A 115,343-nucleotide genomic window follows, 5' to 3' on the forward strand; every position below is an offset into this window, starting at 1 on the left:
AGAAAGTGCCTATCTCCCCTATCCAAATTACCAAAAGGCGGACGGTGCACTGGGCGAGTATAATGGGAAATTCATGGTAAACCAAAAAGTGCTTCGTGGAGGTTCGGTCGCTACATCCAAAAAACATACGCGGCCTACGTATCGTAATTTTTTCCACCCCCAACTTCGATGGCAATTCACGGGTCTGCGATTGGCAAAATAATCTTTTAACCTCAATGTAGGGTATCCCCCATAATTTCGACTTAGGCTACATGCAAAATCAAACAAGTACTATTTTTGAAACACTATTCGAGGAGGAGGTCTATCAAGGCTTAACCGATTTTCCAAAGCATTTGTCCTCCAAATATTTTTATGACACCCAGGGAGACAAACTATTCCAGGACATCATGAACATGCCCGAATATTATTTGACGGACTCCGAATTTGAAATTCTTGACACCCACAAGGATAGAATTGCCCAATGGCTTTCTTCGAAAAAAGGTAGATTTAACCTCATAGAACTGGGTGCGGGCGATGGCAAAAAGACTAAAATCCTATTGAAGCATTTGGTCAAGAACAACGTTAGTTTCACTTACAAACCGATCGACATCAGTCAAAATGTTTTGAATCAGCTAGAAAAATCTTTACATGAGGAACTGCCCGGGCTTAACATAGAGCCCAGACAAGGTACCTATTTTGAAACTTTAGCGGACATCAATTCCGATAACGGAGCAAGAAAGGTCATTCTTTTTTTAGGTTCCAATATTGGCAATCTCCTACATCCGCAAGCCATTGATTTTTTAAAAAGTGTTCAGAATTTAATGAATGAGGATGATCTATTTTTTGTTGGTTTTGACCAAAAAAAGAACCCGCAAACCATCTTGGACGCCTATAATGACAAGGCAGGAATTACCGAAGCTTTTAACAAGAATATTTTATCCCGAATAAACCGGGAATTAAGGGCCGATTTCGATTTGGAGAAGTTTTTGCATTGGGAAGTGTACGACCCAGAGACGGGAACGGCCAAAAGTTATTTGGTTTCCAAGGAACAACAATCCGTATGTATTGATAAATTGAACTTAAAAATTGATTTTAAGCCTTGGGAGACCATCCATACGGAGATATCACAAAAATATGATGACGAGGTCGTTAATTGGCTGGCGGAAAAGGCCGAGCTACAAATTGTGGCGCAATTCAGCGACCAAGGCAATCTTTATAAAGACTACTTATTTAAAAAGGAATAATCGTGAAAGCTATTTGGAATGATACCGTAATTGCGGAAAGTGACGAAACAGTCGTAGTGGAGAATAATCATTATTTCCCCCCACAAAGCATAAAAAAAGAATTCTTTAAGGAAAGTGAAACCCACACTAATTGCCCTTGGAAAGGAGAAGCTTCGTATTATACCATAAATGTTGACGGCTCGGAAAACAAGGACGCGGCTTGGTACTACCCGGAAGTAAGCGAACTGGCGAAATCCATACAAGGCCATGTGGCCTTTTGGAAAGGTGTGGCCATTACAAAATAAAAAAGGCAGGGAAACATAACGTTTCCCTGCCCTTTAAAAATCAGTTTTTTACTAGACCTCCAAAACAGGATTCTCCGATCCAGCAAAATCGTTCCATTGGAAACGATCAGCCTCTGTTTCGTTTACGTAATTGCCATCTACCAAGTACTTAAATTCATAAGCATTTTCTTTTGGTAAATCAAAAGTACCTTTAAAGGTACCGTTTTTTAATTTTTTTAATGTACTCCCTTTAGGATTCCAGTTGTTGAAATCTCCAACAACGGCTACTTTTTTAGCATCTTCTGCCGGTACGGTAAAGGTCACTTTACAAATCGGCTTGGTCTTTAGGTATTGTTTTGCAATTGCCATGATATTCTGTTTTTAAATTTGGCGCAAAACTAATGCAATAAAATGCTCATTTACAATGATTAAAATCATTTTTATCATTTTCGTAATATTTTAATAACATTTAACCGAGTTCTATAAAAAAGAGCAGCGTATTTTTAAAAGAACCAATTCTATACCGTTGTTTTTAAGGCATTTATAAGTGCATCTATATCGTTTTCGTTGTTGTAGAAGTGAAAACTCAACCGTATTCCGTTCCCTCTTTGGGCGCAAATGATGTTGTTATTCGTTAAATGCTGAAAGCATTTTTCATCCCCCCGAATATTAAGGATATTTCCATGCTGTTTTCTTCGAAGTACAAATTCCTTTAGCAAGCCCAAATCATCGAGTTCCTGCATTGCCTTTTTTCGAAGTTGTCGATTCTGTTCTTCAATTTTTTTTATTCCAATGCTTGTCAAAGAATTCAAGGAAAATTTTAAACTTCCAAAGTTGAATGTATCCAAATGGCCTGGTTCCAGATGTTTTACAAATTCAATTTTTTCTTTTTTGGACATATCTCCATTCACGGAATTGAACCCCACGGATTTCACTGAAAATAGTTCCTTTGCTCTATCCTTGAATAGGAAAAAACCATTTCCATATCCAGATAACAACCATTTATATGTACTTGTACCTAAGACATCGATTGCCGATGCATCAAAATCAAAATCCTTTGTTCCCAAGAACTGTGTACCATCGGCAATTATATAGAGATTGGGGAATTCCCTTTTCAGGTCTTTCAAAAAATCCAAATCAATTTGAACCCCATTTAACCATTGTACTACACTAAAGGCCAGTATGGAAACCTTCCCGGACTTTACCTTTTTATAGATTTCCTCTTCCAAATGCTCATCTATCTTAACATAATCCACGGCAAATTCCCTTTGTTCAAAGGGCCAGTTTACCGATGGATAGTCATTTTCCAAAAGCAGTACTTTGTGTTTTTTGTTCAATCCATCCAATAGCAGGTTCATCCCCAATGAAAAGTTCGGTGTCAATGCTACATTGGTAATCCTACAATTAAGAAATTGTGCCACCGTATTGCGTGTTTCTGGAATAAGGTCCATTATAGCCTTCACCTTCATTCCACTTCCCTTCTCAAAAAAAGCTTGGTCATGTTTATATCTCCAATCCACCAGACTTTTGGACAATAGTCCAGAGGAAGCCGTATTTAAGTAAACGCAGGTATCCAATAGGGGAAATTCTCTCCGTATGTTCTCCATAACTCAAACTTCAGATACACTCCAATTACTGTATCTTTGCCATTAAAGATAGCTATTCGCATGTTTTCCAAGAATAAAAATGATACACATTTGGATCCGGAACAACACGAACTTTTGGAAACGGCACAGAACCGGATAAAACAAAAGAAACGCTTGTATGCCCATTTTGTGGTTTTTTTGATCGGGAGTGTTTTTTTGGTATTAATCAATAAAATCCTAAAATATTGGGAGGAATACGATTGGTTTCTATGGGCTATCACCTTTTGGGCATTTTTATTTGCCCTACATATTTTCAATGTCTTTGTGACCCAAAGATTTATGGGAAGGGATTGGGAGCGAAGACAACGAGAAAAATTGGTCGCCAAGCAAAAAGAACGGATTGCCGAATTACAAAAGGAAATCGAAACAGATTTTCCACTTTCCAAAATCAATAAAAAAAAAGAACCGTGAATACCATCGCAATGATAGCCGCTATGGGTGAGGACAGGTCTTTGGGGAAGGACAATGACCTATTATGGCATCTTCCGGATGACTTTAGACGTTTCAAAAATCTTACCTCAGGACATAAAATAATTATGGGACGAAAGACTTTTGAGAGTTTCCCCAAACCCTTGCCCAACCGATTTCATATTATTGTTACCAGGGATAAAGATTACAACACACTGCATAAAGATTGTACTATAGCGCATAGCATGGAAGAGGCCATAGATTTGGTAAAAGAAGATAAGCTTTCCTTTATTATTGGTGGAGGGGAAATATATAAGCAGGGGGAGGAGTTTGCCAACAAATTGGAACTGACCCTAATCTATGCCACATTTCCCGATGCGGACACCTTTTTTCCAAAAATCGATGAAAGTGCTTGGAAATTGACCGCCGAAGAATATCATCCCAAAGATGCCAAACATAAGTTTGATTTTACGTATTTGACTTATGTTAGGAATCAGTAGTTTATAGTTTTCCCAAATCGCAAAATGATCCCAGATTTATCAAGCATATTGCTTACAGTTCCGTAAAACAACTGTTTTTTTAATTCACTTGCAAAAAGAGCCCAAGTCATTCTAAAAATCCAAATAGGAAACCTCGATTTCAGCATCCGTATTATGGAGCAAATTCTTTAGGACAGTTTTGTCCGTATTACTGTAGAATTGATGTTTTACCTTGCCGTTATAAGAGTCCAGCAAATCGCGTTCCAATAAAATCGCTTTGGTTTGTCGGGCCACCGCCTCCCCGGAATCGATTATCCTAACCTGCTCGGGGAGCAATTCCCTTAATAGGGGAATCAGATAAGGGTAGTGGCTACAACCGAGCACCAAATAATCGATTCCCTTATCCAGCATGGGGTCAAGGTACTTCTTCAGCAAACTCCTTGTTTTTACCGTCCGAAGCTCTCCTTTTTCTATGAGTTCCACTAATCCCGTACCCTCTTGTTCCAATACCTGAATGCCATACGCATGGTTTTCCGAAGTACTGTGGAAAAGACTACTGGCCAATGTCCCCTTTGTAGCCAAAACACCCACTGTTCTGGATTTTGAATTCAAGGCCGCTGGTTTTATGGCAGGCTCAATACCTATAAATGGAACGTCATAATTATCCCTTAGATAAGTAATCGCATTAGTTGTAGCCGTGTTGCAGGCAACAACAATTAATTTACACCCTTTTTGCAACAAGAATTCCGTATTCTTTCGGCTCAATCGAACAATTTCTTCTTTGGACTTTTCACCGTAGGGTGCATTTTTGCTATCGGCAAGATATAATGTATTCTCTTTAGGGAGAAGTTTTTGAATTTCTTTCCAAATGGAAGTCCCCCCCACTCCGGAATCAAAAATACCTATTGGACTATCCTTCATTTTAAGACTGATTACTCCAAGACCTCTGCAATGGGTTTTCCCGTACTCCCATTGGGAAAGGCAATTCCAAGCATAACGGCCAAAGTGGGGGCTATATCAGGAATTTCGGTCCGTTTTACGGTGCTCCCATTTTTAATCCCTTTACCGTAGAACAACAATGGCACATGGGTATCATAAATCTGGGGAGAGCCATGCGTAGAGCCTTTTCTCGGAGAACCAATGTGCCCTGGTTTCAATACAATAAGGATATCTCCCGATCGCTTTTGATGGTACCCATTTTGCAAAATATAGGGAATCCCACGGGCATATTCGTTCTGCCACATTTGATAAGCTGTGTACACCCGGTCAATAGGTTCATATCCCAATAATTCCTGGGCAATGGCCTCTTGAACTTCTTTGAGATCCAAATCCAAGTTCGCAATAATCTTATGGTCTAAAAAAAACTGGTTGTTGGAAAAGCTTTTGACTATGTCACTTGTTCCGTAAGTAAACTCCAAAAATTGCTCAAAATCGGCTTTTAAATTGTCCCATCCCAAATAACCTGCCGGTATCTTTTGATCTATTAAATAAGAAGGCACATCTATGGCGCCATGATCAGCCGTTAAAAAAACAGTATATTCCCCTTTTCCGACATTCTCGTCCAAAGCCTTAAAGAGTCGGATTAAGTCCTGGTCCAATCTTAAATAGGTATCCTGCACTTCCTTTGAATTCACTCCATATTTATGTCCAACATAATCGGTACTGGAAAAACTGATTGCCAAAAAATCCGTGATGGTATCTCCCCCCAAATTTTCTTGTTCCAATGCCTCTATGGCAAAATCGGCCGTAATGCTATTCCCGTAAGGAGAGGATTTTATAATTTCAAAGTCTTTGTTCTTATCCAATAGGTTCGGTGTACTATGAGGAAAAATGGGAGCGGTTTCATCCTCAAATAAGCCTTCATGGCTCGTATTATCAAGACCACTTTCCATATACAGATTTATATCCTTTAGGGTAGTCCATGGCTTTTTATAGCCTTGAGCATTCCCAGATGCATTGAAATCATTTACCCATTTTGGAAGTTGTGTCATATAATAAGAGCTACTAATCCATTTGCCCTCATCGCCACCGTAAAACCAATACGCGGCATTTGCCGTATGGCCACCGGGGAGGACGGCTCCCCTATCCTTTAAGGCAATGGCAATGGTCTTTCCCCGCATTTGGGTATGTAACCGCAATTCATCCGTTATTGTACTAACATTCATTCGGTGAGGAGACATTTGTCCGGCATCTGACGTTGTACCAACGGAGGCATAATTAGCGTCACCGGCACAATACACATTTGTTCCGGATTCCTTATCGTACCATCCATTCCCAATGATACCATGTGTTGCAGGGGTAGTTCCCGTATAAACCGATGTGTGACCTGGCCCTGTACTGGTTGGTGCATAGTTAAAATGATGGTTCTTACAATTGAACCCTTCTTCTATCATCCGCTTAAAACCGCCTTCTTCAAAATGGTTCCAAAATCGGGTAAGGTAATCATAGCGCATCTGATCCACCACTATGCCCACAACAAGTCTTGGCGAAGTTCGCAACTCCACCTGTTGTTTTTGCTTAGGAGCCTCTTTGGATTTTCTTTGGCCTAGAGCGGTAGTGGATATAAAAATTACCAATAGAACATATAAAAAAGGAAGGTTTTTTTTCAGGAGCATACCTCGTATTTATTAAAAAACAAATGTATGTAAAATACCCCTTAAAACTTTAAATGCAGGTTAAATGAATTCCTTTATTGTTATTTTTACGGCAAGAAGTCTATTTTTAATCCATGAATTATATAGCATCGATCGGCAGTTATGCGATTATGGTAAAGGAGGTTTTTAAAAAACCGACAAAGTGGGGCATAATGAAGTCGTTGATCTTAAAGGAAATAGACGAACTTATCTATGGATCTCTCGGTATTCTAATTTTTATCTCGTTTTTTATTGGTGGGGTGGTGGCCATACAGACGGCCTTGAACATTACCAGTGAAATTATTCCCAAATACTTGGTGGGTTTTGCTACTCGGCAATCCATTATATTGGAATTTGCCCCCACTTTCTGTTCTATAATCATGGCTGGGAAAGTGGGCTCCTATATCACCTCAAGTATCGGCACTATGCGGGTAACGGAACAGATTGATGCGCTAGAGGTCATGGGTGTCAACGCACTGAACTATTTGGTATTCCCAAAGATTATTGCCATGTTGTTTTATCCCTTTATTATTGCCATAGCCATGTACGTCGGGATTTTAGGGGGTTGGGTAGCCGGAGTTTTCGGGGGTTTTAGTACCAGTGCCGATTTTGTAGAAGGCCTCCAGTTGGATTTCAACACCTTCCATGTTACCTACTCTTTTATCAAAACCTTGGTGTTTGCTTTTATATTGGCTACCATACCTTCCTTTCATGGATTTTATATGAAAGGTGGGGCTTTGGAAGTAGGTAAAGCGGCCACAACTTCCTTCGTTTGGACGAGTGTGGTAATCATCATCCTAAATTACATCCTAACTCAACTCCTACTGGGCTAATGATCGAAGTGGACAACATACACAAATCTTTTGGCGATGCCAATGTCCTGAAAGGCATAAGTACTTGTTTTGACAAGGGAAAGACCAACCTAATTATAGGCCAAAGTGGTTCCGGAAAGACTGTTTTCATAAAGTGTCTATTGGGTCTCTTTGCCCCGGAGAAAGGTACTATAAGTTATGATGGCAAGATATACTCCGAATTATCGGGCAGTGAACAGCGAAATCTTAGACAGGAAATGGGTATGGTATTCCAGGGAAGCGCCCTCTTTGATTCCATGACCGTGGAAGGTAATGTACGATTCCCTTTGGAAATGTTTACGAAACAGTCCGATTCCGAAATGCAAGATCGTGTGGATTTTGTGTTAAAGCGGGTAAACCTTATTGATGCCCACCATAAATATCCTTCCGAAATTTCCGGAGGAATGCAAAAAAGAGTGGCCATTGCCCGCGCTATTGTTATGAATCCCAAATACCTGTTCTGTGATGAGCCCAATTCAGGGCTCGATCCAAAAACGGCGATATTAATCGATAATCTTATCCAAGAAATTACCCAAGAATACAATATCACCACGGTAATAAACTCCCATGATATGAATTCCGTTATGGAGATTGGAGAGAAAATCATTTTCCTGAAAAACGGCATCAAGGAATGGGAAGGCACCAACAAGGAAATTTTTAAGACGGATAATGAAGCCGTCACCAATTTTGTGTACTCCTCAGAGCTTTTTAAAAAGGTACGGCAAATGTATCTTGAGGAACGAAACTAGCCTACGCTAGTCTTCGCAAAAAAGGAATTCAACTTCTTGAAAATCGTGAAATTCTTGATTTATCCTGATGACGGCATCCTGGTAGCACCGCTATCCTGTTGAAATTAATCTTGTGCCTCCTTCAAACGAATGTTTTTATTGTTCAAACGCAACTTCAACCAGTCCGTAAGTTTTTTGGTATCCTTTGTCTTTTGATTGGAAGAAATGCCTTGTTTCCATTTCACCTCAAAAACGGGGATGGTATCCGTTTTGTTGAAGTCCGTTGTTATCAAGTACGAAAAGCCCATAGCAGAAAGGTTTTCATAGTTGGTCTTTGCTTCCGTACTAATTTCGCGAAAGGGTATTTGCTGGGTTGCGGATTGTTTTAAACGATTTACTTCCGATTCCAATAATTGTATTTTCTCATCCTTGCCCAATAAAGCCTCTTTTTGGGATTCGTACAGTTCGTTTACATATTTTAACTGATCGAAGTCATCATTTTTGGAACCTTGAATAATTCGCAGTTCACAGTTTTGCAATTTTGAAAATTCGTCCTTTTGGGAATTCCAGGTAGCTATAATATTGTCCGGTACGGTCTCATTGCCCATAAATACCAACTCAATGGAAGGGTTTTCGCCATGGTTGAATTCTATATCGGAGAAATCCTCCAAAAAACGACCTTCTCCCGAAAATTGGTAAGGCGCTATTTTTTCACTGATAAATTGATTGGCTTGATTTCGAAATAGTGACTCTTGAAAGACATCGTAAAATGTGAATCCTGCTGGCACCATTACCAAAATGGCGATGATGGAGGCAACTCGGGAAACCAATCTACGCCTTTTGGAATTCACATACCGAACCATTGGAAAACGTAGTAGTTTCAATACTAGAAAAGTGGCCAATGCAATAAAAATCGTATTGATTATAAAAAGGTACATAGCACCCCAGGCGTATTGCCAGTTACCAATGGCCAAGCCAAAACCAACGGTACATAAAGGAGGCATTAGGGCGGTGGCTATGGCTACACCAAAAATTACCGATGCAATGGTTCCTTTCTTTGCACGTGCGATAACCAAGGCAAGACCGCCAAAAAAAGCGATCAATACGTCCCTAATATCGGGAGCGGTTCGAGCCAGAAGTTCCGATGATTCGTCTCGAAGTGGAAAAAATCTAAAAAATAAATAGGCCGTAAGTACACTTAGGACCACCATAACGGCAAAATTCTTGAGCGAACGCCTCAATGTATCTATATCATTAATGGCAACGGACATGCCGATCCCCAAAATAGGACCCATTAGAGGGGAAATTAACATGGCCCCGATGACCACAGCGGTAGAATTGGCATTAAGGCCTACCGAAGCAATAAAAATAGAACAGATCAAAATCCATGAAGTGTGTCCTTTAAAGGGAATGTCGGCAATAATAGCTTCCTTGGTAGCGCCTTGATCCGTATTGCTACGGATATCCAACAATTCAAAAAGGAATTTTTTGGTACTCCCCAATAGCCCTTGAAAATCCTTTCTTACATCTTCTCCACTGTCGTGTGGTTTTTCCGAAGGGGCAATATTGTCCTGGTTGAGATTATTGTTCATATTTATGCATATTTATCCCCGAAAGTATCCTTTACTTTAGATAACACTTTTTTGATATCCTGTTCTTTGGATTTGGGATAAATCAACAGCACTTCCTCTTTATCTACAACAATATAATCCTTTAAGCCGTCTACCACAACAATCTTTCCTTTTGGAGAGCGGATCATATTCCCCGAGGCATCTTCGCATACCACTTGGCAATTTACAAGCGCATTGTTATTGTCGTCCTTGTCCAGCTTATCGAACAGCGAACCCCAAGTACCCAAGTCGTTCCAATCAAAGGAGGCCGGTAGTACATAAATAGCTTTGGAACGCTCTAAAATAGCATAATCAATGGAGATATTTTCGGCTTTTATGTAATTATTGGCAATAAAACTCTTTTCATCAGCAGTATTATAACAATGCATCCCCTCAAAAAACAATTCATACTGCGAAGGTTGATGCTCCTGAAAAGCATTGATTATGGTATTCACACTCCACATAAAAATTCCCGCGTTCCACAGAAAATTCCCTTGGTCCAAAAATTCCTTGGCAGTTTCATAATCCGGTTTTTCACGGAATTGATGGACTTTTTTTAATTTACCTTCGGCCTCTTTTTCATACTCGATATAACCAAATCCCGTATTTGGAAAAGTAGGTATAATTCCCAATGTACAGAGTACATCTTCTTTTTCGCACTTATCAAAACATGCAATGACATCCTCGGCAAAGGCTTCCTCATCCTCTATCCAATGGTCACTGGGCGCTACTATCATAACAGCATTGGGATTCATCTTTTGGATCTTTAAGGCAGCATATAATATGCAAGGTGCCGTATTGCGCATGGCCGGTTCCAATACCACCTGTTCCTGTTTTACCATGGGCAATTGCTCCAACACCAGATTATTATACCGTTCATTGGTGAGAACAAGGATATTTTCCGTTGGCACAAATGTGTTGAGACGTTTAAAGGTCTTTTGGATAAGGGTATCCCCTGTACCCAACATATCATGGAATTGTTTGGGATAGGAAGATGTACTGATCGGCCAAAAACGGGACCCTACTCCTCCCGCCATCAAGACGGCATAATAGTTTGTATTCATAGTATCAATCTTTAATCAGTTCTACCTCGGCATTTGGTTGAAACAAATATACTTTGTCGGTATCTATTTCCACACATTCATAACGTTTTACACGTTTATTCCCTTTTTTAAACAATTTGCCGTTATAGATGCGAAAAATACTCCCTAAAGGTAATTGAAAAATGTAGGTTTTATCTGCATGTCCAATATCGAATTGTTTAAGTGCCAAAGATAAATGGGCGTCCGTATCGCTGCTTGCCTTGGGATTCTTAAAATGTTTGGCCAATATGGGTAATAACTTGGACGGGAAAATCTCGGGGCGAATAAAGGGCAACATCAAATATTGGAAAGTTCGCTTCCACTCCAGGCCATGAGGTTTTATTCGTCTCCCATATTTTTCAAAAGCTACCAAATGGGCAATCTCATGAATCAATGTAATCAAAAAGCGATAAGGGTTCAAGGTAGCATTTATGGTAATTTGGTGCAATCCATTGGGCAGTCTTCTATAATCGCCGTGGCGGGTAACCCTATGGTTTGTGATCTTAAGGTGAACCCCGGTTTTCTGGATAAGCTGCAGACAAGGGGTTACGGCCCGTTCCGGCAGATATTTTTTAAGGGTTCTATCCATTGATACAAAAATAGGAATTTAAAGAATTCTAAGATTCAAGGAAACTTGGAATTCCAATATGGAAAGCTTGCCTTTAAAGGCTTAATTTTATTGGTATAGCCCTAAAATTTAGGCAACAGCAACAAATGCAGGTTCATAAAAAGGTTAAGGTGTACTATTACTTACTTGTAATAGTTTTCCATTGTAGAGCCTATGCCCAGTCAAGCCAAATTCTTTAATATAGGTAGCCATTTCCCGAGCGGTAGTCAAAGCTTGATACCCTGGAAAAGCCTCTTCCAACATTTCCGTCTGTACGGCACCCAATGCCAAAACATTAAAGCAGGGGCCTGTTTCTTTATATTCCTCTGCCCAAAGTTCGGTCAAGGTAATCAACGCTCCTTTACTGGAACTATAGGCAGACAGTCCAGGAAATTTAACACTCCCCTGTACACCACCCATGGAACTGATGTTCACCACATGTCCATTTTTAGGCATCATGGGGAGAACGATTTTCACAATTTCCGCTACTCCAAGTACGTTCACCTTGTATACTTCCCTAAATTCCTGAGCCGTGGTCTCCAAAAATGGTTTGTTCAGTAGCATACCCGCATTGTTAACGAGAAGGTTAACGGTATCCCATTCTTTTAAAAAAATATTCAATTTTTGCAAGTCGCTCTCCTTGCAAAGGTCAAAAGGAAATGCAGAAATATTGGGATGAGAAAGATCAAGGATAGGCTTTGCATTTCGGGAAAGGGCCAAAACCTGATGCCCTTCATCTGCAAATAAAAGGGCCAGTTCAAAACCAATCCCCCGACTACAACCGGTAATGATAATATTTGCCATTAGTTGTATTTTACTTCCTTCCGAGGCGTATTGGCCACTCCTTCTACCACCGGTATAAACTGATTCACCAAATAGGCCATGTGTTCAAAATCCATAAGATCAGCCTCGTCCCCAACTTTATGATAGTGATCAAAATTGGTAAAATCAAAGGTACAAAAGGTATGTGCGGGCACATTGAATGCTTCAAAAAATGGGTAGTTGTCCGACCTTTGGAACAGATTGAACTTTTTGGCCGTAGGCAAAAACCCGACCAATTCCTGTTCAGCATAGGTATTGCATATTTGGCCAAGATTGGACTTTTCATACCCACTGGCATAGGTTAGATATTCCTTATCTACCAAGGGAACACCAACCATTTCATAATTGAGAACCAGATAAAGATCCAAGTTTTGTGCCTTCAACTTTTCGGCCAAATGTTTTGATCCCAAAAGTCCCTTTTCCTCGGCGCTGAACAGCACAAAGATAATACTGCGTTTATTGGTTTTGGCATTTCCGAAGTAACGGGCCAATTCTAAAACCGTAGTGGTCCCAGAAGCATTGTCATTCGCACCATTGGCTATTGAATCACCGCCCTCCGATTCAATTCTCCCTATGTGGTCATAATGCGCCCCTATAAGGATAAATTCATTTTTAAGCGCGGTATCGTTCCCTTCTACCCAGCCCACCATATTATATGAAGACTTACTGAAATTGGACAAAGTATCCCTATAGGAATCAAAATAGGGAGCGATTTTATTTTGAGTGAATATGCCATCGATAAATTGTGCCGCCTTCTCTATTCCCTCGCTTCCCGAATCCCGTCCTTCCAGTTCATCCGAGGCCAAAAAATTTAATATACCCTTTACCCGGGTATCGTCAGAAAATTGAATTTTTGAGGTGGATGATTTGGAATTTGTTCTTTTATGCGATTCCGTTACGGAAGTAGATTTGGTGTCCGCTGGTGGAACCGCTACACTTTCATTTGAAATTTCTGATGTTTTTGGAATACTGTCCGCGTCAATCTGTTTGAGTTTTGTAGCACCACAACCCATTAAAATTGACAAGACAAGTACTTGGAAGAAATATTTCATATCAGCTGATTTTGTTCCTAAAGATAAAAAAAGCACCCTCAAAAAACGGGTGCTTAAACTATTTTAAAATCTCTCTTTCAAAAAGAAGGCTTTCAAATTATGCCAACATCGTGACCGGATTCTCCAAATAGGAACGTAGGGTTAATAAATACTGTGCTCCCGTAGCGCCATCTACCGTTCTATGGTCACAGGCCAAAGTGACCTTCATCGTATTCCCTACCACTATTTCCCCATTCTTGACCACTGGTTTTTGAACTATTGCACCAACAGAAAGAATCGCCGAATTAGGCTGATTGATAATGGAGGTAAATTCCACAATTCCGAACATCCCTAAATTGGAAACCGTAAAAGTGCTTCCTTCCATTTCTGCCGGAGTCAATTTTTTGTTTCTGGCCCTACCTGCCAAATCCTTTACTGATGCCCCAATTTGAGTGAGGCTCATTTGATCGGTAAATTTAAGAACAGGTACAACCAAACCTTCATCTACCGCAACGGCTACACCAATGTGTACATGATGTTTGTAGATTGTGGTATCCCCTCCCCATGTTGTATTAACCTGTGGGTGCTTTTTCAGTGCCATGGCACAGGCCTTGACCACCATATCATTGAAAGAGACCTTGGTATCTGGCAAATCATTGATTTGTTTTCTTGAGGCTATCGCATTATCCATATCCACCTCAATAGTCAAATAGTAATGGGGCGCCGAAAATTTGGACTCACCTAAGCGCTTGGCAATAACCTTACGCATCTGGGAGTTTTTGACCTCTTCGCTACTTTCCTCCCCTACCGGAAGATTAATCGACATCACGGCCTGTTTAACCGGAACTTCTTCGGATGTACTTGTTGTTGGTTGGGCGGCAGGTTTTGGAGCTTCTGAAGGTTTGTAGTTTTCAATGTCCCGCTTAACTATTCGCCCATGATCGCCACTACCATTTACATCCTTTAGGTTTATTCCTTTTTCTTGAGCCATTTTTTTGGCCAAGGGCGATACGAAAATACGTTGACTATCACTGACGGTCTTTGTTTCTGTGGTGGTCTCTACCTTTGATTCCGAAACAGTTTCTTCTTTTTTGTCCGAATTTGATTCATCCCTTGCAACCGCAATGGAAGGCTTGGCATTTAAAACTGCATCTACATTAGTCCCTTCAGGGCCAATAACAGCCAATACCTCATCAACAGGGGCGGAACCTCCTTCCTCGATTCCAATATGCAAAAGCGTACCAGAGTAAAACGACTCAAACTCCATAGTGGCCTTGTCCGTTTCAATTTCCGCCAAAATATCGCCTTCTTCTACGGTGTCACCTACCTTTTTTAACCAAGTGGCCACAGTCCCCTCTTCCATGGTATCACTCAAACGGGGCATTTTAATAATCTCGACCCCTTCCAGTATTTCTCCGGAATCCCCTGCGCTTCCTTCTGAGACCTCATTGGTTGAGGATTCCTTATCTACAGAAGCTTCTGAAGAAGAAGAGTCTTCCTCTACCGAATTGGAAGAAGCGCCGTTCAAAAGTCCTGAAATGTCCTCACCATCATCACCTATAATGGCCAAAAGGGTATCCACAGGGGCTCCATCTCCTTCTTGGATACCTATATGCAATAATGTCCCTTCGTGAAACGATTCGAATTCCATAGTAGCCTTATCCGTCTCTATCTCGGCAAGTATGTCACCTTCCTCTACTTTGTCACCAACCTTTTTTAACCATTTGGCCACGGTACCTTCTTCCATGGTATCGCTCAAACGGGGCATATTTATTATTTCTGCCATTTAACTATAGTTTATGTTGTACAAATGGATAGTCTTCCTGTTCGTAGACCATATCATATAATTGATTTACAGGCGGGTATTCCGATTCCTCTGCAAATTTTTCACATTCCTTAACCTTGTCCTTTACCCGTTTATCAATCTCTTTAATCTGGTCTCCCGTAGCATAGTTCTTTTCCTTGATAACATCCAGAACTTGGGTAATGGGATCTATCTTCTTATATTCTTCCACCTCATCTTTGGTTCGATAGTGTTGTGCATCGGACATGGAATGTCCTCTATACCTGTAGGTCTTCATTTCCAAAAAGGTAGGCCCACCTCCACTTCTGGCCCTTTCAATGGCCTTGTTCATCTCCTTTGCCACAGTAACGGGATCCATTCCATCCACGGGGCCACAAGGCATCTCATAACCCAATCCAAGCTTCCATATTTCCGTACTATAGGATGTACGTGCCACCGAGGTACCCATGGCATATCCGTTGTTCTCGCAAACGAAGACCACTGGAAGTTGCCAGAGCATAGCCAAATTAAAACTTTCGTGCAAAGAGCCCTGTCTTACCGCACCATCGCCCATATAGCACAAGGTTACGGCATCTCGTTTAAAATACTTATCCGCAAAGGCCAACCCTGCTCCTAGAGGTATCTGTCCCCCTACAATTCCGTGGCCGCCATAAAACCGATGCTCTTTGGAGAAAATATGCATGGAACCCCCCATTCCTTTTGACGTACCGGTAACCTTACCATAGAGTTCAGCCATGACTTTTTTAGGGTCAACGCCCATTCCAATAGGCTGCACATGGTTCCGATAGGCCGTAATCATCTTATCCTTGGTAAGATCCATAGCATGTAAAGCTCCAGCCAATACCGCCTCTTGTCCATTGTACAAATGAAGAAACCCCCTGACCTTTTGTTGGATGTAAACAGCTGCAAGTTTATCCTCAAATTTCCTCCAAAAAAGCATGTCCTCATACCATTTCAGATAGGTTTCTTTAGTTATTTTTTCCATTAACCGATTTTTTTATTGAAACTCCAATCAATCAAATTCCAATTTTTTAGAAAATAATTGGAGTATTGAAAGAAAAACAAAAATACACATATAAATGAATGGATAAAAAAAATTGAAGCAAAAGGCAATTGCTATCGGATACATGGAAATTTCCATGACTCAGACTTCAATTTATCGGAAAAAATGAATTCTTATAAAAAGGAAGTATCGAAAGCCAGGGGAAGAATATCAGCAATGGAGGCGCACCTTATAATTTGTCCTACTTCGCCCATTAAAAAAAGTTCAATAGGGCTCTTCTGTCGCACTTCATATTCCGATATGGATTGTCTACAATTGCCACATGGAGCCACAGGTTTATCAACGGTGTGCCTTTTTGAGGCTGCCGATATGGCTATGGATCTGATAGTCTCCCCCGGGTATTTGGCCCCAGCTTGAAATACCGCAACCCGTTCTGCACACAGGCCGGAAGGAAAAGAGGCATTTTCTTGATTATTGCCAATCACCACTTTTCCATTGTTCAGGAGAACCGCTGCACCAACCTGAAAATTGGAATAAGGTGCGTAGGCATTTTTCCGAGCTTCTACCGCCTTTTTTATTAATTCTTTACTCTCTTGGGAAAGTTCATTAAGGGAGTTGAACACCTGCAATTCAAAACATACTTTTTGTCTTTTCATAGGTAAGGGTTGATATGGACTTCCAATAAAATTAACAAAACCTGCTCAAAGGCAGGTTTTGTTAGATTACTTATATGTAATGAAAACTAATTTTTAATCGTTAAGGTACTCCTCGCCTAAGTTGAAGGTAAGTGAAAACCGCAAGGTATTTTCCAATGGATTTCGTACTTGGGAAGTGGAGAATAGATAAGATAAATCTATCTGGGCAGCTTTAAACCGGAATCCCGCACCCAGGGTAAAGAACTTTCTAGAACCTTTTTCCTCACTTTCATTAAAGTATCCCGTACGCACCATAAATGCATTCTGATATACGTATTCGGCACCCAAGGCCCAGGTAAACTCCTTTAGCTCTTCGCTAAAACCATCCGGAGCATCGCCAAACGATTCAAAAACACCATTAAAAAACCCGATGTTCTGGTACTCATCATTATCCGCAGAATCCACATCGCCATCACCATCAAAATCCCGGGGTGTTGGTACCAAAAGTTTATTGAATTCAGAAGTTAGACCTATAACATTATCTTGATCAAGGATAAAATCAAATCCAAATCCAAATTTTAGGTTGGTAGGCAAAAAATTTTCCTGTCCACCCTCATCGTATTGTATCTTACCTCCTAAATTAGAAATATTGAAACCGGCTCTCCAACGTCCATCAAACTTATCATATGCAATTTCTCTTGATCGATAAAAACCTGCAATATCAACGGCAAATGAGCTAGCCGCTTGTGAGTCCACATCACCTTGTTGGGGCAATCTGAGATTGGAACGTATAAATCTACCTCCTACCGCCATGGAAAAAGTCGGGCTCAATTTTAGGGAATATGATCCATCCAAAGCCAGTTCATTGGGTTTGGCCAAAGTTCCAGGGTCATTGGCAAACTGCCTTAGTTCTATCTCCCCCAGAGTGAAATAACGCAAACTAAGGGCAAAGGCACTTTGGTCACTTATTTTGTTATAAAAACTAGCGTTCAAAAGGGATATATCGGTTATTATACTTTCCAAATAAGGAGTATAACTTAAACCAATACCCATTTTACGTTCTGCAAAGGCAAATTTTGCCGGGTTCCATTGCTGGGAAAAAGCGTCCGTAGAAGTGGCCACCCCAATATCCCCCATACCCGCGGACCTAGCATCTGCGGCAATGGTCAAAAAAGGAACCGCAGTGGTAATAACCCTTTGGTCTTGCTGGGCCCACGTTTTACAAACAATTGCAAACAATACTAGTAAGGCTAATTTTTTCATCTCTTAACAATCTGGATTTTATTAATAAATGTGCCCCGACCTAAAAAACTTTCACATCGTATTCACACTTAAACGGGGTTTTTAAGAATATCTTGTATGGAAAGGGAAGAATTTTAGGTTTGATTTATACTAACCCCTCAGTTTTCCTAAAGGGCATCAATGATTTCCATCAAACCTGTCAGAATATCCCGTATCGCGAAAAAGAATAACAAAGTCCATACTATAACAAACATTACTTCGTTATGGTTTTAGAAAATGCTTGCGGCTCATGGGTCACACTTTCGAAAATATTTTTTTAGTGATAAAATATTATGTGCAAAACCTCGTTTTATTAGCCAAAAAGCAACCATTTTAATAAATCAAAAGACCTGTTGATATTGCTTTACGGCGATTTAACAAATTGAACTCAAGTCCTAATTATGATGAAAAAACAGTTTTTAAAAATTGTACTTTCCTTTGCGGTAATCGCAGGAGGCTTTACAGCTACTAGTTGTAAAAAATCCTCGTCCTCCTCCAAAAATGTATCAAGAGCTACAGGCTGGAAGATAAACGCCAAGGAAGGCGGTTTCCAATACAATACGGATTTTAAGGAGCAAGAAACCGCTCCAGGTCTTGTTTTTGTTGAAGGAGGTACTTTTACCAAAGGAAAAGTTCAGGATGATGTAATGCATGATTGGAACAATACACCTACTTCCCAACATGTTCAATCCTTTTATATGGATGAGACCGAAGTGACCAATGTAATGTACTTGGAATATCTGGATTATTTAAAGAGTGTTTATCCTCCAGAGAATCCAAAATATTCCAATATTTATACCGGAGCACTTCCGGATACCTTGGTATGGAGAAATAGGTTGGGATTCAATGAGACGATGACGAACAACTATTTGCGACACCCTGCTTATGCGGAATATCCTGTTGTAGGTGTAAATTGGATACAGGCCACGCAATTTGCAGAGTGGCGAACAGACCGTGTGAATGAAATCATGTTGGAAAGGGAAGGCTATTTGGCAAAGGATGCAAAATATCAAGCTGTAACCGGCGAAGTGGAAGGTACTTTTAGTACCGAAGCCTATCTCAATAGGCCGGAATCCGTTTACAATGGACAAATTGATTCGTTGCAGGGCAACAAGAAAAAAGATAGTGTTGCCAACTACGCTAAAAGAAGTAGTGGTGTGATTATGCCCGAATATCGCTTGCCAACGGAAACAGAATGGGAATATGCCGCCCAAGCCAACCAAGGTTCCCGGGAATATAACAACTACCGAGGAAGAAAAAAGTATCCTTGGGAAGGTGACTATACCCGAAATGGACAACGTGTCGGCCGTGGTGATCAATTGGCAAATTTCAAACAAGGTAAGGGCGATTATGGTGGAATTGCTGGATGGTCCGATGACGGTGCCGACATTACTGCGGAAGTGAAGTCTTACAAACCTAATGACCTTGGCCTATATGATATGGCCGGTAATGTAGCCGAATGGGTATCCGATGTGTATAGACCTATTGTGGATGACGAAGTGAGCGACTTTAACTATTATAGGGGAAATATCTATATGAAAACAGCAATTGGCGAAGATGGAAAGGTAAACATATTAAGAGATTCCATTGTTTATGATACGTTACCTAACGGTAAAATCGTAGCTGTAAATCTTCCTGGAGAGATTGCCATGGTTCCGGTTGATGAAAAAGAAACGTATCTAAGAACCAATTTTTCGAAGAGTGATAACAGAGGGTACCGAGATGGTGACCCAGGTTCTTCTCGATTCTTTGATCGCTTTAGTGACGAAGAGCAGGAAGAAGACGGCAAAAAAATGTACAACTCTCCCAAACACAAAGTGGAAAGGGACTCGACAGGAAACCTTATCCGCCAGTATGATACATCCAATAACAGAACTACATTGATCAATGATGAGGTTCGTGTTTACAAAGGGGGTTCCTGGAGAGATCGGGCCTATTGGTTGGATCCAGCCCAGCGAAGGTATTTGCCACAATATATGGCCACGGATTATATCGGATTTAGATGTGCGATGTCCAGAGTCGGATCAAAGTCCAAAACAAAGAACAAGACCCCAAGAGGCAAAAAAGTGAAATAAAACAGCATAGAAGCATAAAATTCATAGGAAAGTCCCGGCAATTGTGCCGGGACTTTTTTTATCTTCGATTTATGCAAATAAAAGACCTACACCAACACTTTCTTGATTTTCCCAGCGTGTCAACGGATACGCGAAAAATAAATGACAATTGTATATTCTTCGCCTTAAAGGGAGATAATTTTAATGGCAATACATATGCGGAAGAGGCCCTTGAAAAAGGAGCTGCATTTGTTGTAGTCGATGAAAAGGAATACGCAGTATCCAATAGATATATTTTGGTAGATGACGTCTTGAAAACGTTGCAAGATCTGGCTAACTACCATCGAAACTACTGTTCGGCCAAGGTCATAGGTTTAACAGGGAGCAACGGCAAAACCACGACTAAAGAGTTGATACATGGTGTGCTTTCCAAAAAATATAGGACCATAGCTACGCAAGGCAACCTTAATAACCATATTGGAGTGCCATTGACTTTGCTTTCTATACAAGAGGACACCGAAATTGCCATTGTGGAGATGGGGGCCAACCATCAAAAAGAAATTGCTTTTTTGAGTGCGATAGCCCAACCGGATTTTGGGTATATCACGAATTTTGGAAAAGCACATCTGGAAGGCTTTGGTGGTGTAGAAGGTGTCATAAAAGGAAAAAGCGAATTATACGATTATTTACTTGCGAACCATAAATCGGTTTTCATAAATGCCGACGACCCTATTCAACTGGAAAAACTGGGAGGTTATATTCAAAAATATGGTTTTAGTACGCAAAATCAAGCATATTATAAAATTGAATCCCTAGGTGCCGATCCCTTTGTGCAATTGAAGGTGGAAGATATGGTAATTAATACCCAATTGATCGGGGTCTATAACTTTACCAATTGTGCCATTGCCATTTGTATGGGCAAATATTTTAATGTAGACCTCCCGTCCATAAAGAAGGCCATTGAAGCCTACACCCCAGAAAACAATCGCTCTCAGATTATAGAAAAACATGGATCGACCATCATTTTGGATGCCTATAATGCCAATCCCACTAGCATGCAAGCGGCCCTTGAAAGTTTTGAGGAGACGGGCAAGAACCCAAAAATTGTCCTTTTAGGGGACATGTTCGAATTGGGAGAAGCCGCCGGAGAGGAACATCAAAAAATTACGGATATAGTTTTGGAAATGGATTTGGAGGATGCCTATTTTATTGGGGAAAATTTTTATTCCACGCAAACCTCCTTTCAGAAATTCAATTCGGTCGATGAAATCGTGAGTTTTTTGAGAAGTAATCCGTTACCCAAAAATAGTACCCTTCTCATTAAAGGATCAAGAGGTATGGCATTAGAACGATTGTTGGATTTTATTTAAAAAAACTCGCAACTCTCCAAGTACGAAGAACTAACACTATGTGGGTCATATTGGATTCGAACCAATGACCTCTGCCCTGTCAAGGCAGCGCTCTAAACCAACTGAGCTAATGACCCATTTACCGACCGCTAAAGGTAAAACATATTTCGGATACGCAAAACTCAAAAAACAGTGCATCATCCGTGTAAATCTTAGTATAAATCACATTTCTATATATATAGTACAATATATGCTCAAAATGACAAAAGATATGATCAACTCATAGTAAATACGCAAGAATTCAATTAAAATAATGTATTTTTAGTGGTTGATATGAGAGGTGTTATGTTGATTTTTAGATTTCTCCCCCTGTGTTTTGTATTGATCCTAACGTCGTGTTCCGTTGATGTTCCAGAAGACGTGGAAGAAGCATACACCAAGCTTCCCGAAACTATTGATTTTAACTTTCATATTAGACCGATTTTATCCGATCGCTGTTACGCCTGCCATGGTCCGGATGAGGCTTCTAGAAAGGCCGATCTCAGGTTGGATTTGGAAGCAGAGGCGTTCCGTAAACTGAATAATGGAAACTATGCATTTGTTTCCGGAAAACCGGGGAAAAGCGAAAGTATTGAAAGGATATTGAGTAATGACCCAGAAATTACCATGCCGCCCCCAGAATCCCATCTATCCCTGTCAGCCACTGAAAAGGCAATGATTATCAAATGGATCGAACAAGGTGCGGAGTGGAAGCCTCACTGGGCATTCGCCAAACCCGAAAAGCCCAATTTACCAAATACCAATGGTGTTTCTTGGCCCGCCCATAATGCCATTGACACATTTGTGCAGCAAAAATTACAGCTAGAAGGTTTTGATCCATCCCCGGAAACCGAAAAGGAACGTTTGTTACGTAGGGTTACTATAGATCTAACTGGATTACCTCCTACAATTGAAGAAATCGATGCCTTCCTTAAAGATACTGATCCAAATGCCTATGAAAAAATAGTGGATCGATTGCTCGCCTCCGATGCCAATGCCGAACGTCTTGCCTTGGATTGGATGGATATTTCCCGTTATGCCGATTCCCATGGACTACATGCCGATGGTTGGCGGTTGATGTGGCCTTGGCGCGATTGGGTCATCAATGCCTTCAAGGAAAATATGCCCTATGACCAGTTTGTTACATGGCAATTGGCCGGTGACCTCTTCCCTAATGCAACCAGGGAACAAAAATTGGCAACCGCTTTTAACCGTAACCATCCGATGACTGCCGAAGGCGGGGCTATTGAAGAAGAGTTTCGTCTCAACTATGTCTGGGATCGCACAGAAACCGTAGGCACCGCACTCTTGGGGCTTACTGTGGCCTGTGCCCGGTGCCATGATCATAAATTCGACCCCATTTCCCAAAAGGATTATTTTCAAATGACCGCCTTTTTCAATAATGTAAAGGAATTGGGTATGACCGGTGATGATGGCAATTATGGACCCATGCTCTCCCTACCCGATACCGACACTGAGAAAAAGTTGGCTTCCCTTGAAAAATCAATACAGGAAAAAGAAGACCAGTTAAAATTCACCAAAAAGGAGTTGGAGGATTTGGATATCTACATGAAAAAACTACCCAAGGATTTCAAACAAAAAGGAATTCTCGGATATTTTCCCTTTGAAAAATTGACAAAGAACGGTGGAAGCAAAAAAGGATATATCGTTGATGGAAATCCTAATGTGACCACCCGAGAAGCACCCAAAATCACAAAAGGTAAAAAAGGAAAAGCGTTTGAATTTACCGGTGAATACGACGAGGTACATTTAAACAATATTCCTAATTTTGAGTGGACCGATGAATTCTCAGTGGGTCTTTGGCTCAACACCACCAAAAGGGAAACAGGGAAAACCCAGACCCTATTGGGCACTTCCGGTGAAAAGAACAGTTTTTGGCGCGGTTGGGATTTTTATTTGGATAGTCTTAATCACCTTAATGCCAGATTAATACATTCTCTCCCACACAACTATATGCATGTTAGGTCTAAAGATTCCATTTTAAAAAATGAATGGCGACATGTGGCTTTCACCTATGACGGTTCTGGCAAGGCAAAAGGATTGCAGTTGTTCATGGATGGAAAAAAGGTAGAGACTACGGTGCCCTATAATCGATTATATAAATCCATCAAAACTGTGCAATCCGCTACTCATGTTGTTTTCAATAAACCGGTACGGGTGGCCAAGAGCTATCGGTCTTTTACGGGGGAAAACGGAATCTTTAAAGGTAGATTGGATGATGTTTATGTATACTCCAGGCAACTCACTCCTCCAGAAATAGCCCAATTGGCCATGAAGGATGGCACCTCTGGAACACCGGATAAGGAATGGGCGGCTGCGTATTGGATCGATCAGACACCGCAAGTCGAGAAAATTGAAAAACAACTAAAAGCGCTTAGAGGGCAATGGCTTTCACATATGATACCCGTAATGGAGGTCATGGTAATGGAGGAAATGCCCGAAGAAAGGCCTGCTTTTGTGTATAATCGTGGCGATTACACACAACCTATTTATTCCGTGGAAGCTACTACTCCGGAAGTTTTGCCCGAATTTTCCAAGGATTATCCAAAAAATCGATTGGGATTGGCCCAATGGATTTTTTCTGAAGACAATCCGCTAACGGCCAGGGTGACGGTAAATCGATATTGGCAAGTGTTATTTGGGAAGGGACTGGTCAGTACTCCAGAGGATTTTGGGGTTCAGGGAGCCTTGCCCACCCATCCCCAATTATTGGATTGGCTAGCGACTACTTTCGTAGAAAGCAATTGGGATGTGAAGGCGTTACTCAAAACTATGGTCATGTCCCATACGTACAGACAATCCTCGGAGGTTTTACCTGAAATGCGGGAAAAAGACCCTAATAATATTTACCTGGCGCGAACAAATAGTTACCGACTACCCGCAGAAATGATCAGGGACAATGCTCTGGCCGCCAGTGGGCTTTTGGTTCAACAAGTGGGTGGCAAAAGTGTTAAGCCTTATCAACCAAAAGGTCTTTGGATCGAAAAGAACAGTTTTTCGCATATTTTATTGAACTACAAGGAGTCCGAAGGGGACAGTCTTTATCGTAGGGGCTTGTATACCTTTATTAGAAGGACTGCACCACATCCCGCAATGACCGCTTTTGATGCCCCGTCCAGGGAAGTCTGCACGGTAAAGCGTGAAAATACGAATACTCCCTTGCAAGCTTTGGTTTTGATGAACGATACACAATTTGTAGAAGCTTCAAAAGTATTGGCGGCGCGAATGCAAAAGGAAGGTGGGGTTTCCCTGGATGATCAAATTGCCTATGGATTTCGGTTGGCCGTGAGTCGCTCTCCCAAAAAGGAAGAGACATCAGTTTTAAGGGAACTATACGAAGCCCAGTCCAAAAAATACAAAGCCAATCCAAAAGAAGCCCTTAAGCTTTTATCCGTAGGAAGAAAAGAATTGGACGATTCATTAGATAAAAATAAGACAGCAGCTTTGACCATGGTAGCCAATACCATTCTTAATCATGACGAGGCCTATATGAAGCGATAAAATACCAATTTTAAATATTGATTTTAAGCTCGTGCTTTTTAGACTTGACACTTGAGTTTGAAACTTGAATTAAAAAAATTGTAAACCATGTGTACCCACAATCATAACAAAAACTATACGCGAAGAGATTTCTTGACCAAGACCACTTTGGGAATGGGGGCACTTTCCATGGCCTCCATGTTGGATCCCACAGGGATGTTTGCAAAAAACACCCCTTTGAAATCGTTATCCGGAAATGGTGGTGGCATTCTTGGCCAACCCCATTTTCCTCCCAAGGTGAAAAGGGTTATTTATCTTTTTCAGAGTGGTGCACCATCACAGTTGGACCTATTTGATTATAAGCCTTTGTTGAATAAAATGAATGGGCAGGATCTGCCCGAAAGTGTACAACAAGGACAACGACTTACCGGAATGTCTTCGGGCCAGGCCTCCTTGCCCATTGCAGGTACTATTTTTGATTTCAAACAACATGGGCAAAGTGGAGCATGGATGAGCAATTTAATGCCGCATACCTCAAAGGTGGTGGACGATCTCTGTTTTATCAAATCGATGTATACCGAAGCCATAAACCACGATCCGGCCATTACTTTCTTGCAAACGGGATCACAATTGCCTGGCAGGCCCTCCATCGGTTCTTGGGTAAGCTATGGCCTTGGATCGGACAACAAAAACCTCCCTGAATTTGTGGTGCTTGTTACCAAAGATAAATATGGGCAACCTTTATATTCCCGATTATGGGGAAATGGTTTTTTACCTTCCCAGCATCAAGGGGTTCAGTTTAGGGCTGGAAAGGATCCTGTACTTTATTTGACCAACCCTCCCGGTATTGATGGGAAAAGTAGACGTGAACAATTGGATCATCTCCAGAAACTGGAAAAAATAAACCATGAGGATGTCGGTGATCCGGAGATTCTAGCACGCATGGCACAATATGAAATGGCCTTCCGCATGCAGACATCCGTTCCGGAAATCATGGATACCAAGGACGAACCGGATTATATTTATGACATGTATGGCGAGGATAGCCGTAAACCCGGAACTTTCGCCGCCAATTGTATTTTAGCAAGGCGATTGGCCGAACGCGATGTAAAGTTTATCCAATTATATCACCAAGGATGGGATCAGCATGGTAATCTGCCTAGCGCTATTAAAGTACAGTGCAAAGATACCGATCAGGCTACCGCGGCCCTGATTACCGATTTAAAGCAACGTGGTATGTTGGAGGACACCTTGGTTATCTGGGGCGGAGAATTTGGCCGAACCAATTATTCCCAAGGGCAGTTGACGGCAACCAACTTTGGTCGGGACCATCATCCAAAATGCTTTACTATTTTTATGGCAGGTGCCGGAATAAAAAAAGGGATTACCTTAGGGGCAACAGATGATTTCGGTTACAATGTGGTACAACGACCGGTTCATATACATGACTTTCAGGCCACCTTAATGCATTTGTTAGGAGTAAACCATGAAAAACTGACCTTTAAGTTTCAGGGGAGGAGATACCGATTGACCGACGTCCATGGAGAGGTCGTCAATGAAATACTGGCATAAAGACAAGGATACTAAATAGAAGAAAATGAAAACAATCAATACCAAGCGAAGGGATTTTTTAAAAAAAACGGCGCTGGCCACTGGTGCCGGCTTAGTGGCCCCAAGTTTTACTTTTGGGATAACCCATTCAACCAAGAATTTAGGAGATACCGTAGGGCATGGAAATTTCAAATATCGTGTGGATAAGGAATGGGGTATTCAAGATCCTTCCAAAATACCGGTAAACGATTGCCATGAAATGGCCATGGACAGCAAGGGGCGAATTTTTATGACCACGACCGGCGCTAACAATAATAACATTTTAATCTATGATACTTCCGGAAAAGTGCTGGACTCCTGGGGAACGGACTTCCCAGGTGCCCACGGATTATCCATAGCCGGAGAAGGTAGTGATCAGTTCCTTCTCATTACCGATCCGGAAACCCATAGCGTTCATAAAACGGATTTAAAGGGTGAAATTCTCATGACCTTGAAACGGCCCAAAGAAGTTTCCGGTTATACCCAGGACGACCAATTTAAACCCACAGAAACTACTGTACTCCCAAATGGTGATTTTTATGTTGCCGACGGCTATGGTGAAAACTATATCATTCAATACAACGCCAATGGAGAATATATCAGGCATTTTGGTGGAAAGGGAGAAGGTGACTTAAAATTCAATTGTTGTCATGGTATTACCGTAGATTCCAGACAGCCCGATAAACCGACCCTATTGATTACTTCACGCGCTAGTCAGGAATTTAAACGATTTTCATTGGAAGGCCAACATTTGGAGACCATTCCATTACCGGGATGCTCCATTTGCCGACCGGTTATCCACGGTGAAAACATATATTTTGCGGTGATCGTGACAAAAACTTGGGATAGCTACGATGGTATGATTGCGGTATTGGACAAGGATAATAGAGTGGTATCATTTCCGGGAGGAAGCATACCCAAGTATAACAATGACTTACTAATGAAACCGGAATACGATAACCAGACCTTTAGAAACCCTCATGATGTTTTAGTGGACAATGATGGTAATCTATATGTGCCCCAATGGGCCTCGGGAAAGACCTATCCTATCAAACTACATCGTGTATAATAGTATATTGCCAACCATTAATTAATTCTTTATGATTGCATTGGAATTTTCTACTTTTTTAGGCCGTTTTCATCCCCTATTCGTGCATTTACCTATCGGTTTTTTGTTTTTGGCCATTTTATTGGAATGGTATGAAAAGTTCAAAAAAACAGAAAAACAAAGTCGCCTTGTGCCCATCGCATGGTTTTTAGGAGGAGTTAGTGCTGCAGGGGCCGCTTTAAGCGGATGGCTTCTTGCAGATACCGGTTTATATGAAGAAGATCAACTGTTTGCACACAGATGGTTAGGTATTGCTTTGGTCGTCATCTCTTTCGTTGGCTGGTGGATAAAAAGCAGGCCCGAAAAACATACCAAGTTAATACATAATGGTTTCAACATTTTGTTGCTGGCCCTACTTTTTGTAGAAGGCCATAAAGGTGGAAACCTCACGCATGGGGATGAATATTTGGTGGAATATGCTCCGGAATCCATACAAGGAATACTGGGTGTTTCCAAAGCAAAGGATTCCTTGCCAGAATTGGGAAATCCCGATTCTGTATTGGTATATAACGATTTGATAGCGCCTATTTTCGAATCAAAATGTGTGGCCTGTCATAGTGACGAGGTCCGTAGAGGTGGTCTTAACATGGCTTCTGCCGATTCATTGCAGGTTGGCGGCGACGATGGACCGGTAATCGCTCAGGGTAATCCAAGTGAAAGTGAGCTTTTCAGAAGAATTACCCTTCCTCAAAAGAGTATAAAATTTATGCCTCCTACCGATGATGTATTGACCTACGACGAGATAAAAACGGTGGAATGGTGGATTGAACAGGGAGCTTCTTTTGAAGCTCCGGTATCAGCCTTGGAGGTAGCCGAAAATATGAAACCGGTGTTGCTTCGGCGCTATGGTCTCAATACGGAACCTAGGCCTTGGTATGAAACTGTACAGCTTTCCCCTTTGGATAGTGCGCAAATATCGGCTCTTCGAGAAAGTGGGTTCACCGTAAAATCATTGGGAGCGGAAAACCCGCTATTGGATATCAAATTCTCCGGTACCGATTTGACCCAAGGGCAATTGGCAGAGCTTGAAAAAGTAAAGGATTATGTTACTTGGCTTTCCTTGGCACGAACCAACGTAAAAAATGAGTGGCTGTCCGTAGTATCCCAATTTCCAAACCTCACTCGACTCCAATTGGAAAAGACAACTATTTCTGATGAAGGTGTGGCACATCTCTCAGGTCTAAAACATTTGGAGGCCCTTAATCTCTATGGCACCAACGTGACCGATTCCTGTTTGGCCGACCTTCAAAAACTGGAAGGTCTCAAAAGGGTTTATTTGTGGGGAACCAAGGTCACTCAAGCCAATGCCAAATCTTTGCAAGAGGGCAAGGAGACCTTGGAGGTGATAATTGGCGAAAGCTAGATTTTTCCATTCATGGCAAAAAACAAAAAGGAAATACGATACCACTCACAATATCCTTCGATAGAGGATTTAAGGACCAAGGCAGAAAAAAGAATTCCACGCTTCGCTTTTGAGTATCTGGATGGTGGTTGCAATGAGGACATTAATCTCTATAAAAACACATCGGACATTCGGGATGTAGAGCTCCTTCCCTATTACCTCACTGCCCACACGGAATCCAACATGAAAACCGAGCTTTTTGGTCATATCTATGATGCCCCTTTTGGTGTAGCACCTGTTGGCCTGCAGGGCCTTATGTGGCCCAACTCCCCTGAAATATTGGCCAAGGCAGCCTTTGAGCACAATATACCTTTTATACTGAGTACCGTTAGCACCAGCAGCATAGAACGAATTTCAGAGCTCACTGAAGGCCGAGCATGGTTTCAATTATACCATCCTGCGGAAACCTCGGTTCGTGATGATATCTTAAAAAGAGCCGAAGCGGCCGGATGTCCCGTCTTGGTAATTTTATGCGATGTTCCCACTTTTGGCTTTCGTCCAAGGGATATACGGAATGGTCTGGCCATGCCTCCTAAAATGTCCGTCAATAATATTCTCCAAATATTGGGTAAGCCAAAATGGGCCTATAATACGTTACTTCACGGACAACCCAATTTTGAAACCTTGAGGCCCTATATGCCAAAAAACCTGAATTTAAAGCAATTAGGAAAATTTATGGACCAAACCTTTTCGGGAAGGTTGAATGAAGAGCGTATCAAACCTATCCGAGATATGTGGAAGGGTAAATTGGTACTGAAAGGTGTTGCCAATGAAGCTGATGCCGAAAAAGCGGTCGGACTGGGATTGGACGGAATTATTGTATCTAATCATGGTGGCAGACAATTGGATGCCGGAGAATCCACCATAAAACCGTTGACCCGAATTGCCAAAGATTATGGGAATAAAATAAAAGTTATGATGGACAGTGGCCTTCGCTCAGGTCCAGATATCGCACGTACCATGGCTAGTGGGGCCGAATTTACCTTTATGGGTCGTTCCTTTATGTACGGTGTCGCCGCCTTGGGCAAACAGGGAGGAGACCATACCATTTCACTTCTAAAAACTCAGTTACAACAAGTTATGGAACAAATTTGTTGTGAAGATGTAAAGGATTTTCCAAAGCACTTGATTTCGAAATCCTGACCTGTTCGTAGATACCATTCAGTAGATACGCAATTCATCAAGATTTTCCTTATATTTAGGTATATCGCTTTTATTTAAAATCAGTATATGTCCAAGTATAATGTTGCTGTTTTAGGTCCAATTCCAAGAGATCACATCACCACACATCGTGGAGAGGTTATTGAAAAATATGGTTGTGCTACCCATACGGCCATTGGCCTTGCCAAATTATTAGGTGATAGTGGCACTGTATTTCCCGTTTCGCATGTACGCAAAAAAGATGAAAAAGCGATAAAGGAAATATTAGCGGAATACCCAAACATCAATGCGGACCATATCACTTCCGATCAGGATCAAGGCGATGTCATAAGCCTAAAATTCGTAGATCAAAATAACCGCTTGGAAAGACAGACCGGGTTTATGAACCCGATAATTCCTGAAGACATTGAGCACCTTTTGCATTGTGATGTTTTTGTTTGTGTGCCCATTACCGATTATGAGATTCCTTTGGAAACTTTAAAATATATAAAAGAAAACAGCAAGGGCACCCTAATATTCGATGCCCATGGTCCTACCAATACGGTAACCATTACCGGCGACAGGTTGATCAAATTTTGGATAGATCGCGATCAGTGGCTACCCTACATCGATGTACTTAAAATGAATCTGGAAGAATCAAAATGTTGTTGGTTCGAAAAGGAATACGCACCGGAAAGCCTCGTCCACATTAATGACGAGAACACAGATCATCTTCCGACCTTTGCACAACATGCATTGAATCATGGCATAAAATCGTTGATAGTGACACTGGATTCCAAAGGTGGCGCCGTATTCTTTAAAGAGGATGGGGAAGTAAAACAAGAAATAGTTAAATCTATACGTGTAGAACATGTTGTGGATACCACCGGTTGTGGCGATTCCTTTGCCGGCGGGCTTGGGTTCGGTCTTCTGGAAAATCCTACGGATTATGCAAAAGCTACCAAATATGCCAATGCTTTGGGAGCACAACGTACCCAAGGAAGGGATTTCAGTGTCTTTAAGTCCAAAAAGGAAACTGACCAAATGATTCTGGATAACTACGGGAATATTTGATTGGTTTTCTTGGTAGTTTTTGATATTCATCCCGGATAATATAGTAGTCGCTTGTTAAAAGTTGACTTAACCTTCAACCTAGCCAAAAATTGTTCTAACAACAAGTAAAAAAAGTTGTAAGCGACCATTCCTTAATGTCCCGGTCTAAAATCCTGTAAAAAAGCAATCTTCCAAAAGAATATTTTCCAGAATTATCAATTAAGGTTTGGGTTCATTTGTTATTATGCAATAAACTGAATCAAATCTGGCAATATTCTACTTTTTTTTGTCAATAATCTACGTGTTAATTTTTTTATAAAAAAATGAATCCCTATATTCGGTAACGTTAACGTAAAATATGTGTACGTTAACGATTGTGCGAAAAATCATATAATCATAGCGTATTGACAATTGGCCGTTCCTATAAACTGGCTTAGAAAATCAGACACGTTTTAGTGCAACAAAATAACCCAACAACTATTACCATGGTATGCAGAAACAAAGGCCCTTAAAAATCCTTCCTCTTGAAACAACTTTCTTAACAGGAGAGTTCGATTTGAACAAATTCAAAAGAAAAAACTAAAATCTCTTCAACTAAAAAAAGAAACAACTAACAATAAATATGATATGAAAAAACTACTCTCAAAAAAACCTTTGCTCCGGGCAAGAAGTTTTTTGTCCTTATTCATATGTTGCCTTATAGGCACTTATTCAATGTTTGCCGATGAAAACTCTGGCAAAATGAGCAATTCGATTGAAGTTTTCCAATCCACCGTAACGGGTATTGTTTACGATGAAAATGGAAGCCCGTTACCTGGTGCAAGTGTTGTAATAAAGGGGACAACAACTGGTGTTGTAACCGGTTTTGATGGGGATTACTCCATTGATGCCGCTGCCGATGCCGTTTTGGTATTTGGCTATGTAGGTTATAGTTCCCAAGAAATAACGGTCAATGGAAGGTCTACCATAAACGTTAATATGGAAATCGACGCCTCTCAATTGGATGAAGTGGTCGTTGTTGGATATGGTACCCAAAAGAAAGGTGAAGTAACGGGTTCCATATCTACTATCGGGGCCGAATCCATTGAAAAAATTCAAACCGCCAGTAGTATTGATGCCATTAAAGGTCAGGTTGCTGGTGTTGATATTCAGGCCAATGGTGGACGACCAGGTGAAAATTCAACGGTACGTATACGTGGTCGCCGATCTATTTCGGCCTCCAATGACCCATTATATGTCATTGATGGCATTCCCCAAATAAGTGGTAATGCAGCGGTCGCCGACATCAATCCACAGGATATTGAAACCATGAACGTACTTAAGGATGCAGCGGCAACGGCTATTTATGGGTCCAGAGGTGCCAATGGTGTTATCCTTATTACCACTAAAAGAGGCCGTGTGGGCGATACCAAAGTAAGTTATAGCAGTCATTTTGGTATTACCTCCGCAACCCGTTTGGTCGATATGATGAATGGGGAAGAGTTTGCGGCCTTAAAACGGGAATCCAGAAGAATAGGCGCCACAGATGCGGACCGATGGAATGGCCCTCTCGCACCGGACGAGGATGTTTTTGACGACCCTATTGAACTGGAATCCTTGGCCTTGGGAAGATCCACGGACTATTTAGATTTGGTACTTGACAATGGGTGGCAAACCAACCATCAAGTTAGTGTTAGCGGCGGTTCCGAAAAGACGACATTCAATACGTCAGTTGGTTATTTTAATGAACAGGGTATCATTAGCAACATGGATTTTGAACGTTTTACAGGAAGGCTTAATCTTGACCATAGGATCAACGATATTTTCAAAGTGGGGATGTCGTTCACCGTTTCCCACTCCATCCAAAATTTTGGATCCAATGCCGTGATGGGGGAAGCCTTGGCCAATAACCCATTGGGTGTACCTTTTGATGAAAATGGAGACCCCATATTCTTGCCCACCAATGATGGTATCCGAACCAATCCATTAAGCGAGTTGGTGGATGGGGCTTTTGTCGATGAAAGAAAGGTAACCCGTATTTTTGCTCCGGTTTATTTGGATATCAACATTGCCAAAGGCCTAAAATGGACTACCAACTTCGGTCCTGATATTCGTTACAGAAGGAGAGGTGAATTTAGGGGCAGCTTCACAAATGATAATCGAGGCGCTCCAGCCGATGCAGAAGTAGAAAACCTTCAAAACTTTGGGTATACTTTGGAGAATATTCTGAACTTCAACAAAACATTCAATGAAAAGCATAATGTAGGGGTCACCCTGCTCCAAAGTATTCAGAGTTCAAGGCAAGAAACCTATAAAGGTGAAGTTTCTAACATACCCTATGAGGAGCAGTTGTTCTATAATATGTCTACGGCATCTGTAAGGGGCAATATCGACTCGGATTTGGAAGAATGGACTTTGGCCTCCTTTATGGGAAGGGTAAACTACGATTATAAAGGAAAATACCTTTTTCAAGCCTCACTTCGTGCGGACGGTTCTTCACGTTTGGCGGAAGGTAGAAAATGGAATTACTTTCCCGGTGTATCAGCCGGATGGCGAATTTCTCAAGAGGACTTTTTAATAAATAGCAATACGATTTCCGATTTGAAGTTAAGGGTCTCTTATGGAGAAGTAGGTAACACCTCGGTAAATCCATATCAGACACAAGGAACATTGGAAGCTACGGATTATGCCTATGGCGAATTACTAGCCTTAGGTTTTTCACTCAGCGATATCCCGAACAGTAATCTAGGTTGGGAAGTTTCGAAGACCATAAGTGCCGGTGTCGACTTCGGATTGTTGAACAATCGAATTACGGGTTCCTTGGATTATTACTCTACCAAGACAGAAGATCTTTTATTGGATAGAACCCTCCCCCCCTCCTCGGGATATTCCAGTGTATTCCAGAATATCGGCTCTACGGCGACAAAGGGATTTGAGTTCAGCGTTAACGGAGATGTCATCAGTAATCCCGGTGGTTTCAACTGGAATGTTGGTTTTAACATAGCTACTTATACAGAAGAGATTACCGACCTCCCCTTAAGGGATGAGAATGGTAATCCGCTCGATGATATCGGTAATAAGTGGTTCATTGGTCAGCCGGTAAATGTTTTCTTTGATTACGAAAAAATTGGAATTTATCAAGCTAATGAGGTTGACCTCGCAGCCAGTGCCGAAGGTAAAGTGCCCGGGGAAATTAAGCTAAGAGATCAAAATGGTGATGGTGTCATTACTGATGAGGATAGGATTATCCTAGGAACGGACATACCGGATTATTATGGAGGTATCACCAATACGTTTGAATATAAAGGGTTTGATCTTAGTTTCTTCTTTTATTTCCGTCAGGGTCAAATGATACGTTCCCGTTTTCATGATAGCAATAACGCCTTATTTGGGAGATATAATAACTTGGATGTTGACTTCTGGACCATAGATAACCCAACGAACGAGGCACCTCGGCCAAATGAAAATCAAGAAAGCCCCAAGAATGGTTCTACCTTGTCCTATTTTGATGGTAGTTATCTTAAACTCAGAAACTTGACACTGGGGTATAACTTCCCGAGTTCCTTGACCGAAAAGCTCAATATTTCTAACTTGAGGTTGTTCGTTGCTGGTCAAAATCTATGGTTTTTATCGGATTATGAAACTTTTGATCCTGAAGTATCTGAAGAAGACGACTTGCGACGAGATGAAGAAACCGGTGAAATCGAAGAGAGAGGTCTGGGTGTATCCAGTAGTACAGTACCTAGTAATAGAATGTGGTCTATAGGGCTAAATGTAACTTTTTGATAAAAAAATGGTATTGTTAAACAAGATAAATTTAAAATGATGAAAAGAAAAAAATATACATTCTTGCTTTTAGCGCTGCTGTTTGTAACGCAGTCTTGCGATGATTATTTGGAAGAAGAGCTCATATCGGATGTCTCTTCCGGAACCTATTATACCACTGAAGCTGGTTTGGAAGATGCCGTTGACGCTACCTATTCGTGGTTAAAGCGTTTTTACGGCCCGGAAATAGGCTTTACCATGACCACTTTTGGTACTGACATCTTTACCAACGGTTCAGACGGTGGCCACAAAAGGGTAAATTTCTATGATCAATCCTTCAATGCCACTGAAAGCTATGTGAACGATATGTGGCGTGACTGGTACCGAGGCATCAATCAAGCGAATGCCGTAATCGGGCGTTCCGTGGATGTGGAAATGGACGAAACCCAAAAAACCATTTGGGTGGCCGAAGCCAGATGGTTACGTGCCTTTTACTACTATGATGTGGTAAGAACCTATGGAGATGCACATCTTAGTTTGGATGAAACCATTGGCGTGGAAGTAGAGGCCAATAGAACTGCTGCTTCCGAGATTTATGCGCAGGCCATTATCCCAGATTTAGAATTTGCCATCGCCAATTTGCCGGATACGCAAGATGAATACGGTAGGGCCACGAAACCTGCAGCGGAATTTTTATTGGGCAAAGTATTGCTAAGACGTGCTCAGACATCATTTGCCGCCGGAGATGATGCAAGTAGGGCAGAAACATTGTTTAGCAATGTTATCAATAATTATGGTTTTGAACTACTGTCCGATTATGCCGATCTATGGGATATCAACAATCAGGAGAATTCGGAAATTGTCTGGAATTTGACCATTGCCAAATCATTGGTAGATGAAGGCATAGATGAAGAAGGTCACCGAGGGCACCTTTATTTTTTGATGGAATATGATGTGCGCAGGGGAATGACCAGGGATATAGCGAACGGCAGACCTTGGAAAAGGTTTAGGCCTACCCCATTTTTATTGGGACTTTGGGATCGTACTGTGGATGCAAGATATGATAAAGGTTTTAAGCACGTTTGGTTCGCCAACAGGGAAGTTTCCGATGAAAGGGGGAATCTAGCAATTGGTGACACAGCCCTATTTATTCCAGGTCCAGGCCGGGATATTGATTGGCCACAAGTCAGAAAGGATGCGGCACCTTATGTTGTATATACCGCCGATGACTATACGGAACGTATTTTTCCTTCGATGAACAAATGGATCGATCCAACACGCCCTGGTCGTCAACATGTACAGGGACAACGCGACGTTGTTCTTATGCGTTTGGCGGACGCCTATCTGTTACGTGCCGAAGCTAGGCTTCTTCAGAACAATACGGCCGGTGCAGCGGATGACATTAACGTTGTCCGAACAAGGGCAGCCGTACCGGGACAAGAAACCGCAATGCAGATTACTGCTGGGGATGTCAATATGGATTTCCTATTGGATGAGCGTGCTAGGGAACTTTTCGGCGAGCATGCCCGTTGGTGGGACCTGACACGTACCGGAAAATTGGTGGAACGTGTAAGGTTGCATAATATAGAAGGTGGCCCGAACATACAGGACTTCCATGTTTTAAGGCCGATAGGTCAAGATCAAATTGATAGAACCGTTGGTGGATATCCTCAGAATCCAGGTTATCCACAATAACAATCTTGTTTGGTTTAGTTTGAGTTAGTTTAGTTTACCCTCCTGTCTATCTATTGGACGGGAGGGTTTTTCATTGCCTTAACTACTAATCCAAGCATATCCGGAAGACCTTAAAGCGGTTTATGTTTGTTCTTAGAATACCACATTAGTCTATTTCTATAATTTGTGGTTGGCCAACAACTCTTTTGGACAATACATTAATTATCCAGTTGGGAAAAAGGCCTTCTTCAAATAAGGTTTGAAAGACATGTTTTAAAATAGGATTATTAAAATGGACATGTCCTATTGTTGATTCATCCAGAGAATCCAATTCAATCTTAATTCTACCAAGTTCCTTTTGATAAATTCCACTATGAATACCGTTATTAAGATAATCTTTACGGTGCTTACGGAAATATGCCACCGGAGTTCCGAAGCACTTGAACAATTCGGAGTTTTTATCCAACACTATTGAATTTTCTTGAGAAAGAAAAATTAATGACCAATAATATTGATTGCTCCAGGAATACCTTTTGTCACAATTTTCAATGAATCTGGTGCTAAAATCGTATTTGGAACGTAGTATCCAGCTCGGTGGGGTTTTAAAGGTTTTCAAGAGCTTCAAAATTGTTGAAACCGAACCTATATACCCACCGCTATTTAGAAATCTAAACTTTCCATGATGATTTATTTGATTGTATGCACTGGCAAATTCTTGTTCCGGCCAACAGTTGGCTTCTGCAGAAAATAAAAGACTATCCTTGTATTTCGACCATTTTTTTAAAGAGGATTCCGGTGTATTGAGCAGAAACGTATCATAGGCGTCCGTAAATAAAATGATTTCGTCCTCTTTTAGGGTTTCCAAATAGGCGATCAAGGCCAAATCTTTCATTCTATGGCTATCCCACGTCGAAAGCAAGTTTAAAATTATCAATTCATAGCCAAAAAAATTACATGATGGAATTAGAAGGTTCTTTAGGTTAAAATTGTCCAAATCCGTTGCAACGGTAACTACTTTCATACGATTTTTTGATTTTTCCTAAAAAATCACAGATTAATTCATTTGCCTGTTCACGTCAAAATCCTGTTTTTCATACCCCATACCTCCCTCAATATACTCAAGTGCATCTTTTAATAAACAATATATGCTAAGTGTATTCCTTGAATTTAACTTAGTAGTTATACGGTTAAAGACTTCATGGAACAAATTGTACAACTCCAACGAAGATCTTTGTTGATTTTCTTGATCTATCCCATGGATAATTTGCCTCCATTGGTTCTCCCATTCCGAATCGTATTCAGTATTCCAATTTTCTCTGCAAGAGCTTATATAGTTACAAAGAGTTTCTTTATTATCTTCGAAGGCCCTTTGGTTTTTGGTTCTGAAATCACTCCATTTCTTCATATCATACGTATTCCGTACCGTTTTCAGATGAACGTTTAATAGGGCAATAATCTCTTTATTATCCAATGCCAATGTGTTAAAATATATCAGCAGTAATTGAATAATAATTTCATCGAGGTCCTTAAGGACATTTTTTCCAAATTCCTTAAAAATTTGAATAATAAGTAGGCTAATTTGCCGTTCGAATTTTTCAGATTGAAAAAGCGTACTGGGAAACCAATAATCGAAGAGACCATAGCGTATTGTATTATTCTCAAAGTCCATGAAGAGGAAGGAGTCATTTCCTTTTTTGAAATCTCTTAGGTCGGAGGGAAAGCACTGAATAAAATCATCAAAGTGAAGTTTTGCCTTATCAGCTATGGCTTTTGCTGCTTTTTTGTTTACACGTAATACCAACCTAATGTGGTCTCCCCTTAATTCGGACAAGTTTATGGCATAAGATAACAATCCTTTGGTTTTGGTCAGAAATGGCCTTACTCCCTCGGTTAACAGTATGTCCCAATTTTCACTATTATAAAAAAGTGAAATACATAAGTTGATCGCAGTACCCCTTTTTGGCAACATCCTTCCCAAAAATAATTAGTTAAAAATCTCAATTTCGCATTCTCCAAAGAAGTTGTTATTCACCACCGGTTGTCCTAACTCTATATTTTTTTTCATCTTTAGTCTATTCTTGATTTCAGAATGGAACATAACCAACGAAGAGTACATTTTAGCATCTAGAATTTCAAGATAGTTCGGATCTGATATCAAGTTTAGGGCTTTCAAGTCCTTAAAAAGAATACCACCACTCTGCGTATAAGATCCAAAAGCCCAACTATTATCCAATATTCGGTACTCATAATCAAAAGTATCTCGTTCGATGAAGAGGTTCTCGATTGATTTTGAACCGTAGGTTCTGTTCTCTACCACCTTACACTGGTGGACCTCATTACTATTCAGCACATACAATAACTCGGAAATTGAAGGGGTTTCATGGCGTAGATAAATTTTCTTTATCCTATTCTTTTGATTTTGGTTTTTCAACCGCTCATCATCATCATGTGTTACGGCAGTTAAGAACTCTTTTTTATCAATAAGCTTCTTTTTTCTTCCAAGCATCTCCAGCCTATTCGCAAGATCAAAATCCTCAAAACCATACATGTCCATAGATTCGTCGTAACCCCTCAACTTATTAAAATCTTTTCTGGCCATACCTATTCTGCCATAACAATCTTTCGTTGCCCTTTGCTTATCAACGGCCAGATATATGTCGTTTTCCTCATGAAATTGAGTGTTAATATATTCCGCAAATCCTTTGCCCATAAAATTATCCGCATCCACATTGCAAATGATATCGTTTTTAGCTTGTTTTGCCACTACATTTTTTGAATGACTCCATAAAAAATACTGGGGTTCCAATGTTCTTATGTATTTTAGAATGTCCAAATCAATATAGCGTGCCATTTCACCCATTATCCATTCATGCATTCCATCTGTTGAATTATAATTAAGAACCACAAATTCCAGATTACCATAGGACAAATTATCTTCAATGTTCCTGGGCAGTGTTTGCTTTAGAAAATTTGTTCGGTTCATACATACCGTACAAAATGAAATACTTCTTTTGTTGGCTTTCATGATTTTAATACTGCTGCATTTCCTTTATCTCCAAAAATTTTTCGTTCCAGTTTGGTTACGACCATAGTCATTAGCATAAAAATATCACGGAGCATATGGCTAGTAGAAAAAAATACTGGAACCTTTATCCACAGTGATAATTCCTTAATAAGGAATAAAAGAAAAGTCACGATTTTTTAAAATCGTAACTTTCCCATCTCCTAAGGATAAATCAACCTCCTCCACACTGACCTGACCAATAGCCTAAGCCCTCATTCGCACAGGCAGAAACGCAAGGATAACTACCGCACATGGAGAACGTTTGGAGAGTTACAGAATCCCAACCTTGTGAATGCGGATCAGATCTACAATAACAATAATATCCACCATCATAACCACCAACAACAGTCTTTTGTTGTTCTTTTTCAAGAATCTTACCCTCTACAAGATTCATCTTGTTTAAACTTAATTTTTTCATGTCAAAAAATTAAAAGCATTAGATTTGCCCTGAACATTTAAGGACCATCAAGGTTTTGGTCCATGCTTCGCGAAAGCAATAGGTTCACACGGCTAAGGGTTTTCCTTAGCCGTTTTTTATTTTCTTGAAAATATAATTGACATCTTCCATACTGAATTTTCTGGATAATTCTTATCTGCTGATAAAAATTGTATTGGATGTTCACAATGTGACCTTACGACGTATTCTAAAAAGTAATCCGTAAAATTAACACTTCAACTAAATCAGGAATAATCAATAAATTAATAAGATTTATAAATCATTTTTATTACGAAAATACTTACTTAAATATAATAATTAATACATACACCTACTAACCTATTTAACATTAATTTTCTTAATAAAATAAGACATCCTATTAACCTACAAGGAATAGGTGTTATTTCCCTAAACTGGTCAAATATTAGCTTTTCGTATGAGTTATGGATCAATCAAGAATATAAAAAAGATACTTCCATCTTTGGACAAATGAATCCTTTCCACCTGCTGGAACGATTAAAAATCCAGGGATAACACTATTCACAATAATCGTTTTAATTGTGATTGTTGAAGTTAGTTTGGTTTACCTCTCGTCTATTGTAGCATATAGGAGGGTTTTTCAACATATTCTAGGACATTCAACATGATACCGCAATCAAAGGGTAGCACTATTCTCCTTGACAATGATTTCTACAGGAATATCAAGGTTTAGTTCCGACCTATCTTGCTTGGTAATGAAGTTAAAAAGGCCCTTTATAGCAGCATAACCCTGGTATTTGGGTTGTTGGTTGATCAAGAAGTTGATTTTATCTTCCTTTAAGTATTCCAAATTCTGATTATTTAGATCGAAACCAACAATGAAGGTATTTTTCACTTGGTACTGTTCCAATATTTTGGGAAGTAAATGCGATTTCGAATTTGTTACAAACATTCCTTTCAGATTGTCCTTGCCGAACCAATCCTCCATTTCAGCCGTTACTTTAAATTCATCGTTCAAAGAGTAGTTAATCGTATGAATCGTTACCTTCTCGTTAATGGTATTAAAAAATTCCCTAAATCCCTGCTCACGCTGTATATTGTTGGCATGAATACCCCGGTCATTTAACATATTGATTACGAAATAATCACCTTTAGCCCCTACAAGACCATGAAGTAATCTTCCAGCCACCCTACCCGCTTTATGCGAGTCCTGGCGAATGAAACAGGCAGGCCCTTCTAGTTCAATTTCGGTATCCAAGAAGATTATAGGAATCTTTTTTCCTTCAGCGCGTTTAAGCAACGAATTGCTTTCTTTTTTAAAGAATGGTACAGTTACTATAGCATCATAGTCTTTTAGGAAAATCTGTTCGGCCAGATTATTGAAAGAAGACGAATCCAAGAACAAATAATTGTCCACCGCTACTCCTAATTCCCTCAATTCTTGAACTGCCTGCTCGATACCTTTTTTTGGGAGTTTCCAATAATTCCATTTATTTTCTGCCTCGGGAATCAATATGGCAAATTTTATCTTTTTAACCGAGGCTAATTTCAATCGACTGGCCGTTGTATTCTTTGTATAGCCGATTTCCTTGATAACCTTTCGCACTCTTTTTTCGGTCTCTTTGGAAACGCCTTTTCTATTGTGCAATACACGATCTACCGTCCCTATCGACACGTTTGCAAGTTCCGCAATTTTCTTTATCCCCATGCTTCCCTAAGGAATTAGTTGGTTTGGTAAACTTTTAATATACAATGTTTTACATAAAATAGCAATATTAAAATAGTTACAATTCAGCTATTGAAATGTTCTTGAATTGTATGGTCATCTCCCTTCCCGGATGCAGTTGAAGACCAACAGGACCTTTTAAATTGGCTTCTTCAAGAATGTAATTCATTACTTCTTCTCCATTGAGCCATACTTTATAGGAATTGCCAATAGTCATGGCTTTTATGGTATTCCAGCCATCCATTCTCAAAAGTTCTTTAACGCCGTCGGCTTCTACTGGGTATCCTGATTTGGGCACGTAAGGGGAACCCGTCATATCTCTTTTCAAAGAGCCCGATATACCGATTTGAATTTGTACGTTCTTCTCATCCTCTCCTCTCATAAAAATACCCGAGTCAATAGTCCCTTCTCCGAATTTAAAATCCAATTGAACAACAAAATCCTCGTATTCCTTCTTCGTCCATAATATGGAACCTTTTTGATCGGGGTCACTTTTTGCCCAAAGTGCTTCACCATCAATTCTCCACCAAACATTATTATCGGGCACTTGCCACTTATTAAGGTCAGTACCATTAAATATGGTCTCCATTTCGTAGTCGGTCCCTTGTCCGAAATTCATGACTACGAACATCAATGTGCAAATAAGGGAATACATGGACTTCATTTTTCTAATTTTTAAAATTTAAGATTACTTCGTATTGAACTCATTAAATGAAGTATTTAACGCATTGTTGGTCAACTTGGAACCATTATGAATTAAAATACGATAATTAAAAGTTACCGATTCATTTTTGTTCAATTTGAAGTTTAAGGTTTCCTTTCCCTCAGAAAAAATAGCCTGTCCCAAAGGATTGGCGGCAAAAAGTCCGTAACCTCTGGCATGCCAGTAGGTGGGGTATCCTATATTTTTCTTATGGTCCAGTATAGTGATGGATGCGGTTTCACCCTCGATCTCGCTTTCTAATTTAACCCATTTGTTGCGCGTACCCCAGACATCATTTCCTGTTAGACCTTCACTGCTAAAATAGTTGCCATTTATACCTTCATTATTCAAGGCCTCCACTTCCGTTACGTTTCCCTCAGCATCCGTATAGAGTGCCGGTTTATCCGAAACCAATTCCAGTTCTCGCGCTACGCGAATGCCAATCATTCCTTCCTTGTTATCTTTAAAGGAAACATCCTTCAAGGCATTTAGGGTTGTAGAACGGTCTATGATTCTGGTGTTCTCCTTTTCGGAAAATGTAAACTCCGTTATCTCCTCCATCAAATCAATATCTTCCGGTGAACGCCAAATTGCTTTTATTTTCAAGATTCCGTTATCTTCATCACTTTGCAGAATTTCCTGATGGTAAATTGTACCATACTTGTGTTTTTTCTCCTCAGGAATTGCATAGGAATTGTTCCAAAAATCCAATCCGTTTACATCCCCATAGTTTAACCAATGCCCTGCGTGATGTGGATGGTCAACACGCTCATTGGGTCTAGGGTCATAGGGAAAGCCTCGGGTAACCGTTTTGCCGCTTTTGGTAATGAGCGGGTACAAAATCGGTTTGGGAGTTTGTCCGTCATAAATATAGCTCGTGAACGGCCTACCATCAATCGTAATATCTATTTTCCTATTTGCATCATCCTTTGTAAATTTCACTTTAGATGATTCTTGTACCTCCTCTTCGGATATCGTGTTATTGATAGTAGCTGTATTTTTTACCTCCTTACAAGAAATCAGCAAAAATATAAAGAGCATGTAATAGCTAAATGTCCGCTTAAATAAACTCAACATATCTTCCATTAATATTTGAACACCTTTCCACCGGCCAGAACATCTTGATTCTTTTCGTCGAAAGTGGCCTTTAAACCAGTTCGAAGCGCAGCAGTGGTCATGATATTGGCGATAGAATGATTATACCCAGCTTCTACCGGACCATTGGTGGTCTTACGGCTACGGACACATTCCATCCAGTTCAGCATATGCAATGAGGTCATATTATCCGCACCGGTATTGGCCGATGTCACCACTTTTGGGGCATTTTCAGAAAGATTGAAGCCATTTAATTTATTCGGTTTCATCCCCATGGCACTTGCGTGTCTCTTGGACAACCCACCATTATCGCTCACTTTGTTTGTGTCCAGGTTCAACTCCCCGGCATTGGAATAATAGATTTCCTTGGTACCGCCTGCAGAATTTGTAAATCGAGAGGAATACGTTACCTGAAATCCGGAACTAGGGTCGTTAGAGGGGCCATAATCAAAAACAGCGGACATGGTATCGAAGTTCTTACGACCGTCCTTCCATAAATAAATACCGCCGTTGGCCGCTACACTTCTTGGATGGTCCAAACCAGAGAACCAATGTACCGTATCAATCTGGTGGGACATCCATTGACCAGGAATTCCTGAAGAATACGGCCAGAACAGACGATATTCCAAATATTTTCTCGGATCCCATTCCGCTGGAGGCCGATTCATTTGATAGCGTTTCCAATCCGTATCGGATTCCTTTATTTCGCTAGTCAATTTTGGTAAACGCCATCTACCAGGTTGATTTACGTTCCAAGTCATTTCGACCATTACGATATCCCCAAACTTGCCGGACTTTATAAAATCCGAGGCAGCATGATAATTGGCACCGCTACGTCTCTGCGATCCGATTTGAAAAACGATTCCGGAATCCTTCACAGCCTTAATCCCTATACGGGCATCTTCCATGGTTTCTGCAAAGGGTTTTTCACAGTATACATCCTTTTTAGCATTGGCAGCTTGTACCGTGTGGAGTGCATGTTGAAAATCAGCCGTAGAAATAATTGTTGCGTCGATTTTGTTCTTATCATACATTTCCTCATTGTTCCGCCACTGCTCTACTTTGTTTCCTGTCTTTTCCTTTATATAGGCCGCTCCTTCGTCACGTCGTCTGTTCCATATGTCGGATACGCCTACAATTTCAAAATTCTGAGCCTTGCTATGCCCATTAAAGGCAGGAATCAGGGCTCCTTTTGCCCTATTCGAAAATCCCACAATACCAACACGAACCCGGTCGTTAGCACCAATTATTTTTTTATAGCTCTTGGCAGTCATAGAGCCGGCGCCCAAAATGATTCCACTTGAAGCTAAAGTTGTTTTCCTTATAAAATTTCGTCTTGTCCTATTCATGATCGGTTGATTTTTTTTGTTAAAATTCTCTTATTTTGATGCTCCTAAAAGAAACCTCATCTCCATGGTCCTGTAGTAGGATAAGCCCTTCGGGAATGCGACCGAAATTATCCCATTTTTCATATTTGCTTTTTTCTACCAGTGCCTTGAACATTTGACTAAAGCGATCGAATTCGACCACCTTGATCTGGTTCAACCAATGTTCAACATGGCCTCCCTTAACCACAATCCGGGCATTGTTCCATTTACCCACACCCTTAAAATTTTTGCCTCGGGAACTGTCGGCATTCTCGGCCCGTATTAAATCATACAGCGATCCTACCGTTCGGTTACCATTCTTTCCTTGTTTGGCATCAGGGTGTGCTTTGTCATCTAGCACCTGAAATTCCATGCCGATTGCTGAACCTTCACCTTTATTAAGCTCGGAATCCACAAAATATTTGATGCCACTATTAGCGCCTTCGGAAATCTTAAAATCAACACTCAACTCAAAATCCTTAAAGGAATCTTCCGTCACAATATCACCGCCATTTCTAGATTCCGCTCCATCCGAAGAGAGTACAGTAAGAGCACCGTCTTTTATTTCCCAGCCTTTTTCAGGAAATTTATCCAGCTTGGCCCCTCTCCATCCATTGGTAGTTTGTCCATCCCATAACAAACGCCAGCCCTTACGTTTATCGTTATCAGTAAGTTGATTGGCCAAGTAACTGATTTCGGGTACATCTGGATCAACTCCCTTTCTTGAGTTCTCCAGAGCGGTCGTCTTAATCTTTATGTTTTTCCACTTGACGATTTTACCTTCCAAACTTTCATCACGGATACTATGAACTTGAAAGGCGATAAAACCTTTGTCGGTGGTGTCGTCCACCAAATTGGCACATTGAGTATCATTGACCCATGTGCGAATGGTATTGCCAATAGCCTCTATCCTATAATGGTTCCATTGACCGGGAACAAAGGCATTCCGTCCTTTTGGATTTCTCGAGAGTGGATAAAGCCATCCATTTCTGGCTTCATCGTAAACCCCTCCTGCCCATTTTCTTGAGCTTGTTTCAATTTCGCATTGATAACCGTGTACCCTGCCGTTATTGTAATCCGGCAAACTTAAACTTCGAAATTGAACCCCGGAGTTCAATCCATTTTCAACAAATACATCGAACTCCAATATGAAATCGCCGTATGTTTTTTTCGTCGCCATAAAACTGTTGGGAGTGCCCAGCTTGGAAGTTCCGATAAGCTGTCCGTCCTTAATTTGATATTTGGCATTTCCATTCAGCTGTTCGAAATTTTTTAGGTCTTTCCCATTAAATAACATTTCCCAATTGTCTTGGGCCGAAAGGGAAATTCCTGTAAAAAGAATAATTGATAGCAGTAGATTGCTTGCTTTTTTCATAAGTGTTTCTTTTGTAAGCTTTTGATTATTTGTTATGTTGGTTTAAGGTCAAAAACAACAACCGTTAACGTTAACGAATGTAAAAAATATTTTAGCCTTTAGCAAGATTAAACCGTATTCTTTAATCTCCTAGAATCTCAGGAGCCTTTTAAACGTATTGCTCTAACTAAGATGATGCAAATTGTATCTTAACCTCCTTTGCTAACTTTAACCAGTATGCTGGCACTAGCATTGAATATGTATGCCGCATTAAACTTGTATTGGGAGTCAAAGCTAGTGCTCCTTGGGATATATGCCAATATTAGGTCTTTACCCTCTTATATCGCATACCAAGGTCGTTTTCCATTTTTGGAAGGGGTCAAGTGAACCGGATGGCCTACTTTTTATTGTTGACCGTAGCTTAAGTATTTGGGAGTAAATACCACTGTATTGCATGCCATCTTTGTGCAAGCAAAAAAGCCGCCGATTCCATGGAGGTTTTGTTTCATTGGTTTGGCCCTATCGGATCCAAGCGCATGGCCCCACTGCTTGTAAAGCTTAGATTTGCACAGTTCCAAGTTTCGGTAGCATCGACTCATTTTTGTGTTGTGAAGATTCCATCTTGGAGAGTATGGCATTCAGTAAAGAAATGGCTTCGGTAATATAGGGTCCTTTGTTCAGCATTACACATTCCGCTTTGAGAGCTGTTGTGGCATCCGTTATTTCAGAACGTGAGGGCAAACCACTTTTCGCCAAATTTTCCAATACCTGTGTGGCCCAGATTACCGGAACGTGGGCAGCACCACAAATGGACAACATCTCCCATTGAATTTGGCCAATGTTCTCCCAGCCGGTCTCAATGGCCAAATCTCCCCGGGCTATCATCACACCAATATTCTCCGTTTTCATGGCCTCCAAAAGAATAGACACTAAATTCTCAAACCCAAATTGTGTTTCAATTTTCAAAATGACGGCTAATTTTTCCGATGCACCCAGTTTGTCCAATTCCGCGTAGAGCTGTTCAACATCCTCTGGTCCATTCACAAACGAGAAATTCACGATGTCCGCATTTTTGGCTACAAAAACGAGGTCTTCCTTATCTTTAGCGGTTAACCCTGAAAATCCCAATCGGGTATCGGGAAAATTAATGCCTTTTTCAGCGCGAAGTTTAGACCCATTCTCTTTCGCTAAGGTAATTTTGACTTTAAAAAGGGTTTCACTCACTTCGGTTATAGTTCCCGCAATTTTGCCATCATCAAAAAATATGCGGTCTCCTTCGTGGATATATTCAAATACTTCGGGCATTTGACATGAAATGGTAGCTGGCTTGGTCATTTGCCCATCACCTAATAATTCCGCCGGACGACCCAATTCATGTTCTTTATGTATCCATATTTCATCTCCTGTCTTGAGTGTAAGGGGATTTTCTTTTGGCGGTATCTCGCCAACTATCAATTCCAACATTTCATTTGAGGTGCCAATAAGGACCAAATCAGGTTCAAAGTATATCGTTTGCATTGTTTCGACCTCTACTTTCTCTCCGGTACAATTTGTTACTATCAGTTGTCGGTGCTTAGATCGAGCATCCACCAAAGAGAGTACCTGGTCAACTTTCAGCGTTTTTAAATCACCTGATTTGATAGGTAAAACATCTGGCGAGTAGACGTACTCCGATTCTGATACCAGTACTAATTTACCAGGCTCTATGGCCTTTCCAAAGTTGTCTTTTTTGGGTTTACAGCGCAATACCTGTGGCCCTGGAAGAATTTTTCCTGTCCGTATTTTGGGCCCGGCCAAATCCATGGCGATTTTAACCTCTTTGTCTAGTTCTCTAGCAGCCTTTTTGATATTTAAAATTATTTTTGACCACACTTCCGGTGAGTCATGGGCACAATTGATTCGGGCACAGTCCATGCCCTTTTCTAACATCCGTTTTACCATTTGGTAGTCTTCAGCGGCCTCTTTGGGCTGGGTTACCATTATTCGCACCCTCCTATCTTTACCTGCTATCCCCAGTAAGTTTTTAGTATTTGATTTCAACAGTTTCTCCCCTTTTTTTATGGACCATTGTTTTTTTAAAGCATCTTTTTGATTTTCTTCAACTGCCAGTCCCAGTAGATAGCGGATAGTAAGCACACTTGCCTTGATATGGCCTTCCGCATGGGCAAAACGGGTAAGGCCTAAATTCTTAAGCTGTTTTTGCATTGCCCTGACATCAAAACTTCTAAATGAGATATAGTTAATAAGGTTTTGAGCACTTTTTTCATGATAGGGGTGAACATTTTCTATGGTCTCCTTTAAACGTTCTTCATCTTCTATCATTGTGCCGATTATGGCATCCAATTGCTCGATTATCCCAAATATGTTCTCTTTTTTTATTTTCATCCGCCAATGGTTTCAATAAAGATTAATGTCAAGCAAAAATTTTTAAATCAACAGGTCAAAAAACCGATAAGGTTTTAGGAGTCCTAAAAGTTAATTAATCCATTTGAAAAGTGGTTGCTTTATGTTTAAAATGGAAATTAAATTGTGGTTGATTCATCTTGGTAAATCTTAGATTATTGGGAATTGAATATTACTGTCTTTTTAGGAATATGTTGAGATCGGTCTTTCTATATACTCAAAAGCCATTCGTTTTTTATCGTTAAATTAATGACCACGATATCATCTGGCGTACATTTTCCTATTAAATATCTAAAAAAGGCAGGCTGCGCAGCAACTGTACCGGTAAGGTCACGAATAACAAAAAACATAGAACCGAAAGGCTATGAAAAAACCACCCATAGCCAATCGCCCAAATAAAAAGTACTGCATTGTAATATTTGATATTCGCATCCTTATGCTATGGGCAAGCACTGTCATTCCAAGTATCCCAAAGGTCACAAAAAAATTCTATTCTCCTTCTTTAACATCGTTTTCCAAAATGCCGCTAATTAACCTTCTTCTTAAACGATTTACTAAATACCAAAAACAACACACCGCAAAGCAACCACGCCGGTAAGGTTACAAATGACAAAAAAACATCGAACTGAAGGGATATAAAATAAAAAAGTCCAAAGCTGATCGCCCAGGCATAAAGGACCGCCTTATTATATTTGATATTTGCAACTTCCGCATAGTTCTTTACGATGCCGGCTTGTCTATGAAAGAAATGTTCAAAGACAATTACCGCACCGAAAGGAGCCAGAATGAAACCGTAAAGTGCCACAAAACCCAATAGTTTCATCGCAAATGCCGGAAATAGTCCAGCTATGGTGGCAACTGTGCCAGCAATTATGGTTACCCAGAAAGTCGAGACCTTGGGCATAATGGCCTGGAAGGCCAATCCGGCCCTATAGATGGTTGGGTTGGCCGTTGTCCAACCTGCAAGTACAACGGCTATGATACCAAAGATTCCAATAGCATTATTGGCCAATGGTCCAGGTGCTACTGGTGGAGCTTCTCCGTTGGACAATAAGGCTTGTGCTTCGGGAGATTTCAAATATACCGCGTACAACAATGCTGCAGCTATCCATGCCATATAGTGGCCAACATACATTCCGGCTGCAGTCGTCCAACCTGAATTGGCATTTTTGGCAAACCGGAATACGGATAAGTCGGACATACCTACATGCATTGCGGCATTGGCAAACCAAGACCAGATAACAACATGCCAAAAAGTGTATTTTATTTGTCCAGGGAATGGCTCCGACCCTTCGCCCCAAATATTCCAAAAATCGGAAAAGCTTGTGACACCCAATTGGTTCAGAGCAACTACACCGCAAGCCACAAACGCCAAAACGATGGCCGGAGACATCCAATTCGCTGCTCTGGATACGGTATCATATCCTTTTGAGGCTATTAAAGAAATAACCGCTCCGATCAATATAACGATGATTACCCAGGTCATTCCATTTGGCATGGTATCTGTCAACTTTGGCATTTCCATATCAAAAGGTATTCCCACGGCTGTCGCCGAAACCGTAATCATAGCTCCCGCCAAAAAGCAGAATAGGATTCCATTGGCCAAATTGTAACCGATTACCAATTTTTTCCCGCAGATTCTTTCCAACTGGTAATAGAGTGTCAACCTGTTCTTAACAGCAATTTCAGCTGTTAAAAAGCGCCAGCTTAATACGGCCAAAAGATTGCCCAATAATAATCCAATAATCAAGTCAAAGGCACTTACCCCAGCTGTCAAAAACAAAGGCCCAATCATAAATTCAGTTCCCGCTGCATGCTCTCCTGCATACATGCCCAAAAAACTCTTCCAACTCTTTAATTTTGATTGTGGTACAGGCTCTCTCTCAAATTCCCCTCCAGTTACCTCTTCTGTAATTTTTTCCTCTACGCTTACTTGACTCATCTGCTTGGTTTTTGGCGGTTATTATATTAAATGTTGGGGTAAATCGGTTACTCTTTCACAACACAGCTGTTCCATTACCTGTTGCAATTGCGTTTTTAGTATGGATATGGTATGGTCCCCTCCCTTTTTGCCCAAAGCTGCGGTACCATACATAAAGGAACGCCCCATAAAGGTAAATTTAGCACCACAGGCCATCGCCCTAGCAACATCGGGACCAGATCGAAGGCCACTGTCCATCATGACCTCTATTTTCTCCCCATAGGTAGATGCAATGGTCTTTAGTGGTTTTATTGTTGACTCTCCAGCATCCAATTGCCTTCCGCCGTGGTTGGAGACAATAATACCGTCCAGACCCAGTCTTATAGCCTCTTCTGTATCTGCTTCCGAAGCCACTCCCTTCAAGACCAATTTGCCCTTCCACATGTCGCGGATGGGTTTGATTTTTTCTTCGTTCAATCTTCCAGAAAAGGTCTGGTCCATAAACTTCCCTAATTGTTTTAAATCCAACCCTTTTGGCATATAAGGTCTTAGGGTTTCGAAATTGGGTTGTCCATATTTCAGGGTGTTGAAGGCCCAATAAGGCCTGCCCAAGACCTGAAATATGTTCTTTATCGACATCTTTGGTGGCATTGCCAAACCATTTCTAATATCCCTTGGTCTAAAACCAAAGGTCGGCACGTCGCAAAGAATGACTAAAACCGGACATTCTGCTGCTGCCGCTCTTTTTATGATATCATCACGGAGTGAATTTTCGGTTGGGTGATACAACTGAAACCAGGCCCTACCCTCAGTAAGCTCGCTGGCACGTTCGATACTGGTCGTTGTGACCGTACTGAGAACAAAGGGAATATTATGCAGAAAAGCTGCCCTTGCCAGAATTTCAGGGGAGTTGGGCCACATAAGGCCCTGAAGGCCCACAGGAGCGATTCCAAAGGGTGCATCATACTTCATCCCTAAAATTTTGGTCTTCATACTGGCCCCGTTAAAATCTCTTAAATAGTGAGGCTTCAGCTGTACCTCCCGAAGTTCGGATGTATTTCTTCTCAGGTTTACATCCTCGTTACAACCGCCGTCCAAGTATTCAAAGGCAAATTTTGGTATGCGGCTCTTGGCCTTATTTCTCAAATCGTCCATAGACGGGAAATCAGGATTGAATTCTAAGGTCATAACCAACTTTTTATTTGAGAATAAATGGACTATGCTCCTTCAGGGTATAGTTCTTTTTAAGGAATTGGGGTGCCAAGCTTATTACATCGGAAACAACGATAGCAGCCCCTAGGGCCGATCCCAGTGAGGAATCAGTTGTGTTCAGTTTCATGTTCCCGAAATGTTGCGAGAGCAGTTGTACATACACCTCATTGTCACTAAAGCCTCCATCCACATAAAGCTCTTTGATTTTTACATCGCCCATAGCGGACCTAATACTTTTTTGTTGCAGTTGTATCAGTTCTAGCATTAGCTGATGATAGGCGTGTTCGAATTTATCATACGGAATTTTGGTCTCTTCCGGCATGTCTCCCGAAGCAATACTTGACCATTTGAACATAGCAACGAAATCATTGTTGATTTCAAAAAATGTATCCTGATTAAATTTCACTTTCTTATGGCAGTCATCCGAGACATTAAAGTGATTGGACAAAGCCTTAACTTGAAGTTTATATTCGTTACCAAGGAACAATCTTGAAACCTTTACCGGACTCCCATCAATTCGCATGTTAAAGAGACTATCATTTTTTATGTCCTCTAAGGTCAGCATGCCTGTACTGAAAGGATTGATCGAAATGCTCCAAGTACCTGTCGATACCAATAAAAAAGGTTTGGAAATGCTATGGATATAGGGTAATAGCGCAGAAGAGCTATCGTGAATACCCGTACCCATTCGAATGACTTTACCTTTATAATTTATAGGGATTGTTTCTCTGGAAGAAGTAATTGGAGGCAATTTTTCATGTATTCCTTCTCGATAGACCCAAAGATGGTAGTCTTCTTTCTCATAGTCCCAAAGCATGGTATGGCAACCTATACTAGTATATTCACTTACTGGAATTCCTGTAAATAGATAACTCAGATATTGTGGAAGGTGTAAAGAATATTTTATTCTGTTGAATACTTCTGGCTTCGCATATTTGAGCCAGTACAAATGTAAGCCGGTATTAAGCATACCCAACTTAGGAGATCCGGTTATTCTTGATAGTTCATCTTCCGGGCCATAGCTGTCATAAAAAGATTTGAAAATTTCATCTTTAAAAGGCTTCATGTAATTATAGAGAGGGGTGATTGCTTTGCCGTTTTCATCAATGTGAACAAGGCTTGCTCCATAACAAGAAAAATTTAATGTCTCTATTTCGTATTCCCGAGAATCCAGTATTCTATCAAAAACCTCTATTGCCCAATTTTCTAACGCTTTCAGGTTTTCCGTCGGATATCCATCTTCATCCGTGATTTCATCAAAGCGAATATACTCGCGATACACCTCTTGGAAGCCCGAATCAAAAAGAAAAAACTTTTTGTTGGTCCTGCCAATATCGAACACGGCCGTTACCTTTCTCTTCATCATGAAAATTTTATAATCCGGATGCTACAGAATCGGCTCCCCTATCCTTGATTAGGTTTTTTCTTATATTCAATGAACGATAGGCATTGATAGGATGAAGTGCCCCACCACGATTCAACCTTGCTTTTTCGAGTAATGGTCTGACATCGGTTCTATACGCATCTTGAAGTAGCTCCTGACACTTGACTACGTCATGATTTACTTGCGCTTCACGTAGCAAATTTTGGTCTACCAAAAGGGCTTTGGCATAAGCCTCTTGAATAGCCTCCAAAGACTGCATGAGGTCTTCAAGCGGATCTTTGGTATTGTGGCTGGCATCAATCATCCATGCAGGATATGGATTTTGAGGATTGTTTTCCATCCCATAGACCAATTCATTGAAAATGAGGAAAAGCGCATAAGGTTTTATACTGCCGACCGTTAGGTCATCATCGCCGTATTTACTATCATTAAAATGAAACCCGCCCAGTTTTCCCTTCAACATTAAGGTAGAAACTATCTGCTCAATATTGGTGTTGGGAAGATGATGGCCCAAATCCACCAAGGTATAGGCCTTATCGCCACATTCGTTGGCCAGCATAAAAGAAGTGCCCCAATCTTGGATAACCGTACTATAAAAATTGGGTTCATAAGGCTTGTATTCGATGAAAAGCTTCCAGTCATCAGGAAGCTCACCATAAATATCCTTTAGGCTATTTTGTGTATTCGTTAAAGCAGTTTGAAAATTAGCTTGGCCTGGAAAATTGGTCCCGTCCGCAAGCCATACCGTTAAACTCTTTGAACCCAGCTTATCCCCTATTTTTATTACATCTATGTTATGTGCAATAGCCTGTTCTCGAATTACTTTGCTTGCGTTGCTCAACGATCCGAACTTATAGCTCTCCCTGGCACTTTCTTGATCTTGAAAGGTATTTGAGTTTACGGCATCGAAGGTAACCCCATGGGAGTTCGCCACTTCTTTGATGGCATTATAATCGTTAGGAACATCCCAAGGAATGTGTAATGATATGGCCCCTGCAGTCCGCGTAAGTGCATGTAGAACACCCACATCATCTATTTTTTGCTCAAGGTTCGAAGGCTCTCCCTGAAAGCTAAAACGACCGAACCTTGTACCTCCGGCTCCTAATGCCCAACTGGGTATGGCGACCTGGAAATCCCCCAGTTTTTTGATTATAGAATCAATTTGATATCCCTTTCCTGAAAGTAGACTTGATAAAAAATCAAAATGCCTGTTATGTTCCGCAATGTATTTTTGATTGGTATCTTGAATGTGATTTTTGTCTATTCTCATCGGACTGAACTTTTGGCTGTGAAATAAACTTCCACGGGCCTAAAGGCCCGTAGAAGTCCTGAAATAAAAACTAACTCAAACAACTATCGTACAAATGCATTGGCCATTCCGCCGTCCACATTGATTATATTTCCTGTAGTCTTGTTTAAAATCCCAACACAGGCAAAGACTCCGTTGGCGATATCCTCCGGATAAATAATTTCATTAAGCAGATTTCGTTTGGCATAATGTGCTGGAAGTTCCTCCACCGTAATTCCATAAGCCTTTGCACGGCCCTCGGCCCAATCACCTTCCCATATCTTACTACCAACGATAACCCCATCGGGGTTCACAATATTTACACGAATTTTATCCCCGCCCAGCTCGGCCGCCAACAAACGGGCCATATGTTGCTGTGCGGCTTTCGCCGTGCCATAACCTACATTATTAGGGCCCGAGACTAGTCCATTTTTGCTGGCAATGCTTATGAAGTCACCACCTAACCCTTGCTCCCTCATAATAGAGACAGCCTGTTTCGCCAGCTCAAATTGGCCTTTGACCAGCACGTTCTGTAGAATGTCCCAATCTTCCCCTGTCGTCTCTTGAAGTGGTTTTGAAATTGCCAAACCAGCACTATGGACTACGATATCCACCCCGCCGAATTCCAGACATGCTTTTTTGAAGGCATCAGCGATCGAATCGCTCTTGGTCACATCGCATACGGCGTAGCTAGCGGTATCCCTAGAATAGGTATTTAAAGCTTCTTTTAATCTGTCTTCGGCAATATCGGTCAACACCAAATTGGCACCTTCTTCGGCCAATTTATCGGCGATTGCCTTCCCTATGCCACCACCAGCCCCTGTAACCAATGCCACTTTTCTTGATAAGGGTTTTTCCTTGGGCATACGTTGCAATTTTGCTTCTTCCAACAGCCAATATTCGATGTCAAAGGCTTCTTGCCTTGGCAATGATGTATATTCGGAAATGGCTTCCGCGCCCCGCATCACATTAATTGCATTTACGTAAAACTCATTCGCAACCCGGGTGGTCTGTTTATTCTTTGCAAAGCTGAACATTCCCACACCTGGATAGATAATAATAATGGGGTTGGCATCACGGGCCGAAGGACTATTGTCGTGTTTGTGTTTATCATAGTATTCTTGATACTCCCTTCTATATGCCTTAAAAGCCGGTTCTAATTTTTTACGTATTTCTTCGATATTGGAAAGGTCTTCTTCGGCATCCAATTGGAGTACCAATGGTTGAATCTTGGTTCTTAAAAAGTGATCGGGACATGAGGTGCCCATAGGAGCCAACCGATCCAAATCGTTACTATTTATGTATTCAAGAACCACATCACTATCGTTAAAATGACCTATCATTCTTTTTTCTGAAGAACATAGCCCTCTCAACATGGGCATCAACTGGGCGGCTTTTTCCATACGTTCCTCTTTGGGAAGACTTTTTACCTTCTGCCCCCCAAAAACGCTGCCTTTCTCTTTGATTTTAGTCTCTATATATTCGGAAGCCATTTCGATGACTTCCAAACTGTTTACATAACATTCGTAAGAAGTGTCGCCCCAAGTAAATAAACCATGGCTTCCCAAAACTATCCCACGGATACCGGGATTGTCGTTCAAACATTTTTCCAATTGAAGTCCAAGATCAAAACCCGGTCTTTGCCACGGCACCCACCCCATGGTATCTCCCCATATCTCTTTGGTAACTTTTTCACTGTCTTTTGCCGCGGCTACGGCAATAAGAGCATCTGGATGTAGATGGTCGATATGTTTAAATGGAAGCAATCCATGCAAGGGCGTATCGATCGAAGGGGCCTTGCTTTCCAAATCATATATGCAATGATTAAAGAGACCTACCATACGATCTTCATCTGGAAGGCCCCCATATACATTTTTAAGATTTCTTAAGCGCTCGGTATACAGTCCGGCAATTCCGGCCTTTGTCAATGTACCAATATCGCCTCCCGAACCTTTTATCCACATAACCTCAACCTCTTCATCGGTCAGTGGGTCTTTTTCTATTGTTTTACAACTTGTATTTCCCCCACCATAATTTGTGATTCTAAGGTCTGCCCCTAAAATATTAGATCGGTATAGGAAAAGTTCTACTTGGTCATCATCCAATAAATCAGCTTTCTTCTCGTCCCATAGATAGTCTACAAATTTGAAATCCTTGGTCAAGTTATTCATATAATAAACGTTAATTTTTAACTGCGGCTAAATTAAAATAGAGAATCAATGTTGCCATCCTGTACTGTACTGTTCTAAGTATACAAAACTACTGAGTCTACAATATACTTTTAATTATCAATTTAAATGCCTTAATTTCATTCCCTAATTGGTGCTAAAATAACCAAATGTAGAACTACACACTTTATGGATATGTTCAATTATATAAAGATTGATGAAAATTCAAGGATTCCAAAATACAGACAGATAGTAGATGCCATCATCAACAATATTTCAAACGGAAATCTAAAAATCGATGACAAAATTCCTTCGATCAACAGTTTTAGTGAGGAATTTTTGCTCTCAAGGGATACCGTAGAAAAAGCGTATCAAATACTAAAGGATAGAAAAGTAATTACTTCCATCAGGGGAAAAGGATATTACATCACCCGTACCAAATTGATATCCAAAGTAAACATTCTGTTTTTGATCAATAAGTTGAGTGCCTATAAAATGCGCATCTACAATTCATTTATAAATACTATTGGGGGCAATTCACATACAGATCTGTACATCTACCATTGCGATAATTCACTTTTTCTAAATTTGCTCGAAAAGAACAGCAACGCCTATGATTATTATATAATTATGCCCCATTTTAAGACAGAAAACCTTAAACATGTAAGCTATACGGACGAAGCGGTAAAAGCCATATGCAAGATACCTAGGGAAAAACTCATCCTAATGGACAACAACCAACTCCAAATAGATGGCGAATTTGTTGAAATTTATCAAGATTTTGAGAATGACATTTACAATGCGCTCAAAGAGGGATTGGCCAAGGTTTCAAGATATAATAAATTGATATTAGTGTATCCGGAAAATTCGGTTTATCCCTACCCTAAACGGATTCTGCATGGTTTCAAAAAATTCTGTGTCGAACACGAAATCTCTTTTGAAGTTCTGGACGAAATATTCGACGATATTATTTTAAAAAAGGGGGATCTTTTTATAACCATAGAAGAAACGGATTTGGTTAGTCTAGTCAATCAAATTAGAGAAAAAGAGTTTATTCTGGGTGTTGAGATAGGGGTAATATCCTATAACGACACACCCTTAAAAGAGCTACTGGGAATTACCGTTATCTCTACGGATTTTAAGGCCATGGGCGAGACGGCTTCACGTATGATCTTGAACAAGGAGAAAGGAAAGGTAAAAAATCCGTTCAATTTTATCGATAGAAATTCGATTTAAAGCTTACATCGAACTTAATTGAATTTTTATAAAACGGTTTTTGCCCTTTTAGGGAATTATTAGAATCCCTCTTTTGGAATCGATACCCAAATCGGCCATCTGCACAAAACCGGTCAACACTTCATTTACTTCACCGTTATCCGAAATCTTCAACAGTCTTCCTCCCGTCCAGTCAGTTGCATAAAAATAATCTCCATATTTAATGACAAACGTAACGGACTTTATAACCTAATTCGGCGAACGGTTTTGAGCGCTCGGGTATGAACAATTCATCCATCTTGAAATCAAAAGCGAACAAAGCTCTATTTATTCCCTGAGCACTTAGTAGCCATGATGTCAATATGAGCAATATGATGAAGCCACTTTTTTTCATAACTCCTTTTACTTATTTTGAAAATAATGATCATACCATTTTTTCTCGCGTCTGATCTCTGTTTCGGAAATTCCCTTTACATGGAGTTCACTCGCCCAGTCCAATAGTTTTTTCTTCATTTGCATTGCTTTATCCGGATAGTCAACTATCAAATTTTTAGTTTCGTGCTCGGCGGTAGTCACATCAAATAAAAACTCGCGATTGCCGACTTTTAAAAATTTTAGATTGCCCATACGAATGGCCGATTGATCCCAAAACCTCCAATACAAAGCATCGTGTGGTGCGTCTTTTTTTACGCCGGTCAGATAAGGAATTAGATTTACTCCATCAAGTTTTTTTGGCAAATCGATTCCCGCAAGTGAAAGACAGGTTGCAGCTACGTCCAGGGATATTACAGGCCTGTCGTATACCTTTCCTTTAGGTAGGCCTGCAGGCCAGTTTACAATAAAGGGCACACGTATGCCGCCCTCAGAAAGCATTCCTTTTTCGCCAACCCAAGGGGTGTTCAGCGATCCATCCCAAGCACCGCCCTTAAATGAGATAGGCTTATCTTCCATAGTTATTTTTAGCGGGGCACCGTTGTCACTGATAAAAAATATAATGGTGTTCTCTTCCACACCCATTTTTCTCAGTGTTTGCTTTATTTTGCCGATACCATCATCAATTGCCGACAACATGGCAAGACAGTACTTACGCCGTATAGGCATCTCTTCCGGAAATCGGTCAAGATATTTTTTAGTAGCTTCCAAGGGTACGTGCGGCGCAAAGTAAGACAGGTAAAAGAAGAATGGTTTTTCACTGTTTTTTTCGATGAATTCAATTGCGGCATCGGTCTGAACATCCAAACGGTATCCTTCTTGCTTTATCCATTGTGCCTGTATTTCTTTTCCGTTTAAAGTATAAGTTGCCCAAAAATTATTTCCATAGCCTTGAAACGTTTTTTCAAATCCACGATTAGAACTCATGTAGGGTATTTTCTTCTCGAAAGGGATGTCGTCAGGGGAGTATTTCTTTTTATCTTTTAGTTCCGGTAAATTTTGAATAATCCACTCTTTGGATTGATGATTAGGGTCTAAATGCCATTTACCGGTCATGCCCGTAACATAACCCGCTTCCTGCATACGTTCGGCTATTAGGGTCTCACTAAGCGGAAGTGGAATGATACCATTGTGATCCAAACCAAATCGCTGTTGGTAGCGACCTGTCAATAATCCTGCCCTGGATGGGATACATTGCGGTGCAGTTACATAACCAGAAGTTACAAGAATCCCTGTTTTGGCCAACATATCAATATTAGGAGTCTTTAAGTCATCTACCTGTCCGTTCGCGCCGATATCTGCATATCCTTGGTCATCCGTAAAGATTACAATGACATTTGGTTTTTCCTGACCAAAGGAAATCGAAACTATGGACATAAGAATAAAAAAGGCAGTGATTTTGATTTTCATGGGCTCCTATAATTTTCATGTAACGGATTGCGTTAAATGTATCCAGATTCAATTTAAATTCCGTCATGCACTGTCCTGACATAAAAAGCAAACAGTATACGACAGGATAGTTTATAGAAAAACCTAAGGTAGTTTTAGAATCTATTGAAAATACTATTTTTTTATGCATAAAACTCTATTCCTTTTTTTGATCTTGCCCTTGGGTCTCCTTGCCCAAAATTCTCAAATATCCTTATCGATAAATCCGAAAGAATTCAATGATATTGGATTGGAGGTTTTGGATGGGGAAATCTATGATCTCGAAACAATCGGAAAAGACCCCCATATATTTACGAATGGTCTTTCATCAAACGTGAATATTGCCAACAATAGACTTGCATTTGAATATTTCTGCCCTACCGGTGTCGATTTTATCGAAGTCCGTTTTTATCCTGAGCGAGAAGGTTTAAAACCCAAAATAGTTAGGGATGTAGGCTCTACGGAAGGATGGGTAGAATTTAAAATAGATTTGAACGAAGAATTGAAGGATTGGGGTAAAAAAGGGGATTATCTCCGTTTGGATTTTGGTGCCGCCCCGGCATTGAGGATTCAGGTAAAAAACTTAAAACTCAGACCCCAAACAGCCCGAGAGGCTGAAATTGAAGCCAAAAAGGACGCTCAGAAAAAAAGGGAAGCTGTCCTAGAAAAAAATTTGATATCCTATTTAAACGGGAATTATCAAAATAAGGTTACAAATGTTCTGGTAAAGGACAATAAGATACAGATACAAGGCGTAACCAGAGGCAGCAAGAATTTGTTCTTAGCCGAGGTTAGTCCTTACGAACACGCCACAGAATTGAAGAGCTTTGAATTCATGGTGCCCCTAAAGTCCGAGAAGGGAAAATTTAATATGTCCCTTGAACGGACCGCACAACGCCATGGTTTCAATCTAGACCGCGTTCTTTCCAAATGGGTGATTGCAGAAAAAATTGGAGAACGTTACCTGCCGGTTTCACATGCCAGATACGCCGATTCTATCGTTCCAAAATATAGCTATCCATTTGTAAAACCTTCTACCAAAAAAGGGCTGGGCGGGTATAGTGCCAACCGCGATGCCCCGGTTTCCGATCTTGATGATCTGGGGATTACGAGTGCCACGGTAAACATTTGGGTCACCCATTTTTTTAGGTCGAGTCCGTCTCCAAAAAACATGTCCTTTGAATATATGGGCAAAACGTACTATGTAGATAGTGAACAGATTAAAAACTACGATAAAACCCTCTTGACAACGGCGGAGCGAGATATTGAGGTTTCGGCGATCCTGTTGGTCGATAAAGCTTCTAAAGCCAAAGATCCTGAAATAGGGCGTATACTACAGCACCCCGACTGTGACCCTGCAGGTATTTATAGTATGCCCAATTTAACATCGCCCGAAGGTGTGCAATACTATGCCGCTGTTCTTGATTTTTTGGCTAACAGATATAGCAGACCGGACAAAAAATACGGTAGAATACACCATTACATTATTCATAACGAAGTCGATGCCGGATGGGTATGGACAAACGCTGGCGACAAAACGGCTTTGGTATTCATGGACCTCTATCATAAATCGATGCGGATCTCGCACAACATCGCTAGAAAATATAATCCAAACTCAAAAGTATTTATATCATTGACCCATTACTGGAACTGGACCTCGAACCCAAAGTTCTACCATTCCAAGGAATTGTTGGAGCAACTTTTACAGTTTAGCAAGTCGGAAGGAGATTTTGAATGGGCTATTGCGCACCATCCCTATCCCGAATCACTTCGTGAACCTAAAACGTGGTTGGACAAAAAAGTTAGCTTCGATTTTGATACCCAACTGATCACCTTTAAAAATACCGAAGTACTGGATGCCTGGGTAAAACAGCCCGAAGTACTTTTTAAGGGTAAAACCAAGCGTATTGTTTACCTCTCTGAGAATGGTACCAATTCGCCCACCTATAGCAATCAGGATTTGAAAGAACAGGCGGCAGGCATGGCCTACGCAATGAAGAAAATGAAATACTTGGACGGAATAGATGGTTTCCAATACCACAATTGGCAGGATAATCGTCGCGAGGGAGGTCTGCGCATCGGCCTAAGAAGGTTTCCCGACGATGCGGAAGATCCCAGTGGCATAAAACCAGTTTGGAAGGTCTACCAAGCCTTCGGAACAGATCAAGAAGACGTAGTGTACGATCAATACAAAGAAATGATCGGTATCGATAATTGGGATGAAATTCGCCATAAAGGTAAAATTGGAAAAAAAAACTGAAATCGTCAACGAACATTCCGAATCAAAATTGGGCCGTAACCGATGCTTTGGGTAGGGCATTGCCCGAATATAATGAAGTAGGACCTCCCAAAGAAAATCGTTATGTAGGCATGTTCTACTTCATAACACATAACGATCCCAATGCCCTCGGACCTTTTAATGTCACTGAAATATTAAAGAATACTACTGATAAGCCTCAGTGGGGAAATGGAACCCATTATTGGGGCGAGCCCGAAATAGGTTACTATCTCAACCATGAAGATTGGGCAATCCGAAGGCATGCCTATCAGCTCGTAGATGCCGGTGTTGATGTCATCATTTTGGATGTCACCAACAACAAGACCTTCCCTGACACCTATTTAAAAATTTGTGAGGTCTTCTCCAAAATGCGAAAAGACGGGGAACGAACCCCTTATATCTCCTTCTTGGGAAGCGAGATATCGGTCAACAAGCTATGGGGGGAGTTTTACTCAAAGGGGTTGTACAAAGATTTGTGGTTTTATTGGAAGGGAAAGCCCCTGCTGTTATACGGGCAGCACGAAATGCCGGAAAGGAATAAGGTAAACGATATTATTTTTTCCGATGAAGTCAAAGTGTTCTTCAACCTAAAACAAAGTTGGGCGTGGACGTCGTTGCCCTGGTACGACCAAAAAGGGAAAGATGAATGGCCTTGGATCGATCACTTTCCACAGGCCATAGCGTGGCATGAAAACCCCATTGAAAAGGAAATGATGCCTGTTGCCGTCGCCCAGCATCCACTTTCTAATATCGGGCGGAGTTTTCATAATTTCCACCAACCTAAAACCAATGAATACGATGTAACCCCAAATACCACAAAGGGACTCTTTTTTCAGGAGCAATGGAACAGGGCCATTGAAATGGACCCTGAATTCGTTTTTGTAACGGGATGGAACGAATGGTCGGCCGGTAGACAGCTAATGGGCAAAAACATCAGTGAAGAACTCCAAAAATGGAACTTTTACCCCGGTGCACATTTAGGGAAAGTAGGAAAGGAACTCAAAGAGGACGATGTATACTTTATCGACCAATACAATCAAGAGTATAGCCGTGATATTGAGCCCATGAAAGGTGGGCATACCGATAATTACTACTATCAGTTGATGGCAAACGTACGTAGGTTTAAAGGGATGCCCAAGCCAGTAATCTCAGACGAAAAAAGAAGTATAGACATATCTGGCAGCTTTGACCAATGGAGCGCCATTGAAACGACTTACTACGATCATATCGGCGATACCTCGCATAGAAACAGTCAAAAACAAGGTATGGCGGGGCCTTATGTAAATACCAACGGAAGGAACGATATCATTGAAACAAAAGTGGGGAGGAATGCCGATTATATCTTCTTTTTTGTAAGAACAAAGGATGCATTAACGACATCCGAAAATAAAAACTGGATGCTTCTGTTTATCGATTCGGACAAGAATAGTGCAACGGGCTGGCAAGGCTATGACTATGTAATCAACCATAAAATTTTGGGGAACGGCACCAGTACCATAAAAAAATGGTATTCCAAAAAGGGATGGAAAGTCCTAGCCGAAATACCTTATAGCATCGAAGAAAACCAATTGATGCTGTCCATTCCTAGAGATTTAATCGCCCAAAAAGGTGTTTTGAATTTTGATTTCCATTGGGTCGACAATCCATCGAAATTGGAAAGCATTTACGATTTTTTTAATGCCGGTGATAACGCACCAAGCAGGAGGGCAAACTATAATTATTCCGAATAAAAGAAATATTCGAACATATGAGACACCTTTTACTACTCTTTTTCCTTATCACAATGTTCACAGATTGCAAACCCGACACAAAACAAGAATCGGATAAACCAACGGTACGACCGAATATTGTATTTATCCTTGCTGACGATTACGGTATCATGGATACACAGGCTTATGCATCAAAGGTATTGGACATTTCAATGGACAGCACTTTTTATGAAACCCCAAATATTAACAGATTGATGGCTGAAGGTGTCTCTTTTTCACAAGCCTATGCCAATCAGCTCTGCTCGCCTACCCGTGCCAGCATTATGACCGGAAAGTACGCAGCAAGGTTGGGTTTCACCACTGCTATGCCTCCCCGAGAAACCTACTACAACCAAAGCATGGATATTCCGAATGGCTACTACGCACATGATGTATTGGAGCACAAGGATAATATAGAAATTGAACAGGCCCTGATCAATGGAACATCCAATTCTGCCGTACCTACCGGTACACTGCATGATGCAGGCAGGGACGAACTTTCTATTGCCGAAGCATTAAAAGACTACCATTCCGCCTTTATAGGCAAATGGCACATTGGTGGTTTCGGTGCCAAGGGATACCAACCTGCGGATCAAGGTTTTGAACCTATAGCGTGGTTTGATGCCGGTGGTTCGGTGTATTATGATTGGCGTAAAGGATGGGACAACAAATCAAAAGAACGTTTTCCGAAAATGCCCCAGGAACAATGGGAAATAGGAGATTCTGGAAATATGACCACGGAAGAATATCTCACGGACGATCTCACTGTTAAGGCTCTGGATTATTTGGATAAGCGCGCGAAAATGAAAGAAGAGCCCTTCTTTCTGTATTTTTCCCATTTTGCGGTACATTCCCCTTATCAGGGGAAGGAAGATGAAGTAGCCTATTTTGGGAGTAAGGCTTCTAAAGGGTGGAACGGACATAAAGACCCCGTTTATGCATCTATGGTCAAAGGTTTAGACCGTTCTATAGGCCTGATTTTGGATAAGCTAAAACAAACGGGGCTAGAAGAAAACACCCTGGTCGTTTTTATGTCGGACAATGGTGGGATAGATTCCAAAATAACCCCTAGGGGAGATGGTACCGACAATGCTCCTTTTTTAGGAGGAAAGGCTTGTTTGACCGAAGGCGGTATCCGAGTCCCTCTAATATTTCGATGGAAAGGAAAAATTAAGCAGGGGGGATGGGTGGATGTGCCCGTTGACTGTACCGATATTTATCCCACGATATTGGATGTTGCAGGTTATGACGCCAAAGCTATGGTGAAAGAAAATTCTTTGGATGGACAAAGTATTGTCCCCTTACTTTCCGATTTTCAGAACCTGCAAAATAACTATGGTAAAAATGTACATTACTGGCATTATCCCTTCAACGTAATTTATAATAGTCCGTATGAACCGTATCCGTTAACGCCGCATTCTGCCATTCGGGATGGCGATTACAAGTTAATATTTGACTGGTACGGTCGATTACATCTCTATAATATTGAAGAAGACCCCTTTGAAATCAATGATTTGGCTCCAGAAATGACCGATTTAAGAGATACCCTATTTAAAAAGTTGATGGCTTGGTTGACGAAAAATGTTGAACAACGATATTGGCCAACTCTAAATCCAAGTTATATTCCAAATAAAGAATCAAGGGATACTCCCTTTGTAGATTTGTTTTCAGAATTCAAAGCGAATATTGACAAAATCTAATCGTAGGAAAAAGAGTAGTATCTAGTACGTCTTCTCAAGGTATAAACTATTGGGTTAGGTTTGTCTACTTCTTAAGTAAGGGATAAGAATCAATGCTTCAATTCTTATCATAAACGACCTTTTTGTAACTTATTTAAAATCAGTAATATATATCTTTTTAACAGGACAGTACAGGATACCACAGGACACCACAGGATACTGGTAATAGAATACTAGAGTAGTTTTATCCGTATCCGATAGAGAAGCTTCTTTATTGGGGGGACACTAGATAACTAACCACTTAAATTCATGATTATGAAAAAAAAATCTTACAGGATTTCTTGGAAATTCCTTTTTGTTTTCGGCCTCCTGTGGGGTATCACAATGCAGGGACAAGACGTAACGATTACCGGTACTGTAGCTTCCGCAAGTGACTCGCAACCCTTACCTGGGGTAAACGTTGTTGAAAAAGGAACGACCAATGGTACAGTCACCGATTTTGATGGTAACTACAGTTTAAACGTAGCCGATGACAATGCTACTCTCATATTCTCATATATTGGCTTTACCACTCAAGAAATACAGGTCAATGGCCAAAGTGAGGTAAACGCGACGTTGATCGAAGATGCCACTAGTCTTGACGAGGTGGTGCTTGTCGGTTATGGCACCCAAATTAAAAGGGAAGTTACGGGCTCGGTTCAAACCGTTGACCTGACAGAGTTGGCCGATATACCAGTAACTCAGGTAACGGAAAAACTACAAGGGCAATTGGCCGGTGTACAGATTACGCAGACCACAGGTAAGCCCGGTGATGGAATAAACGTCCGTATCAGGGGTCAATTATCTATTTCCGGTGGAAGTGATCCCTTATATGTGGTTGATGGATTTCCCATCGCGGGCAATATCAATACGTTAAATCCTGCCGAAATTGAAGACATTACGGTATTGAAAGATGCGGCTTCAACTTCCCTGTATGGATCTAGAGCGGCCAATGGTGTCGTATTAATCACCACCAAACAGGGCAAGAAGGGACAGACCAATATAAGCTTTAATGTCTCCACAGGAATTCAAAGTGTCCCGCAACGTGGGAGACTAGATATGATGGATGCCGTTGAGTTTGCGCAGTTTAAAAAAGAATACTACGAAGATCAAGGGGATCCAGTTCCCGATATTTTTCAGAATCCATCGCAATATGAGGGTCAGACCAATGATTGGTACGATGCCCTGCTGCGTACGGCACCCATGTCGATCTACAGCCTTGCCGTTTCATCCAGTACGGAAAAATTTCGCAGTTCTATGGTTGCAGGTTTCACCGATCGTGAAGGTGTCGTTTTGGGTAGTGATTGGCGACAATACACCTTGCGGGCGAATTTGGCGTACGATTTATCCGATAAGATTCAAATAGGATTGAATGTTGCACCAAGCTGGGTAATCGATAGAGATCCACGTACTGATGGAACGAGGGGGCAAGGTATCCTATTTAACGCTTTGCATACTTGGCCTATCATGCCTATTTTCAACGAAGACGGTACACGAACGGAGTTCAATAGGTTTCCTGCGGATACGGGTAACATCTTCGCTTACGCCAACTGGCTTAATTCAGCGGAACGCATTAAGGATAAAACAGAAAACCTCAATTTGCTTTCGAATGCCTATGTTGAGTATAAACCCATTGAGGGCCTCAGTATCAAATCAACGTTGAATGCAGAGTTCTATCGAAGTAATTACGAGTTTTTTAGCCCTACGAATGCTACTTTTCGAATTAACCGACCTATCCCCACCAATAATGAAGCCATTTGGGACGATCGGAATACCTTCTCATGGTTAAATGAAAATATAGTTACCTATACCAAATCCTTTGGGGAACATAATTTCTCCGTATTGGGTGGTTTTTCCTTTCAAAAATTTCGTCTAGACCGAGACCGACTCCAAGCATCGAACTTTGCGGATGATCGCTTGCCCGTTATTCAAGGCGCGACCGACATCAACAGGAATGGGACGTTTAATGAGATAGAAGAAAATTCTTTAGTCTCTGCCTTTTCTAGACTTACCTATAACTATAAAGGAAAATATTTGTTGACCGCAGCCGTACGTGCCGATGGGTCCTCAAGGTTCGGTTCGGAGAACAGATGGGGTACCTTCCCTTCGGTTTCCGCGGGTTGGATCGTTTCTGACGAATCTTTTCTGGAAAATTCCGAAACTATATCGCTTCTGAAGGTAAGGAGTAGCTGGGGTATCACTGGTAACAACAATATCGGTGATTATACACAGTATGCTTTGGTGGACAATGTGATTGAGAACCGAACGGCTAATGCGGTATTCGGCGATACTTTTGCACAGGGTGCGGCCGTAAGTTCGTTGTCCAATCCCAATTTGGGGTGGGAAACCACCGAACAGTTCGATATTGGGCTTGATCTAAGTCTTTTCAACGACCGCGTATCTTTTATCTATGATTATTATACCAAAAACACGACAAACTTATTGTTCGAAATTGATGTACCAAGAGAGTCAGGTTTTGAGGACTTTAGTGACAACATTGGCGAAATCAGATTCTGGGGGCATGAATTCTCCTTGAATACGGTGAATACCACCGGAAAATTCCGATGGACAACCAGTGCCAATATTTCATTCAATCGAAATGAAGTAGTAGCATTGGCTGATGGAATCGATCAAGTCTTTGGTCCAAATAATTGGCATATCACTCAAGTAGGTCAGCCCTTTGCCCAATTTTATGGGCACTTATCCGATGGTGTTTACTTAAACCAAGCCGATTTGGACAGTTCACCGCAGGTACCGGGGCGTTCTACCGTGGGTAGTATCAAGCTCATCGATGTTAACGGCGATGGTGTTATTACAAGGGGAGGACTCAACGATGATAGGGCAATTACTGGTAATCCTTTTCCTGACTTCACCTATGGTATTACCAATAGGATTAATTATGGTAATTGGGATTTTTCAGTAGTTGGAACAGGATCTCATGGCAACGAACTACTGGTTCGTCACTTGTTCAGTACAACGAACTTGGATGGGGTTTTTAACCTTTTGTCAGATGTTAAAAATCGATTTAGGTCCGTAGATAACCCTGGTGATGGCTTTTACGGGACTACCGTAGGTGGCGGTCGGGTAACTGGTATTGAAAGAGACTGGATCAATGATCGTTTTGTAGCTGATGCCTCATTCTTTAATATTAGGAATATAACCCTAGGGTATACCATACCTAAATTAGAAAAGTACTTTAAGTCTGCACGAATCTATACCTCTATTCAAAATGTATACATTTTCACAAAGTACTGGGGAGGACCAAACCCAGAGGTAAGCAATCAAAATGATGGACAAGGTGATGGAGGTAACTTGCAACCTGGAGTAGATCTTACGGGCTATCCCGTACCACGCATCTTCAACTTTGGGATAAATCTTAATTTTTAGACAACATTTGGAAATCTTTGCGAACAGATTTTTTGATAAATAATAAAACTTGAAAAATGAAAAAAATAATCATACTACTTGGTCTTATCGGTTTCATAGCAACGAGCTGTGAAGACGAACTGACGATATTTCCAGAAGACTCGTTGAGTGTACCCACATTCTTCCAAACAGAGGAAGATTTTACACAGGCGATAAACGGAACCTATGCTCCCTTACGGAACTTGTACGACCAAGAAAAACCCTTTATGGCCGAAATGAGTTCTGACAATACCTACTTCGCACGAAATACAGCTTTTGGAGCAACAGAAAACAACCAAGATATCGCCGATCACTCGATGATTACCGAAGGCGGCATTACGCCAAATGGCAATGTACAGGAGCTATACCGTGACTTGTACAGGGTCATTTCTCGTGCCAACCAGGTTTTATTCACCATTGACGAGGCTGAATTCGATGAAACTGCCAAAGCTAACATTAAGGGGCAGGCACTATTTTTAAGGGCCTTTGCCTATTTTGATTTGGTACAGTTCTTCGGGTCGGTACCCATGCACTTAGAACCTGTTCTCGATCGAGAAGGTGCTGCTTTGCCACTATCTTCATCGGATGTCTTATACACTCAAATTGTTTCGGATGCGCAAGCGGCCATTCCTTTACTTCCCCTAAAATCTGAACAAGAACCCGGTCGAGTTACTTCAGGTGCAGCGCAAACGCTTCTAGCTAATGTGCATATTGTACTACAAGAATGGGCTGCTGCGGAAACACTGTTAAAGGCAGTCGTCAACAGCGGAGAGTATATGCTAATGCCGAATTACGAAGATGCCTTCTCGGGAAATAGTAGTAATAAAAACAATATGGAATCGGTTTTTGAAGTACAATATCAAGAAGGTGCTGACGGACTTCAAGGTAGCTTTATGTATCAGTTTCTGCCTAGACCTATTGAGGCGGACGAGGTTGCATTATTATTCGGTACGGCAGATGCACAACCCATAAACGGACAAGGAAACAATATTCCCACCCCTGATATCATCGCCGCCTATGAAGATGGCGATTTACGGGAAGATGGCTCGATTATGTATATTGAGACCAGGGAAAGTTTTTGGAACGACGGTATTTATCCTATAATTAAAAAATATGTAGAACCCCATGCCCAGCACAACAACCATGGTATGAACTTTCCAGTTTATCGCTATGCCGAAGTCCTCTTGTTCTTGGCCGAAGCCTTGGAAGCGCAGGGTAAGGACGGTGAGGCCATCACCTTTTTGAATCAGGTACGCACACGTGCCGGTCTGGGCGGCCATACCGGTGATTTGGGCGATGCCATTTTCAGGGAGCGTCGTGTAGAATTGGCCTTTGAAAATAAACGCTGGTTTGATTTGCTAAGAACCGGACAAGCCATTTCCGTAATGACAGAATTTGGAAATAGAGTCATTGCCAACCCTAACGATTACTATTTACCAGAGGGTGTACCCGCTGCAGGAAATGCTTTTACCAATATAAGAGAGCTTTATGCACTGCCATCTTCCGAGTCTGAACTGAACCCTAATTTCTAATACCGCAAAGAACATCGAATGTTTTGAATATAATGAGAATTGGCTTATGAATAAATTGTTTTTGACAATGGTCAGCCTAGTGCTGACCATTTCTTGTGGAAAGGAAAAGGATACGGAAATTACCAATGCGCAGCCAACGAATGCAAAGCTGGCTAAGCTAAAATTGCAGCCAGGTTTTAAAGCTGAGCATCTTTACAGTCCATCGGATAATGAGCAAGGCTCTTGGGTCGCCATGACCTTCGACAACAAAGAAAGGCTGATTACCTCCGATCAATATGGAGCTTTATATCGAATGAAACTGCCACCTGTTGGTTCCGATGACCTTAGGCCAAAGATTGAAAAACTGAGGATTCAAACCTCTAAAGAAGTTCCAGATTCCATAATTCAAATGGGCTATGCCCAAGGCTTGTTGTATGCCTTCAACAGTCTGTACGTTATGGTCAATCACCGTGGTAATGATGAGTTTGAAAAGACAAGTGGACTTTATCGTCTCCAAGATACGGACGGTGATGACCAGTATGACCAGATTACGCTTTTAAAGGCGTTAGAAGGAGCTGGCGAGCATGGTCCGCATAGTATAGTGCTGAGTCCAGATGGTGAGTCATTATATGTCATAGCCGGCAACCATACGGATGTGCCCGAAATGGATGGGTATCGTTTGCCCAACATCTGGAAAGATGATAATCTTCTTCCTCAAATCAAAGACCCTCGTGGGCACGCCAACAGTCGAGGTGCCCCGGGAGGTTGGATCGCCAAGATCGATCCCGAGGGGAAGCACTTGGAACTGGTTAGTGCAGGGTTCAGAAATCCATTTGATATTGCATTTAATGAAAATGGGGATTTGTTCACCTATGATTCCGATATGGAATGGGATCTGGGCATGCCCTGGTATAGACCAACACGTATCTGCCATGTAACTAGCGGTAGTGAATTTGGATGGCGTACTGGTAATGGAAAATGGTCCTCCGCTTATCCGGATAATTTGCCGCCCGTATTGAATATCGGGCAGGGATCTCCGACTAACGTTTCCCACGGAAAAGATGCAAAATTTCCAAAAAAATACCGTCGAAGTTTGTTTGCCTTTGATTGGAGTTTCGGTATTATTTATGCCATTGAGCTTACCAACCAGGGAGCAACCTACACAGGTCAAAGGGAAGAATTTCTTTCAGGATTACCGCTTCCATTGACCGATGGTGTTATAGGCCCGGACGGTGCCTTGTACTTCATGACCGGCGGTAGAAGGTTGGATTCCGATCTGTACCGCGTATACTATGATGAAACGGTTGAGGGAGCCCAGAAAGCTTTAGCCCATAAAGATACATCTACTGAAACGGAAGAAAACAAAATACGTAAACAGCTCGAGGCCTATCATGTGGGGCCAAAAGAGGGTGCTGTGGATTTTGCTTGGCCCTATTTAAGCCATGAAGATCGTTTTATTCGCTATGCTGCACGTATTGCTATCGAACATCAACCTGTATCACAATGGCAAGAACGGGTGCTTCAAGAAAAAGATCCGGTTGCCCTTATTCAAGGAACCGTTGCGTTGTCCAGACACACCGGCAAATCACAACGCAATCAAATTTTTGATAAAATATTACAAGTTGATTATACCGAACTTTCTCCCCATACCAAGGTAGAATTTGTCCGAGCGATCGAATTGACCTTGTCACGTTTGGGCAAGCCCAGTACTGCTTTGAAAAACAAGATAATTGCTTATTTATCGCCCCAATACCCAGCGGATACCGATGTGCTCAATCAGTTGTTAGGAAAGACGCTTGCCTATCTTGACGACCCTGAGGTCGTTTCAAAAACACTGGTATTATTGGAATCACAACAGGGCGAGAACGCTGATGTAATGGCAAATGCTGCCACAAACTCTTCGGATTTGATTTTAAGGAATCCTCAATACGGAATGGCCATTGCCGAAACCTTAAAAAATATGCCTCCTGCACAGCATACGTATTATGGTTCTGTTTTGAGCGATGTTACCCAAGGATGGACGCCAGAACTTCGAGAACGTTATTTCAACTGGTTTTACAGAGCATTCTCATACAAGGCAGGAAGAAGTTATATCGGTTTTATCGACAAGGCAAGAAAAACAGCCTTATCACATGTGCCCAAAGCTAAAATGGAGTTCTATAATCAGATGTCCGGCGATTCACTTTTGAATAGTTCAGGCAACGATTTGGCAAATGCCATCGTACAACCCAAAGGTCCCAGAAAAAATTGGGTAGAAGCGGATATAAAACCATTATTGGCCGATGGTTTGCAAAATAGAAATTTTGAACAAGGAAAAAATATGTTCGCGGCTACCAGCTGTATTACCTGTCATGCTATGGGTGCTGAAGGACAAAATCTCGGTCCTGATTTGACACAACTAGGAACCCGTTTTTCACCCGAAGACATTTTGAAGGCTATTATAAATCCCAATGCCGTAATTTCGGATCAATATAATTCCACGGTATTTTCTCTTAAAAATGGACAATCCATTGTGGGCCGATTGGCAGATGAAGACCAAGAAAGTTATACTATTTCCCAAAACCCATATGCCCCGGAAGTAACCCGTAAGATTCCGAAAAATGAGGTGGTCGATAAAAAACTTTCAACAGTTTCCTTAATGCCTCCCGGCACCATAAACAGACTAAATGCCGAGGAACTTAAGGATTTATTGGCATATCTGGTTTCTGGAGGCAATGCTGAAAACATTATATTTAATTGAGCTTAAAATACGCTCTCATTTTCATCCGAACCTAGTTAGGCATTGTAGTTTTAGTAAAATCGTAATTAAAAGCGTCGCAATTTTAAAGGAAAGTTTATGAACAAGAGAGCTCTAAGAGCGAAAAGTGGAATCTGGAAAGGTTTGGCCTGCATCGCGTTGTGCTACGGCTTCCTATCGTGCAAAGAAAAGAAGACACAACCCTCTGAAGAAAAATCGACAGAAATTTTAGATAAAAATGATGGCTTCGTGAAGATATTCGATGGCAAGACCTTGAATAGTTGGGAGGGAGACCCTACCTATTGGCGAGTTGAAAACGGTAATCTGGTGGGTGAGGTAACTCCCGAAACCTTGCTTAAAAACAATACCTTTATTATCTGGCAGGGTGGCCAACCCGATGATTTTGAACTAAAACTGGAATTCAGAATTGCCGAATCCGGTAATAGCGGTATCAACTACCGTAGCGAGCCCATCGACACCATTCCTTTCGCCTTACGAGGGTATCAGGCTGATATAGATGGTAAAATTAGGTATACCGGACAAAATTACGAAGAAAAGAAAAGAACGACTTTAGCTTATCGGGGAGAGAAAGTAAACATAAATACCCAACATAATCCAGACCTACCTGGTTCCTTAAGAGCCAATGTTGAAAAGAATTGCTGGCAGAGTAGAGAAGTTGTCGGTTCGTTTGGCACATCGGACTCTCTTAAAACAAAAATCAAGAGCGAAGATTGGAACGAGGTTCATTTAGTAATCAAGGGTAATCGTCTACAACACTATGTTAACGGCATTTTGATGAGCGACGTAACTGATAATGATACCATCAATAGAACGCTATCTGGATATTTGGGTGTACAAGTTCATGTCGGCCCTCCTATGAAGGTCGAATACAGAAATATTCGGCTAAAGAGCCTTTGAATGGTATTTTAATACTCCCATTCAATTTTCATATTCTGTAGAGGAGCACTATTTTTATACACCTTTCGCGCTGCCATAAATTAATTTTTTATTCTTTGTTCTTGAAGGATATACAAAACGGCATTAAGTCAAAACACTACCTCTCATTTTATATTAGAATTGAAAAAGGGATAAATAACTAGTTATTTATCCCTTCTAAACTAACTTAACAATAGATACTTGATATTGTAATCAAGTTTACAACTTTTTTAGAGGGCATGCATCCTGTACTCACCTGCTTTTATTGAAATCAATATCGGCTAATTTGCATACTATCCATAAAACTCAAAAAGAATTTACTACCAGGTCAATTTTATGTATTCCAGGAGGTAATCTGATAGTGCCAAAAGCGGTATTTATTTTTTGGCCATTCAACTTGATTACGCTACCAGTGGAAGTATCAAGTTCAAATTCCGCCACCATATTTGCAGGAATTTCTATGGTGTATACTTGTAATCTTGGGTTTTTATAGGTGTAGTCTGCCTTTATGGTGCCTTTAATAGTAGGGACTTCAATAGTGCTATTTTTCAAATCGCCCATTTGTGGTTTAATGGTAGCCATACCAAAACCAGGGGTTTTTGGTCGAATGCCCCAAAGTCCGCGTGGAATAATATTGGCCGGTACCGCTCCCCAGGCGTGGTTCCAATCCAGATTATTCTTATACTTCAGATCCCATGCTTCCAAGGTAATCGTAGAACCAATCCGAATCATGTTATACCAACTTCTGTCACTTGTATCGGTTAACAGTTTCAGGGCATAATCTTCCTCTCCGGCGTTGTAAAGACCATCCATTAAATATTGAGATCCATACACACTGCAGGCCATACCCCTTGATTTTACGAATTCGACCACCGATGCCAGATGCTCATCCGGTACCATGTTGAAAGCCAAAGGCAACATGTTGGCATGTAATGAAGCATGGTCAGTTCCAATACCATCTACATAGACTCCTCTTTTAGCATCGAACATCTTTTCATTAAATGCTTTCTTCGCCTTCAACGCTCTTAGTTCATATGCCATAGCTTCCTCAGTTTTACCTAGGGCCTTGGCAAACTCCGCCATGATCATCATGTTTTGGCAGTAAAATGCATTGACGACCGTATTGTAATCTTTGAACACATAGCCATCACGTTCTCCTTTATTCGATGGATCACCGCCCCAACCTGCTGAGGGCCAATCGACGATATCGCGAAAGGTCTCTTTCATCGTTTTGGGAAATCCTAGGTTTGCCATTAACTCTGGTGTCATTTTAGTGGAGGTAATTAAACCATCTTCACGGGCCAATTCATACAAGGTCTTGTACTTCAGTTGCTCATAATATTTTTCGATTAGCTCTGTATTCCCCGTGTACATATAGTCGGCATGAAACATTAGTGCCACATGCTGTTGCCATTCAGTGGGCCAGGTCGGGTTTTCCATGAAGTATTCAATGGTCTGCCTTGCAATGGCATATTCACGATCGGTGGTATAATGACTTAGCTGATTCAAATATGCATCGGCCTCATAGGGAATACGTTCTCGATCACCATCCACATATAATCCATTGAAGGTAGTTGCCTTTATGGAGTATTTACATAACTCCCAAACCTGGTTCAAGATGTCATCAGAGCTTTCAAAACTACTGGTATCGTCTTCCCAATAGCTGTGGTATGCCAATTGCGTAAAATCTTCGGAGGTCAAGGTTTCTTGCGCTCCTTCAACTTCGGCATATCTAAAAGGCATCAGGACCGGGAAGCCTTCTGGTAGGGGCAATGCCTTACCTGGCAAGGTATTTCTTTTATCCGCCTTTACGGGAAGTTGATATTCAATTTGGCCAGCTTTTACAGGCACTTCAATTTCTTGATAGCGTATGTGGCTTTTTTCGGCCGGTTTTCTATTAATACTTTGACCATCCAATTGTTCTCCAATTCGAAATGTGAGGGTATGGTTTGTTTTGGCGTTGTATGTAAAATTGATAGTTGCAAAGGCGGCTTTGCCGAAATCAATAAAATAAGTTGCTTCTCTTTTTTCAAAAACCGAGGGCTTAATTTCGTCTACCTGAAAACTATTCGCAGTTGTGATGGTCGCTTTGGGCCTTCCCATATTAAATGATTGACTTTCCGAGTAGCGAGATAGTCGATTGTCTTGATCCCAAATGCGAACTTTCCAAAAGTAGGTTTTACCGTTTACCAATTCCGCCCCTGCATGTTCAATTTCAGAAGATGCGTTTGTCCGTATCTGTTCACTATCCCAAATATCCCCTATATTATTTTCTATTTTTTCCTGGGATGAAGCTACAAGAACTTGATAAGCTGATTGTGAAACTGCACCTTCTGGCACTACCCAACCATATTCGGGTTTTGAATCAATAATAGTTACACCTTCGGGATTTCGTATAAATTCAACTATTAAATCTGATGGCCCGTCCGAAAAGTGGTCACTTTTTTCATCTATTAGTCTATCTGTTTTACTTCGGAAAGTTCGAAGCTTCTTTGCATATTTTGGGTTTTTAGCCAAATTGTTTATTTCCTTCGGGTCTTTCTTTAGATTATAGAGTTCCTCGAAAGATTTGTCGTTTACATATCTAAAGTATTTCCAATCTTTTGTTCTAAGACCTTCACTTGGGGGAATATTCTCGAACTCCCAGATGTGTTCTATCAAGACGGTGTCTCTTTTGAAATTCTTGGCCTTTCCGGTTACCATAGGAATAAGACTTTTACCTTGCCAAGTCTTTGGTTGTTCGAGACCAGCGAGATCCAATATCGTGGAGGGTACATCTATGTTGAGTGCCAGTGCATGACTATCATGATGTTTCTTTACCCGTGGGTCATAAACGATCAAAGGCACTCGAACAGAATTATCATATAATAACCACTTTCCGGCCAATTGTCGTTCTCCCAAAAAATAGCCATTATCTCCCATAAGAATAATCACGGTATTCTTATCGAGCCCTTTTTTCTTTAGTTGCTCGCGAATCTTTGTGATTTCCCTATCAATTCCGGAAATCATGCGATAGTAACCTTTAACGCTATGTTGATATTTTTCAGGAGTATCGTAACGCCAATACCATCGCAGGCGATTAAAACCATCCTGTACAAATTTGGGTTGGGCATCAAAGTATTTATCATCGCCTAACGCTGGACCCGGCATGCTCATGTTCGCTAATAATTTATCGGATTCCTGCTGCCAGAAATATTGATCTTCAGCATTGTCATGGGCATGGGGAGCACTAAAACTTAGGGATAGGCAAAAGGGTTTTGAGCCATCACTTTCATTAATGAAATCAATAGCCTTCTGGCCCGTATACCGGGTCAAATGCACGGTGTCTTTTTCTAACGTTTTAAAATAATACCCTCTTCTGTCGGGGAATTTACCATTTCGATCATAGGATTCATATTCATCGAATTGCTTATCCAACTCATCATATCGAACCCCATATTTGCCGAAAAATGCAGTGCGATATCCGTTATTTTTCAAAATAGTTGGGTATGAATCCGTCATGTACGAGTCGCGAATATCTCCTGTTTGAAAGTTATAACTGTGGGTACGTTCGTATAGCCCGGTAAGAATGCTCGCCCTACTCGCAGCGCAAATGGGCGTAGTTACCATGGCATTTTCAAAGTAAGTACCTGTCATTGCCAACTTGTCCATTTCAGGGGTATGGATAAGACTGTTGCCGGCGTACCCCAAGGCATCGAACCGTTGATCATCGGTAAGAATAAAAATGATATTGGGTTTTTCTGAATTTCCCTGAGCTGCAACCCTATGATTTAAAAGTGTAATTAGTACCAGTAGCAGGGCTAAGGGGTAAGTCAATCCAGTATTTTGGTTTTTCATAGGTCCATAAGTTTTGTGCTCAAAAAAAAGATTTTGCTAAATAGGTTATATCCGTTACAACCATAGAAATAGTTTGATTTCTTGCTATTCTGCTACTATTGAATTTAATGATTTTATAATATTAGTAGAGTTTAGCTATAAAAGTATCCTGTACCGTGCTGCCGAACAGTGTTCATATGTCTATTTTTTTATTCGCTGTTTAAGACAGTATGGTGCAGGATACTTGTTCCCAAAGGTTTTTTTAGTTTAGGAAAGTAATAATAAACCTAAGTATTAAAATAGTAATATTACGTCCATAGAATTCCATAATGAGGGAAATAATATCAGTTACGCCAATTATTGCCTTTTTGTTCTTGTTGGGCGCTTGCCATCAAAACAGGAAAACGGAAAAGTTGAATGAGCCTGAAAGGCCAAATATTTTGCTCATAGCAGTAGACGACCTTAACGATTGGATCGGGATATTAGGGGGGCATCCACAGGCTAAAACACCCCATATGGACAGGCTGGCAAGACGTGGTGTTCTTTTTAGTAATGCGCATTGCCAGGCACCTGTCTGCAATCCATCCCGGGCCAGTATAATGACTTCCTTATATCCAAGTACCACAGGTATCTATTTTTTGAATCCAGATATTACGGAATCCCCTATAGCAAGCAAAAATGTCGTAATGCCGAAGCGGTTTCAACAAGAAGGGTATGATGTCTTTGCCGCAGGAAAGCTATTCCACAATGGAAAAGGAATCAATGAAACGCATATTCCCAATTACGCAGGTCAATTTGGAGGGTTTGGCCCTATGCCCAAAGAGAAAATAAGTACGTATCCCGGCCACCCCCTATGGGACTGGGGCGTATATCCGGAACGGGATGAGCAGATGCCCGATTATCAAATTGCAAGTTGGGCGGAAGAACATTTGGCAGAAAAACAAGACCAGCCCTTTTGGATGGGGGTGGGGTTCTACCGTCCCCATGTACCCCAATTTGCTCCTCAAAAGTGGTTTGACCTGTATCCATTGGAATCGCTTGAGCTACCAAAAACCATAGCTAGAGATCTAGAGGACATTTCGTCTTATGGAATCTCCATCACACGCGAAAAGCATGTATCCCCTACCCACGACTGGGTACTGGAAAATGATGAATGGAAACCCTTGGTACAATCCTATTTGGCCTGTGTCAGTTTTGTGGACGAACAAGTAGGCAGGGTAATCAATGCACTGGATAATGGGGATTATGGCGACAACACCTATGTTGTATTGTTCAGTGATCACGGGTTCCATATCGGCGAAAAGGAACGCCATGCCAAACGCAGCTTATGGGAAGATGGCTCCCGGGTGCCTATGATTATTATGGGGCCAGGTATTCCAGAGGGAAAAGTATGTAACAAGCCTGTTCAATTGCTGGATATTTACCCTACCTTACTTGAGTTAAGTGGCCTTGAACATGATTCCAAACACGAAGGGAATTCGTTGGTTCCCTTACTACAAAATACAGAGGTTGAATGGCCCCATTATGCCAGAACCAGTTTTGGCCCGGGCAACTATGCCATCGTATCGGAAGATTATCGCTTTATTCAGTACAGGGACGGATCCGAAGAGTTCTATGATCACAAAAGCGACCCGAATGAATGGTATAATCAAGTCGGGAATGCAAAATATGAGGCCGTTGTTCAGCAACACCGAGACCAAATACCGCAACTATGGCATCCAATATTGGGCAAAGGCTCCACGGGGCATTTATCGTATCAGGCCTCTGAGCACAAGTAAAATAGGACAGCTGAATTTCACAGCACATAAAACTAAAGATATAGATATATATTTCAAAACAGTCTCTTAGACTTAATTTCAATTATTGAACAGCATAGTACAGGACATAGGTTACCGTTATTTCTGATTACTTGCCTTACGTTAAAATGAAGAAAGATGACAATAACAAAAGTATTAATCAAAACCTTGGTATTAATTATATCCCTTAGTTGCCTATCCCTTTATTCACAATCACATCAAAAAACCAATATTTCAATACAGGAAAATCAATTCTATATTAATGGAGAATTGACCTATAAAGGACGGTTTTGGAAGGACAACAAAATCGAGGGCCTGCTCATGAACTCAAGAATGGTCCAAGGTATATTTGATGATCTGAATCCTGATACGGTTGGAAATTTCGACTATCCCGACACCCAAAAATGGGATGCGGATCGGAATACCAATGAGTTTGTTGCGGCTATGGAAGATTGGTACCAACATGGCCTTTTGGCATTTTCATTGAATCTTCAGGGTGGAAGTCCCTTGGGATATGGGAACAAGAATTGGGTCAACTCAACCTTTGATGGCAAAGGAAATCTCCGCCCCGCCTATATAAAACGGTTGGTGCGTATTTTGGATAAGGCAGATGAGTTGGGTATGGTGGTCATCCTAGGGTATTTTTATTTTGGTCAGGATCAATATTTAGAAAATGAGCAGGCTGTTCTCAATGCATCGGACAACATTACCCATTGGATCCTTGAACAAGGTTATCAAAACATTTTAATTGAAATTAACAATGAATGTAATGGGCCTTATGACCATACCATTCTTACCCAGCCTCGTGTACATGAATTGATTCAAAGGGTAAAGAAAATGAGCAACGAAAAACTTTTGGTGACCACAAGTTATGGTGGTGGAGTTATCCCCCAAGAAAATGTACTACAGGTTTCAGACTATATTTTGATTCATGGCAATGGCGTTCATGAGCCATCTGGCATTACCGAAATGGTCAGAAGAACAAAGAATGTAAAAGGGTTTGCAAACCAACCGATTCTGTTCAATGAAGATGACCATTTTGATTTTGACGCGGAAAATTACAATTTCAAGGCCGCGATAGAATCTTATGCTTCTTGGGGCTATTTTGACTACCGTATGAATGGAGAGAAATTCGAAGACGGTTTTCAAAGTGTACCTGTAGATTGGAGCATCAACTCATCAAGAAAGAAGGCGTTTTTCAAGAAGCTAAAAGAGATTACGGGTTATTAGCCGTGACACATACTATTTTCACTTCTGAACTTTTGCGCTAAAGGAATAATTTCCAGACCCTATTTCTAAAATGGTTTCCTTTTCACTGGATTCCAAAACCTTGATTTCAGGTATTTTGTCCAATCGCCTGTTACTCTCTTTGATATCCGAAATATGGGCCGTGGGGATGCTGACTTTTGCCGTAGTATTTACTGGAATCTCAATATTCATAACCACTTTATTTCCCTTCCAGTTCCAAGCTGAGGAAATTGTCCCATTGATGCTTTTATAACTTGCCCGTATAAAATCCATTTCTTTGCTTATCGCAGGTTTTATGAGGATATTCCGATATCCTGGATCTATCAAGTCAATTCCTGCGGCATGTTGAAACATCCATTCCGCTACCGAGCCAAAGGCATAATGACTAAAGGAATTCATTTTTGCGTTCAGATCCGAATTTTCTGCATCATCCTTGGTATAACTGTTCCAGCGTTCCCAAATAGACGTACTTCCATTCTCTACGGAATATCCCCAACTGGGGTATTCGGTCTGTTTGAACAATTTATAGGCCAAATCATCATATCCGCATTTTGATAAGGCCAGCATAACGTGTTTGGTGCCCAGGAAGCCCGTTGAAAATTTAAAGCCGTTCTTTTCTATTTTTTCAGCCAATCGAGCAGCTCCTTTCTTTGCTAAAGCTTTAGGATACAAATCAAAATATAAAGCCAGGGCATAGGTAGTTTGGGTATCCTCCGAAGTATGCCCATTTTCAAGAATATATTTTTCGGCAAATGCTTTTTTGATGTTCTTAAAGAGCTCCCCGTACTTATCAGCATCTTCTTTTTTATTCAAGGCCTCCGCCATCTCGGCCATGAGCTTGGCATCATACCCGTAAAATGAGGCTCCGATATAATCATGACTAGTCTCCTCGTTTACCGCTAGCCAATCTCCCCAATTGTTGCCGCCTCCCGGACGAATAAAATCGGTACTGGCATCTTCTTGAAAGCGCATGAATCTTTCCATCCCTTCATACATATATTCCAGAATACGGGTGTCGTTATAGACTTTGTACATGTTATAGGGAATTATGATGCCCGCATCCATCCATGCGGGTGCATATTGGTTGGGCCTTGAATATGGAAATGGTGCAAAATTCGGATAGGCACCGTACCATCTTTGGGCATCATCGAGATCTACCAAAAACTTGGTCATAAAAGCGGCCACATACGCATTATAGGTGGCCGACCGCATATAGGTCTGGGCATCGCCTGTCCAACCTAAGCGTTCGTCCCTTTGTGGACAATCGGTAGGCAATTCAAAAAAGTTAGCGCTTTGCGTCGTTTTTATATTTTCAAAAAGTGTATTGTTCATAGCATTGGAAGAATTGAACGTACTCGCATCGGTCTCAATGGAACTTAAAACAATTCCGGTAATGGCATCTATTGTAGGTCGTCCCGGATAACTGGTAACTTCTACATACTGAAAGCCGTGATACGTAAATTTTGGTTGCCATGTTTCCGCACCTTCGCCCTTTAAAATATAGGTATCGGTAGCTCGGGCCAGACGTAAATTTTCGGTCTGTATGTTACCATCGCTCTTAAGTATTTCTCCAAAACGAAGCTGAACCCTGGTCCCTTTGGGTCCCTGAACTTTAAGCTCTGCCATACCTGCAAAATTCTTCCCAAGGTTAAAAACGTAGGTTCCAGGGCTGGGCTCGGTTATCTCAATAGGGGTAAGACGTTCCCTGTTTCTCACCAAAGTTCCTGGATGCGCTTCAAGTTTTCCCTCGGGATACGTATAAACTTTGGGCACTTTCCAATTACTGTCATCATAACCCGGCGCATCCCAACCTACTTGCTCTAATCTAGCGTCATACGTTTCCCCCATTAAAATATCTGCCTCGCGAATAGGGCCTTGGTTTGATTTCCAGGAAGTATCTGAGGCGATAGTCTCAACAGTACCATCCTCGTATTCAATTTGTATCTGCCCCATAAACGAAGGATTGACCCCATAAAATTCCCGGACTTTGTCCAAGCGAACCAATAGGGCATAACCAATATATCCGGCGTACCAGCCATCAGCTATGACCGCCCCTATGACATTTTCTCCCTGCCGTATTCTATCCGTAATATCAAAGGTTTGGTAATAGAGTCTTTTGTTGTAATCAGTCCATCCCGGTAGGAAGTTGGCATCCCCAATTTTTTGTCCATTAATTTTAAGTTCATATAGACCCAAGGCAGTGGCATAAGCTGTTGCTCTTTTTACTTTCTTATTGGCAGTAAAAGACTTACGTAAATATCTGGCAGGTGGTAGATAGAGGCTGTCGTATTTATCCGTTTTGTCGTATCCAACACCATGACTGATAAACAAGCCTTTCCAATCGGAAAAATTCAGAAGGCCCATGGAAAAACTAGCGGGTGTGCTCCATTCCGATTCTTGGCCTTTTTCGTCCCAAACCTTTACTTTCCAAAAATAATTTGCTTTAGAAGCAAGGTGGTTTCCGTCATATTCGATTTGGTTGGTAGCATTCGATGCTACCTTTCCGCTGTCCCAAATATCTCCCTGGTGTTGTCCCAATTTTTCGTCGGATGAGGAAACCAGTATTTGGTAGGCAGTCTGCAAGCGTTTTCTACCTTCCCCTTTTAGTATCCAGCTAAACCTTGGTCGCTGCACGGTTATTCCCATAGGATTTTCAAGGTACTCTAACCTTGGCCGTTCTATAGTAAGTGATGGGGAAACCGATTTTTGCCCCCATGCGACCGGCACACAACAGAGGATTAAGACCAGTATACAGAAACGTATCTTCATAATTTTTTTTTTAGAATTCTAAACCCAAAGAGGCTACGCATATTAAAGGTAGCCTCTTATGAAACAAGATTGTACAAAATCAATTTTAAAAATTACCACCCCGGATTTTGCTCTAAATTGGGGTTGGCATTAATTTCAGTATTCGGAATTGGCCAAACCTCAAAATCCGGCCTATAGACAGTTCCATTGGCAACTGGTAATGGCGCCTTTTCAATAACTTCTTGTACCTTGCCTAACCTACGAACGTCATATAGCTCCTGCATCTCAAAAGTAAATTCTAAAAGTCTTTCAGTAAACATCAACTCCGCAAATTCTTCTTGAGTGTGACTTCCAGGGATAAGTTGGCTTGCACCAGCTCTTGCTCTAACCATATTAATGTATTCATAAGCTGTTGCCGTTGGTCCATTAAGACTATTCTCGGCTTCGGCATACATCAATAATGCATCAGAATAACGATAATAGACAATATCCGGGTCACCATCACAACAACCTTGATCCGAATCTCTATATTTATTATTTGGAATGCCCCAAGTTGCCTGATAAGGATCACCCCCATAATTTTCTACTGGCTCACCTGAGAAGAACGTTTCCTCGCCAGTAGTAGAATGAATATAAGAATATTGCATGGTTACATCTCTTCGTGTATCAGTATCTTCATATAAATCATAAAATTCCTGCGTCCAACCCCCGTGACCTTGTCCTCTTGGCACACCTCCATTGGGCGAACCTATACCAGCCCAGACAAAAGTACCTGCGGTACCCTGCCCTTCAACGGCCTGGGTTTGCTGAATGCCCCAAACCCTCTCACTATTGTTATCAATATAGATTGCATCTGCATAACTTGGAAGCAGCTCATAACCATATGTACTTGCATTATCTATAACTTCTTTGATTTTGGAATGCGCCAAGGCCATCTTACTGGCATCATTTACTTGGGCACCTGCCATGGTAAGGTAAACCTTTGCCAGTAAAAACTTTGCCGTTCCAACATTAGGCCTGCCTATTTCGTTAGGAACGGTTCTAATTATTGGCAAATTCGCTTCTGCGGCTTCTAAATCGGCAATTATTTGCGCGTATATTGCTTCGCGTGGTGTTGCAGCCAATTTGGCAGTTTCCACGGATACGGCAGCCTCCAACGGCATGGGAACATTTCCAAACAATTGTGTTAGGTGAAAATAGCACCACGCTCTTAGCCATTGTGCTTCAGCGATAAGCTGAATCCTTGTATTTTCCTCGTCACCTTCAAATGTTCTTGTACTTAATTCCGAAATTGCAACATTAGCCCTAAATATGCCCTGATATAAAGGATTCCAACTACGTGGTAAGCTTAGACCATTACCACTAGAGGTGGTATAGTCGGCCCATTCAATTCTCCAGCCTACTCTACTTGTGAAATAGGGATGTGACGCCCCAACAGTCGATGACAATCCGAAATCCCACAAACTTATAGTTCTGTTAAGTGCGTTGTAAATTGCCGTTACCGCAGCATCACCATCCGCCGCATTATTATAGAAATTAGATGGACTTAGATTTGAAAAGACTTGCTCATCCAGACTAGGGTCTGCGCAGGAAAATATAACCAAGAACAGTAGTAAATATTTTGTTTTTTTTATTTTTTTCATTTTGTTTATTTTAAAGGTTTTTTAAAAGCCTATGTTTAGTCCTAGTAGGAGTTGTTTGCTTTTAGGATAGGCAGAGAAATCAACTCCTCTATTAATATTGTTACCGCCAAAGACATTTACTTCTGGATCAACACCTGAATAATTGGTAAAGGTGAGAAGGTTGGTACCTGTTACATATAATCTGGCGGAACTCAAAAAACCGTTAAAAATTTCTGGAGAAAAATTATATGAAAGACTTATATTCTTTAGTCTTACATACGAGCCGTCTTCGATTAAACTAGTATCGGGATTACCGCCCCTTCCCGCAGGAAATCTTACATCATTATGAGGATTTTGCGGTGTCCATCTTCTTTCGTAGTATTCTTGCGTATGGTTAGCGGAATTTCCTTGGATACCACCAGAAATAAAAATACGATCAACATTCATGATATCATTACCAATGGAACCTTGAAAAAAGGCACTCAACGTTAAATTTTTATAGGTAAAGCTATTGTTCCAACCGAAGATAAAATCCGGATTTGGATTTCCAATAATAGTGTTATCATTTGCACTAATCACACCGTCACCATTAAGATCTGCTAGCTGAAGTTCTCCTTCTTGATCGTCTCCCAGTGGATATAATCCGATAGCTTCCTGACCCCAAAAAAGTCCGAACTCCTCGCCCTCTCTTAAGACATTTGACGGGAAAGCGACAATATTAGCAGATATATTTGGACCAAATATATCGCTGCCTCCCTCTCCTAAACTCTTCACCAATGATTTATTAGCACTCCAATTTATGTTGGTGTTCCAATTAAAATTGGTGCTATTTACAATATCAGCACCTAAAGTAATTTCTACCCCACTATTTTCTATAGAGCCAGCATTTACAACTAAGGAAGATAGCCCCGAGGAAGTTGGAATTGGAAAATTCTGAAGTAAGTTATCAGTAGTTTTAACATAGTAGTCTATACTTCCAAACACTCTCTCGTTAAATAACCCGAAATCAAGTCCCGCATTAATCTGCGTTGTTTCCTCCCACTTTAAATTTTGATTACCTAATTGTACCGGAGATAGACCAGCGGCTAAGGCGTCGTTAAAATTCGCATTTTGTACTCCCAGCAAAGTAAGTGATTGAAGGGGCGCGATAGATTGTGAACCGGTTATACCGTAACTAGCTCTAAATTTAAGGTTTGAAATAGTTTTACTGTCTTTTAGGAACGATTCTTCAGAAACGGTCCAACCAACCCCTGCTGACGGGAAGTACCCCCACTTTTCATTTTCGGCAAAAACACTTGAGCCATCTGCTCTCATTGTAAGGGAAACAAAATATTTCTTGTTAAAATCATAATTAGCCCTGAAATAATAGGAGAGCAATGATCTTTCAATTCTACTACTCTGCGGAATGCTTGGGGTAAGCCCTAATCCTATATTATTTGAACCTAAAGCGTCTGCAGGAAAGTTAATCACTGTATTGTTTACTCCGCGTGTAGTATTGGCCTGAGATGAATATCCACCAACTAAATTAAGGTTATGTGCAGCACCAAATGTCTTATCATAGGCCAAATAAGACTCTAGGAGTTGGTCGTCAAACTCGAAGGTGTTATACACTGCCCTTCCATTGTCTCTGGCGCCAATAGAAGTGGTTTTCTTATAATATACCTCTCTTCTGCTATTTTTTGAATTAACACCGGCCCTTACATTTAAGGTTAAACCATCAAGTATGGTATACTTTGCAAAAACATTTGCAAAAACATTTTTATCTGCAGTCTGATCTTTAGTATCGCGAATATCGACCACGGGATCGATAAAATAAAACTCGGTAGGATCGTTTAAAATAAAGTCGGTGTCTTCTGGAGTTCGACTAGGATCGTTGGTTAAAGCTTTCCAAACGCCACCGCCATTAATGATTGCCCCAGTTCCTTGATTGTTTCTATTATTCAAAGATTGTGATAGATTTATCGTTGTTGAAACTGACAGTCGATCAGATAACTTCGTGTCCAATTTCAAACTGACAACACCTCTTTCGAACTCAGTAAATTTTACTACTCCTTCATTTACCTGATAGTTACCCGAAATTGAATACCGCGTTTTTTCTGATCCACCATTAATATCCAATTGATACCTTTGGACAAAGCCCGTACGTAAAATGTTATCCAGCCAATCGGTGGTTGGAAGACTTTCAGGATTGTTAAAACGTGGATTCGGCTGGTCAGCAGTCTCCAAACGCCATGCAGCAAATGTGGGGCCGTCCATCATCTCTGGGAACTCAAACGAGGTGGCACCAGCTGTTTCAACCGTTAAGTTTATTTTGGCTTTTTGACCATATGTTCCTTTTTTTGTGGTAATAACAATTACCCCATTAGCACCTCTTGATCCATAAATCGCAGTTGAGGCAGCATCTTTCAGTACATCAATTGATGCTATGTCATTAGGGTTTAAAAAATTTAAAGGGTTTGATGGTACGACTCTCACGGCACCAATACCAGCAGTACTGGCTTCTCCGCCGGAAGGCAATGGATATCCATCCAAGACAATCAAGGGTTCGTTATTCCCACTTATGGAGTTTGATCCACGTATTCTAATGGTAGAACCACCTCCGGGTTCACTCGATGTATTAACTACACTTACCCCGGCAGCTCTTCCTTGAAGAGCCACATCAAATGTTGGTACTGGGGTAACTGCAATGTCATTCCCCTTTACTGAGGCTACAGATCCAGTTAAATCGGAACGTCTTTGCGTACCGTATCCAGTAACTACTACCTCATCAAGGGCTTGGGCATCTTCAATCAGTACCACACTAATAACAGATTGCCCGGCAACTGGAACTTCCTTTGAACTATAACCTACATAAGAGAAAACCAATGTTTGTGATCCGCTCCTTAATGTAATTTCATAATTTCCGTCAAAATCGGCAACCACGCCATTGTTAGTTCCCCTTTGTACGATATTTACCCCGGGTAGAGGCTCTCCATCTTCTGCGGTTACCGTACCGGTAACAACATTGTCTTGCGCATAAGTTCCAAAAGTGAACAATACGCAGAAGAAAAATAATGTCTTTTTCAGGACATTTCCATAATTTCTGTGTTTCATAATTGATTTTGTTAGGTAGTTTATTACGTCTGATTTTAACAAAAAGTTTTGCTTTTCTTGGCTCAATATTAAAAGGACTATATTGAAAAGGCATCCTGTACTGTACTGTTCAAATGGGAGATTGATAATTTTTTTGTTAAAAAAATAGGGATTCTGCATCAAGGGATTTGATGGATATTTTTAATCCAAAAAGATATTTAGAAATGGTTTTTCGCCACGGGAACAAGGTGACTTAAACTTACCCCAATACCCCAATAAATGATATATTGCAGCTTATGGAAGGGATTAAGAGTATGAACTATTTTGAGTAATCGAAAATCTTATTTCTATTTAGGATTCCCTTTGGGTCCAGAGCGTATTTTATGGTTCCCATCAAACATAATTCTTCCGAAGATCTACACAAGTTCAGATACGGTTTTTTGTCAATTCCGATACCATGTTCGGCGGATACAGATCCTGCAAGATTCTCTATTGGACCGTATATAATCGTGTTGACCCTATGACTTAATTCCCGGCTTGATTTGTTTTTACCCACAAGAAAATGGATATTGCCATCGGCTACATGGCCATGGGCAAAATAATTTTCAACTTCAGGCATTTGTTCCAGCTCTTTAAAGACATGGTCTACATAGTTGCCTATCTCCCCCAAGGGAAGGCTAACATCATAATTTTGCACGTTGTTGCATTGGGATACCAAAACATCCACATCTTCTCTTATTTTCCAGAAAAGCTCCAAATGTTGCCCAGATTGTGCAATGGTCGCATCCAAGACCATACCTTCTGTCAAGGCTTCTTCCAGTAATTCCTCCAACCTGTTATGATCTTTTTCATAATCGCTCCCCAAAGTTTCCAAAAGCACATAGTATTTGTAGCCATCGGGTAGAGGTTTGGGAATGTCCGTATTCGGTGAGGTCATCGCTATAAAATTTTGTTCCCAGAGCAACTCATAGCCACTGAGCGTACCGGCAAGACCGGCATCCATAAATTTTAGGAATGCCACGACCCTATCAAAATCGTTTAAGGCCACAAAGGCACTGTTTCTGCTTTTTGGTTTTTGCTGTAATCTTAAAACGGCCTTGGTGATAACACCTAAGGTTCCCTCCGAACCGATGAATAATTGTTTTAGGTCATACCCTGAATTATCCTTGATGATTTTCTTCATGGATGAAATGACGGTACCATCTGCCAAGACAGCCTCAAGGCCAAGAATCAAGTTTCTTGTCATTCCGTATCTAAAAACACGGAGCCCGCCAGCGTTTGTGGCTATCACACCTCCAATTTGCGCAGAGCCCTTCGCACCGAAAGTCATGGGAAAGAGTAAATCCTCTTCTTCTACCGCTTGATGTATACTTTCCAAAATGACCCCGGCCTGAACGGTAATGGTGCGACTAGATGCATCCAATTCTTCAATGGCATTCATTTTTTCCATGCAAATGACCACTTCCTCCGGATTGGTTTCGGTGCTTCCTACCAAATTGGTCAGTCCTCCATGCACAACAACAGGTTGGTGGTGCTTATTGCAAATGGCCAAAATATCGGATACCTCTTGGGTCGTTTTTGGAAAAAAGACAGCTTTCGCCAACAATGGCTTGTCCATTTCCCAAATATGGCAATATCTTTCCTTGACCTTTTCCCCGACCAGTACTTGGTCCGTTTTAAGAATTTGTTCGATTTCTTTAATAAGTTTTTCCTTCATAATTGTAAGGTTGACCCTTTTAATCATTGTGATCCTGCATTGACCGTATTTTCGCCCAAGCCTTCCGGACCCATTGCAAGGTATCCGCCATCAACGGCCAAATTGGTACCAGTTATAAAAGATGCATCATCACTCAACAGGAAGAGTACTGGTCTGGCGACCTCAATTGCATGACCCATCCGCCTCAACATATGGAAACGGCCCCAAATCGAATCCCATTTTTCGCGACCTCCACCATCGAGATTAGCGGCCTTATCCGTTTCTTGGGTCCATATCCATCCCGGATCGATACTGTTCACCCTTATATGGTCCGGTGCCAGGTCCAAAGCCTGACATTTGGTCAATTGGTGTACCGCCCCTTTTGAGGCATTATAGGTCCATCGGTCTTTTTGTGCAATATGCGCGGAAATACTTGAAATATTGACAACGGCACCACCGCCTGCCTTCTTCATATAGGGCCATGCCTCCTGAACCATTCGGGCATATCCCAAGGGACCTACGGTAAAACTTCGCATCCAATCCCCCGTTTGGGCATGGATTCCTGCAGCGGTAAAAGAAAAAGCATTGTTGACTAGAAAATCAATTCTTCCATAGCGGTCCATCGTCTTGGCTATACAAGTCTTACAAAAATCCCCATCTCCCATATCGCCTCTTAAAAAAACCGTATCATAACCTTTCTCAACATCGCTTTCCTGAATAGCGTTTCCGGTATCGCATAAATCGCTAAATAAAACCTTACCCCCTTCTTTACAGAATTCTTCGGTAATCGCACGGCCCAGTCCCGAGGCACCGCCCGTAATGATAGCCACCTTTCCCTTAAACCGATTCGGGACTGACTTATGATCGATGTTGTGAAATGTGTTGTTCATATTGATAATGAATTATAAGTTATAAAAATGAATCGCATTCATTTTGAAAATATCGTTACGTTGCTGTTCGCTCAGCCCTCCCGTAAGGGACACGGCAGTCTCGAACCATCTGGACCAAGAGGATGCGCGCAGTGCATGGGGCCAATCACTACCCCATATCAATCTTCCAGGGCCAAAAGTTTCAATAATGACCTCCGAATATGGTTTTAGATCCTCAATTTGCCAACGGTCCAAATCAGCATTGCAAACAAGATTGGAAAATTTACAGTAATGTGGACCTGAATCCGCAAAGGCTTTTAAATATGTCTTCCAGGGTTGTAATTCCCTTGCGGCAATTTTGGGATTTCCAACATGATCCAGGATAAATCGTGTATCGGGACATTGCTCCACAAGTTTTAAAACAGCTGGAAAATGTTTGGGGGCTATGGTCAGTTCAAAATGCAGATTATTTTGGCCCAAAAGTCGGATGCCTTCTACAAAATCCGGCCGCAGGCAAAATTTGATGTCCTCTTCGAGTTGAATAAGTTGTCGAACGCCTTTTATTTTAGGATTCCTTGTAAATACTTCCAGTATTTCGCTAACTGCGCTCCCTTTGTGTATTGGTGCCCAAGGTACGATGCCCGCAAGTCTTGAATCCTTGTCGGCAATGGCCGATACCCACTTTACCTCTTCCAGAAATTGTGATGGCCTGCATTCCGCTTGAACGAAAACCATTTTTTCGACTGGTTGCCCCGCACTGGCATCATCATAATCCGTCATAGAAAAACTGCGGTTTATTTTTGGAAAACGATTCAGCCATGGATAGTCCAACTGCACTAAATCCCAGAGATGGATATGGGCGTCAACGATAGAAAAGTTCTTCATATATTTAAACTATCTTTTACTTGTTCATCATGTAAGTGGAGTACCCCAACAGGGAAAATGCAAGGCATAATACCAAAACTCCGACCAACATGGTGCTTTGAGGCCTTGAACCTGAATTCCTCCATTCCCCGCCTAATGCCCCCGCCAAGTTTCCCGCCAATATCGATGCCAATATCATCATAGGAAAACCGGCGTAAGCACCATAAGGCCCCATGGCATTTGCCCCAATACCATAGACGATGATACCTCCAGGCCATGCCAAGCCCATAAAAAGTGCGCCCAGCCACTCTCGCGAGAAACGGCCTTTTCCCAAGTTTTTCAATGTTCCTTTTTTTAACATCATATAGAAACCATAAATGGTATTAATGGAGAAATTTGCGGTAAAGACCAAGCTCCAAACAGCAAAACTTGTCGCATAATCGGGCACTTCCATATGTGATGCCTGAGTGGTTATAGGGCTGCCAAAAATAAAAGCAAAGTTGACAGCGGCCGAAAGAATACCAGAAATAAGGCAAAAAAGAATCCCAGCCTTAAAAGACTTTTTGAACCTATGTGTTGTTGCCTTATTATCTTCAATTTGTAAAGCTTGTTCCCTTTTTTGGCCGGCACGCGATATAATGATTACACCAAAAATCATAATTGCAATGGCAAGTATTAAGATGTAACCGCCCAGGGTGAAGAGTTTGGCAGGTTCAAAAACTGTCAAAGGCACAATAGAACCGAAAACATTGATAAGCCCCATTAGTATGGAGACACCAAGGGCCATACCCAATGCCGCTATTGCCCTGCCCCAATAAATACCGCCGATTCCCCACGCTATACCGCTTACGATAACCCCAATAAAAACGGGATTCGGAATCGGAGCATACAATTGGGCCAAATCACCTACATAATAAGATGCCAAGGGCCAGGGCAACAATAACAGCGCAAGAAGTGAGCCCACGCCCCAAATATTTTCAAATTCCCAAGATTTTACTTTCGTCACAGGAATGGAAAAGAGTCCCTCCAATACGCCTCCAAAAGCCACTAAAACTACTCCGATAAAAAATGACATATTCTTTTAAGCTTATATTGAAAGTTTCAAGATCCATTTTCAAGGGACAACTTGTTGAATTCTGGTATATCTTTATCGGCAAGTTACTGACTTTGTGATGTCTACTATCCTGTACTTTCCTGCTACTGAATCCTATTTATAAAATGGGAAAGAATCTTACTATTACTAAATTGAAAATAAAGGGTCTTTGATTTTATGAATTTTACCATTAGCGGTACTAAGATCAAATCCGCGATTGGAACCGATAGCTTCCCGACCCAACTTCATATATTTTATATGCCCCTTTTTGCTTTACAAATTGTATCAATTCGGAATTAATGGTCCCGCCACCTTCCAATACGGTATTATCTTCTAAAGATGGTACATAAACCTTGGCCCGTGTATTTACCGGAATTTCGACGTCCAAGGTAAAGGTTGATTCCTTGACGGACCAAGTAGAAACGATTTTGCCGTTGATGGAGCCATATTCCCCATGAACATTCGATAACGAACGATCGCCCAATTCGGGTCTTATGATGATATGCTTGAAACCTGCATCTTCAGTATTGATCCCCGCCATATCGCTGAACAGAAATTGCGAAAAGGCACCAAAGGCATAGTGGTTGAAAGAGTTCATTTTAGCGTTCATTTCGCCGTTAAAACCATTTTCGGGGGTATAGCTGTTCCAGCGTTCCCAAATCGTTGTTGCACCATGCTTAACTTGAAACCCCCAACTGGGATAGTCTTTTTTCAATACTATTTGATAGGCCAGATCCGAACGGCCTATAGCGGACAATGCCGGTAATAGTTGCCTAATTCCCAAAATACCCGATGAAGGTAGATTATTGTTCTCCTCCAGAAGTTTTACCAAATGTTTCCCGGCTTTTTCTTTTAGGTCATCTGGAAGAATATCAAAATAAATAGCAGTGGCATAAGCAGATTGTGTATGGCCTGTAAAGCCTTTTTCACCCTCAAAATAACCCGCTCCATCGCCATAGGCAGTTTCATCGATTATGAATTTCCCATTCCCGTCCAGATAATGGTCGATAAATGCGGCAACAGAAGTGTTATAAGTAGTTAGATAATAATCGGCCTTCTCTTTTTTTCCGATAGTTGCACTCATTTCGGCCATACTCTTTAGGGCATATTGATAGTACATGGATGCCATAATATCATGTGCGAGATTTTTATCGGTCATGGACAACCAATCGCCAAAACCACCCTTTGGGTTTACCTCTGTCCAGGAGTTTTCGGGATAGAACTTGTGCTCCTTACTCTTTTCGATATGATAATCCATAAACTGGGTCATGGAATCATAGTGATCTTTAACGATTTTTGTGTCCTTATAGAATTTATAAGTGTTGTACGGTACCATTATGCCGGCCTCCATCCAGCCTGGGGAGTACCACACCAATTCTGGATAAGGTCTCGGCGCAAATGTGGAATACGGGCCAAAATCGTATTGCGCATCGCGTACATCGGCAAACCATTTGGCATTGAATGCTCCAAGGGTGGCATTGTAAAGGGCGGATTTGGAAAATATCTGGACATCACCGAGCCATCCCAAACGTTCATCCCGTTGAGGGCTATCAGTAGGTACCTCCATAAAATTGGAGCGCTGTGTCCAAATCACATTCTCAAACATGCGGTTCAGGGTCTCATCCGAAGAAGTAAAGGAACTGACCATGGGAATAGAAGACCCGAAAGCAATTCCGGTGATCGTGTTTTTGTCCGGTTTGTTTTTAAGTCCCGTGACCTCAACATATTGAAAACCGTGATACGTAAATTTAGGTTCCCATTCTTCCATTCCCTCGCCCTTGAGAATGTAGGTATCAGTTGCCCTTGCAAATCGCAAGTTCTCCGTCATCAAGGAGCCATCTGGATGGAGTCTTTCCCCATAACGCAAAACGATCGTGTCATTTTTGTCCCCACGAACCTTAAGTCTGGCATGTCCTGCAAAATTCTGTCCCAGATTAAAAACGTAAATGCCTTTTTTGGGCTGATTAATTTCCACAGGCTCCAATTCATCATAGGGTTGAATACTGTTTCCTGGATAAGCCTGTAGCATGCCTTCGGTGCCTTCATGCAAATATACATTGGCCCAATTCTGGTCATCATAATCAGAAGTATTCCATCCCGTTAGCTCCAGGTTGGCATTGTAACCGGCTCCCATAAGCAAATCGGCATAGACCAATGGGCCTTTGCTGGCCTTCCAACTTTCATCTGAGACAATGGTCTCTTTTTTTCCATCTTCATATTCTATTTCCAACTGGCAGAGTAAGGCCGGATGCAACCCGTACAATTCCCGATTTCTGGGATTAGATAATTCCTTCGGGCCTACATAACCGGCATACCAACCATCACCCAAAATACCGCCAAGTGCATTTTTGCCTTGGTCGAGGTGGTCGCTTACATCATAGGTTTTATAGTAGATGCGTTTATTGTAGTCGGACCATCCTGGGGCCAACAAGTCATCTCCGATTCTTTTTCCGTTCAAAGACATTTCAAAAACGCCCAGGGAGGTCACATATAAGCTAGCTCTTTTGATTTTTCCCTGTACTGAAAATGGTTTTCTCAAATAAGGTGCCGCAGGCAGGTGCAATGGATCTTTGGGGTCATTGTCCTCTGTTTTAAAACCTATCCATTTGGCTTTCCAATCTTGTTCGTTCAGCAGTCCCATCGTCCAGAAACCTGTTTCGCTCCAGTCCGATTCCACATCGTTTTCGTCCCAAATCTTGATTTTAAAATAGCAGCTTTGTCCGGATTTCAACAGAGTACCGGCATATCGAATCTGTGAGTTTTGATCGGAAATTAATTTCCCGGAATCCCACAATAGACCGCTTTCTTTTTCCAGAGCTTCCTCCGAAGTGGCCACCTTTATTCTATAGGCAGACTGTTTCTTGTTTTTTCCTTTCGAAGACATGACCCAACTTATTCTTGGGGTAGGATTATCAATACCCAATGGGTTATCCAAATATTCCACGGTAACAGTATCGATTATTATGCCCTTGGTAAGGTCTGTATCTGTACAAGAAATTAATAGTAGAAAGATAAAACTCGGTAAGAGGGTTTTTAAAGAGGTGGTCTGAATTTGCATAACAAAGGTTTAAAATAGGACTGCAACAAAAAAAGGGTTTCGGACAAGAAAATGCATCCTGTACTACCCTGCCAGACTGGTATGTCCTGAAAATATCTAAAACAACCAGTACAGTGCAGGATGAACACATCCATTGTTTTGACTTTTTTTACATTGAATAGATTAAAACAAAGCCTGAAATCAAAAAAATAGAACGAAGCCCAATGAATAAAAAAGCACTACTGTTATTTTTATTTTGTTGTGCCTTTTGTTTACCAATCTTACAGGCGCAGCAAAAAGATAGGCCCAACATTATTTTGATCGTTGCGGACGATTTGGGATATAGTGACCTCGGTTGTTACGGTGGCGAAATCAAAACCCCCAATTTGGACAAGATGGCAAACAAGGGGCTACGGCTCCCCAATATGTACAACGCGGGTATGTGCGTAATTTCACGTAGTTCACTTTTAACGGGAAGATGGTGGCCCAAAACGGGGTATGGTATTGAAAAAGACCCGAATATTGCCCAAAAGCTAAAGGCTTTAGGTTATCGAACCGGTCTTGTCGGCAAATGGCACCTCAACGGGGAGCCCAATGATAAGGGGTTTGACTACTTTTTTGGATTTTTAGGGGGCTATTCAAGCTATTTTGAAGGAAGCAAGGACTATCGGTTGAACAAGGAGCCCTTTAGCGGTTTCGGTAAAGATTTTTATAGTACAGACGCATTTTCTGATCATGCTATCGAATTTGTTAAAAACAAGGGCAATACCAATGACCAACCCTTTTTCCTCTACCTGAGTTATCAAGCTCCACATAATCCGCTACAGGCCTCCAAAGAGGAAATCATGACCTACAGAGGGACCTATTTAAAAGGGTGGCAGGCCATTAGGGACGCCCGTATCAAAAACCAGATTAAATTCGGAATTATCGACGCTGCTACGCCTTTGCCCGAATTTCCAAAAAACCTACCGGATTGGGACACATTGACTCCGGAACAAAAGGACTTGGAAGACCTGCGCATGTCTGTCTATGCTGCAATGGTGGAGCGTATGGATAAAGGCATCGGGAAACTTATGCAAGCCTTGGAAATAAACGACCAAGCCGAAAACACCTTGATCTTGTTCATGAGCGACAATGGTACCGATTCCTTTTCGGTCATGGACGATGTGATGCTGGAAAGGGGGCTTTTACCTGGGGATGTTGGTTCCAACTACCAACCCGGCACCGGCTGGGCCTATGCCAGTGTGGCCCCTAACAGGCTTTATAAAATCAGCCAACATAATGGTGGTGTAAAAACCGGGGCTATCGCGTATTGGCCAAAAAGCATCAAAAAACCGGGAGGTCTCCACAAGGAACAACTCCATATGGTGGACGTAATGCCCACAATTTTGGATTTAGCAGGTATTGTACAAAAAGAATCTCGGTCTTCGGAAAGATTGGCCGGAAAATCATTTGTTCCTTTATTAAAGGGAAAGGTGTTCAAAAGAAAGTCGCCTTTGTATTTTCAGTTTATGGACAATCGTGCCATCCGAACAAAAAAATGGAGTTTGGCAGAAGTTGATGGAGCCGGTTGGGAGCTGTACAATATCAAAAAAGATCCGCTTGAAACAAACGATCTTTCCAAAATCCTTCCAAAAACGGTGGATAAGCTTAACACGGATTGGCTCCATTGGTGGATTACGGAAAGTGGTGAAACAACGTATACACCAAAAAGTACATCAACAAGTATACATTATACAACTCAAGGAGATAGAGGGACAGGCGATAAGTATACACCTTCGGCAATGCCCGGAAACCTTAAAGCAAAATATCAAAAGAAACCCTAAGACTTTCCTGAAGTCGGCAGAATCAAAACAACACTGTTTCTATGAAAAAATCGAACATCGTAAAAGCCTTACCTTCAATAATTATCGCCTGGAGTATTTTGATACAATGCGATTCATCCGAAAAAAAGCAACAACCCGACTTTGCGAAAATTAAAACGGATTTTGTAACCCCTTCAGACGATAATACCTTATGGTGCTATTGGTATTGGATCGGAGATGACATCTCAAAAGAAGGTATCACCAAGGATTTGGAGGCCATGAAGGAAGCAGGTATCGGTGGGGCGCTGATCGGCAACATAAATCCTGAGGAAAAAGATGGAAAAGTCCCCATGCTAAGTGAAGCATGGTGGGACCATATGGTACATGCGGTAAATGAGGGCAAACGCATCGGTGTGGACATCGGCGCTTTTAATTGCCCGGGGTGGAGCCAGTCTGGCGGGCCATGGGTAAAACCCAATATGGCCATGCGGTATATGACCTACTCCGAAGCTAAGGTAAAAGGAGGCCAAAAGGTGATAGTAAAACTGACCAAGCCTACTCAGGAGTTTCAAGACACCTATGTTTTGGCCTTTCCATCGATTGCGTCCGAAGAAAAAACACTCTCCTTACGTAATGCAAGAATCGATATTACACCGGGTATTAAAAATGCCAACCAATTAATTGATAGGGATACCGCAACGGTGGCCGGTTTTTCAAAATCGGTCGAAAACTATCAAATCGACTTTATTTCGGACGAGCCCCTTAAAGCAAGAAGTTTACGAATCGTCCCTGCAAAAGATGAAATTAAGGTAGCGTGCGAGGTTTTTGCAAAAACGGATGGAACCTACAAATCGATAAAATCATTTACTATAGACCGAAGCAAGTTAAGTCCCAATGTAGGACCTGATAAATATGCGCCCATATTGGTTGCATTACCAGAAACTGAATCCAAAAATTTTAGATTAAAGTTTAAAGCTCTGGGTGGGGTATTTCAGTCCAACACCTTTCCAAATGCTAAATTGGATGTGTGGAACTTATCTGAAATAGTGCTGTCAGAAGCAGTTGGTTTGGAGGACTATTCCGAGAAGGCCCTGGGTAAAATGCACCCAACACCATTTCCTGCATGGGATAGTTATCTCTGGGAGCAACAGGTAGCGATTAAAGACAATTCCCTTACGGTAAATAAAGCCGATGTTGTGGATATCAGTGATAAAATGGATTCCGATGGAAGGCTTTCATGGAACGCGCCTGCTGGGGAATGGACAATTCAACGCTTTGGTATGACCCCCACCGGAACTAAAAACGCTCCTTCTGCACCACAAGGAAAAGGGTACGAAATCGATAAGATGAGCGAAGAACTTATCCGCTTTCATTTTGAACAGTTTATTGGAAAATTCATTGATAGGATTCCAGAGGAAAATAGGAGTGCTTTCAAATATGTAATAGCTGATAGTTACGAAATGGGCTCTCAAAACTGGACCGATACTTTTCAACAAGAGTTTAAAGAAACCTATGGGTACGATCCAAAACCATTTTTGCCTACCTATACCGGTAGGGTGGTTCAGAGCGTTGAGGCATCAGACCGTTTCTTATGGGATGTTAGAAGATTGGTGGCCGATAAAGTTGCCTATGAATATGTAGGGGGCCTCCGTGAAGTAAGCAATGAGCATAATTTGCAACTTTGGTTGGAAAATTATGGCCATTGGGGTTTCCCATCGGAATTCTTGATGTACGGCGGGCAGTCCAACCTGGTTTCGGGTGAATTTTGGAACGAAGGATCTCTTGGAGACATTGAATGTAAATCGGCCTCATCTGCGGCCCATATTTATGGGAAATCCAGGGTATCTGCAGAAGCTTTTACAGCTGCCAAAAGAAGTTATGTAAGACATCCTGCATTGTTGAAGAAACGCGGAGATTGGTCATTTACAGAGGGTATCAACCATTTTGTACTCCATTTATATATACACCAACCTGACGATAACAGAGTTCCTGGGGTCAATGCCTGGTTCAGCACGGAATTCAATCGCCATAATACGTGGTTCAAGAAATCCAAGACTTATTTTGACTACCTAAGACGGTCCCAGCATTTATTGCAACAGGGAACGTATGCTGCTGACATCTGCTACTTTATTGGTGAAAACGCACCTATAATGACGGGTGCCCGTAATCCGGAGATTCCTGATGGCTATTCCTACGACTACATCAATGCCGAGGTAATATTGGAACGCTTATCGGTAAAAGATGGCAAGTTTGTATTGCCTGATGGTATGTCGTATAGCCTAATGGTGCTCCCACCATTTGAGACCATACGGCCCGAACTATTGGAAAAGATCGAATCCTTGGTGGCCCAAGGAGGAAAAATATATGGTAAGGCTCCGCAAAAATCTCCTAGCCTTGAAGGTTATCCTAAAGGTGATGCCCGTGTAAAGGAAATGGCAGATAAAATGTGGGGGCAGAATACGGATGAGATAAAAAATTATGGTAAAGGCTTTATTGTTGAAGGGTTAGGCCTTCAAGAGGCCTTGGACAAACTAGGAATTGCAAAGGATGTTGATTTAGGTAAAGATGCCCCCGTGCTATGGACACATCGTAAATTGCCCGGTATGGATATTTATTTTCTGACCAATCAAAGCGAAGATAAAATTAACATTTCCCCTTCTTTTAGGGTAAAAGGATCAAAACCGCAATTATGGAATGCAGCTACAGGAGAAATCAGGATGCTAAACGAATTCACTGAAGACAATGAGCGTACCACAGTTCCCATCAACATGGAGCCACTTCAAAGTTGGTTCTTGGTTTTTACCAATTTTGAACCTAAAGGGATAGACATAGGTTATGGAGCGAACTTTCCTAATCACAAACTCATATCCACTCTTGAAAATCCTTGGAAGGTCGATTTCCAGAATAAAGACATCGGTCCTGCCGAAATCTTGGAGTTTGATACTCTAATAGACTGGTCGTCCCAGGAGAATGATAGCATCAAATACTACTCCGGCACTGCAACATACACCTCAACCTTCAACTATGAAAAAGATTCTGAAACCAAGGATGTATTCATAGATCTTGGCAATGTAGGTGTTATTGCCTCGGTTAAAGTCAATGGCAAAGATATAGGTACAACATGGATCGCTCCCTATAGACTAAAAGCCACAAATACCATTCAAGAAGGGGAGAACACCATTGAAGTTGAGGTGGTCAACGTTTGGCGTAATCGAATCACGGGCGACAAAACTATTTCAGAAGCAGCGCGAACTACTTGGCTGAATGTTGATGATATCTCTCCCGATGAAGAGCTTATTCCTTCGGGTTTGCTCGGGCCAGTAACTATTCAAATCATTGAATGAAAATTAAATAAAGGTCATTTAAGAAAAATGATACTTCTGAATAACATCTTGAACAGTATTGTGCAGGATAGATAAATCTATTCCAAATCCTATTTTTATAAAAATTGCCTTATAGGCTAGTTATACAACCGTTAAACATGAAGCATATTATTTGGATTGCATTGGTATTTTTTGTCTCCCAATCCATCAATGCCCAGCTGCCTCCTGTCTTTGGAGAGGAATATGAAGGCAAAGCAACAACGTCGGATATGGTAAAGACCTATCTAAAGCCGCAACGTATTGTTTGGCAGTCCGATAATTCTGGAAAATCTATCAAAAATGTTGAGACACTCATAAAAAAAGGGAATGGTCAAGTTGCCGTAAATGACCAAAATCTATTTCGGTTTATCAGCACGGAAGCTGAAAGGCCAGGAATCTTGTTAGATTATGGAAAAGAAATCAACGGGGGTGTAAAAATTTCCATGGGTATTAGGAAAAGTAAAACACCCTTAAAATTAAGGCTTCGTTTTGGGGAATCGGTCGGCGAGGCGATGTCCGATATTGGTGGAAAACAAAACGCTACCAACGAACATTCGTTGCGCGATTTTATAATAGAAGTCCCTTGGCTGGGAAGTATCGAAGTTGGAGAAACCGGCTTTCGCTTCCTGCGTATTGATGTCGTCGAAGCCAACGAAAATGCCCCAATAAAATCTATTGATGCAGCTTTTGTATACCGCGACATTCCCTATCTCGGTTCATTTGAAAGCAACGATGAAAGACTGAATCAAATTTGGATGACGGGTGCCTATACGGTACACCTCAACATGCAAAATTATCTCTGGGACGGTATCAAACGAGATCGCCTGGTATGGGTCGGGGATATGCATCCCGAGGTCATGACCATCAATACTGTTTTTGGCAACCATGAAATCGTTCACAAGAGTTTGGATCTTGCCAGGGATCAACATCCCTTGCCCCAATGGATGAATGGCATTAGTTCGTATTCCATGTGGTGGTTACTCATTCATAAAAATGCATATGACTACCACGGCGACCTGGGTTATTTGAAGGAGCAGGAAAACTATATGATCGGACTTTTAGATCAACTGAGCATGTTCATCGATAAGAGTAATAAAGAAATATTGGACGGTGGGCGATTCATGGATTGGCCTACAAGCGAGATTCCGGAGGCGGTTCATGCCGGCCTACAAGCGATGATGGTCATGACCTTTGAGGCCGGAAGTGAAATCATGGGCATTTACCAAAAGAGTGAACTTCAGAAGAAATATCTAAAAGTAGCGGAAAGGCTCCGTAAGCATAAGCCTAAGGGCAACACAACTAAACAGGCCGCCGCATTGATGGCTATGGCGAACTTGGAAGATGCAAAAAAAATCAATGAACAAATCTTGACCAAAGATGGTGTACAACGTATGTCTACTTTTTACGGCTACTACATTTTAGAGGCTATGGCCAAGGCCAATGATTATAAGGGTGCGTTAAAAGTAATCCGTGATTATTGGGGTGGCATGCTCGACTTGGGCGCCACTACCTTTTGGGAAGATTTTGACATTCTCGATACCAAAAATACAGGAAGGATCGATGAACTACCCCTTCCGAACAAGTTTGATATCCACGGCGATTTCGGGGAATACTGCTACGTAGGTTATAGACATAGTTTTTGCCATGGTTGGGCAAGTGGTCCTACTTCATGGTTAAGTCAGCATGTGCTGGGCATACATGTTATGGATGCCGGGGAAACCGTTCAAATCACTCCCCATTTGGGCGATTTACGATGGGCCAAAGGAAGTTTTCCCACCAAATATGGCCCGCTGAAAGTTAGCCATACCAAGAATGCGGATGGTACCGTAAAAACGGAAATAGACGCACCTGACGGACTAACCATAATCCAGTAAAAAATGAAAACCTTTTTCAAGAGCAACCTATTTCTTCTGCTTGTTTCACTAACCTTTCTAAATCAGGCATGCAAGGAAAATCACGGAAACAAGGAAGTCACCAATGAATTCAAAAAACCCAACATTATTCTCTTTATGGTCGATGACATGGGATGGATGGATTCCGAAGTCTACGGTAGTGAATATTATGACACTCCTAACATAACCCGATTGGCGAAAATGGGAAAACGGTTTACCCGAGCCTATGCCGCCAATGCCCTATGTTCCCCAACTCGTGCAAGTATCCTATCAGGAAAAGATCCTGCGCGCTTTTCGTTGACCACACCTGCAGGGCATTTACCCCCAAACCCAGATGTTTCATTGGCAGCAAAAAAAGGTGCACCTTGGATGAAAATGGCATGTCCTCGTTCCCGAACATTTATGCCCTTGGAGGAATTTACAATAGCGGAGGCATTAAAAACAAATGGCTATACGACCGCCCATATTGGAAAATGGCATTTGGGCCACGAAACGTACTGGCCCAAAAAACAAGGTTTTGATATCAATATCGGTGGTGGGCACCACCCAGGGCCGCCTAATTTCTTTTCCCCATACAATATCAGCACATTACCCGATAAAAAAGACAAAGAGTACATTACTGATAGAATAACTGATGAGGCCTTGGTATTCCTGGAAAACCACAAAGAGGAACCCTTCTTTTTGAATTTTTGGCAGTTCGCGGTTCATGCGCCGTATCAAGCACCAGTTGATTTAATCGAAAAATACAAAAACAAAACCGATCCACGTGGCAAGCAGGCCAATCCGATTATGGGTGGTATGATGGAAAAAATGGACGAAAGTTTGGGTAGGATGTTGGATAAATTGGAAGAGCTTCAACTCATGGACAATACGATTATTGTTTTCTTTTCTGATAATGGTGGAAACATGTACGATGTGGTCAATGGGGAATTCCCTACCAATAATTATCCTCTGAGCTACGGAAAGGGAAATATTCACGAAGGTGGAATTCGAGTACCCTGCATCGTGGTTTGGAACGAAAAGATCAAACCCAACACGGTCTCGGATCAGATGATTCAAAGTGTGGATTTCTATCCTACCTTTTTAGAGGTTACGAAAACCAAAGCGAACCCTGACCAACTACTGGACGGGGTCAGCCTTGTCGAAGTCTTAAAAAATGACACCCCTCTGGAACGCGATGCAATCTATAGTCATTTTCCACACTATATGCCTGTGACCCATAATGTACCCTCTACGGCAATATGGTATAAAAACTATAAACTAATCAAGGAATATGGGGAAGGAGAAAATCGCTCCGATGCTCTCAAATTATACGATTTACAGACAGATATTGGTGAGACGACCGATATCGGTTCGGAACATCCGGAATTGGTAGCAAAACTCTTAAAAATGGTGGAAGACTATGTTACTGAAGTCGGCGGTTTGTTACCTGTCAAAAATCCGGCCTACAATCCAAAAGTGGAAACAAAATTGGGCAAGACCAATGATTTCCCCATAGACAAATATCCGAGTTATTAAAAGTAAAAACCTATGAAAATCGGAGAACACCACTATTTGAAAGCATTTTTATCTTTTTTAATGCTGATACTTTGCAGCCTAAATGTCACGGGGCAAACTATTATCCTGACAAGCGACCAACAATTAACCGACCTGACGGATCCCGATAAAAAAATCGACATGTCGACCGGTTTTACAAAACGCCAGGCTAGTTTACGTGATGTTTGCGAGGATGCAAAACAAAAGGGCCGCCATACACTGACCATAGCCTTCGACGAGTTTTTTAGGCAATACCGCAATCAAGAAGCCACCGAAAGAAAACTCACTCCAGATATGGACGAGTATGTTGACAAAATTAAAATCATAGCTGATTTTGCAGCTGGGTATGGCTTGGGTATGGGGCTTAGCTTATTGAGTCCTTTGGAATTGGGCCCGGCATTTAGGAATAAAACAGGCCAAAATGGTACTTGGCTACACTATAAAGTAGGGCTTCGCGACCCCATAACCGGCAAATTCAATGTACCACTGTGGCAACAAACAGTTTGGTCTAACAACAAAGGTAATTTTGAAATTCGGCTCAAGGGCCATAAGGCGTATGCGTTTAAAGAAAGACAGATTCCCAATAGCCCATACATAGCTGTTAATCGTGATGATGTTATTCCGTTGAAAAATGCTAAGCTTGATGTATGGGAACAACGTGTTGATGACAACAACGATAAGGAAATGGATACAGATCTATGGAGCAACCCTTCTACTCCCAACCCTGATCGTGCCAAAAGGGTAAGTATCTATTCGGACGGAAGCGAAGAATTAAAGGGTTATGACAGAGTTATGGTACTGCTGGAATACGAAGTGCCAGAGATGGAATATTTCAGTCCAGGGGCGTTGCCCTTTTTGAAAGATCTACTGGAAAAATACGATGATAGGGGAATCAAAATCCAACATTTCTATTCTGACGAGATGCATATCCAGCAAGATTGGAAATACTTTTCCCATCATGACAACGGCCAATTCGCCGTTAGGTACTACTCCCCTTCCATGGGTTCCGTATATCAAAAAAAGTATGGTACACCATTCGAGGAAAAAGACACCTTGTTCTTTTCCTACGGACCTAATATAGGCAGTAATAATGCCACTGCCCCTTTAAATGTTCAGTATGTATTTGGCGATTCGATAGAAGATATTCAGCGTACCTTTTTATTCCGAGACCGATATTACAAATTGCTGAATAACCATGTGGTAGATTTGTTCAAAGAAGCCAAGGAATATGCAAGCGGGCTTTTTGGTGTCAAAGATTTTGGCACCAGCGGGCATTCTTCTTGGGCCGAAAGCCCGACCGTGGACCTATGGAACACCGAAGATCTGGAACGTCATGCCTATAAATACGAATATACATCAAACTTCATTTGGGGCAACACAGTACAACAAGCAGCGGCGGCTTGCTATGATTATTTTAAATGGGGCGAATATTTGGAACCGACCCGTAACGATTTTGCTGAATTGGGTTGGAATGACCGTAATTATTATGGGGCAGCCATGTCTGCTTCCCTAGGTGTTTTAAACAGAATTCCAGCTGCCTATCCCGCTTTCTGGGGAATGCCGGAAGAGGTAAAGGAGAGAAAAGGAGCTATCAACGATGCCTATGGTGGGCGGACCAAATCGAAATCCATGGAGCTGATAACAGAGCGTGTTCATCGCGATGTTGATGTACTCATACTTTATCCTATGAACCTGGTAGCCACCGAAGAACGCTTCGGCAGTTGGATGGCGCAATATGGTTATGCCAATTTCATTACTGCGGAAAAATTATTGGAACTGGGTAAAATCAATGCCAATGGAAAACTGCAAGTAAAAGAAAAGGAGTACACGACCCTTGTAACACTCTTTGAACCTCTGCCACAGGTTGGGGTTCTAGAATTGATGCATGACCTGAGGAATAAAGGCGGTAAAGTTTTCTGGTTCGGCCCCCCACCCATCTTAAACGGAGACGGAGAACGTGTTTTGGACAAATGGGAAACCCTATTTGGCGTAAAATACAATTCCTCTAAAGTGCAAGGGCAGTTAGCCGTAGGCAAACGCATTGACTTTAATAACGACTTGAAAGATGTGCCGGCCCAATATATTTTGACCGACTTTTTGGTTGATCGTATCTATCCTATTAAAGCAATGGAAGGAACTTCAAAACTGGCCTTTTGCGATAATAACTTGTTGATAGGTGCCGGAAAGGAAAATGCTTATTATTTCGGTTTCCGGCCACGTGATGACCAGTCCGCCAGTTTGGGGTACGAAACCCGAACACTTTTTGAAATCTTGGACAAGTTGGGTGCCTATCCATCCACAGGTATTTTTCCAAACACCAATGATAATACCGAGCACCTATCACGGACTACCGATTATCTGGCCACTCGTTTTCCGAATGGTACTAACGTTATTGTGCGCCATTATAAAAATCATAAAGAAAGTTGGCCTGGCGGATTTTCGAGAAACGAAGAAGAGGATAAACGCCACTTGGAAAAAAATCCTCTACCACCGGACGATATTAATTTAAAGGATTTTAAAGTCAATGGCCATGAAGTAGATTACAAAGGTCGACTTACCATGGCTTTCAGGCTCAATAGAGATAATGAATTAATTGCTTTTGAAGGCCAACAAACTTCATCCATTAACATCGATGGAAAGGAATATCGATTTTCAGAAAACCCCCTGAAGAAAATTGCCTTTGTACCGTCTCAAAATCAAGGTTTGAACGAAACTTTGATATGGGTCGAAGGCACAGGTCAGGTTTCGATTCCATTAACCAAAGAAGTGGATATGGCTAAGCCCAAACTCACTGACGAAAAAGGGAAACGGATACGACATAAAGTAATCGATCAAACAATCCAGTTCAACGTGGATAAAAAAACAAATGGCAAATGGTTGACCTTGAAATGGTAAAAATCAATAACCGTGGAAATATACAATCGATGAGCACAATTAGGAAAGCTCTTGTTGTATTGGTTTTGGTGTTCTCGCCAATCCTAAATCGTGCACAAAACGACCCAAGTTTTAAACGTACAAGTTATTCAGGAGAATCTGTAGCATTGGAGAACGACCATATACGCTTTAACTTCTATAAACGGGTTTTAGGCTGGGGATGGGGAGAAATTATGACACCCTCGGGCAAGATGATGGCAATCCTGGAGCATTTTGGGGAAGTAAAGTTACGGGACCAGGACATTCCTGTACGTTTTGTCGCCGAATCCTATTCGAGAAAAAAGACTGAAAAAGGAGAGGAGTTAATTTTTAATGTTTCTTCGGTAGTAGTCAGGGAAGTTTTGGCAGGTACCTCTTTCGAAAATTGGATGGCCTATCCATTTACAGAACCTGTCATCAAAGGAACGGTAACTTTTGCCATTGAGAAGGATTCACGATTTGTAAAACTGCAATACCGATTAAAGTCCACCGGAAACTATAATGCCGAATATATACGAGGACCATGGTTGAAACTCGGGGAAGCTTCCTTCAAAACGGAAAAAACAGATGCTTTGTTGCCTGGAGTCGATTGGGCCGTAAATGATGAATGGACGAGCGGTACGGATTTTTTTAAGGATCCTTGGGCACTTAGGATGGCACCACACCCAAATAAGGTATCGGTTCCCGTAATGGCCTTAAGTCATAAAGGTACCGGTATAGGCCTTTCTTGGAATCCCAAACAAACAGCCTCGCGATGGTTTAACTATAGGGACCATAAACCACAACCTGTTTTCGCATCCCCGAATTTCGTGGATCGAAAAAACAATCATCTTATGGGCCTGATGGTTCCCGATGCCACCATAGAAGGGCATGAAAACGAGACAGTGTCAAAAATACCTTTGGAACTAAAAATTGATCAGACCATAAACTTTGATGCTCAATTATGGTTGAGCAAAGGCAACAGCATTGATGTCTTGACCGATTGGATAAAACAAAAAGGTTTACCGAAGCCTTCCAAACCCCGATGGTCCTACGAAGAAACACTCGATCGAATTGCGAATGCGTACAACACTGATTTTTGGCATAAAGGCAAAGGCTTTGGATTGCTTCAACGACCGGAGAAATCCATTAAACCCAATGTGCCCAATTTCTTGTTGCGGTACGTAAAAGAAAACAAAAGGGGCAAAACAGCCAAAGAACTGAAAGAAAAGATAAATTGGAGCCTTCAACAATTAGGCGATGAATCAAAAAGTAAAAATGAACTCATCAATGAAGGGGAAAAGTTATTAACCGAACAGAAGCCAGATGGCTCCTTTGTATTCAATCCAGATGTCATTGGAAAGGATGATTTTAAGGTAGCCACTACCTTTATAGAACCGATGGGACTTAGGGGTGAAACGGCTTTGGATGTTACCATAAGACCGGCCATGCGTTTATTGCAAATTGGAAAGGAGACCAAAGATCAACGCTTTTTAAACGCTGCCAAAAATGCCTTTGATTTTTGTATGCCCTACCACAGGCCCGAAGCAGGGGATTTTTGGGAGACCCCTCTACATGCCGCAAACTTGTTGGCAGCAGGCCATGCAGCAGTAGGAAATTATCTTGCCTATTTAGGATTCAAAGAGGAAAAATACAAGGACAAGGCAATCTACTGGATGCGCACCCTTCTCGCCTTTACCCACTTGTGGGAACCTGACAATCTGCCTATGTTGTACAATACCAAACCTGTACTTAGTTCTAGCGACTGGTACTTTGCCAATTGGGTACGCGATCATGTACAGTGGGAAGTGCTTGCCGTCTTTGCCGACGTGGCACGCTACCAATTGAAATGGGATGAAATTGACCCAGAAATCGATTGGCTCCGCTTTCAAGAAGGCATCACCAATGCGGCGATTCGGTGGATGGGCGCCCAGACCATCGATAAAAATTGGCTGCCACACAACTTACCGGATACCTACGATCGCTATCTAAAGGGAGAATATGAATATGCGTTTCCAGATACGCATAACAGTGTCAGCGGCAACTATGGGGGTATGATGATCATGCCAGCTCCCATTGCAGAAAACATATACTACCTACTGGATAGAAAAGCAGAAAAGAAATGACCTTAATTCATCAAAAATCACGGTTAAAAAAACCGTTTTTAATCGTACTGATTGTCTTCTTGTCAATATTTGTTGTTTCTTTTTCAATTCCTGAAAAGGAATATCGCATTTATCAATTTCCAAAAAACAAGATTCCCCGAATCGATGGCGAATTTTCCGATTGGGCACAGGTTCCAGAATCGTATACCATAGGTCTTGACCAACTCATGGACACACGTTTTGGCAATGGCACCAATCTCAATCCAAAGGATTTTGATATTTCCGTAAAGGTCGGTTGGGTAAAAGATTTGAACAGGCTATACTTCTTTTTGGAAATGAAAGATGACTATTGGGATTTCGACAATCCAGCACTTGGTCAGGATATTTTTGAACTCGTCGTTGACGGAAATCTATCCGGTGGTCCTTTTATTAAACAGCATAATGGCAACAAAGACATAATTTCCTTGGAAGAGCTCCACTTTAAGGGTCATGGGGCGCATGCCCAGAACTACCATATTTTCACACCGGTACAAAATAAAGAGGAGGTCATGATTTGGGGCAATACCCCATGGATAAAAGAATTTCCTCACTACAATGCCGCATACGACTATAATTTCAAACATTCGGAAAGTGGCAAATTAAAAATGGAGTTTTGGATTACCCCTTTTGATCATGCCGCGGTCGAAGGTTTTCAAGTATCAACGATAACCAAATTGAAAGAAAATGACGTCATAGGGCTTTCTTGGTGTTTCCTTGATTTTGATGGGGAAAAATGTGAATCGTTCATGAATTTGGCACATGACACAAAAATGATTTACGATGCCTCTTACCTCAACATTTTTCGATTGATGCCCTTGGAAAAGCAATTTGTAAAAGCTATTGACGCCGATTGGTCTTTTGTTGAGATGGACCGTAATCAACGGTGGTTTCAGTTTAAAGATGAATCAATAGGTAATATTACAAAATGGCATTGGGATTTTGGGGATGGAAATTCTTCGAATGATCAACATCCATCCCACAAATATGATAAGGCCGGGGAATGGACCGTAATACTTACCATCGAGGGACCTGAAGGAAAGTCAGTGCGTTCCAAAGTGTGGGATGTCGTGACGAAATAACAGCACTTATGAAAACAAGTACAATCTATACAAAATATCTTCAGGTCGCTATCTTTTTAGTTTTAGGCGGTCTTACGGTAAATGCGCAAAAGTCATCACCCCAATTAGTATCCAAACAACTGGCCGATACTTGGAGCGCCACCGATGATCTTGGGCGAAGCTTACCGTTATACAACGAAACCGGCGACCTAAAAAAAAACAAGTTTGTAGGCATTTTTTATTTCACTTGGCTTGGCGCCCATGGCCATGATAGACACACAAAACCTTTGCCGGATGAAGGAGTCCAACCTAAAACGGTTTCTGATACGCTTAGCCCCTATGATATCACCAAAATTTTGGAAGAGAACCCAAAAAATCCTGAATTTGGGCCAATATTGGCTTTTCATCATTGGGGCGAGCCTTATTTTGGTCACTATTTGACCGATGACGAATGGGTCATCATGAAACACGCACAATTGCTTTCCGATGCCGGTATCGATGTCATCATTTTTGATGTGACCAATGCTTTGGCCTATCTGCCACAGGTCAAGAAAATATGTAAGGTCTTCTCAGGGCTTAAGAGAAAGGGATGGGCCGTTCCCAAAATCGCATTCCTGACCAATACCAAACATGTCGAGACCACCGAGAAAATATATAACGGGTTCTATAAGAAAGGACATTATAAAGAGCTTTGGTTTCATTGGAAGGGCAAACCACTTTTGATGGGCAACAAAGAAGGATTGAATGCGGAGCTGACCGATTTCTTCAACTTTAGAAGGTCATGGGCCTGGACCGAAGGTCAGGAATGGTTTGGCGATGGGAAGGACAAATGGCCTTGGCTCGATCATTATCCACAGAACTATGGCTGGCACGATTCTCCAGACAAACCAGAACAGATTGCGGTATCAACGGCACAACATCCTATTTCCAATATTGGGCGCAGTTTCCATAAGGGCGGACAACCACACTCGGACAGTATACAATCCGGTATAGGGCTGTTTTTTGATGAGCAATGGAAACGGGCTTTGGCCGTGGATCCTGAATTTGTATTCATTACAGGCTGGAACGAATGGATCGCTATGCGATTCAACGAAGGAAAGGCCAAAAATATGATGGGCGAACCTATTGAGGATGGAGACACCTACTTCGTTGACCAGTACAATGCAGAATTCAGCAGGGATATTGAACCTATGAAGGGCGGTTTTAAAGATAATTACTACTATCAAATGGTTGCGTACATCCGGAAATTTAAAGGTACAAGGCCACTTTCTTCGGATAAGGCCTTTCAAAAAATACACATCGACGGAAAGTTTTCAGATTGGGAAAAGGTTTCAAATAGTTATTATGACCATCAAGGTGATGTTCTTCATCGATCACATCCCGGATGGGGCTGCATTGAAGAATACCAAAATACTTCGGGAAGAAACGACTTTATAAAGGCGAAAATTACCGAGGACTCCAAAAACTTTTATTTCTATATAAGGGTTTTGAAGGATTTTGCAAAAGGGAAATGGCCCAATCAATTGACACTGTTTATTAAAGACAACATGTCCAAAAAACCATCGTGGGAAGGGTTTGGCCATGCTATAAAAATTGAAGAAAATACCTTGGCCTTACATGAATCCGTGGGAGGATGGGGTTGGGAAGAAAAAACTTCCGTAGACTCAAAACTCTCAGGGAACGAAATTGAACTGGTAGTTCCAAAATCATATTTGAATATTCAAGGGAAGTATCTCGAATTTAAATGGGCCGACAATGTTTTCCCTGAAGGAGATATCATGAAATTCTACGACCAGGGAGATGTGGCGCCCAATGCGCGATTCACGTATCGTTATGAAATTATAAAACCCTAATACAGTAATGGTAATCAGAAAAGCGTTTAAAATGAAGGTATATCCTGATAAAATCGAAGAATATGCCAAAAGACACAATCCCATATGGCCTGAACTTGAGGAAAAACTTAAGGAGCATGGTGTTGAAAACTACAGTATTTTTTTAGATGCCGAAACAAATTCACTGTTTGGATATGCCGAAGTTGAATCTGAGGAAAAATGGAATGCTTTGGCCGAAACAGCGGTATGTAAAAAATGGTGGGCCCATATGACCGATTTAATGGAAACCAATAACGACAACAGTCCAGTGTCAAAAGACTTGGAATCTTTATTTTATATGCCATAAAGTATGAAAACAAACCTCTATTTCGCCCTATTGTCGATTCTTGTATTAATAGTGTCATGCAAGGAAAAATCGCTAAAGGAATCTGAAATCAAAAAGCCGCTTAATGTGGTATTGATCCTGACCGATGACCAAGGCGCCCATTTGTCGGCCCTTGGAACCAAAGGAATCGTAACCCCAAATGTAGATATGTTGGCGAAAAACGGTATGCTGTTTACAAACTCCTTTGCCGTCGTGCCTTCTTGTTCGCCTAGCAGAAGTTCCATCATGACAGGAATGTATCCTCATGCGAACGGACATTGGCGCAATACGATTACCCCAAAATTATCGGATGTGGACAAAGAATTTACCAAGGCCTCTTCCACAATCGATGAAGTGGGCATCCATGAATATATCCAAACACTTCCAGAGTTACTTCAAGAAAATGGATACTTTACAGCGATTACACAGAAGTTTCATATGAGTCCGCCATGGAAGTTTCCATACAGCGCGCGAAACGCAGTTCAGAATAGTCCCGAAGAATTCAAAAAGGTAATTTCCAGTTTTATTCGGGATGCTGGAGACCGACCATTCTTTTTTCAGGCCAACATCGCCCCGCCACATCGTAATTTAGATAGACATATGAAAGATTTTCCTAACTTCCTTCCCGACAAAGACAGTATTGAAGTTCCAAAATATCTGGCAGACACCCCGGCCATGCGTGAAGACCTGGCAAAATATTATGGATCTGTTCAATTGGCTGACGCCTGTGCGGGAAGTATTATAAATGTTCTAAAAGAAAGTGGAATGTTGGAAAATACCCTGATCATTTTCACTGGTGACCAAGGCGAGCCGTATCATAGGGCAAAGGCATCACCGTATTATGCAGGCTTGCATGTGCCTTTTGTAGCAAGTGGCCCAAAAATCGAAAAAGGTAAGATTTCGAAAGCTTTGATATCACATATCGACATTATGCCAACGATTCTGGACTATCTGGAAATGGATATTCCCGGAACCGTACAAGGAAAATCACTAAAACCAATTTTCTCAGGGAGCGCGGATAGCATTCCGAACAGAAAATATGTTTACGGGGAACACAACTCACATGGCCCTCCTCGCTCGGAACACTATCCCAGTAGGGCAATCTTTGATGGTCGATTTTACTACATCCAAAATTTGTTGTACCAAAAGACCTATGAACTACCAGCAGATCTAGTGGTTGAAAAAGGCTGGGGCAATCGTAGCTACCAAGCTACCTTGGATGCAAAGGAAACGCATCCCATCCAATACAGACTACTAAAAGAATTGGAGTCTGGTCGTCCATCCGAAGAACTATACGACATGCAAAACGATCCAGGACAATTGGTGAACCTAACCGGAAAAAAGGAATATATTGAAAAACAGGAAGAACTCAAAAACGCGCTATCAAAATGGAGAACTAAAACCGGCGATTTAGTCGATGACCCTCTGCATATTAAGACCAGACAGTTAGAAAACTAAACATCATGAAATATATTACGTTCTATATCCTTTTAGGAATTGTTCTTTATGCTTGCAAACCGAACCACACACCATCAGAAGAACCTGCTTCAAAAAATAGGCCCAATGTCTTGATTTTGCTTACAGATCAATGGCGGGCACAGGCCACAGGCTATGCCGGAGACCCCAACGTACAAACCCCCTATCTGGACAGTCTGGCCTCGAGAAGCGTTAACTTCAAAAATGCGGTCTCAGGTATGCCGGTCTGTTCGCCTTTTAGAGCTTCTCTATTAACGGGGCAAAGACCCCTAACCCATGGGGTATTCATGAACGATGTGCAGTTGGATACCAATGCCGTAACCATGGGAAAGATTTTTTCAAAGGCTGGGTATGATACAGGATACATTGGTAAATGGCATTTGGATGGCCATGGCCGTTTACAGTTTATTCCACCCGGAGCAAGAAGACAGGGTTTTGACTTTTGGAAGGGCAACGAATGTACGCACAACTATAACGAATCGGTATATTATGAGAATGATGACCCCAACAGAAAAATCTGGGAAGATTATGACACTTTTAAGCAGACCGATGCAGCGATTCGGTATATGCACGACCAAAAAGAATCTGACAGTCCTTTTTTGATGGTCGTTTCCTATGGTACACCACATGCCCCCTATCACACGGCACCCGAGGAATACAGAAATCGTTTTGACCCCGATAAAATCATCCTCCACGAAAATGTACCTGATAGCTTAAAAATGAGGGCCAAAAAAGATTTGGCTGGCTACTACGCCCATATTTCCGCATTGGACGATATGGTGGGAAAAGTAATAGAGAATTTAAAGGAATCCGGCCAGTTGGAAAATACGATACTAGTGTTTACTTCAGATCA

Annotated in this window: 76 protein-coding genes and 1 tRNA gene (2 of these 77 only partly in view); 38 read left to right on the plus strand and 39 right to left on the minus strand. The window is 41.4% G+C overall.

The features are described from left to right. The 3 genes in view from egtB to D7Z94_RS20655 are tightly spaced (at most 49 nt apart) and all read left to right on the plus strand, a layout consistent with a single transcriptional unit that may run on beyond the window. Nucleotides 1-202, plus strand: partial view of an ergothioneine biosynthesis protein EgtB gene (gene egtB, locus D7Z94_RS20645; RefSeq protein WP_120713520.1) — the 3' portion only. It extends 959 nt beyond the left edge of the window; only the last 202 of its 1,161 coding nucleotides appear in the window; the start codon falls outside the window, past its left edge; the stop codon is at nt 200-202. A gap of 49 nt (nt 203-251) precedes the next feature. Further along, nucleotides 252-1,223, plus strand: coding sequence for an L-histidine N(alpha)-methyltransferase (locus D7Z94_RS20650; RefSeq protein WP_120713521.1), 972 nt, complete (start codon nt 252-254; stop codon nt 1,221-1,223). Nucleotides 1,224-1,225: 2 nt separating this feature from the next. Then, nucleotides 1,226-1,507 carry a DUF427 domain-containing protein gene (locus D7Z94_RS20655; RefSeq protein ID WP_211341822.1) on the plus strand — a complete coding sequence of 94 codons (282 nt, stop codon included), beginning with the start codon at nt 1,226-1,228 and terminating at the stop codon, nt 1,505-1,507. Nucleotides 1,508-1,558: 51 nt separating this feature from the next. On the opposite strand, the gene D7Z94_RS20660 is transcribed toward D7Z94_RS20655, so the two are convergent. Continuing rightward, nucleotides 1,559-1,855 (minus strand): isoamylase early set domain-containing protein, encoded by a 297-nt coding sequence (locus tag D7Z94_RS20660; protein ID WP_120713523.1) that lies wholly within the window; start codon nt 1,853-1,855, stop codon nt 1,559-1,561. Between the two features lie 149 nt (nt 1,856-2,004). Further along, the gene (locus D7Z94_RS20665; RefSeq protein ID WP_120713524.1) at nt 2,005-3,093 is read right to left on the minus strand and encodes an aminotransferase class V-fold PLP-dependent enzyme; all 1,089 of its coding nucleotides are present in this window, start codon (nt 3,091-3,093) and stop codon (nt 2,005-2,007) included. A gap of 60 nt (nt 3,094-3,153) precedes the next feature. Between D7Z94_RS20665 and D7Z94_RS20670 the strand changes: the two genes are divergently transcribed. Together D7Z94_RS20670 and D7Z94_RS20675 are read left to right on the plus strand one after the other, a co-directional pair. Further along, nucleotides 3,154-3,543 (plus strand): 2TM domain-containing protein, encoded by a 390-nt coding sequence (locus tag D7Z94_RS20670; protein ID WP_120713525.1) that lies wholly within the window; start codon nt 3,154-3,156, stop codon nt 3,541-3,543. Next, entirely contained in the window at nt 3,540-4,040 is a 501-nt protein-coding gene (locus D7Z94_RS20675) for a dihydrofolate reductase (protein ID WP_245967269.1), read from the plus strand. The genes D7Z94_RS20670 and D7Z94_RS20675 overlap by 4 nt, the downstream gene beginning before the upstream one ends. A 111-nt stretch (nt 4,041-4,151) precedes the next feature. Here D7Z94_RS20675 and murI read toward each other — a convergent pair whose 3' ends face one another. Beyond that, entirely contained in the window at nt 4,152-4,940 is a 789-nt protein-coding gene (gene murI, locus D7Z94_RS20680; RefSeq protein WP_120713526.1) for a glutamate racemase, read from the minus strand. 11 nt (nt 4,941-4,951) lie between these two features. Beyond that, entirely contained in the window at nt 4,952-6,634 is a 1,683-nt protein-coding gene (gene pafA / locus D7Z94_RS20685; protein ID WP_120713527.1) for an alkaline phosphatase PafA, read from the minus strand. 113 nt (nt 6,635-6,747) lie between these two features. Between pafA and D7Z94_RS20690 the strand changes: the two genes are divergently transcribed. Beyond that, nucleotides 6,748-7,485, plus strand: coding sequence for an MlaE family ABC transporter permease (locus D7Z94_RS20690; RefSeq protein WP_120713528.1), 738 nt, complete (start codon nt 6,748-6,750; stop codon nt 7,483-7,485). Beyond that, complete coding sequence (locus D7Z94_RS20695) at nt 7,485-8,252, plus strand: ABC transporter ATP-binding protein (protein WP_120713529.1); 768 nt, start codon at nt 7,485-7,487, stop codon at nt 8,250-8,252. The genes D7Z94_RS20690 and D7Z94_RS20695 overlap by 1 nt, the downstream gene beginning before the upstream one ends. 104 nt (nt 8,253-8,356) lie before the next feature. On the opposite strand, the gene D7Z94_RS20700 is transcribed toward D7Z94_RS20695, so the two are convergent. The 9 genes from D7Z94_RS20700 to porV all read right to left on the minus strand — a co-directional run bounded on the left by D7Z94_RS20700 (nt 8,357) and on the right by porV (nt 18,088). Beyond that, entirely contained in the window at nt 8,357-9,823 is a 1,467-nt protein-coding gene (locus D7Z94_RS20700) for a DUF389 domain-containing protein (protein ID WP_120713530.1), read from the minus strand. Nucleotides 9,824-9,825: 2 nt separating this feature from the next. After that, nucleotides 9,826-10,905, minus strand: coding sequence for a mannose-1-phosphate guanylyltransferase (locus tag D7Z94_RS20705; protein ID WP_120713531.1), 1,080 nt, complete (start codon nt 10,903-10,905; stop codon nt 9,826-9,828). Between the two features lie 4 nt (nt 10,906-10,909). After that, a complete protein-coding gene (locus D7Z94_RS20710; protein ID WP_120713532.1) occupies nt 10,910-11,512 on the minus strand; it encodes a SprT-like domain-containing protein in 603 nt (200 codons plus the stop codon). A 144-nt stretch (nt 11,513-11,656) separates the two neighbouring features. Continuing rightward, entirely contained in the window at nt 11,657-12,334 is a 678-nt protein-coding gene (locus D7Z94_RS20715) for an SDR family NAD(P)-dependent oxidoreductase (protein ID WP_120713533.1), read from the minus strand. Next, complete coding sequence (locus tag D7Z94_RS20720; RefSeq protein ID WP_120713534.1) at nt 12,334-13,404, minus strand: M28 family metallopeptidase; 1,071 nt, start codon at nt 13,402-13,404, stop codon at nt 12,334-12,336. Before D7Z94_RS20720 ends, D7Z94_RS20715 begins: the two co-directional genes overlap by 1 nt. Before the next feature lie 97 nt (nt 13,405-13,501). After that, entirely contained in the window at nt 13,502-15,169 is a 1,668-nt protein-coding gene (locus D7Z94_RS20725; protein WP_120713535.1) for a pyruvate dehydrogenase complex dihydrolipoamide acetyltransferase, read from the minus strand. A gap of 4 nt (nt 15,170-15,173) precedes the next feature. Then, nucleotides 15,174-16,172: a pyruvate dehydrogenase (acetyl-transferring) E1 component subunit alpha gene (gene pdhA, locus D7Z94_RS20730; RefSeq protein WP_120713536.1), complete on the minus strand. Its 999-nt coding sequence runs from the start codon at nt 16,170-16,172 to the stop codon at nt 15,174-15,176. 191 nt (nt 16,173-16,363) lie between these two features. Next, nucleotides 16,364-16,846, minus strand: a complete 483-nt coding sequence (gene cdd / locus D7Z94_RS20735; protein ID WP_120713537.1) for a cytidine deaminase — start codon at nt 16,844-16,846, stop codon at nt 16,364-16,366. Between the two features lie 93 nt (nt 16,847-16,939). After that, nucleotides 16,940-18,088, minus strand: a complete 1,149-nt coding sequence (gene porV / locus D7Z94_RS20740) for a type IX secretion system outer membrane channel protein PorV (RefSeq protein WP_120713538.1) — start codon at nt 18,086-18,088, stop codon at nt 16,940-16,942. Between the two features lie 422 nt (nt 18,089-18,510). Between porV and gldJ the strand changes: the two genes are divergently transcribed. Then, nucleotides 18,511-20,181 (plus strand): gliding motility lipoprotein GldJ, encoded by a 1,671-nt coding sequence (gene gldJ / locus D7Z94_RS20745; RefSeq protein ID WP_120713539.1) that lies wholly within the window; start codon nt 18,511-18,513, stop codon nt 20,179-20,181. 71 nt (nt 20,182-20,252) lie between these two features. Then, nucleotides 20,253-21,530 (plus strand): UDP-N-acetylmuramoyl-tripeptide--D-alanyl-D-alanine ligase, encoded by a 1,278-nt coding sequence (locus D7Z94_RS20750; RefSeq protein WP_120713540.1) that lies wholly within the window; start codon nt 20,253-20,255, stop codon nt 21,528-21,530. A 41-nt stretch (nt 21,531-21,571) separates the two neighbouring features. Here D7Z94_RS20750 and D7Z94_RS20755 read toward each other — a convergent pair. Next, a tRNA-Val gene (locus tag D7Z94_RS20755) sits at nt 21,572-21,646 on the minus strand. Nucleotides 21,647-21,854: 208 nt separating this feature from the next. Between D7Z94_RS20755 and D7Z94_RS20760 the strand changes: the two genes are divergently transcribed. The 8 genes from D7Z94_RS20760 (at nt 21,855) to D7Z94_RS20795 (ending at nt 36,781) form a co-directional block, all read left to right on the plus strand. After that, nucleotides 21,855-25,070: a DUF1553 domain-containing protein gene (locus D7Z94_RS20760; RefSeq protein ID WP_120713541.1), complete on the plus strand. Its 3,216-nt coding sequence runs from the start codon at nt 21,855-21,857 to the stop codon at nt 25,068-25,070. 87 nt (nt 25,071-25,157) lie between these two features. After that, nucleotides 25,158-26,621, plus strand: coding sequence for a DUF1501 domain-containing protein (locus D7Z94_RS20765; protein ID WP_245967270.1), 1,464 nt, complete (start codon nt 25,158-25,160; stop codon nt 26,619-26,621). Nucleotides 26,622-26,646: 25 nt separating this feature from the next. Then, entirely contained in the window at nt 26,647-27,708 is a 1,062-nt protein-coding gene (locus tag D7Z94_RS20770; protein WP_120713542.1) for a twin-arginine translocation signal domain-containing protein, read from the plus strand. Nucleotides 27,709-27,739: 31 nt separating this feature from the next. Next, entirely contained in the window at nt 27,740-29,110 is a 1,371-nt protein-coding gene (locus D7Z94_RS20775) for a c-type cytochrome domain-containing protein (RefSeq protein ID WP_120713543.1), read from the plus strand. Between the two features lie 12 nt (nt 29,111-29,122). Continuing rightward, entirely contained in the window at nt 29,123-30,292 is a 1,170-nt protein-coding gene (locus tag D7Z94_RS20780; protein ID WP_120713544.1) for an alpha-hydroxy acid oxidase, read from the plus strand. An 87-nt stretch (nt 30,293-30,379) separates the two neighbouring features. Further along, nucleotides 30,380-31,363 carry a carbohydrate kinase family protein gene (locus tag D7Z94_RS20785; protein WP_120713545.1) on the plus strand — a complete coding sequence of 328 codons (984 nt, stop codon included), beginning with the start codon at nt 30,380-30,382 and terminating at the stop codon, nt 31,361-31,363. Between the two features lie 720 nt (nt 31,364-32,083). Further along, a complete protein-coding gene (locus D7Z94_RS20790; RefSeq protein WP_211341823.1) occupies nt 32,084-35,107 on the plus strand; it encodes a SusC/RagA family TonB-linked outer membrane protein in 3,024 nt (1,007 codons plus the stop codon). A 36-nt stretch (nt 35,108-35,143) separates the two neighbouring features. Beyond that, nucleotides 35,144-36,781, plus strand: a complete 1,638-nt coding sequence (locus tag D7Z94_RS20795; RefSeq protein ID WP_211341824.1) for a RagB/SusD family nutrient uptake outer membrane protein — start codon at nt 35,144-35,146, stop codon at nt 36,779-36,781. Nucleotides 36,782-36,926: 145 nt separating this feature from the next. On the opposite strand, the gene D7Z94_RS20800 is transcribed toward D7Z94_RS20795, so the two are convergent. The 15 genes from D7Z94_RS20800 to D7Z94_RS20870 form a co-directional block, all read right to left on the minus strand. Then, the gene (locus D7Z94_RS20800; protein ID WP_120713548.1) at nt 36,927-37,781 is read right to left on the minus strand and encodes a glycosyltransferase domain-containing protein; all 855 of its coding nucleotides are present in this window, start codon (nt 37,779-37,781) and stop codon (nt 36,927-36,929) included. 33 nt (nt 37,782-37,814) lie between these two features. Further along, the gene (locus D7Z94_RS20805; protein WP_120713549.1) at nt 37,815-38,729 is read right to left on the minus strand and encodes a lantibiotic dehydratase C-terminal domain-containing protein; all 915 of its coding nucleotides are present in this window, start codon (nt 38,727-38,729) and stop codon (nt 37,815-37,817) included. A 15-nt stretch (nt 38,730-38,744) separates the two neighbouring features. Continuing rightward, nucleotides 38,745-39,785, minus strand: a complete 1,041-nt coding sequence (locus D7Z94_RS20810) for a glycosyltransferase (RefSeq protein ID WP_120713550.1) — start codon at nt 39,783-39,785, stop codon at nt 38,745-38,747. A gap of 211 nt (nt 39,786-39,996) precedes the next feature. Then, a complete protein-coding gene (locus D7Z94_RS20815; RefSeq protein ID WP_120713551.1) occupies nt 39,997-40,242 on the minus strand; it encodes a grasp-with-spasm system A modified peptide in 246 nt (81 codons plus the stop codon). Nucleotides 40,243-40,915: 673 nt separating this feature from the next. Beyond that, nucleotides 40,916-41,947 carry a substrate-binding domain-containing protein gene (locus tag D7Z94_RS20820; RefSeq protein WP_120713552.1) on the minus strand — a complete coding sequence of 344 codons (1,032 nt, stop codon included), beginning with the start codon at nt 41,945-41,947 and terminating at the stop codon, nt 40,916-40,918. Nucleotides 41,948-42,023: 76 nt separating this feature from the next. After that, complete coding sequence (locus D7Z94_RS20825) at nt 42,024-42,629, minus strand: 3-keto-disaccharide hydrolase (protein WP_120713553.1); 606 nt, start codon at nt 42,627-42,629, stop codon at nt 42,024-42,026. A gap of 24 nt (nt 42,630-42,653) precedes the next feature. Next, nucleotides 42,654-43,745 carry a DUF6807 domain-containing protein gene (locus D7Z94_RS20830; protein WP_211341825.1) on the minus strand — a complete coding sequence of 364 codons (1,092 nt, stop codon included), beginning with the start codon at nt 43,743-43,745 and terminating at the stop codon, nt 42,654-42,656. A gap of 8 nt (nt 43,746-43,753) precedes the next feature. Beyond that, the gene (locus D7Z94_RS20835) at nt 43,754-45,112 is read right to left on the minus strand and encodes a Gfo/Idh/MocA family protein (RefSeq protein WP_120713555.1); all 1,359 of its coding nucleotides are present in this window, start codon (nt 45,110-45,112) and stop codon (nt 43,754-43,756) included. Between the two features lie 19 nt (nt 45,113-45,131). Continuing rightward, on the minus strand, nt 45,132-46,505 hold the full coding sequence (locus D7Z94_RS20840; protein WP_120713556.1) for a 3-keto-disaccharide hydrolase: 1,374 nt from the start codon (nt 46,503-46,505) through the stop codon (nt 45,132-45,134). A 537-nt stretch (nt 46,506-47,042) separates the two neighbouring features. Continuing rightward, nucleotides 47,043-48,869 (minus strand): pyruvate kinase, encoded by a 1,827-nt coding sequence (locus D7Z94_RS20845; RefSeq protein ID WP_120713557.1) that lies wholly within the window; start codon nt 48,867-48,869, stop codon nt 47,043-47,045. A 544-nt stretch (nt 48,870-49,413) separates the two neighbouring features. Next, nucleotides 49,414-50,829: a purine-cytosine permease family protein gene (locus tag D7Z94_RS20850; protein ID WP_120713558.1), complete on the minus strand. Its 1,416-nt coding sequence runs from the start codon at nt 50,827-50,829 to the stop codon at nt 49,414-49,416. Between the two features lie 21 nt (nt 50,830-50,850). Next, the gene (locus D7Z94_RS20855; protein WP_120713559.1) at nt 50,851-51,996 is read right to left on the minus strand and encodes an alpha-hydroxy acid oxidase; all 1,146 of its coding nucleotides are present in this window, start codon (nt 51,994-51,996) and stop codon (nt 50,851-50,853) included. Nucleotides 51,997-52,006: 10 nt separating this feature from the next. After that, nucleotides 52,007-53,383, minus strand: a complete 1,377-nt coding sequence (locus D7Z94_RS20860) for an FGGY-family carbohydrate kinase (protein ID WP_120713560.1) — start codon at nt 53,381-53,383, stop codon at nt 52,007-52,009. 10 nt (nt 53,384-53,393) lie between these two features. Further along, nucleotides 53,394-54,674, minus strand: a complete 1,281-nt coding sequence (locus tag D7Z94_RS20865; protein WP_120713561.1) for a sugar isomerase — start codon at nt 54,672-54,674, stop codon at nt 53,394-53,396. A gap of 83 nt (nt 54,675-54,757) precedes the next feature. Further along, nucleotides 54,758-56,863, minus strand: a complete 2,106-nt coding sequence (locus tag D7Z94_RS20870) for a bifunctional aldolase/short-chain dehydrogenase (RefSeq protein ID WP_211341826.1) — start codon at nt 56,861-56,863, stop codon at nt 54,758-54,760. A gap of 192 nt (nt 56,864-57,055) precedes the next feature. On the opposite strand from D7Z94_RS20870, the gene D7Z94_RS20875 reads away from it, so the two are divergent. After that, entirely contained in the window at nt 57,056-58,096 is a 1,041-nt protein-coding gene (locus D7Z94_RS20875) for a GntR family transcriptional regulator (RefSeq protein WP_120713704.1), read from the plus strand. Between the two features lie 381 nt (nt 58,097-58,477). Here the strand turns inward: D7Z94_RS20875 and D7Z94_RS20880 are convergent, their stop codons facing one another. Continuing rightward, complete coding sequence (locus D7Z94_RS20880; RefSeq protein WP_120713562.1) at nt 58,478-59,917, minus strand: sulfatase family protein; 1,440 nt, start codon at nt 59,915-59,917, stop codon at nt 58,478-58,480. A gap of 163 nt (nt 59,918-60,080) precedes the next feature. Here D7Z94_RS20880 and D7Z94_RS20885 point away from each other — a divergent pair, with 163 nt between their 5' ends. The 7 genes from D7Z94_RS20885 to D7Z94_RS20915 all read left to right on the plus strand — a co-directional run bounded on the left by D7Z94_RS20885 (nt 60,081) and on the right by D7Z94_RS20915 (nt 74,250). After that, nucleotides 60,081-62,195 (plus strand): DUF5722 domain-containing protein, encoded by a 2,115-nt coding sequence (locus D7Z94_RS20885; RefSeq protein ID WP_120713563.1) that lies wholly within the window; start codon nt 60,081-60,083, stop codon nt 62,193-62,195. Between the two features lie 47 nt (nt 62,196-62,242). Further along, the gene (locus D7Z94_RS20890) at nt 62,243-63,943 is read left to right on the plus strand and encodes a hypothetical protein (protein WP_120713564.1); all 1,701 of its coding nucleotides are present in this window, start codon (nt 62,243-62,245) and stop codon (nt 63,941-63,943) included. Between the two features lie 17 nt (nt 63,944-63,960). Further along, complete coding sequence (locus D7Z94_RS20895) at nt 63,961-65,661, plus strand: sulfatase (protein WP_211341827.1); 1,701 nt, start codon at nt 63,961-63,963, stop codon at nt 65,659-65,661. 294 nt (nt 65,662-65,955) lie between these two features. After that, entirely contained in the window at nt 65,956-69,066 is a 3,111-nt protein-coding gene (locus D7Z94_RS20900; RefSeq protein WP_120713705.1) for a SusC/RagA family TonB-linked outer membrane protein, read from the plus strand. Nucleotides 69,067-69,122: 56 nt separating this feature from the next. Then, nucleotides 69,123-70,616 (plus strand): RagB/SusD family nutrient uptake outer membrane protein, encoded by a 1,494-nt coding sequence (locus D7Z94_RS20905; protein WP_120713566.1) that lies wholly within the window; start codon nt 69,123-69,125, stop codon nt 70,614-70,616. A gap of 67 nt (nt 70,617-70,683) precedes the next feature. After that, a complete protein-coding gene (locus D7Z94_RS20910; protein WP_211341828.1) occupies nt 70,684-73,335 on the plus strand; it encodes a c-type cytochrome in 2,652 nt (883 codons plus the stop codon). Nucleotides 73,336-73,431: 96 nt separating this feature from the next. Next, complete coding sequence (locus D7Z94_RS20915) at nt 73,432-74,250, plus strand: 3-keto-disaccharide hydrolase (protein ID WP_120713568.1); 819 nt, start codon at nt 73,432-73,434, stop codon at nt 74,248-74,250. A gap of 324 nt (nt 74,251-74,574) precedes the next feature. Here D7Z94_RS20915 and D7Z94_RS20920 read toward each other — a convergent pair whose 3' ends face one another. Continuing rightward, nucleotides 74,575-78,105, minus strand: a complete 3,531-nt coding sequence (locus D7Z94_RS20920) for an alpha-L-rhamnosidase-related protein (RefSeq protein WP_120713569.1) — start codon at nt 78,103-78,105, stop codon at nt 74,575-74,577. Between the two features lie 308 nt (nt 78,106-78,413). Between D7Z94_RS20920 and D7Z94_RS20925 the strand changes: the two genes are divergently transcribed. After that, the gene (locus D7Z94_RS20925; protein ID WP_120713570.1) at nt 78,414-79,862 is read left to right on the plus strand and encodes a sulfatase; all 1,449 of its coding nucleotides are present in this window, start codon (nt 78,414-78,416) and stop codon (nt 79,860-79,862) included. 156 nt (nt 79,863-80,018) lie between these two features. Further along, complete coding sequence (locus tag D7Z94_RS20930; RefSeq protein WP_120713571.1) at nt 80,019-81,110, plus strand: hypothetical protein; 1,092 nt, start codon at nt 80,019-80,021, stop codon at nt 81,108-81,110. An 18-nt stretch (nt 81,111-81,128) separates the two neighbouring features. Here D7Z94_RS20930 and D7Z94_RS20935 read toward each other — a convergent pair whose 3' ends face one another. From D7Z94_RS20935 to D7Z94_RS20970, 8 genes are all read right to left on the minus strand, one after another. Next, the gene (locus D7Z94_RS20935; protein ID WP_120713572.1) at nt 81,129-83,897 is read right to left on the minus strand and encodes an alpha-L-rhamnosidase; all 2,769 of its coding nucleotides are present in this window, start codon (nt 83,895-83,897) and stop codon (nt 81,129-81,131) included. Between the two features lie 92 nt (nt 83,898-83,989). After that, nucleotides 83,990-85,519 (minus strand): RagB/SusD family nutrient uptake outer membrane protein, encoded by a 1,530-nt coding sequence (locus D7Z94_RS20940; RefSeq protein WP_120713573.1) that lies wholly within the window; start codon nt 85,517-85,519, stop codon nt 83,990-83,992. A gap of 21 nt (nt 85,520-85,540) precedes the next feature. Further along, nucleotides 85,541-88,750, minus strand: coding sequence for a SusC/RagA family TonB-linked outer membrane protein (locus D7Z94_RS20945; RefSeq protein WP_120713574.1), 3,210 nt, complete (start codon nt 88,748-88,750; stop codon nt 85,541-85,543). A 139-nt stretch (nt 88,751-88,889) separates the two neighbouring features. Further along, the gene (locus D7Z94_RS20950; protein WP_120713706.1) at nt 88,890-90,287 is read right to left on the minus strand and encodes an FAD-binding oxidoreductase; all 1,398 of its coding nucleotides are present in this window, start codon (nt 90,285-90,287) and stop codon (nt 88,890-88,892) included. Nucleotides 90,288-90,310: 23 nt separating this feature from the next. Further along, nucleotides 90,311-91,156 (minus strand): SDR family oxidoreductase, encoded by an 846-nt coding sequence (locus D7Z94_RS20955; RefSeq protein WP_120713575.1) that lies wholly within the window; start codon nt 91,154-91,156, stop codon nt 90,311-90,313. 12 nt (nt 91,157-91,168) lie between these two features. After that, nucleotides 91,169-92,020 carry an amidohydrolase family protein gene (locus tag D7Z94_RS20960; RefSeq protein WP_120713576.1) on the minus strand — a complete coding sequence of 284 codons (852 nt, stop codon included), beginning with the start codon at nt 92,018-92,020 and terminating at the stop codon, nt 91,169-91,171. 16 nt (nt 92,021-92,036) lie between these two features. Continuing rightward, nucleotides 92,037-93,074 (minus strand): L-rhamnose/proton symporter RhaT, encoded by a 1,038-nt coding sequence (locus D7Z94_RS20965; RefSeq protein ID WP_120713577.1) that lies wholly within the window; start codon nt 93,072-93,074, stop codon nt 92,037-92,039. A gap of 223 nt (nt 93,075-93,297) precedes the next feature. Then, a complete protein-coding gene (locus D7Z94_RS20970; protein ID WP_120713578.1) occupies nt 93,298-96,150 on the minus strand; it encodes an alpha-L-rhamnosidase in 2,853 nt (950 codons plus the stop codon). Between the two features lie 203 nt (nt 96,151-96,353). Here D7Z94_RS20970 and D7Z94_RS20975 point away from each other — a divergent pair, with 203 nt between their 5' ends. The 11 genes from D7Z94_RS20975 to D7Z94_RS21025 form a co-directional block, all read left to right on the plus strand. After that, the gene (locus D7Z94_RS20975; RefSeq protein WP_120713579.1) at nt 96,354-97,955 is read left to right on the plus strand and encodes an arylsulfatase; all 1,602 of its coding nucleotides are present in this window, start codon (nt 96,354-96,356) and stop codon (nt 97,953-97,955) included. Nucleotides 97,956-97,996: 41 nt separating this feature from the next. Continuing rightward, nucleotides 97,997-101,278 (plus strand): glycosyl hydrolase, encoded by a 3,282-nt coding sequence (locus D7Z94_RS20980; protein WP_120713580.1) that lies wholly within the window; start codon nt 97,997-97,999, stop codon nt 101,276-101,278. Nucleotides 101,279-101,415: 137 nt separating this feature from the next. Then, complete coding sequence (locus D7Z94_RS20985; protein ID WP_120713581.1) at nt 101,416-103,170, plus strand: alpha-L-rhamnosidase-related protein; 1,755 nt, start codon at nt 101,416-101,418, stop codon at nt 103,168-103,170. Nucleotides 103,171-103,173: 3 nt separating this feature from the next. Further along, complete coding sequence (locus tag D7Z94_RS20990; RefSeq protein ID WP_120713582.1) at nt 103,174-104,706, plus strand: sulfatase; 1,533 nt, start codon at nt 103,174-103,176, stop codon at nt 104,704-104,706. Nucleotides 104,707-104,718: 12 nt separating this feature from the next. After that, nucleotides 104,719-107,619 (plus strand): hypothetical protein, encoded by a 2,901-nt coding sequence (locus D7Z94_RS20995; protein ID WP_211341829.1) that lies wholly within the window; start codon nt 104,719-104,721, stop codon nt 107,617-107,619. A 29-nt stretch (nt 107,620-107,648) separates the two neighbouring features. Beyond that, the gene (locus D7Z94_RS21000) at nt 107,649-109,742 is read left to right on the plus strand and encodes a glycoside hydrolase family 88 protein (protein ID WP_147415950.1); all 2,094 of its coding nucleotides are present in this window, start codon (nt 107,649-107,651) and stop codon (nt 109,740-109,742) included. Continuing rightward, nucleotides 109,739-110,839, plus strand: coding sequence for a PKD domain-containing protein (locus tag D7Z94_RS21005; RefSeq protein ID WP_120713584.1), 1,101 nt, complete (start codon nt 109,739-109,741; stop codon nt 110,837-110,839). The genes D7Z94_RS21000 and D7Z94_RS21005 overlap by 4 nt, the downstream gene beginning before the upstream one ends. A gap of 8 nt (nt 110,840-110,847) precedes the next feature. Beyond that, nucleotides 110,848-112,671 (plus strand): glycoside hydrolase family 71/99 protein, encoded by a 1,824-nt coding sequence (locus D7Z94_RS21010; protein WP_120713585.1) that lies wholly within the window; start codon nt 110,848-110,850, stop codon nt 112,669-112,671. Between the two features lie 7 nt (nt 112,672-112,678). Continuing rightward, entirely contained in the window at nt 112,679-112,996 is a 318-nt protein-coding gene (gene rhaM / locus D7Z94_RS21015) for an L-rhamnose mutarotase (RefSeq protein ID WP_120713586.1), read from the plus strand. A 3-nt stretch (nt 112,997-112,999) separates the two neighbouring features. Next, nucleotides 113,000-114,472, plus strand: a complete 1,473-nt coding sequence (locus D7Z94_RS21020) for a sulfatase family protein (RefSeq protein WP_120713587.1) — start codon at nt 113,000-113,002, stop codon at nt 114,470-114,472. A 5-nt stretch (nt 114,473-114,477) separates the two neighbouring features. Then, nucleotides 114,478-115,343: the 5' portion of a sulfatase family protein gene (locus D7Z94_RS21025; protein WP_120713588.1), read on the plus strand. The gene runs 571 nt beyond the window's last position; 866 of the gene's 1,437 nt are visible here — the first part of the coding sequence; the start codon lies at nt 114,478-114,480; its stop codon lies beyond the right edge, outside the window.

Origin of the sequence: Ulvibacterium marinum, assembly GCF_003626755.1 — a bacterium.
Taxonomy (GTDB): Bacteria; Bacteroidota; Bacteroidia; order Flavobacteriales; family Flavobacteriaceae; genus Ulvibacterium; species Ulvibacterium marinum.

Bases quoted from the DNA above. Each gene is read 5' to 3' on its own strand.
- D7Z94_RS20650 (WP_120713521.1), top strand. From the start codon at position 252: ATGCAAAATCAAACAAGTACTATTTTTGAAACACTATTCGAGGAGGAG.
- D7Z94_RS20660 (WP_120713523.1), bottom strand. From the start codon at position 1,855: ATGGCAATTGCAAAACAATACCTAAAGACCAAGCCGATTTGTAAAGTG.
- D7Z94_RS20665 (WP_120713524.1), bottom strand. From the start codon at position 3,093: ATGGAGAACATACGGAGAGAATTTCCCCTATTGGATACCTGCGTTTAC.
- D7Z94_RS20670 (WP_120713525.1), top strand. From the start codon at position 3,154: ATGTTTTCCAAGAATAAAAATGATACACATTTGGATCCGGAACAACAC.
- murI (WP_120713526.1), bottom strand. From the start codon at position 4,940: ATGAAGGATAGTCCAATAGGTATTTTTGATTCCGGAGTGGGGGGGACT.
- pafA (WP_120713527.1), bottom strand. From the start codon at position 6,634: ATGCTCCTGAAAAAAAACCTTCCTTTTTTATATGTTCTATTGGTAATT.
- D7Z94_RS20690 (WP_120713528.1), top strand. From the start codon at position 6,748: ATGAATTATATAGCATCGATCGGCAGTTATGCGATTATGGTAAAGGAG.
- D7Z94_RS20695 (WP_120713529.1), top strand. From the start codon at position 7,485: ATGATCGAAGTGGACAACATACACAAATCTTTTGGCGATGCCAATGTC.
- D7Z94_RS20700 (WP_120713530.1), bottom strand. From the start codon at position 9,823: ATGAACAATAATCTCAACCAGGACAATATTGCCCCTTCGGAAAAACCA.
- D7Z94_RS20705 (WP_120713531.1), bottom strand. From the start codon at position 10,905: ATGAATACAAACTATTATGCCGTCTTGATGGCGGGAGGAGTAGGGTCC.
- D7Z94_RS20710 (WP_120713532.1), bottom strand. From the start codon at position 11,512: ATGGATAGAACCCTTAAAAAATATCTGCCGGAACGGGCCGTAACCCCT.
- D7Z94_RS20715 (WP_120713533.1), bottom strand. From the start codon at position 12,334: ATGGCAAATATTATCATTACCGGTTGTAGTCGGGGGATTGGTTTTGAA.
- D7Z94_RS20720 (WP_120713534.1), bottom strand. From the start codon at position 13,404: ATGAAATATTTCTTCCAAGTACTTGTCTTGTCAATTTTAATGGGTTGT.
- D7Z94_RS20725 (WP_120713535.1), bottom strand. From the start codon at position 15,169: ATGGCAGAAATAATAAATATGCCCCGTTTGAGCGATACCATGGAAGAA.
- pdhA (WP_120713536.1), bottom strand. From the start codon at position 16,172: ATGGAAAAAATAACTAAAGAAACCTATCTGAAATGGTATGAGGACATG.
- cdd (WP_120713537.1), bottom strand. From the start codon at position 16,846: ATGAAAAGACAAAAAGTATGTTTTGAATTGCAGGTGTTCAACTCCCTT.
- porV (WP_120713538.1), bottom strand. From the start codon at position 18,088: ATGAAAAAATTAGCCTTACTAGTATTGTTTGCAATTGTTTGTAAAACG.
- gldJ (WP_120713539.1), top strand. From the start codon at position 18,511: ATGAAAAAACAGTTTTTAAAAATTGTACTTTCCTTTGCGGTAATCGCA.
- D7Z94_RS20750 (WP_120713540.1), top strand. From the start codon at position 20,253: ATGCAAATAAAAGACCTACACCAACACTTTCTTGATTTTCCCAGCGTG.
- D7Z94_RS20760 (WP_120713541.1), top strand. From the start codon at position 21,855: ATGTTGATTTTTAGATTTCTCCCCCTGTGTTTTGTATTGATCCTAACG.
- D7Z94_RS20765 (WP_245967270.1), top strand. From the start codon at position 25,158: ATGTGTACCCACAATCATAACAAAAACTATACGCGAAGAGATTTCTTG.
- D7Z94_RS20770 (WP_120713542.1), top strand. From the start codon at position 26,647: ATGAAAACAATCAATACCAAGCGAAGGGATTTTTTAAAAAAAACGGCG.
- D7Z94_RS20775 (WP_120713543.1), top strand. From the start codon at position 27,740: ATGATTGCATTGGAATTTTCTACTTTTTTAGGCCGTTTTCATCCCCTA.
- D7Z94_RS20780 (WP_120713544.1), top strand. From the start codon at position 29,123: ATGGCAAAAAACAAAAAGGAAATACGATACCACTCACAATATCCTTCG.
- D7Z94_RS20785 (WP_120713545.1), top strand. From the start codon at position 30,380: ATGTCCAAGTATAATGTTGCTGTTTTAGGTCCAATTCCAAGAGATCAC.
- D7Z94_RS20790 (WP_211341823.1), top strand. From the start codon at position 32,084: ATGAGCAATTCGATTGAAGTTTTCCAATCCACCGTAACGGGTATTGTT.
- D7Z94_RS20795 (WP_211341824.1), top strand. From the start codon at position 35,144: ATGATGAAAAGAAAAAAATATACATTCTTGCTTTTAGCGCTGCTGTTT.
- D7Z94_RS20800 (WP_120713548.1), bottom strand. From the start codon at position 37,781: ATGAAAGTAGTTACCGTTGCAACGGATTTGGACAATTTTAACCTAAAG.
- D7Z94_RS20805 (WP_120713549.1), bottom strand. From the start codon at position 38,729: ATGTTGCCAAAAAGGGGTACTGCGATCAACTTATGTATTTCACTTTTT.
- D7Z94_RS20810 (WP_120713550.1), bottom strand. From the start codon at position 39,785: ATGAAAGCCAACAAAAGAAGTATTTCATTTTGTACGGTATGTATGAAC.
- D7Z94_RS20815 (WP_120713551.1), bottom strand. From the start codon at position 40,242: ATGAAAAAATTAAGTTTAAACAAGATGAATCTTGTAGAGGGTAAGATT.
- D7Z94_RS20820 (WP_120713552.1), bottom strand. From the start codon at position 41,947: ATGGGGATAAAGAAAATTGCGGAACTTGCAAACGTGTCGATAGGGACG.
- D7Z94_RS20825 (WP_120713553.1), bottom strand. From the start codon at position 42,629: ATGAAGTCCATGTATTCCCTTATTTGCACATTGATGTTCGTAGTCATG.
- D7Z94_RS20830 (WP_211341825.1), bottom strand. From the start codon at position 43,745: ATGTTGAGTTTATTTAAGCGGACATTTAGCTATTACATGCTCTTTATA.
- D7Z94_RS20835 (WP_120713555.1), bottom strand. From the start codon at position 45,112: ATGAATAGGACAAGACGAAATTTTATAAGGAAAACAACTTTAGCTTCA.
- D7Z94_RS20840 (WP_120713556.1), bottom strand. From the start codon at position 46,505: ATGAAAAAAGCAAGCAATCTACTGCTATCAATTATTCTTTTTACAGGA.
- D7Z94_RS20845 (WP_120713557.1), bottom strand. From the start codon at position 48,869: ATGAAAATAAAAAAAGAGAACATATTTGGGATAATCGAGCAATTGGAT.
- D7Z94_RS20850 (WP_120713558.1), bottom strand. From the start codon at position 50,829: ATGAGTCAAGTAAGCGTAGAGGAAAAAATTACAGAAGAGGTAACTGGA.
- D7Z94_RS20855 (WP_120713559.1), bottom strand. From the start codon at position 51,996: ATGACCTTAGAATTCAATCCTGATTTCCCGTCTATGGACGATTTGAGA.
- D7Z94_RS20860 (WP_120713560.1), bottom strand. From the start codon at position 53,383: ATGAAGAGAAAGGTAACGGCCGTGTTCGATATTGGCAGGACCAACAAA.
- D7Z94_RS20865 (WP_120713561.1), bottom strand. From the start codon at position 54,674: ATGAGAATAGACAAAAATCACATTCAAGATACCAATCAAAAATACATT.
- D7Z94_RS20870 (WP_211341826.1), bottom strand. From the start codon at position 56,863: ATGAATAACTTGACCAAGGATTTCAAATTTGTAGACTATCTATGGGAC.
- D7Z94_RS20875 (WP_120713704.1), top strand. From the start codon at position 57,056: ATGTTCAATTATATAAAGATTGATGAAAATTCAAGGATTCCAAAATAC.
- D7Z94_RS20880 (WP_120713562.1), bottom strand. From the start codon at position 59,917: ATGAAAATCAAAATCACTGCCTTTTTTATTCTTATGTCCATAGTTTCG.
- D7Z94_RS20885 (WP_120713563.1), top strand. From the start codon at position 60,081: ATGCATAAAACTCTATTCCTTTTTTTGATCTTGCCCTTGGGTCTCCTT.
- D7Z94_RS20895 (WP_211341827.1), top strand. From the start codon at position 63,961: ATGAGACACCTTTTACTACTCTTTTTCCTTATCACAATGTTCACAGAT.
- D7Z94_RS20900 (WP_120713705.1), top strand. From the start codon at position 65,956: ATGAAAAAAAAATCTTACAGGATTTCTTGGAAATTCCTTTTTGTTTTC.
- D7Z94_RS20905 (WP_120713566.1), top strand. From the start codon at position 69,123: ATGAAAAAAATAATCATACTACTTGGTCTTATCGGTTTCATAGCAACG.
- D7Z94_RS20910 (WP_211341828.1), top strand. From the start codon at position 70,684: ATGGTCAGCCTAGTGCTGACCATTTCTTGTGGAAAGGAAAAGGATACG.
- D7Z94_RS20915 (WP_120713568.1), top strand. From the start codon at position 73,432: ATGAACAAGAGAGCTCTAAGAGCGAAAAGTGGAATCTGGAAAGGTTTG.
- D7Z94_RS20920 (WP_120713569.1), bottom strand. From the start codon at position 78,105: ATGAAAAACCAAAATACTGGATTGACTTACCCCTTAGCCCTGCTACTG.
- D7Z94_RS20925 (WP_120713570.1), top strand. From the start codon at position 78,414: ATGAGGGAAATAATATCAGTTACGCCAATTATTGCCTTTTTGTTCTTG.
- D7Z94_RS20930 (WP_120713571.1), top strand. From the start codon at position 80,019: ATGACAATAACAAAAGTATTAATCAAAACCTTGGTATTAATTATATCC.
- D7Z94_RS20935 (WP_120713572.1), bottom strand. From the start codon at position 83,897: ATGAAGATACGTTTCTGTATACTGGTCTTAATCCTCTGTTGTGTGCCG.
- D7Z94_RS20940 (WP_120713573.1), bottom strand. From the start codon at position 85,519: ATGAAAAAAATAAAAAAAACAAAATATTTACTACTGTTCTTGGTTATA.
- D7Z94_RS20945 (WP_120713574.1), bottom strand. From the start codon at position 88,750: ATGCAGAATCCCTATTTTTTTAACAAAAAAATTATCAATCTCCCATTT.
- D7Z94_RS20950 (WP_120713706.1), bottom strand. From the start codon at position 90,287: ATGAAGGAAAAACTTATTAAAGAAATCGAACAAATTCTTAAAACGGAC.
- D7Z94_RS20955 (WP_120713575.1), bottom strand. From the start codon at position 91,156: ATGAACAACACATTTCACAACATCGATCATAAGTCAGTCCCGAATCGG.
- D7Z94_RS20960 (WP_120713576.1), bottom strand. From the start codon at position 92,020: ATGAAGAACTTTTCTATCGTTGACGCCCATATCCATCTCTGGGATTTA.
- D7Z94_RS20965 (WP_120713577.1), bottom strand. From the start codon at position 93,074: ATGTCATTTTTTATCGGAGTAGTTTTAGTGGCTTTTGGAGGCGTATTG.
- D7Z94_RS20970 (WP_120713578.1), bottom strand. From the start codon at position 96,150: ATGCAAATTCAGACCACCTCTTTAAAAACCCTCTTACCGAGTTTTATC.
- D7Z94_RS20975 (WP_120713579.1), top strand. From the start codon at position 96,354: ATGAATAAAAAAGCACTACTGTTATTTTTATTTTGTTGTGCCTTTTGT.
- D7Z94_RS20980 (WP_120713580.1), top strand. From the start codon at position 97,997: ATGAAAAAATCGAACATCGTAAAAGCCTTACCTTCAATAATTATCGCC.
- D7Z94_RS20985 (WP_120713581.1), top strand. From the start codon at position 101,416: ATGAAGCATATTATTTGGATTGCATTGGTATTTTTTGTCTCCCAATCC.
- D7Z94_RS20990 (WP_120713582.1), top strand. From the start codon at position 103,174: ATGAAAACCTTTTTCAAGAGCAACCTATTTCTTCTGCTTGTTTCACTA.
- D7Z94_RS20995 (WP_211341829.1), top strand. From the start codon at position 104,719: ATGAAAATCGGAGAACACCACTATTTGAAAGCATTTTTATCTTTTTTA.
- D7Z94_RS21000 (WP_147415950.1), top strand. From the start codon at position 107,649: ATGAGCACAATTAGGAAAGCTCTTGTTGTATTGGTTTTGGTGTTCTCG.
- D7Z94_RS21005 (WP_120713584.1), top strand. From the start codon at position 109,739: ATGACCTTAATTCATCAAAAATCACGGTTAAAAAAACCGTTTTTAATC.
- D7Z94_RS21010 (WP_120713585.1), top strand. From the start codon at position 110,848: ATGAAAACAAGTACAATCTATACAAAATATCTTCAGGTCGCTATCTTT.
- rhaM (WP_120713586.1), top strand. From the start codon at position 112,679: ATGGTAATCAGAAAAGCGTTTAAAATGAAGGTATATCCTGATAAAATC.
- D7Z94_RS21020 (WP_120713587.1), top strand. From the start codon at position 113,000: ATGAAAACAAACCTCTATTTCGCCCTATTGTCGATTCTTGTATTAATA.